The 113,200-nt window shown below is 66.7% G+C and carries 103 protein-coding genes (2 of these 103 cut by a window edge); 46 read left to right on the forward strand and 57 right to left on the reverse strand.

The window, feature by feature from the left end; translation table 11 throughout:
* Together VARPA_RS07100 and VARPA_RS07105 are read right to left on the reverse strand one after the other, a co-directional pair.
* On the reverse strand, positions 1-47 hold the 5' portion of the coding sequence (locus tag VARPA_RS07100; RefSeq protein ID WP_013539879.1) for a DNA polymerase Y family protein. Its footprint begins 1,198 nt before the window's first position; the window shows 47 of its 1,245 coding nt (coding positions 1-47); the start codon lies at positions 45-47; its stop codon lies off the left edge, out of view.
* A gap of 64 nt (positions 48-111) precedes the next feature.
* Positions 112-729 carry a YiiX family permuted papain-like enzyme gene (locus tag VARPA_RS07105; RefSeq protein ID WP_041942805.1) on the reverse strand — a complete coding sequence of 206 codons (618 nt, stop codon included), beginning with the start codon at positions 727-729 and terminating at the stop codon, positions 112-114.
* Here VARPA_RS07105 and VARPA_RS07110 point away from each other — a divergent pair.
* Positions 728-1,354 carry a putative glycolipid-binding domain-containing protein gene (locus tag VARPA_RS07110; RefSeq protein WP_234974967.1) on the forward strand — a complete coding sequence of 209 codons (627 nt, stop codon included), beginning with the start codon at positions 728-730 and terminating at the stop codon, positions 1,352-1,354. The two genes, VARPA_RS07105 and VARPA_RS07110, sit on opposite strands and share 2 nt — an antisense overlap.
* 3 nt (positions 1,355-1,357) lie before the next feature.
* Here VARPA_RS07110 and VARPA_RS07115 read toward each other — a convergent pair whose 3' ends face one another.
* Complete coding sequence (locus tag VARPA_RS07115; RefSeq protein WP_013539882.1) at positions 1,358-2,365, reverse strand: Bug family tripartite tricarboxylate transporter substrate binding protein; 1,008 nt, start codon at positions 2,363-2,365, stop codon at positions 1,358-1,360.
* On the reverse strand, positions 2,362-3,282 hold the full coding sequence (locus tag VARPA_RS07120) for a LysR substrate-binding domain-containing protein (protein WP_013539883.1): 921 nt from the start codon (positions 3,280-3,282) through the stop codon (positions 2,362-2,364). Before VARPA_RS07120 ends, VARPA_RS07115 begins: the two co-directional genes overlap by 4 nt.
* A gap of 166 nt (positions 3,283-3,448) precedes the next feature.
* On the opposite strand from VARPA_RS07120, the gene VARPA_RS30115 reads away from it, so the two are divergent.
* From VARPA_RS30115 to VARPA_RS07140, 4 genes are all read left to right on the forward strand, one after another.
* Positions 3,449-6,184, forward strand: a complete 2,736-nt coding sequence (locus VARPA_RS30115) for a tannase/feruloyl esterase family alpha/beta hydrolase (protein ID WP_144298950.1) — start codon at positions 3,449-3,451, stop codon at positions 6,182-6,184.
* Positions 6,181-7,533, forward strand: a complete 1,353-nt coding sequence (locus tag VARPA_RS07130) for an alpha/beta hydrolase family protein (protein ID WP_013539885.1) — start codon at positions 6,181-6,183, stop codon at positions 7,531-7,533. The genes VARPA_RS30115 and VARPA_RS07130 overlap by 4 nt, the downstream gene beginning before the upstream one ends.
* A 30-nt stretch (positions 7,534-7,563) precedes the next feature.
* Positions 7,564-8,547, forward strand: coding sequence for a tripartite tricarboxylate transporter substrate-binding protein (locus tag VARPA_RS07135; RefSeq protein ID WP_013539886.1), 984 nt, complete (start codon positions 7,564-7,566; stop codon positions 8,545-8,547).
* A gap of 291 nt (positions 8,548-8,838) precedes the next feature.
* A complete protein-coding gene (locus VARPA_RS07140) occupies positions 8,839-9,918 on the forward strand; it encodes an IS110 family transposase (protein ID WP_013539887.1) in 1,080 nt (359 codons plus the stop codon).
* A gap of 412 nt (positions 9,919-10,330) precedes the next feature.
* Here the strand turns inward: VARPA_RS07140 and VARPA_RS07145 are convergent, their stop codons facing one another.
* Complete coding sequence (locus VARPA_RS07145; protein ID WP_013539888.1) at positions 10,331-11,044, reverse strand: FadR/GntR family transcriptional regulator; 714 nt, start codon at positions 11,042-11,044, stop codon at positions 10,331-10,333.
* 242 nt (positions 11,045-11,286) lie between these two features.
* Here VARPA_RS07145 and VARPA_RS07150 point away from each other — a divergent pair, with 242 nt between their 5' ends.
* The 10 genes from VARPA_RS07150 to VARPA_RS07195 are packed head-to-tail and all read left to right on the forward strand — an operon-like array spanning position 11,287 to position 22,952.
* The gene (locus tag VARPA_RS07150; RefSeq protein WP_013539889.1) at positions 11,287-12,372 is read left to right on the forward strand and encodes a porin; all 1,086 of its coding nucleotides are present in this window, start codon (positions 11,287-11,289) and stop codon (positions 12,370-12,372) included.
* A 20-nt stretch (positions 12,373-12,392) separates the two neighbouring features.
* The gene (locus VARPA_RS07155) at positions 12,393-15,209 is read left to right on the forward strand and encodes a glycosyl hydrolase family 95 catalytic domain-containing protein (RefSeq protein WP_013539890.1); all 2,817 of its coding nucleotides are present in this window, start codon (positions 12,393-12,395) and stop codon (positions 15,207-15,209) included.
* Positions 15,210-15,221: 12 nt separating this feature from the next.
* Complete coding sequence (locus VARPA_RS07160) at positions 15,222-15,983, forward strand: SDR family oxidoreductase (RefSeq protein ID WP_013539891.1); 762 nt, start codon at positions 15,222-15,224, stop codon at positions 15,981-15,983.
* Positions 15,984-16,008: 25 nt separating this feature from the next.
* A complete protein-coding gene (locus VARPA_RS07165; RefSeq protein ID WP_013539892.1) occupies positions 16,009-16,884 on the forward strand; it encodes an amidohydrolase family protein in 876 nt (291 codons plus the stop codon).
* Between the two features lie 10 nt (positions 16,885-16,894).
* Positions 16,895-18,406 (forward strand): sugar ABC transporter ATP-binding protein, encoded by a 1,512-nt coding sequence (locus VARPA_RS07170; RefSeq protein WP_013539893.1) that lies wholly within the window; start codon positions 16,895-16,897, stop codon positions 18,404-18,406.
* Positions 18,407-18,422: 16 nt separating this feature from the next.
* Positions 18,423-19,454 carry an ABC transporter permease gene (locus VARPA_RS07175; RefSeq protein ID WP_013539894.1) on the forward strand — a complete coding sequence of 344 codons (1,032 nt, stop codon included), beginning with the start codon at positions 18,423-18,425 and terminating at the stop codon, positions 19,452-19,454.
* 45 nt (positions 19,455-19,499) lie between these two features.
* Positions 19,500-20,453, forward strand: coding sequence for an ABC transporter substrate-binding protein (locus VARPA_RS07180; RefSeq protein WP_013539895.1), 954 nt, complete (start codon positions 19,500-19,502; stop codon positions 20,451-20,453).
* 27 nt (positions 20,454-20,480) lie between these two features.
* Positions 20,481-21,761, forward strand: coding sequence for an L-fuconate dehydratase (locus tag VARPA_RS07185; protein WP_013539896.1), 1,281 nt, complete (start codon positions 20,481-20,483; stop codon positions 21,759-21,761).
* Between the two features lie 32 nt (positions 21,762-21,793).
* Positions 21,794-22,573 carry an SDR family oxidoreductase gene (locus VARPA_RS07190; protein WP_013539897.1) on the forward strand — a complete coding sequence of 260 codons (780 nt, stop codon included), beginning with the start codon at positions 21,794-21,796 and terminating at the stop codon, positions 22,571-22,573.
* 49 nt (positions 22,574-22,622) lie between these two features.
* Positions 22,623-22,952 carry an L-rhamnose mutarotase gene (locus tag VARPA_RS07195; protein WP_013539898.1) on the forward strand — a complete coding sequence of 110 codons (330 nt, stop codon included), beginning with the start codon at positions 22,623-22,625 and terminating at the stop codon, positions 22,950-22,952.
* A 49-nt stretch (positions 22,953-23,001) separates the two neighbouring features.
* On the opposite strand, the gene VARPA_RS07200 is transcribed toward VARPA_RS07195, so the two are convergent.
* The 4 genes from VARPA_RS07200 to VARPA_RS07215 all read right to left on the reverse strand — a co-directional run bounded on the left by VARPA_RS07200 (position 23,002) and on the right by VARPA_RS07215 (position 27,713).
* Positions 23,002-23,886 carry a DUF3108 domain-containing protein gene (locus tag VARPA_RS07200; protein WP_144298951.1) on the reverse strand — a complete coding sequence of 295 codons (885 nt, stop codon included), beginning with the start codon at positions 23,884-23,886 and terminating at the stop codon, positions 23,002-23,004.
* Positions 23,887-24,022: 136 nt separating this feature from the next.
* Positions 24,023-25,357, reverse strand: coding sequence for an MFS family transporter (locus VARPA_RS07205; RefSeq protein ID WP_013539900.1), 1,335 nt, complete (start codon positions 25,355-25,357; stop codon positions 24,023-24,025).
* A gap of 150 nt (positions 25,358-25,507) precedes the next feature.
* On the reverse strand, positions 25,508-26,665 hold the full coding sequence (locus VARPA_RS07210; protein WP_013539901.1) for an alpha-hydroxy acid oxidase: 1,158 nt from the start codon (positions 26,663-26,665) through the stop codon (positions 25,508-25,510).
* 163 nt (positions 26,666-26,828) lie between these two features.
* Positions 26,829-27,713: a LysR substrate-binding domain-containing protein gene (locus VARPA_RS07215; RefSeq protein ID WP_013539902.1), complete on the reverse strand. Its 885-nt coding sequence runs from the start codon at positions 27,711-27,713 to the stop codon at positions 26,829-26,831.
* Positions 27,714-27,860: 147 nt separating this feature from the next.
* Between VARPA_RS07215 and VARPA_RS07220 the strand changes: the two genes are divergently transcribed.
* A complete protein-coding gene (locus tag VARPA_RS07220; protein WP_013539903.1) occupies positions 27,861-29,522 on the forward strand; it encodes an L-lactate permease in 1,662 nt (553 codons plus the stop codon).
* Here the strand turns inward: VARPA_RS07220 and VARPA_RS07225 are convergent.
* Positions 29,500-30,111 (reverse strand): TetR/AcrR family transcriptional regulator, encoded by a 612-nt coding sequence (locus VARPA_RS07225; RefSeq protein ID WP_013539904.1) that lies wholly within the window; start codon positions 30,109-30,111, stop codon positions 29,500-29,502. The two genes, VARPA_RS07220 and VARPA_RS07225, sit on opposite strands and share 23 nt — an antisense overlap.
* 87 nt (positions 30,112-30,198) lie before the next feature.
* Here VARPA_RS07225 and VARPA_RS07230 point away from each other — a divergent pair, with 87 nt between their 5' ends.
* Both VARPA_RS07230 and cynS read left to right on the forward strand, forming a co-directional pair.
* Positions 30,199-30,624 carry a DUF1348 family protein gene (locus tag VARPA_RS07230; RefSeq protein WP_013539905.1) on the forward strand — a complete coding sequence of 142 codons (426 nt, stop codon included), beginning with the start codon at positions 30,199-30,201 and terminating at the stop codon, positions 30,622-30,624.
* Between the two features lie 66 nt (positions 30,625-30,690).
* Positions 30,691-31,134 (forward strand): cyanase, encoded by a 444-nt coding sequence (cynS, locus tag VARPA_RS07235; protein WP_013539906.1) that lies wholly within the window; start codon positions 30,691-30,693, stop codon positions 31,132-31,134.
* A gap of 36 nt (positions 31,135-31,170) precedes the next feature.
* Here the strand turns inward: cynS and VARPA_RS07240 are convergent, their stop codons facing one another.
* Positions 31,171-31,920, reverse strand: a complete 750-nt coding sequence (locus VARPA_RS07240) for an SDR family oxidoreductase (RefSeq protein WP_013539907.1) — start codon at positions 31,918-31,920, stop codon at positions 31,171-31,173.
* Between the two features lie 267 nt (positions 31,921-32,187).
* On the opposite strand from VARPA_RS07240, the gene VARPA_RS07245 reads away from it, so the two are divergent.
* Both VARPA_RS07245 and VARPA_RS07250 read left to right on the forward strand, forming a co-directional pair.
* Complete coding sequence (locus VARPA_RS07245; protein WP_049794346.1) at positions 32,188-32,955, forward strand: DUF3108 domain-containing protein; 768 nt, start codon at positions 32,188-32,190, stop codon at positions 32,953-32,955.
* A gap of 432 nt (positions 32,956-33,387) precedes the next feature.
* Entirely contained in the window at positions 33,388-33,717 is a 330-nt protein-coding gene (locus tag VARPA_RS07250; protein ID WP_013539908.1) for a hypothetical protein, read from the forward strand.
* 7 nt (positions 33,718-33,724) lie between these two features.
* Here the strand turns inward: VARPA_RS07250 and VARPA_RS07255 are convergent, their stop codons facing one another.
* Positions 33,725-34,144: a hypothetical protein gene (locus tag VARPA_RS07255; RefSeq protein WP_013539909.1), complete on the reverse strand. Its 420-nt coding sequence runs from the start codon at positions 34,142-34,144 to the stop codon at positions 33,725-33,727.
* A gap of 96 nt (positions 34,145-34,240) precedes the next feature.
* Complete coding sequence (locus VARPA_RS07260) at positions 34,241-34,606, reverse strand: glutaredoxin domain-containing protein (protein ID WP_013539910.1); 366 nt, start codon at positions 34,604-34,606, stop codon at positions 34,241-34,243.
* A 159-nt stretch (positions 34,607-34,765) separates the two neighbouring features.
* On the opposite strand from VARPA_RS07260, the gene VARPA_RS07265 reads away from it, so the two are divergent.
* The gene (locus tag VARPA_RS07265; RefSeq protein WP_013539911.1) at positions 34,766-35,167 is read left to right on the forward strand and encodes a YbaN family protein; all 402 of its coding nucleotides are present in this window, start codon (positions 34,766-34,768) and stop codon (positions 35,165-35,167) included.
* Positions 35,168-35,231: 64 nt separating this feature from the next.
* Entirely contained in the window at positions 35,232-35,774 is a 543-nt protein-coding gene (locus VARPA_RS07270) for a nucleoside 2-deoxyribosyltransferase (RefSeq protein ID WP_013539912.1), read from the forward strand.
* Here the strand turns inward: VARPA_RS07270 and VARPA_RS07275 are convergent.
* The 9 genes from VARPA_RS07275 to pbpC form a co-directional block, all read right to left on the reverse strand.
* Entirely contained in the window at positions 35,768-36,358 is a 591-nt protein-coding gene (locus VARPA_RS07275; RefSeq protein ID WP_013539913.1) for an NADPH-dependent FMN reductase, read from the reverse strand. The two genes, VARPA_RS07270 and VARPA_RS07275, sit on opposite strands and share 7 nt — an antisense overlap.
* A 16-nt stretch (positions 36,359-36,374) precedes the next feature.
* A complete protein-coding gene (locus VARPA_RS07280) occupies positions 36,375-36,710 on the reverse strand; it encodes a DUF1161 domain-containing protein (protein WP_013539914.1) in 336 nt (111 codons plus the stop codon).
* Between the two features lie 162 nt (positions 36,711-36,872).
* On the reverse strand, positions 36,873-39,110 hold the full coding sequence (locus tag VARPA_RS07285) for an NADP-dependent isocitrate dehydrogenase (protein WP_013539915.1): 2,238 nt from the start codon (positions 39,108-39,110) through the stop codon (positions 36,873-36,875).
* A gap of 150 nt (positions 39,111-39,260) precedes the next feature.
* Entirely contained in the window at positions 39,261-39,905 is a 645-nt protein-coding gene (locus tag VARPA_RS07290) for an ABC transporter ATP-binding protein (RefSeq protein ID WP_013539916.1), read from the reverse strand.
* A 36-nt stretch (positions 39,906-39,941) separates the two neighbouring features.
* Positions 39,942-41,255: a CynX/NimT family MFS transporter gene (locus VARPA_RS07295; RefSeq protein WP_013539917.1), complete on the reverse strand. Its 1,314-nt coding sequence runs from the start codon at positions 41,253-41,255 to the stop codon at positions 39,942-39,944.
* A gap of 67 nt (positions 41,256-41,322) precedes the next feature.
* Positions 41,323-42,003, reverse strand: coding sequence for a FadR/GntR family transcriptional regulator (locus tag VARPA_RS07300; RefSeq protein ID WP_013539918.1), 681 nt, complete (start codon positions 42,001-42,003; stop codon positions 41,323-41,325).
* Between the two features lie 111 nt (positions 42,004-42,114).
* Positions 42,115-43,035 carry a hypothetical protein gene (locus VARPA_RS07305; protein ID WP_013539919.1) on the reverse strand — a complete coding sequence of 307 codons (921 nt, stop codon included), beginning with the start codon at positions 43,033-43,035 and terminating at the stop codon, positions 42,115-42,117.
* Positions 43,036-43,122: 87 nt separating this feature from the next.
* A complete protein-coding gene (locus VARPA_RS07310) occupies positions 43,123-44,586 on the reverse strand; it encodes a TPM domain-containing protein (RefSeq protein WP_013539920.1) in 1,464 nt (487 codons plus the stop codon).
* Positions 44,587-44,639: 53 nt separating this feature from the next.
* Positions 44,640-46,877, reverse strand: a complete 2,238-nt coding sequence (gene pbpC / locus VARPA_RS07315) for a penicillin-binding protein 1C (protein WP_013539921.1) — start codon at positions 46,875-46,877, stop codon at positions 44,640-44,642.
* A gap of 261 nt (positions 46,878-47,138) precedes the next feature.
* On the opposite strand from pbpC, the gene VARPA_RS07320 reads away from it, so the two are divergent.
* Entirely contained in the window at positions 47,139-47,342 is a 204-nt protein-coding gene (locus tag VARPA_RS07320) for a thrombospondin type 3 repeat-containing protein (protein WP_013539922.1), read from the forward strand.
* A gap of 63 nt (positions 47,343-47,405) precedes the next feature.
* Here VARPA_RS07320 and VARPA_RS07325 read toward each other — a convergent pair whose 3' ends face one another.
* From VARPA_RS07325 to VARPA_RS07415, 18 genes are all read right to left on the reverse strand, one after another.
* On the reverse strand, positions 47,406-48,032 hold the full coding sequence (locus VARPA_RS07325) for a LysE family translocator (protein WP_013539923.1): 627 nt from the start codon (positions 48,030-48,032) through the stop codon (positions 47,406-47,408).
* A 54-nt stretch (positions 48,033-48,086) separates the two neighbouring features.
* Positions 48,087-48,488, reverse strand: a complete 402-nt coding sequence (locus VARPA_RS07330) for a GFA family protein (protein ID WP_013539924.1) — start codon at positions 48,486-48,488, stop codon at positions 48,087-48,089.
* A 98-nt stretch (positions 48,489-48,586) separates the two neighbouring features.
* Positions 48,587-48,865 carry a DUF2277 domain-containing protein gene (locus tag VARPA_RS07335; RefSeq protein ID WP_013539925.1) on the reverse strand — a complete coding sequence of 93 codons (279 nt, stop codon included), beginning with the start codon at positions 48,863-48,865 and terminating at the stop codon, positions 48,587-48,589.
* A 34-nt stretch (positions 48,866-48,899) separates the two neighbouring features.
* Positions 48,900-49,403 (reverse strand): GNAT family N-acetyltransferase, encoded by a 504-nt coding sequence (locus VARPA_RS07340; protein WP_013539926.1) that lies wholly within the window; start codon positions 49,401-49,403, stop codon positions 48,900-48,902.
* Between the two features lie 98 nt (positions 49,404-49,501).
* On the reverse strand, positions 49,502-50,851 hold the full coding sequence (locus VARPA_RS07345) for an amidase (protein WP_013539927.1): 1,350 nt from the start codon (positions 50,849-50,851) through the stop codon (positions 49,502-49,504).
* Positions 50,851-51,564, reverse strand: a complete 714-nt coding sequence (locus tag VARPA_RS07350) for a DUF2848 domain-containing protein (RefSeq protein ID WP_013539928.1) — start codon at positions 51,562-51,564, stop codon at positions 50,851-50,853. The genes VARPA_RS07345 and VARPA_RS07350 overlap by 1 nt, the downstream gene beginning before the upstream one ends.
* 18 nt (positions 51,565-51,582) lie before the next feature.
* Entirely contained in the window at positions 51,583-52,893 is a 1,311-nt protein-coding gene (locus VARPA_RS07355; protein ID WP_013539929.1) for an MFS transporter, read from the reverse strand.
* A 47-nt stretch (positions 52,894-52,940) separates the two neighbouring features.
* Positions 52,941-53,621, reverse strand: coding sequence for a DUF4286 family protein (locus VARPA_RS07360; RefSeq protein ID WP_013539930.1), 681 nt, complete (start codon positions 53,619-53,621; stop codon positions 52,941-52,943).
* 144 nt (positions 53,622-53,765) lie between these two features.
* Positions 53,766-54,683, reverse strand: coding sequence for a LysR family transcriptional regulator (locus VARPA_RS07370; protein ID WP_013539931.1), 918 nt, complete (start codon positions 54,681-54,683; stop codon positions 53,766-53,768).
* A gap of 84 nt (positions 54,684-54,767) precedes the next feature.
* Positions 54,768-55,061: a YciI family protein gene (locus VARPA_RS07375; RefSeq protein ID WP_013539932.1), complete on the reverse strand. Its 294-nt coding sequence runs from the start codon at positions 55,059-55,061 to the stop codon at positions 54,768-54,770.
* A 37-nt stretch (positions 55,062-55,098) separates the two neighbouring features.
* A complete protein-coding gene (locus VARPA_RS07380; RefSeq protein WP_013539933.1) occupies positions 55,099-56,073 on the reverse strand; it encodes a tripartite tricarboxylate transporter substrate binding protein in 975 nt (324 codons plus the stop codon).
* A 75-nt stretch (positions 56,074-56,148) separates the two neighbouring features.
* Positions 56,149-57,054: an SMP-30/gluconolactonase/LRE family protein gene (locus VARPA_RS07385; RefSeq protein WP_013539934.1), complete on the reverse strand. Its 906-nt coding sequence runs from the start codon at positions 57,052-57,054 to the stop codon at positions 56,149-56,151.
* A gap of 143 nt (positions 57,055-57,197) precedes the next feature.
* Positions 57,198-58,070, reverse strand: a complete 873-nt coding sequence (gene blaOXA / locus VARPA_RS07390) for a class D beta-lactamase (RefSeq protein WP_013539935.1) — start codon at positions 58,068-58,070, stop codon at positions 57,198-57,200.
* 117 nt (positions 58,071-58,187) lie between these two features.
* A complete protein-coding gene (locus VARPA_RS07395) occupies positions 58,188-58,619 on the reverse strand; it encodes a GNAT family N-acetyltransferase (RefSeq protein ID WP_013539936.1) in 432 nt (143 codons plus the stop codon).
* Positions 58,620-58,645: 26 nt separating this feature from the next.
* A complete protein-coding gene (locus VARPA_RS07400; protein ID WP_013539937.1) occupies positions 58,646-59,014 on the reverse strand; it encodes a nuclear transport factor 2 family protein in 369 nt (122 codons plus the stop codon).
* Positions 59,015-59,120: 106 nt separating this feature from the next.
* Positions 59,121-59,510 carry a VOC family protein gene (locus tag VARPA_RS07405; protein WP_013539938.1) on the reverse strand — a complete coding sequence of 130 codons (390 nt, stop codon included), beginning with the start codon at positions 59,508-59,510 and terminating at the stop codon, positions 59,121-59,123.
* 16 nt (positions 59,511-59,526) lie between these two features.
* Positions 59,527-60,171 (reverse strand): hypothetical protein, encoded by a 645-nt coding sequence (locus tag VARPA_RS07410; protein ID WP_013539939.1) that lies wholly within the window; start codon positions 60,169-60,171, stop codon positions 59,527-59,529.
* A 97-nt stretch (positions 60,172-60,268) separates the two neighbouring features.
* Complete coding sequence (locus tag VARPA_RS07415) at positions 60,269-66,295, reverse strand: alpha-2-macroglobulin family protein (RefSeq protein WP_013539940.1); 6,027 nt, start codon at positions 66,293-66,295, stop codon at positions 60,269-60,271.
* Between the two features lie 182 nt (positions 66,296-66,477).
* Here VARPA_RS07415 and opgC point away from each other — a divergent pair, with 182 nt between their 5' ends.
* Positions 66,478-67,620 (forward strand): OpgC domain-containing protein, encoded by a 1,143-nt coding sequence (gene opgC / locus VARPA_RS07420; RefSeq protein ID WP_013539941.1) that lies wholly within the window; start codon positions 66,478-66,480, stop codon positions 67,618-67,620.
* A gap of 7 nt (positions 67,621-67,627) precedes the next feature.
* Here the strand turns inward: opgC and VARPA_RS07425 are convergent, their stop codons facing one another.
* From VARPA_RS07425 to VARPA_RS07435, 3 genes are read right to left on the reverse strand one after another with little or no spacing between them, the layout of a single operon-like run.
* Positions 67,628-68,392 (reverse strand): SGNH/GDSL hydrolase family protein, encoded by a 765-nt coding sequence (locus VARPA_RS07425; protein ID WP_013539942.1) that lies wholly within the window; start codon positions 68,390-68,392, stop codon positions 67,628-67,630.
* A gap of 31 nt (positions 68,393-68,423) precedes the next feature.
* On the reverse strand, positions 68,424-69,191 hold the full coding sequence (locus VARPA_RS07430; RefSeq protein ID WP_013539943.1) for an anti-sigma factor domain-containing protein: 768 nt from the start codon (positions 69,189-69,191) through the stop codon (positions 68,424-68,426).
* Between the two features lie 7 nt (positions 69,192-69,198).
* Entirely contained in the window at positions 69,199-69,774 is a 576-nt protein-coding gene (locus VARPA_RS07435; RefSeq protein ID WP_234974970.1) for an RNA polymerase sigma factor, read from the reverse strand.
* A 166-nt stretch (positions 69,775-69,940) separates the two neighbouring features.
* On the opposite strand from VARPA_RS07435, the gene VARPA_RS07440 reads away from it, so the two are divergent.
* From VARPA_RS07440 to VARPA_RS07450, 3 genes are all read left to right on the forward strand, one after another.
* The gene (locus VARPA_RS07440; RefSeq protein ID WP_013539945.1) at positions 69,941-70,480 is read left to right on the forward strand and encodes a hypothetical protein; all 540 of its coding nucleotides are present in this window, start codon (positions 69,941-69,943) and stop codon (positions 70,478-70,480) included.
* Between the two features lie 13 nt (positions 70,481-70,493).
* A complete protein-coding gene (locus tag VARPA_RS07445; RefSeq protein WP_013539946.1) occupies positions 70,494-71,804 on the forward strand; it encodes a DUF4013 domain-containing protein in 1,311 nt (436 codons plus the stop codon).
* A gap of 190 nt (positions 71,805-71,994) precedes the next feature.
* A complete protein-coding gene (locus VARPA_RS07450; RefSeq protein ID WP_167330537.1) occupies positions 71,995-72,561 on the forward strand; it encodes a contractile injection system protein, VgrG/Pvc8 family in 567 nt (188 codons plus the stop codon).
* A 27-nt stretch (positions 72,562-72,588) separates the two neighbouring features.
* Here VARPA_RS07450 and VARPA_RS07455 read toward each other — a convergent pair.
* A protein-coding gene (locus VARPA_RS07455) for an IS3 family transposase (RefSeq protein ID WP_086011057.1) occupies positions 72,589-73,832 on the reverse strand; the annotation gives its coding sequence in 2 pieces (ribosomal slippage) (positions 72,589-73,535 and positions 73,535-73,832; 1,245 coding nt in all).
* Between the two features lie 110 nt (positions 73,833-73,942).
* Between VARPA_RS07455 and VARPA_RS07465 the strand changes: the two genes are divergently transcribed.
* The 6 genes from VARPA_RS07465 (at position 73,943) to VARPA_RS30120 (ending at position 79,789) form a co-directional block, all read left to right on the forward strand.
* Positions 73,943-76,015, forward strand: a complete 2,073-nt coding sequence (locus VARPA_RS07465) for a type VI secretion system Vgr family protein (protein ID WP_268741653.1) — start codon at positions 73,943-73,945, stop codon at positions 76,013-76,015.
* Entirely contained in the window at positions 76,015-77,562 is a 1,548-nt protein-coding gene (locus tag VARPA_RS07470) for an esterase/lipase family protein (protein WP_013539949.1), read from the forward strand. Before VARPA_RS07465 ends, VARPA_RS07470 begins: the two co-directional genes overlap by 1 nt.
* On the forward strand, positions 77,562-77,882 hold the full coding sequence (locus VARPA_RS31570) for a hypothetical protein (RefSeq protein WP_080559363.1): 321 nt from the start codon (positions 77,562-77,564) through the stop codon (positions 77,880-77,882). The genes VARPA_RS07470 and VARPA_RS31570 overlap by 1 nt, the downstream gene beginning before the upstream one ends.
* Before the next feature lie 409 nt (positions 77,883-78,291).
* A complete protein-coding gene (locus tag VARPA_RS31575; RefSeq protein WP_234974972.1) occupies positions 78,292-78,834 on the forward strand; it encodes a T6SS immunity protein Tli4 family protein in 543 nt (180 codons plus the stop codon).
* A 308-nt stretch (positions 78,835-79,142) separates the two neighbouring features.
* Positions 79,143-79,361 (forward strand): hypothetical protein, encoded by a 219-nt coding sequence (locus VARPA_RS07480; protein ID WP_041942812.1) that lies wholly within the window; start codon positions 79,143-79,145, stop codon positions 79,359-79,361.
* Positions 79,362-79,393: 32 nt separating this feature from the next.
* A complete protein-coding gene (locus tag VARPA_RS30120) occupies positions 79,394-79,789 on the forward strand; it encodes a hypothetical protein (protein WP_144298952.1) in 396 nt (131 codons plus the stop codon).
* Positions 79,790-79,835: 46 nt separating this feature from the next.
* Here VARPA_RS30120 and VARPA_RS07490 read toward each other — a convergent pair whose 3' ends face one another.
* The 5 genes from VARPA_RS07490 to argH form a co-directional block, all read right to left on the reverse strand.
* Positions 79,836-81,275: an efflux transporter outer membrane subunit gene (locus VARPA_RS07490; protein ID WP_013539951.1), complete on the reverse strand. Its 1,440-nt coding sequence runs from the start codon at positions 81,273-81,275 to the stop codon at positions 79,836-79,838.
* Positions 81,275-84,454 (reverse strand): efflux RND transporter permease subunit, encoded by a 3,180-nt coding sequence (locus VARPA_RS07495; RefSeq protein WP_013539952.1) that lies wholly within the window; start codon positions 84,452-84,454, stop codon positions 81,275-81,277. Before VARPA_RS07495 ends, VARPA_RS07490 begins: the two co-directional genes overlap by 1 nt.
* Before the next feature lie 9 nt (positions 84,455-84,463).
* Positions 84,464-85,690, reverse strand: a complete 1,227-nt coding sequence (locus VARPA_RS07500; protein WP_013539953.1) for an efflux RND transporter periplasmic adaptor subunit — start codon at positions 85,688-85,690, stop codon at positions 84,464-84,466.
* Positions 85,691-85,873: 183 nt separating this feature from the next.
* Positions 85,874-87,352, reverse strand: coding sequence for a rhomboid family protein (locus tag VARPA_RS07505; protein WP_013539954.1), 1,479 nt, complete (start codon positions 87,350-87,352; stop codon positions 85,874-85,876).
* Positions 87,353-87,392: 40 nt separating this feature from the next.
* Positions 87,393-88,790, reverse strand: coding sequence for an argininosuccinate lyase (gene argH, locus VARPA_RS07510; RefSeq protein WP_013539955.1), 1,398 nt, complete (start codon positions 88,788-88,790; stop codon positions 87,393-87,395).
* 58 nt (positions 88,791-88,848) lie between these two features.
* Between argH and VARPA_RS07515 the strand changes: the two genes are divergently transcribed.
* The 3 genes from VARPA_RS07515 to VARPA_RS07525 are packed head-to-tail and all read left to right on the forward strand — an operon-like array spanning position 88,849 to position 91,948.
* On the forward strand, positions 88,849-89,925 hold the full coding sequence (locus VARPA_RS07515; protein ID WP_041943400.1) for a sensor histidine kinase: 1,077 nt from the start codon (positions 88,849-88,851) through the stop codon (positions 89,923-89,925).
* A complete protein-coding gene (locus tag VARPA_RS07520) occupies positions 89,922-90,668 on the forward strand; it encodes a LytR/AlgR family response regulator transcription factor (RefSeq protein WP_013539957.1) in 747 nt (248 codons plus the stop codon). Before VARPA_RS07515 ends, VARPA_RS07520 begins: the two co-directional genes overlap by 4 nt.
* On the forward strand, positions 90,665-91,948 hold the full coding sequence (locus tag VARPA_RS07525) for an AI-2E family transporter (protein WP_013539958.1): 1,284 nt from the start codon (positions 90,665-90,667) through the stop codon (positions 91,946-91,948). Before VARPA_RS07520 ends, VARPA_RS07525 begins: the two co-directional genes overlap by 4 nt.
* 6 nt (positions 91,949-91,954) lie before the next feature.
* Here the strand turns inward: VARPA_RS07525 and VARPA_RS07530 are convergent, their stop codons facing one another.
* A complete protein-coding gene (locus tag VARPA_RS07530) occupies positions 91,955-92,467 on the reverse strand; it encodes a winged helix-turn-helix transcriptional regulator (protein WP_013539959.1) in 513 nt (170 codons plus the stop codon).
* A 97-nt stretch (positions 92,468-92,564) separates the two neighbouring features.
* Here VARPA_RS07530 and VARPA_RS07535 point away from each other — a divergent pair, with 97 nt between their 5' ends.
* A complete protein-coding gene (locus VARPA_RS07535; RefSeq protein ID WP_041943404.1) occupies positions 92,565-92,957 on the forward strand; it encodes a tautomerase family protein in 393 nt (130 codons plus the stop codon).
* Here the strand turns inward: VARPA_RS07535 and VARPA_RS07540 are convergent.
* Positions 92,921-94,204, reverse strand: coding sequence for an MFS transporter (locus tag VARPA_RS07540; RefSeq protein ID WP_041942813.1), 1,284 nt, complete (start codon positions 94,202-94,204; stop codon positions 92,921-92,923). The genes VARPA_RS07535 and VARPA_RS07540 overlap by 37 nt on opposite strands.
* Positions 94,191-94,715 carry a GNAT family N-acetyltransferase gene (locus VARPA_RS07545; RefSeq protein ID WP_041942814.1) on the reverse strand — a complete coding sequence of 175 codons (525 nt, stop codon included), beginning with the start codon at positions 94,713-94,715 and terminating at the stop codon, positions 94,191-94,193. The genes VARPA_RS07540 and VARPA_RS07545 overlap by 14 nt, the downstream gene beginning before the upstream one ends.
* Before the next feature lie 48 nt (positions 94,716-94,763).
* Between VARPA_RS07545 and VARPA_RS07550 the strand changes: the two genes are divergently transcribed.
* Entirely contained in the window at positions 94,764-95,702 is a 939-nt protein-coding gene (locus VARPA_RS07550; protein WP_013539963.1) for a LysR family transcriptional regulator, read from the forward strand.
* Here VARPA_RS07550 and VARPA_RS07555 read toward each other — a convergent pair.
* The 3 genes from VARPA_RS07555 to ppc form a co-directional block, all read right to left on the reverse strand.
* The gene (locus VARPA_RS07555; RefSeq protein ID WP_013539964.1) at positions 95,686-96,930 is read right to left on the reverse strand and encodes an MFS transporter; all 1,245 of its coding nucleotides are present in this window, start codon (positions 96,928-96,930) and stop codon (positions 95,686-95,688) included. The genes VARPA_RS07550 and VARPA_RS07555 overlap by 17 nt on opposite strands.
* A 201-nt stretch (positions 96,931-97,131) precedes the next feature.
* Positions 97,132-97,659: a hypothetical protein gene (locus VARPA_RS07560; protein ID WP_013539965.1), complete on the reverse strand. Its 528-nt coding sequence runs from the start codon at positions 97,657-97,659 to the stop codon at positions 97,132-97,134.
* 22 nt (positions 97,660-97,681) lie between these two features.
* On the reverse strand, positions 97,682-100,525 hold the full coding sequence (gene ppc, locus VARPA_RS07565) for a phosphoenolpyruvate carboxylase (RefSeq protein ID WP_013539966.1): 2,844 nt from the start codon (positions 100,523-100,525) through the stop codon (positions 97,682-97,684).
* Between the two features lie 83 nt (positions 100,526-100,608).
* On the opposite strand from ppc, the gene hemC reads away from it, so the two are divergent.
* The 4 genes from hemC to VARPA_RS07585 are packed head-to-tail and all read left to right on the forward strand — an operon-like array spanning position 100,609 to position 104,722.
* Entirely contained in the window at positions 100,609-101,535 is a 927-nt protein-coding gene (gene hemC, locus VARPA_RS07570; RefSeq protein ID WP_013539967.1) for a hydroxymethylbilane synthase, read from the forward strand.
* A 16-nt stretch (positions 101,536-101,551) separates the two neighbouring features.
* Positions 101,552-102,334 carry a uroporphyrinogen-III synthase gene (locus VARPA_RS07575; protein ID WP_013539968.1) on the forward strand — a complete coding sequence of 261 codons (783 nt, stop codon included), beginning with the start codon at positions 101,552-101,554 and terminating at the stop codon, positions 102,332-102,334.
* On the forward strand, positions 102,331-103,431 hold the full coding sequence (locus VARPA_RS07580) for a uroporphyrinogen-III C-methyltransferase (RefSeq protein WP_013539969.1): 1,101 nt from the start codon (positions 102,331-102,333) through the stop codon (positions 103,429-103,431). The genes VARPA_RS07575 and VARPA_RS07580 overlap by 4 nt, the downstream gene beginning before the upstream one ends.
* Positions 103,432-103,438: 7 nt before the next feature.
* A complete protein-coding gene (locus VARPA_RS07585) occupies positions 103,439-104,722 on the forward strand; it encodes a heme biosynthesis protein HemY (protein ID WP_013539970.1) in 1,284 nt (427 codons plus the stop codon).
* 12 nt (positions 104,723-104,734) lie between these two features.
* Here the strand turns inward: VARPA_RS07585 and VARPA_RS07590 are convergent, their stop codons facing one another.
* On the reverse strand, positions 104,735-106,282 hold the full coding sequence (locus tag VARPA_RS07590) for an MFS transporter (RefSeq protein WP_013539971.1): 1,548 nt from the start codon (positions 106,280-106,282) through the stop codon (positions 104,735-104,737).
* A 109-nt stretch (positions 106,283-106,391) separates the two neighbouring features.
* On the opposite strand from VARPA_RS07590, the gene VARPA_RS07595 reads away from it, so the two are divergent.
* Positions 106,392-107,258 carry a LysR family transcriptional regulator gene (locus VARPA_RS07595; RefSeq protein WP_013539972.1) on the forward strand — a complete coding sequence of 289 codons (867 nt, stop codon included), beginning with the start codon at positions 106,392-106,394 and terminating at the stop codon, positions 107,256-107,258.
* Between the two features lie 48 nt (positions 107,259-107,306).
* Here VARPA_RS07595 and VARPA_RS07600 read toward each other — a convergent pair whose 3' ends face one another.
* The gene (locus tag VARPA_RS07600) at positions 107,307-110,594 is read right to left on the reverse strand and encodes an Rne/Rng family ribonuclease (protein ID WP_013539973.1); all 3,288 of its coding nucleotides are present in this window, start codon (positions 110,592-110,594) and stop codon (positions 107,307-107,309) included.
* 546 nt (positions 110,595-111,140) lie between these two features.
* Between VARPA_RS07600 and VARPA_RS07605 the strand changes: the two genes are divergently transcribed.
* The 3 genes in view from VARPA_RS07605 to VARPA_RS07615 are tightly spaced (at most 10 nt apart) and all read left to right on the forward strand, a layout consistent with a single transcriptional unit that may run on beyond the window.
* Positions 111,141-112,238, forward strand: coding sequence for an RluA family pseudouridine synthase (locus VARPA_RS07605; protein ID WP_013539974.1), 1,098 nt, complete (start codon positions 111,141-111,143; stop codon positions 112,236-112,238).
* Positions 112,231-112,905: an HAD family hydrolase gene (locus tag VARPA_RS07610; RefSeq protein WP_013539975.1), complete on the forward strand. Its 675-nt coding sequence runs from the start codon at positions 112,231-112,233 to the stop codon at positions 112,903-112,905. The genes VARPA_RS07605 and VARPA_RS07610 overlap by 8 nt, the downstream gene beginning before the upstream one ends.
* A 10-nt stretch (positions 112,906-112,915) precedes the next feature.
* A protein-coding gene (locus tag VARPA_RS07615) for a Rieske (2Fe-2S) protein (RefSeq protein ID WP_013539976.1) crosses the window boundary here: on the forward strand, positions 112,916-113,200 show its 5' portion. Its footprint extends 84 nt past the window's final position; the window shows 285 of its 369 coding nt (coding positions 1-285); the start codon lies at positions 112,916-112,918; its stop codon lies off the right edge, out of view.

Raw genomic sequence — 113,200 nt, forward strand, 5'->3', positions numbered from 1 at the left:
TGGGCGATGCGGCGGATCGGGCCTGTCGAGGGGGGCGGGGAACTCACGGAAACGATTGTCTCGCGACCGGAGGGGTTTCGCCCGCCGAGGGGCACAGGAATCGGTCGCCGGTCAGCGCGTTTCGACGGTCGCGAGCAGCGGCGAATCGAACATCGCCACGGGCGAGATCACCGGTTCGTCCATCGGCACCTTGTCGCCGTAACGCTCGCGCATCTTGGCGCGCACGGCCGCATCGGCCAAGTTGAACTCGCGGATCTTCTGCAGCTCGCCGATGCGCACGCCCAGCGCGCGCTGGTAGAGCTTCCACACGAGCTCGGAGCAGTAGATGCGGCCGTCCGACCATTCGAAGGTCAGGTCGTAGGGGCGGCCCGCGAAGTCGGCGGTGCGGGCGTGCAAGCGGGCGATGGCGCCGGGTGTCAGCAGCTTGTCGGCATCGCGCAGGCGCTTGACCACGTAGTGCCCGCCGTTGCCGCGCGCCGTCCATTGCGCGAGCGGCGTGTAGCGCACGGTACCGACCGCCTCGAAGACGAAGGGCTTGCCGTCCCGCAGCAGCACGATGCCCATGTGGCTGTAGCGGGAGCCGGTGGCGCGCTGCACGGCCACGCTCTGGGCCGAGCGCGAGGTGTGGAAGATGATGTCGCCGTCCTTCAGCGCCGCCGCATGCACGGCGCTGCCCGCCAGCAGGGTGAGCAGAGGAGCGAGGAGCGCGGTGAAAAGAGCCTTCGTCATGCGGGGCATTTTGAGCGATGGCGCTTGCGCGGCGCCGCATGCCGGTGCCATCATCCGCGCCATGCAAACCGTCGCCTCCATTCTCTGGCGCAGGCTCGATGCACCGGGCCACGACGCGTGCCGGCTCGAGCGCAATGCCTCGGCCTGGCAACTCGACGGCGCCGCGGTGTTCCGCCACGAGAGCGGCCGCATCGCCCAGCTGCACTACCGGGTGCGCTGCGACCTGCACTGGCACACGCAGTGGGGCATGGTGCGCGGCTGGCTCGGCGACTCGGCCATCGAACTGTCGATCGCACGCGACGCGCATGGTCACTGGAAGCTCAACGACGAAGCGGTGCCCGACCTGTCGCATTGCGTGGACCTCGACTTGGGGTTCACGCCTGCGACCAACCTGTTGCAGTTGCGAAGGCTAAGTCTCTCGGTGGGCGAGGCGGCCGATGCGCCGGCTGCGTGGGTCGATCTCGATGGCGGCGGTGTGCTGAGCGAGCTGATGCAGAGGTACGAGCGGCGCAGCGAGAGCGAGTACGCGTATGTGGCGAAACGCTTCGACTATGAGGCGGTGTTGAAGGTCACGGGGGATGGTTTCGTGAGCGACTACCCGCGGCTTTGGGTTGCCGAAACTTAGTCCCTAGTCGAACTGCGACCGATCCCCCGCCACCAGCGCCCGGTTGCGCCGCCGATCCACGGCGATCTCATGCGCAAAGTCCTCGATGCTCCCCCCAGCCGGCAGGTTGTACGCAGCACGCAGCCGCTCGCGCACCGCATCGCTGCGCAGCACGCGATTGATCTCCGCATTCAGCCGCTGCACCACCACCACCGGCGTGCGCGCCGGCGCGAAGATGCCAAAAAGCGAATCGCGATTCGCCCGCTCGTACCCCAGCTCCGCGAGCGTCGGCACCGCCGGTAGCGCCTCGATGCGCGCCGGCGCCCCCACCGCCAGCGCCTGGAACCGCCCGGCCTCGATGTATTGCAGCTGCTGCGCCGCGACGTTGGTCGAGAGCACCTCGAACTGCCCGCTGAGCGCATCGTTGAGCTGCGGCCCGCCGCCCGCATACGGAATGTGCGTGATATCGGTGCGGCTCTGCATGCGCACTTGCGCCAGCACCAGGTGCCCGATGGTGGCCACGCCCGAGGTGGCCCAGCGCACCGCGCCGGGTTGGCTGCGGGCGCGCGCGATCAGGTCGCCGAAGCCGTGTCCCGCAAAGGCCGGCGTGCCGACCACCAGCACCGGCGTGCGCATCACGCTCGCCACCGGCGCGAAGGCGCGCAGCGGGTCGTAGGGCACGCGCGCGATCAGCGGGTGCAGCGTGAGCGGGCTGATGGCGGAGAAGGCGAGGGCGCTGCCGTCGGGCGCGGCGCGCGCGAGCGCATCCATGCCGATGCTGCCGCCCGCGCCGGCACGGTTCTCGATGAGCACCGGCACGCCCAGCGCCTGCGAGAGCGGGTCGGCCAGCACGCGGGCCATGCCGTCGCTCACGCCGCCCGGTGGATAGACCACGATCAGGCGCACGGGACGGTTCGGCCAGGGCGATGAGGATGGCGCGGCGCGCAGCAGGTGCGGCATGCCGCAGGCAGCGGCCAGCGCGATGCCCGTACTGCGTACGAAATGGCGACGGTGCAGCAAGGTAACGCTCATGACCCGGGGTGCTCGCTCGCATGCCTGCGCAGCAGCGCGGCGAAATGCTGCGCGGGCAGGTTGTCTTCTTCCACGCGCGACACCAGCGTGAGCGGCGCATCGAGCTGGCCGCCGTCTGCGAGCCGCGTGTAGGCGATGGCATGCGCGTGCACGCCGGTCATCGAGGCCGGCACCACCGACAGGCCGACACCCGCGGCCACGAGATTCAGGTTGGTCATCATGCGGTCTACCTCGGCCACCACGCGCGGGCGCAATCCCTTGGCGTGGCACAGCGCCAGCAGCTCGGCATAGAGGCCCGGTGCGCCCGGACGGCGCACGAGGATGATGCCTTCCTCGCACAGCCGCGCGAGCGGCAGCGGGCGCGAGGCCTTGTTGCGCGCGAGGGCAAAGCGGTGGTCGTTGGGCATCGCGACCAGCACCGGCTCGCGCAGCAGCGTCTCGAACAGCAGGCCCTCGGGCCGCGCCACCGGCACACGCAGCAAGCCGCAGTGCAGGCGGCCGGCCGCCAGTGCTTCGGTCAATTCGGCGGCGTTGTTCTCGCGCAGTTGAAGCTCCACGCCCGGGTGCTCGCGGCGAAAGGCGCGCAGCGCCTCGGGCACGAAGCGATGCGCCGCAGCCGAGCTGGTGAAGCCGACTGCCAGCGTGCCGACCTCGCCATTGGCCACGCGCGCCATGCGCTGCTTCATGGCTTCCATGTCCTGCAGCATGCGCAGCGCCTCGACCTGGAAGAGGCGCCCCGCATCGGTGAGTGCCACGCCGCGCGGATGGCGGCGGAACAGCAGCACGCCCAGCTCGCGTTCCAGCGCCTTGATGGTCTGACTGAGCGGCGGCTGCTGGATGCCCAACTGCTCGGCGGCGCGCGTCATGTGGCCAGTCTCGGCGACGGCCACGAAATACCGGAGCGGTCTCATCTCCATGGTGTCTCCATATTTTTTTAGTATCGAAACGACCTCTTTATTTTATTTGACCCTAAGTCACCCCGAATCTATCGTCCGGCCGCCCATTCAAAACAAAGAGCGGCCCACCGAGGCCGCATGCCGGAGACAAGACATGCGCACACCGCGCCCCCGTTCGATTTTCTCGATGCTTGACGCCGCTCGCCGCGCCCGCCGTTCGTTCGGCCCCGCGGTCGGCATCTCGCTGGTTTCACTGGTCTTGGCCGCTTGCGGCGGCGGCGGTGGCGGAGGAGGCGGCGGCAGCGGCTTCTTCCCGATCGTGCCGAACAACCCGCCGGCCGACGGTGGCGGTCCGCCCGACAACCCGCCGCCCCCGGCCGTGGTGCCGGTGGTGGCCTGCGCGGACCTCGCGGGCAAGAGCCTGCCAGCCTCGCTGATCAGCCTGCCTACGGGCGGCGCGACCGTCGTCAGCGCCACGGCCGTGGCGGCGGGCGATGTCGGCAATCCCAATGGCGACTACTGCAAGGTGCGCGGGACGATTCAGCCGATCGATCCCGCCTCGCAATCCATCAACTTCGCGGTCAACCTGCCCGAGAAGTGGAACCAGAAGACGATCCACTTCGGCGGCGGTGGCTTCGATGGCGTGCTGATCGACGGCACCGAGCAGATCCGCTTCGGCCCCCGAGAAAAACCCGCGCCGCTCGCGCTCGGCTACGCCACCTACGGCGACGACTCGGGCCATCAATCGAGCAGCATCACCGACGGCAGGTTCGCGGCCAACGACGAGCAACTGGCCAACTACGGCGGCCAGTCGCTCAAGAAGACGCGCGACGTGGCGCAAGCGCTGGTGCTCGCACGCTATGGCGTCAAGCCGAAGAAGTCGTATTTCCTCGGCACCTCGACCGGCGGGCGCGATGCGCTGGGCTACATCCAGCGCTGGCCGCTCGACTACGACGGCGTGATCGCGAACGAGCCGGCGCTCAACTACACGGGCACGCGGCTGTCGAATGTGGCGGTGGGGCGAGCGCTGTACAACAACAACGCCGCGGGCTTCCTGAACGTGCCGAAGACACTGCTGGTGCAGGACCGGGTGAAGCAGGCCTGCGACAAGCTGGATGGGGCGGTCGACAACATCGTGAGCAACGTCGAGAGCTGCCGGCTGCTCAATGACCAGATACTCGCGTCGCTGACATGCCCCGGCGGCCTGGACACAGGCCCCACATGCCTGTCGAAGGAGCAGATCGAGACGGTGCACGCCATCAAGAACCCGCTGGACTTCACCACCTACTCGCTGGCCAATGGCGTGAAGCGCGCAGGCGGCTACAACCTCCTGGAAGGCACGCTGGTTGCGGGGCCCTACACCACGCGCGATCTAGGCACGCGCCCGGTGCCGGGCAACCCGGCCACCTCGGCCGATGCCAACATGTATGTCACCGGCGACCAGTGGGTGAAGTTCTTCGTCACGCGCAATGCCGAATTCAATTCGCTGACCTTCGATCCGCAGAACCCCGGAAGCTATGCCGCGCGCGTGACCGAGGTCTCGAATCTCACCGATGCGACCGACCCCGACCTCTCGCCGTTCTTCGGGCATGGCGGCAAGCTGATCCTGCTGCACGGCTTGGCCGACGAGGTGATCAGCAACAACTCGACCATCGACTACTACAAGGAGATGATCGCCACCATGGGCCAGGCCATGGTCGACCAGAACGTGCGCTTCTACACCGTGCCCGGCATGGGCCACGGCACGGGCGTGTTCATCCCCAACTGGGATTCGCTCGCGGCGCTCGAAAGCTGGGCCGAGAGTGGCCTCGCCCCGGCCACTGGCGTGGCAGTCGATGCGGTGCCCGCTACCTACGGGCGGACCCGTCCCCTGTGCCAGTACCCGAGCTGGCCCAAGTACGGCGGCAGCGGCAGCCTCGATGCGGCGGTCAACTACAGCTGCGTGACGGAAACCGCCGATCCGCTGGCTTGTCCGAACCTGCCGGCCGCCGTCACCACCTACAAGGGTGGCAACAGCTTCGGCGAGGAACTCAGCGTACGGATCGATCCGGCCACGATGGCCTACACCGTGACCATCGATGCCAGCCTGCAGCGTGCGGCGGCCACCACCAGCAGCGGCAAGCTGGTGTTGCAGCAGCTCTGCAGCTACACCAGCGACGAGGCGGGCGCCGTCTTCACGTTCGCGTCGGGCGGTGTGCTGCAGGGGGGGGTGAAGGCGCCGGTAGGCACCAGTTTCGCCCCTCTGCTCGCGTTCCAGAACACCTTCGAGAACACGCTCGACCCCACGGAATTCAAGCCGGTCTCGGACATCTTCAACACGGTGGGCGTGCAGCAGGTCACGGGTGATGCGAAGGTCTTTGCCGGTGCTGTGCGTCTGCGCGATGCGGGCACCTTCCAGTACTGCCGCAGCGCGGCGGGCAACGCCGGCAGCTTCATGATCTACAACGCCTCCTGCACGACGACAGAGAAGGGCTACATCACCTACGACACCACCCACAAGGCCTTCAACGTGTTCACTACGCCCGACACCGCCACCACCGGAGGCACTCGCACCGGATCGATGGTGATTGGCCTGGTGAATGGCACCGCGGTGCCGCTGCACCTGGTACGCGTGTCGCCCACCGATTTCGGCATGCGCTTCTACGGGCTGCAACCGGGTGAAGGTGTCGAACTGCCCGTTGGCACGGCGGACGGCACCTACGCGATGTCGAGCGTGTCGGGCGAGAACAGTGCGGCCACGGTGACCGGCACGGGCTTCAACCTGGCGGGCGCGGCGGCGACACTGACCTACAACAAGCCAGTGCGCGGCGTGATCGAGTCCAGCGGCGGTACGCCGGACCATTTCATCTTCAACAGCGGCGTCATCGGCTACGCGTCCGGCGCGGGCACGAGCGCTGGTTTGCAATTCGGAGTACGCCATTGAAAAAACACCTCTCGCACCTCGCCGCCTTCGCTCTGCTCGGCTCGGCGCCGCTGCTCTCCGCGCATGCGGCGCCGACAACAGCACCGAAGCCCGCAACCTGCCCGGCCCCCGTACCCGAGGCCGCCCGCTGCTACACCGGTGAAGACGGCACGGGCGCGCTCTACTGGATCGCCATTCCGAACGACTGGAACCGCGGCGTGCTCGTGATGCACGCCCATGGCGGCCCCGAGACCGGCCCGCCCAAGCTGGAACGCGGCGAGGAAGACCTCAAGCGCTGGGCCGTCACCGTGAAGGCCGGCTACGCCTGGGCGGGCTCCACCTACCGGCGCGGCGGCTACGGCGTGACGATGGCCGCCGAAGACACCGAGCGCCTGCGCCAGATCTTCGTGCGCCACTTCGGCCAGCCCACGCGCACGCTGCTGCACGGCCAGAGCTACGGCGGCGGTGTGGCCGCCAAGGCGGCCGAGCTGTATGCGCCCGTCGGCGATGCGAAGAGCCCTTACGACGGCTTGCTGCTCACGAGCGGTGTGATCGGCGGCGGCAACAACAACTACGACTTCCGGCTCGACCTGCGCGTGGTCTATCAGTACGTCTGCCGCAACCATCCGCGCCCGGACGAGCCGCAGTACCCGCTGTGGATGGGCCTGCCGCTCGATTCGAAACTCACGCGCGCCGAGCTCGCCGCGCGCGTCAAGGAATGCACCGGCATCGGCATGCCCGCCGCGCAGCGCACGCCCGAGCAGGCGGCACGCCTGAAGACGATTCTCTCGGTCGTGAAGATCCAGGAGCGCTCGCTCGTCGGCCACCTGAACTGGGCGACGTGGCTGTTCCAGGACCTGGTGCAGAAGCGCCTGAACGGCCGCAACCCCTTCGGCAACATCGGCGTGGTCTACAGCGGCTCGGCCGACGATGCGGCGCTCAACGCCGGCGTGCTGCGCTATGCCACCGACCCGCAGGCCAAGGGCGCGCTCGCGGCCGACAGCCAGCCCACGGGCCGCACCTCGCTGCCCACCGTGGGGCTGCATGCCATCGACGACCCGACCGCGTTCGTCGAACTCGAGAACGCCTACCGCCGCATCCGCGACGCGGCCGGCACCGGCGGCAACCTCGTGCAGAGCTTCAGCGCCGAGCGCGAGCACAGTTATCTCAGCGATTCGGAATACCCCGCGCTGTTCGGCGCGCTGATGGACTGGATCGACAAGGGCGAGAAGCCCACGCCGCAGAGCCTCGCGCAACGCTGCGCATCGCTCGCACCGCGCTATGACACCGACGGCAAGAACGGCTGCCACATCAAGCCCGAGTGGCAATCGCCCACGCTCGAGAGCCGCGTGCCCTCGCGCGCCCCCTGAATCTTTCTTTTTGACCTTGACGGAGACTTCATGAAAAAACTGTTCGCCCTCGCAGCGATCGCCCTTGCCACCCTGGCTGTCGGCGCGCACGCGCAGGACTTCCCCGCGGGCAAGCCCGTGACCATCGTCGTGCCCTTCGCCGCGGGCGGCCCGACCGACCGGGTGGCACGCGACCTCGCCGAAGCGCTGCGCAAGCCGCTGGGCGGCGCGAGCGTGATCATCGACAACGTGCCCGGCGCGGGCAGCTCCATCGGCGCGGCCAAGGTGGCGCGCGCCAACCCCGATGGCTACACGCTGCTGCTGAACCACATCGCGATGGCGACAGTGCCGACGCTGGTGCGCAACGTGCCGTTCAAGGTCGAGACCGATTTCGAATACCTGGGCATCGTCAACGACGTGCCGATGACGCTGATCTCCAAGCCCAGCCTGCCGGCCAACAACTACAAGGAACTGAGCACCTGGATCGCCGCCAACAAGGGCAAGATCAACATCGGCAACGCGGGCGTGGGCTCGGCCTCGCACCTGTGCGGGTTGCTGTTCCAGAGCGCGACCAAGACCGAGATGACGCCCGTGCCCTACAAGGGCACCGCGCCGGCCATCACTGACCTCATCGGCGGGCAGATCGACCTCCTGTGCGACCAGAGCACCAACACCTCGCCGCAGATCGAGGCGAAGAAGGTCAAGGCCTATGCAGTGACCACGCCCAAGCGCCTGACGACGCCGTTGCTGAAAGACTTGCCCACGCTCGACGAAGCGGGCCTGAAGAACTTCGAGGTCACGATCTGGCACGGCCTGTATGCGCCCAAGGGCACGCCGGCGCCGGTGTTGAAGAAGCTCAACGATGCGCTCAAGGTTGCGCTGAAGGACCCTGACTTCATCAAGCGCGAAGAACTGCTGGGCGCGGTGGTCGCAACCGATGGCCGTATCGAACCGGCGGGCCACAAGAAGTTCGTGATGGGTGAGATCGCGAAGTGGACGCCTGTGATCAAGGCGGCCGGCGTTTACGCGGACTGACGTATGTGGTTTGAGAGCGCCGCTGTTCAGGGCGGCGCTCCCGCCGACGGTGGGCTCTGTTTTGCGAATGTCCCCCGCCTTGATTTCGCGAAACAGAGCCCACCATCAGCGTGAGCGCTTTCAGAGCGTTCGTTGATCAGCGATACACCAGCAGCGCTTGCAAGTGCGCAGGGCATCGGGTGCTTCCCGCAGCGAAATGAATGCGAAGGGACTTCTCGCTTTCTGGTCACGGCATCGAGTGCCAAGATTGATTTGCGAAGTCAATCTGAAACCTTTGAAAGGAGAAGCCCCATGAACGAGATTACCCGAGTCGGCGTGGATTTGGCAAAGCGCGTGATCCAGGTCTTTGCGGTCAATGCCGCGGGCTTGCGCGTCACCGGGCGCGCCTTGGCACGCGATAAATTCCTGGCTTGGTGCGCGCAACTGCCCGCGGGCTGCCTGGTTGCCATGGAGGCCAGCTCCAGCGCCCATTACTGGGCGCGCAAGCTGCTTGCTCTGGGGCTGGATGCCCGCATCATTGCCGCCCCGCACGTCGTGCCTTATCGCCTCCAAGGCAAGAGCGGCAAGAACGACGCCAACGATGCCGCTGCGATCTGCGAGGCGGCCTCGCGCCCGCACATGCACTTCGTGCCGATCAAGAGCGTGGAGCAGCAAAGCATGCTGTGCATTCACCGCCTGCGAGAGGGCGTCAAGGCAGACCGCACCGCCTGCATCAACCGCATCCGGGGCCTGTTGGCGGAGTTCGGATTGGTGTTCGCCCAAAGCCCCGAGGCGCTGCGCCAGGTGCTTCCCGACGCGATGGAAGATGCCAGCAATGAACTGGGCGCTCTGGCCCGGTTGACGCTGCAGCGGGCCTATGCGCAATGGCAAGAACTCGATGCACACCTGCGATGGTGCGACGAGCGCATCGCTGCACACGGCAAGGCCAGCGATCAGGTGCGCCAGGCCGAGCAGTTGCTGGGCGTGGGGACCGGTCACGGCATCCGCGGTGGTGGGCCCACGGTGGGCGACTTCAAGCAATTCAAGAACGGTGCGCAGTTCGGCGCCTGGCTGGGTCTGACGCCTCGACAGAACTCCAGCGGCGGCAAGAACAACCTGGGGCGCATCACCAAGCGAGGCGACGCGTACCTGCGCACGCTGCTGATCCAGGGGGCCAAGTCGATCGTGCTGACGGCGCACAGACGCGACGACCCGATCTCGCGCTGGGTGCAGGCCTTGCGCGAGCGCTCCGGGTGGCAGAAGGCCGTGGTGGCGTTGGCCAACAAGAACGCGCGCATCCTGTGGGCCGTGTTCGCACGCGGGCGGGCCTTCGATGCGCACCACGTCAGTACCAAACCACCAGGCGCCATCGCTGCGGTCATCGCGGTGTAGCGCGAGCTGTTCGAAGAGCCTTTGTTGATGTTTGTTTGTTTGCCAGACGTGAGTTCCAAGATGCAATGAACAGGTCAGACCGGCAGCGGGCAAGCTCGACTCCCCCTTGGTGATGCCAATTGAAGTGGGCATCACGAGAAATGAATGGAGCCCCGCTGAGCGGTTCGTATCTGGGTCCGCACGGCCACACGCCCGTGCAACAAGACCGTCGGTAGATGTGCAGTCTGTTCCTCGTTTCGTTGCGACTCGATCCTCACCGCCTTGCAGGCAATACAGCATGGCAAGAAAACAACCCTGAACCCGTGCTTGACCGCGCGAGAAGTCCCGGTAAAGGGGGAGGGCGAAGCCCGGAGGACATTCGCGGAGGGGAGTACCCGGTGGCCTGTGCGCTCGCCCCGAACTGCCCTGCCTTTTACTCCGCAGACGCCGACGTGGATTCCGCAGTCCACCGCGCATGCGAGGCATGCAGGTGATGCAGCATCGCCGCCACCGCGGCCTGCGGATCCCGCGACTCCAGTGCGCGATAGATCACTTCGTGCTCGACAAACGCCGCCTTCCACGCGTGTGAATCCTCCGTGCGCGCGGTCATGCGCGACGAGATCGGGCTGTGCCGGCTATCGAACAGTTCCCCCACCAGCCGGACCAGAACGGAATTGCCCGTCATCTCCGCAATGGCGATGTGAAAGCGCCGATCGTTCTCGGTTTGCGTGCGGCCATTGAGTCCGTCCTGGCGCATGCTTTCCAGCGTTGCCTTCACCCGCTCCAGGGTCTGCGGCGTGACGCGCGCCGACGCCAGCGTGACCACCGAGCCTTCGAGCATTGCGCGGGCCTGCATCATTTCCGAAGGGCTCTCGCCGACCGCCGGCGTTGCGCGCTCCGATGCGTCGTGCGACGCGCAGACGTAGACGCCTGAACCCATCCGTATCTCGATGCGCCCGTCGATTTCCAGGGCGATCAGCGCTTCCCGCAGCGAAGGCCGCGACACGCCCAGCTGCAGCGCCAGTTCCCGCTCGGGCGGCAACCGTGCGCCCGCAGGCAGGTTGCGGTCGCGGATGAAAGCCCGGATCTGGTCCGCGATCTGTTGGTAGAGGCGGCGGGTGTCGGTGGGTTTGGCGGGCGGCTGCATGGGATCGATGGAACAGTAAAACGGAATGTGGTCATGCCAGTTTGACATTTCCAAACGCCTACTTTCCGCTTATTCCCCCGTTCTTCCGCTGGGAAAACCCGAAAAGGGTTTCTTCTGGTAAGACCAATTCATCGATATGGCAAAGTGGTCATACCAAATTGGTAAGGCCAAAAATAGGTCGCACACCAGTCTGGACCCCCGGTCTGCATCTGTCCATTCAGAAAACAACAGGAGACAAGAAGATGAATTTGCGATCCATTGCCATGGCGAGCGCCTTCGGCACCTGCCTTGCCTGCCTCGGCTTCGGAGCGACGAGCGCCCAGGCCCAGGCCCAGGCCCAGAGCAGCGTGACCCTTTACGGTCGCGCCGTGGCAGGCGCCGACTACCAGAACAACATCGCCAACGACGCGGGCCAGGGCAGGGGCCACCTGTGGCGCGCGGCCGGCAACCAATGGGGCACCAGCATGCTGGGCGTGAAGGGCACCGAAGACCTGGGCGGCGGAATGGCGGCCTTTTTCGTGCTCGAAGGCGGTTTCGACCTGCCCAAGGCCAAGCCCAACGGCGCCGACCTGCTGCTGAACCGCCGTTCCTACGTCGGCCTGCAGGACTACTGGGGCAAGCTGGCGCTGGGCAAGAACCTGTCGATCTCCAACGACGTCTGGTACCTCGACCCGACGGGCCAGCAGTTCATCGGCACCGCGACGCTGGTGCGCGGGCGCAACTGGCAGGGCAACGACAACGGCGTCGAGTACACGACGCCGACCTGGGGCGGCTTCAGCGCCACCGTGCAGACGGGCCTCGGCGAGCAGACCGACGGCTTCACGAAGCTGCGCAAGGACGGCATCTCGGTGTCGTACATCGCGCCCTCGTTCGAAGTGCGTGCCATCTACGACGTGGCGCGCGACAAGAACGGCAAGTACTCCGATCTCTTCAATCAGTCCAAGGAGCTTACGCTCGGCGGCACCGCCACCTTGTTCGACGACCTGAAGATGTTCGTCGGCTACCAGCGGCTGTCGGCGCCCGATGCGCCGCTCAGCGCGCCGAGCAAGGCCAATCACTACTGGGTCGGCGCCAACTACAGGATCACGCCGTTGCTGACGTTGATCGGCTCGATGTTCCGCGTCACGCAGAACCGCAACGCAGGCAGCGCCAACCTGTACATGCTGGGAGCGAACTACGCGCTCTCCAAGCGCACGCTGCTCTACGCATCGGTGGGCAAGGTCTACAACAGCGAGAACGCCAACTTCTCGGTGGAAGCCACCAACAACAACCCGCCCGCGGGCGGCAAGCAGTCGGGTACGTACTTCGGCATCAGCCATACGTTCTGAGAAACAGAAGGAGCCGATCCATGGAAGCGCCTCGCAATCCTCAAGACCTTCGACGTCGCGCGTTGCTCAAGCTGAGCGGCGCAGTGTCCATGCTGCCCGTGCTGCAGGCCTGCGGCGGCGGCGGTGGTGCCAATGGCAGCGCGGTGGCGGGCGGACCCGCTGCCGGCAGCGGCACCACGGCCTCTTCGGCGCTCGCCGCCGGGGAGGTGGCAGCCCTGTTCGCCCCGGCGGCGATCGCCTCGCGCGCCCTTTGGTACGACAGCGCGGCCACCGATTGGGAATCGCAGGCGCTGCCCATCGGCAACGCGCGCCTCGGTGCGATGCTGTTCGGCGGCGCCTTCAACGAGCGCATCCAGTTCAACGAGCAGAGCCTGTGGGGCGGCGTCAACAACTACGACAACGCGCTCGCCGGCAAGAACGACGATGCCTTCGACACGAGCGTGACGGGCTTCGGCAGCTACCGGGCCTTCGGCGACATCGCGCTCGCCTTCAGCGGCGGCACCGCGTTGCCGCAGGTGACGTGGCCCGCGCCGCAAGGCACTGCTTCTGCCAGCGAAGGCGTGGCCAAGAGCGTGGATGGAAGCAGCGGAACCAAGTGGTGCATCGACGGCCCGGGCGCTCTGGTGCTGTGGCAGGCCGAGCTGCCGCAGGCGGCCGCCGTGTCCGCCTACACGCTGACGAGCGCCAACGACGTGCCGGCGCGCGATCCGCAGCAGTGGACCTTCTCGGGATCGAACGATGGCGCGGCATGGACTGCACTCGACACGCGCTCGCTGCCCGCGCCGTTCGAATCGCGCGCGCAAGCCAAGGCGTTCACTTTCACCAACACGGCGGCCTTTCGCTTCTACCGGTTCGCCTTCGTGCCCAAGGCGGGCGTGAGCCACTTCCAGGTGGCGGAGATCGCGCTCGCGGGCGTCGATCTGAAGCCCGGTGCCGAAGCGGCCACCACGGGCTATCGCCGCACGCTGGACCTCGGCACTGGCGTGCACACGACCGAGTTCAGCACCAGCGGCCGCAAGATCGTGCGCGAGGCCTTCGCCAGCAAGGTCGCCGACGTGATGGTGTTCCGCTACACCGCCAGCGATTCGCGTGCGTTCTCCGGCACGCTCACGCTGACGTCCATGCAGGGCGCCACCGCGACGGCCGATGCCGCCACGGGCCAGGTGTCGTTCAGCGGCGCCATGGCCAACAGCCTGAAATACGCCTGCGCGGTGCAGGTGGTGAAGGAAGACGGCCAGCTCGCCGTGTCCGGCAATGCGCTGAGCTTCGATCAATGCACCAGCCTCACCCTGCTGGTCGATGCGCGCACCGACTACAAGCTGGACTACGCCGCCGGCTGGCGGAGCACCGATCCCGCACCGCGCGTGCAGGCGGCGCTTGCCGCGGCGGCCTCGAAGACCTATGCCGCATTGCGCCAGGCGCATGTCGCCGACTTCGGCGCGGTCATGTCGCGCGCCTCCGTTACCTGGGGCAATAGCGATGCCGCCGTGGTGGGGCTCACCACGCGCCAGCGGCTCGAACGCTATGCAGGCGGCGCGGCCGACCCGGGCCTGGAGCAGGCGATGTTCGACTACGGCCGCTACCTGCTCGTCAGTTCGTCGCGGCAAGGCGGCCTGCCCGCCAACCTGCAGGGCCTGTGGAACAACAGCAATTCGCCGGCCTGGGCGAGCGACTACCACACCAACATCAACGTGCAGATGAACTACTGGGGCGCGGAGAGCACCGGGCTGCCGGACTGCCACACGCCGCTGGTCGACTTCGTCTCGCAGGTCGCCGGACCGAGCCGCATCGCGACGAGGAACGCCTTCGGCGCCAATACGCGCGGCTGGACGGCGCGCACCAGCCAGAGCATCTTCGGCGGCAACGCATGGAACTGGAACAACGTCTCCAGCGCCTGGTATGCGCAGCACCTGTACGAGCACTTCGCGTTCACGCAGGACCTGAACTACCTGCGCAACACCGCCTACCCGATGCTCAAGGAGATCTGCCAGTTCTGGGAAGACCGGCTGAAGCTGCGCGCCGACGGCCTGCTCGTGGCGCCCAACGGCTGGTCGCCCGAGCACGGGCCGACCGAAGACGGCGTGATGTACGACCAGCAGATCATCTGGGACCTGTTCCAGAACTATCTGGACGCGGCCCGCACGCTGAACGTCGACGCGGCCTATCAAACGACCGTGGCCGGCATGCAGGCGAAGCTCGCTCCGAACAAGATCGGCAAGTGGGGCCAGCTGCAGGAATGGCAGGGCGACATCGACGACCCCAAGGACCACCACCGCCACACCTCGCACCTGTTCGCCGTGTACCCGGGGCGCCAGGTCACGCCGGCGAAGACGCCTGCATTCGCCGCCGCCGCGCTGGTGTCGCTGAAGGCACGCTGCGGCGAAGTGGCCGGCCAGCCGTTCACCGCGTCGATGGTGACGGGCGACAGCCGCCGCTCATGGACCTGGCCCTGGCGTTGCGCGCTCTTCGCGCGGCTGGGCGATGCCGGGCGTGCGCAGACGATGCTTCGCGGCCTGCTGACCTACAACACGCTGCAGAACCTCTTCTGCAACCACCCGCCATTCCAGATGGACGGCAACTTCGGCATCTCCGGCGCGCTGACCGAGATGCTGCTGCAAAGCCACGAGGGCGTGATCGTGCTGCTGCCTGCCTGCCCGGACGACTGGAAGGCGGCCGGTGCGTTCAACGGACTTCGCGCACGCGGCGGCTACCGCGTGAGCTGCGTGTGGAAGAACGGTGTGGTCACCTCCTATGAAATCGTCGCGGACAAGGCGCGCGACAAGAAGCCGGTGCGCGTACGCATCAACGGTGAAGAACGCGATGTCACGCCCACGTGACGCAATGAACAGATGACTTCGACAAGACTCCAGAACAAGACGATCCTCGTCACCGCGGCAGCGCAAGGCATCGGCCTTGCCACCGCCCTGGCCTGCGCGCGCGAAGGTGCCGAGGTGATTGCGACCGACATCAACGCCGCGCTCCTCGACAAGCTGGCGCATGCGTCACCCGGCATCCGCACCGCGGTGCTCGATGTGCGCAATGCAGATGCGATTGCCGCGCTGGCCGCCAAACTGCCGCCGCTCGATGGCCTCTTCAACTGCGCAGGCTACGTGCACCACGGCAGCGTGCTCGAGTGCGACGAGGCCGCGTGGGACTTCAGCTTCGACCTCAACGTCAAGAGCATGTACCGCATGGTGCGGGCCTTCCTGCCGGGCATGCTCGACAAGGCACAGAAGGAAGGTGGCGGTGCATCGATCGTCAACATGGCGTCGATGGCTTCGTCGGTGAAGGGCTTCCAGAACCGCTTTGCCTATGGCGCTTCCAAAGCCGCGGTGATCGGCATGACAAAAGCCCTCGCGGCGGACCATGTGAAGCAGGGCTTGCGCTGCAATGCGCTGTGCCCCGGCACGGTGGACACGCCTTCGCTGCGCGAGCGCATCGCCGCCGCGCCCGACCCGGTGCAGGCCGAGCGCGACTTCATCGCACGCCAGCCCATGGGCCGCCTCGCGGTGGCGGAAGACATCGCGCCGCAGGTCGTGTACCTGCTGAGCGACGAGTCGCGCTTCGTCACCGGGCAGGTGGTGCTCGTCGATGGCGGCGTTACCATTTGACGAGAGACGAAGGGTGCCAAGCAGCATGACTCCACGCATCGACTCGCATCAGCATTTCTGGCGACCCGCGCGCGGCGACTACGCGTGGCTGCACGCCGATGTGCCCGCCCTCGCGCCGCTGGTGCGCGACTTTCTTCCCGAAGATCTCGCGCCTCTTTTGCAAGCGCACGGCGTCGAGCGAACGGTGCTCGTTCAGGCCGCCGACTCGGAAGCCGAAACGGATTTCATGCTGGAGCTCGCCACCGCGCACGACGTGGTCGGTGGCGTGGTCGGCTGGGTCGATCTGAGCAGCGCCGCGGCGGTGGCCTCGCTCGAGCGCATGGCGCGGCACCCCAAGTTCAAGGGCGTGCGGCCGATGCTGCAAGACCTGGCCGACGACGACTGGATCGCGCGCATGCCGCATCCCGATGCGGTGCAGGCGCTGGTGCGCTTGGGCCTGCGCTTCGATGCGCTGGTGAAGCCGCAGCATCTGCCCTCGCTGATCCGCTTCCTGAAGGAGTGGCCGCAATTGCCCGTGGTGATCGACCATGCCGCCAAGCCGCCGCTGGGTGCGCGCGACAGCGAAGCCTTCGCCACCTGGCGCAAGGACATGAATGCGCTCGCGGCGCTGCCGCAGGTGTGCTGCAAGTTCTCGGGCCTCTGGGGCGAATCGCCACAGGCTGCACACCACGATGTCGACGTGGCGGCGCGCATCGTGCGCCCGGTGTGGGAACACCTGCTCGACGGCTTCGGCCCCTCGCGCCTCATGTGGGGCAGCGACTGGCCGGTGCTCAACCTGGCGGGTGACTACGCGGGCTGGATCGCGGTCAGCCAGGCCTGCATCGGCGGCCTCTCGGCCGGCGAACAGGCGCAAGTCTGGCGGGGCACGGCGCAACGCTTCTATGACCTCCAGCCGGATTGAACGCGCCACCATGCAACCCATCGTCACCATTCGCGATCTCTGCAAATCCTTTGCCGGCGTGCGCGCCCTCGACAAGGCCCAGTTCGACCTGCGGCCCGGCGAGGTGCACGCGCTCATGGGCGAGAACGGCGCAGGCAAATCCACGCTCATGAAGGTGCTGGCCGGCGTCTACAGCAAGGACTCGGGCGAGGTGCTGATCGACGGCCAGCCCGTGGACATCGCGAGCCCGCGCGCAGCGCAGGCGCTGGGCATCGGAATCATCCATCAGGAGCTGAACCTGATGAACCACCTGAGCGCTGCGCAGAACATCTTCATCGGCCGCGAGCCGCGCGGGCGCTTCGGCTTCTTCATCGACGAGGAGGCGATGCGCGCCGAGACACAGCGCATCTTCGATCGCATGAACTTGCGGCTCGACCCGCACACGCCGGTCGGCGAACTCACCGTGGCCAAGCAGCAGATGGTCGAGATCGCGAAGGCGCTCTCGTTCGATTCGCGCGTGCTCATCATGGACGAGCCCACCGCCGCGCTCAACAACGAGGAAGTGGCCGACCTGTTCCGCATCATCGGCCAGCTCAAATCGCAGGGCGTGGCCATCGTCTACATCTCGCACAAGATGGATGAGTTGAAGCGCATTGCCGACCGCGTGACCGTGATGCGCGACGGCCAATACATCGCCACCGTGTCGATGGCCGATACGCCGATGGATTCGCTCATCGCCATGATGGTGGGCCGCCAACTCACCGAGGTGGAGAACGATTTTCCCGACACCTCGGACAACGAGATCGTGCTGGAGGCCCGCGGCATCACGCGCGGCGCGATGGTGCGCGATGCGAGTTTCGTGCTGCGCCGGGGCGAGATCCTGGGCTTTGCGGGGCTCATGGGCGCGGGCCGCACCGAGCTCGCGCGCGCGGTGTTCGGCGCCGACCCCATCGATGCAGGCGAGGTCTTCGTGCGCGGCAAGCGGGTGTCGATCAGGTCGCCCGAGGATGCGGTGTCGCATGGCATCGGCTATCTCTCGGAAGACCGCAAGCATTTCGGCCTGGCCACCGGCATGGATGTGGAAACCAACATCGCGCTGCCGAGCATGAAGAAGTTCGTGTCGATGGGCGTCTTCATCGACCAGGCGGCCATCGAGGCAGCCGGCAAGCGCTACGTGAAGCAGCTCAACATCAAGACGCCCTCGGTGCACCAGCAGGTGCGGCTGCTCTCGGGCGGCAACCAGCAGAAGATCGTGATCGCCAAGTGGCTGCTGCGCGACTGCAGCGTGCTCTTCTTCGACGAACCCACGCGCGGCATCGACGTGGGCGCGAAGGCCGAGATCTATCGCCTGCTCAACGAGCTGGCTGCCGAGGGCAAGGCCATCGTGATCATCTCTTCGGAGTTGCCCGAGATATTGCGCGTGAGCCACCGCGTGCTGGTGATGTGCGAAGGCCGCATCACCGGCGAACTGACGGGGCGCGAAGCCTCGCAGGAAAAGATCATGCAGCTCGCCACCCGGCGCGAAGCTGCAGCCACCGCATGAAGACTGGAGACACGCTTTGACGACCCCCACTGCTACCACCGCCGCCACCGCCACACCTGGCTTCTCGCTGAGGGCGCGGCTCTTTCGCCCCGCCACGCGGCAGAAGCTCCTGGCCTTTGCCAGCCTCATCGCGCTGATGGTGTTCTTCAGCTTCGCTTCGCCGCAGTTTTTGCAGACCGACAACCTCGTGAGCATCCTGCAGTCGACTGCGGTGAACGGCGTGCTGGCCATTGCCTGTACTTTCGTCATCATCACCGCGGGCATCGACCTGTCGGTGGGCACGCTCATGACTTTCTGCGCCGTCATGGCCGGCGTGGTGCTCACCTACATGGGCATGCCGCTCGCGCTCGGCATCGCGGCAGCGATCTTCTTCGGCGCACTGGCCGGCTTCATCTCGGGCGTGCTGATCGCCAAGCTCAAGATCCCGCCCTTCATCGCGACGCTCGGGATGATGATGCTGCTCAAAGGCCTGTCGCTGGTGATTTCGGGCACCAAGCCGATCTACTTCAATGACACGCCGGGCTTCACCGCCATCTCGCAGGATTCGTTGATCGGCGACCTCATTCCGTCGCTGCCGATTCCGAACGCGGTGCTGATCCTGTTCCTGGTGGCCGTGGCCGCGAGCATTTTGCTCAACCGCACGATCCTCGGGCGCTACACCTTCGCACTCGGCAGCAACGAGGAGGCGGTGCGCCTCTCGGGCGTGAACACCAATTTCTGGAAGGTCGTGGTCTACACGGTGAGCGGCGGCATCTGCGGCATCGCGGGTTTGCTGATCGCCTCGCGCCTGAACTCGGCGCAGCCGGCGCTCGGGCAGGGCTACGAGCTCGACGCGATTGCTGCCGTGGTCATCGGCGGCACCTCGCTCAGCGGCGGCACCGGCACCATCGTCGGCACGATCATCGGCGCCTTCATCATGAGCGTGCTGACCAACGGGCTGCGCATTCTTTCGGTCGTGCAGGAGTGGCAAACGGTGATCACGGGCGTGATCATCATCCTGGCCGTGTACGCGGACATCCTGCGCCGCCGCGGCAGCAACAAGCACTGACCCGAATTCCGATTTCCTATTTCTACAACCACAGGAGACCTTTGCATGATTCAACGAAGAGCAGTCACCACCACGCTGGGCGCGGCCCTCATCGGCCTGTCGGGCCTTGCACACGCGCAGCAGGCGCAAGAGATCTACATCCCGCTCGTCTCCAAGGGCTTCCAGCACCAGTTCTGGCAGGCCGTGAAATCGGGCGCCGAGCAGGCCGCGAAGGACTTGAAGGTCAAGGTCACCTTCGAAGGCCCCGAGACCGAGGCGATGGTCGACAAGCAGATCGACATGCTCTCCGCCGCGCTCGCCAAGAAGCCGCAAGCCATCGGCTTCGCAGCACTTGATAGCCAAGCCGCCATTCCGTTGCTGAAGAAGGCGCAGGCCGCGAAGATTCCGGTGGTCGCGTTCGACTCGGGCGTGGACAGCGATATTCCCGTGACCACCACCACGACCGACAACAAGGCCGCCGCGGCGCTGGCCGCCGACAAGATGGCCGAGCTGATCGGCAAGTCGGGCGAGGTGGCGCTCGTGGTGCACGACCAGACCAGCCGCACCGGCGTGGACCGGCGCGATGGGTTCGTGAACCGCATCAAGTCGACCTACCCGAACATCAAGATCGTGAGCGTGCAGTACGGCGGCGGCGACCAGCTGAAGTCGACCGAAATCACCAAGTCGATATTGCAGGCCTCGCCGAACCTCAAGGGCATCTTCGGCGCCAACGAGGGCTCTGCCATCGGCGTGGTCAACGGCGTGAAGGAGATGAAGCGCAACGGCAAGATCGTGATCATCGGCTACGACTCGGGCAAGCAGCAGAAGAACGCCATCGTCGACGGCAGCATGGCCGGCGCGATCACGCAGAACCCCGTGGGCATGGGCTACAAGACCGTGGAGATGGCGGTGAAGGCGATCAAGGGCGAGAAGCTGCCCAAGATCGTGGACACGGGCTTCTTCTGGTACGACAAGACGAACATCACCGACCCGAAGATCGCGGCGGTTCTGTACGACTGATTTCCCTTTTCTCTGAAGACCTCGTTCATGACCATCGTTCGATCCATGCGCGTACTGGACGTGCGCTTTCCCACTTCGCAGCAGCTCGACGGCTCCGACGCGATGAACCCCGACCCGGACTACTCCGCGGCGTACGTCGTGCTGGAGACCGACCAGCCGGGGCTCGAAGGCCACGGCCTGACCTTCACCATCGGCCGCGGCAACGAGATCTGCTGCGCGGCCATCGAGTCGATGCGTCACCTCGTCGTCGGGCTCGACCTGCAGTGGGTGGCCGAGGACATGGGCCGCTTCTGGCGGCACATCACCTCCGACAGCCAGCTGCGCTGGATCGGCCCGGACAAGGGCGCGATCCATCTGGCGACCGGCGCGGTGGTCAATGCGATGTGGGGCCTCTGGGCCAAGTCCGAAGGCAAGCCGGTGTGGCAACTGGTGGCCGACATGAGCCCCGAGGAGCTCGTGCGTTGCATCGACTTTCGCTACATCACCGACTGCATCACGCCTGAAGAGGCGCTGGTGTTGCTGCGCGAAGCCTCTGTCGGCAAGGCCGAACGCATCGCTACGCTGAAGGCCGAGGGCTACCCCTGCTACACCACGTCGGCGGGATGGCTCGGCTACTCCGACGAGAAGCTGCGGCGGCTCGCGCAGGAGGCGGTCGATGCGGGGTTCAATCACATCAAGCTCAAGGTGGGTCGTGACCTGCAGGACGACATCCGGCGGCTGACCGTGGCGCGCGAGGTACTCGGACCCGATCGCCATCTGATGATCGACGCCAACCAGGTGTGGGAGGTCGACCAGGCCATCGACTGGGTGAAGCAGCTCGCGTTCGCCAAGCCCTGGTTCATCGAGGAGCCGACGAGCCCTGACGACGTCGAAGGCCACCGCAAGATCCGCGAAGGCATCGCGCCGGTGGTGAAGGTGGCCACGGGCGAGATGTGCCAGAACCGCATCATGTTCAAGCAGTTCATCATGCGCGGCGCCATCGATGTGGTGCAGATCGATTCATGCCGGCTCGGTGGCGTGAACGAAATCCTCGCGGTGATGCTGATGGCCGCGAAATACAAGCTGCCCGTGTGCCCGCACGCGGGCGGAGTGGGACTGTGCGAGTACGTACAGCATCTGTCGATGATCGACTACCTGTGCATCTCTGGCACGCGCGAAGGGCGGGTGATCGAGTACGTGGACCACCTGCACGAGCATTTCGTCGAGCCCTGCGTGGTGCGCGATGCGGCGTACTTTCCGCCGACGGGAGCGGGCTTCTCGATCACGATGAAGCCGGCATCGCTCGAGCGTTATCGCTTTCGCGGGTAAGTGGACAACAACAGGAAGGGCGTCGCGCGGTCATGGACTTGAATCTGAAAGACAAAGTGGTGCTCGTCACCGGTGGCGGCAGCGGCATCGGTGCAGCCGTTTCGCTCACGCTCGCGCGCGAAGGCGCGGTGCCGGTTATCTGCGGGAAGAATCCGCTGGATGCCGCGTTCGAGGAGGAGCTGCGCGGATTGCAGCCGCGGGCGCGGTTTCTTCAATTCGAACTGATGGAGGAGGCGGCTTGCGGCAAGGCGATAGAAAGCACGGTCGCGGAGTTCGGGCGCATCGATGGGCTGGTCAACAACGCGGGCGTGAACGACAGCGTGGGGCTCGAAGCGGGGCGCGAAGCGTTCATCGCGTCGCTGGACCGCAACCTCATCCACTACTACGTGATGGCGCATTTCTGCCTGCCGCACTTGAAGGCGAGCCGCGGGGCCATCGTGAATATCTCGTCGAAGACTGCGCTGACGGGGCAGGGCAATACCAGCGGCTACACCGCAGCCAAGGGCGCGCAGTTGTCGCTGACGCGCGAGTGGGCTGCGTCGTTGCTGGAGGATGGCGTGCGCGTCAACGCGGTGATTCCCGCCGAGGTGATGACGCCGCTGTACCAGCGCTGGATATCGGCCTTCGACGAGCCCGACCGCAAGCTCGCGACGATCACCGACAAGATTCCGCTGGGGCGGCGGATGACGACGCCGCAGGAGATTGCGAATTCCGTGGTGTTCCTGCTGTCCGATACGGCTTCTTCGCACACGACGGGGCAGTGGGTGTTCGTGGACGGCGGGTATACGCATCTGGATCGGGCGCTGACCTGATCTCTCATCGCTCTCCTTTTCTTCTGCCCACTACTGCATCGACCGACCCATGCGCCACTGCCTTGCCCTCGACCTGAAAGACGACCCGGTACTGATCGCCGAGTACGAGGCCTATCACCGCAACATCTGGCCCGAGGTGCGTGCGCATCTGCATGCGCATGGCGTGACGGGGATGGAGATCTACCGGCTCGGCACACGGATGGTGATGCTGATGGAGACGGACGACGCGCGGTATGACGCGGAGGCGATGGCGCTTGCATCGCAGAACGATCCGAAGATCCGGGAATGGGAGGATCTGATGTGGAAGTTTCAGGCGCCTACGCCTTGGACGCCTGAAGGGGAGAAGTGGGTGGGGATGGAGCGGATCTTCGAGCTGTAACGAAGAACGGACCCCGAAGGGTCCGCTTGTTGAGAGACCGACCGCCCGTTTATTTGGGCGAGTAGGTCATCTTCGTCACGAGCTTCGACGATTTTGCATCGCTGCCCTTGAGCAGTTGGCCTCGATAGGGGCCTTCGGCAGCCAGCCAGAGCTCTTGGGTCGCATCCTTTGTGATCACCGAGGCACCGACTGTGATCTTCAGCGAAAGCTTGCAGGTATCGAAAGTGCCCAGTGGTGTTTCCAGCTTCTCGCGGCCGTGATAAATCAGCTCGCCAGTGGCGGGGATGGAGGTCGAAGATTCGCTGCGCCCATTGACAGTGCTGCTTTTGGTGATCGAGGATTTCTGGTTGACTACTTGACCAGGCTTCATGTCGACTGGAAAGGAGAACGGCGGCTCGAAAACCTGGGAAGTAAAAACGACCAGATCTTTGAGGAAACCGGGAGGAAGCGTAGCCGCAAAATCCGGATCGATCGTCTGTTTGTAAGTCGAGGACTTGCCGTAAAGCAGGATGCTCCCACCGACAAGATCCTTGTACTCTTTCTTGACGGTGCTCCGCTGCGTTCGCATGACATGGACCGTTTCGGATCCGACATTGACGGCGATTGGATTGGCGCCGGCAAACACTTCGCGACCCTCGGTCACGCTCCTTCTGTAGAAGGACGCGGACTCTTTGCCAGCTCCCGGCTTCGCTCCCTCGAACTCGACCGTTGTTCCTTCGCGGAAATCAGCTTCATTGAAGCAGGGTGCCGAGTTGTCCGCCACCGGCGCTGGCGGCTGTGGTGCTGGCGTGGATTCTGGTGCCGGTGCAATTGGCAAGATGGGAAATCCGCCGCCGCCTCCACCACCACCGCCACATGCAGAGATTGCTACAGCAGCAGCGGCAATCGCCAGCAGCCGAAAACGCGGCAAGTTATTGAAATTGGTCTTCTTCAAAATCGCTCCCTTTTTAAGTGAGCCGCGATTATTGGAGATTGCCTTTCAAATCGAGGGTGGATTACAGTGATCGCGCTATATCGGCTGATGCGCTGGGAAATACTTCACAAATTCACAGCCGCTTCCTAAGAAGTCTTCAATGATCGTGATGCAGGTAGCTCGCCTGTCTCGGAAGGCGCAGGCTGACGAGGAACGCAATCACCATCATCCCGCTCACGTACCAGAAGAACGCCGACTCGTGCCCCAGTGACTTGAGCCCCAGCGCCACATACTCCGCCGACCCGCCGAAGATCGCATTGGCCACGGCGTAGGCCAAGCCAACACCGAGCGCCCGCACCTCGGGCGGAAACATCTCCGCCTTCACGATCCCGCTGATCGACGTGTAGAAGCTCACGATCGCCAGCGCCACGATGATCAGCACGAAGGCCAGCACGGGGCTCGTCGTGTGCTGCAGGGCAGTAAGGATCGGCACGGTCGCAAGCGCACCGAGGCCACCGAACAGCAGCATGTTGTTGCGCCGCCCGATGCGGTCCGACAGCGCGCCGAAGACCGGCTGCATGCACATGTAGACGAACAGCGCGCCGGTCATCACATAGCTTGCCGTCTTGATCGGCAGGTGCACCGTGTTCACCAGGTACTTCTGCATGTAGGTGGTGAAGGTGTAGAAGATCAGCGAGCCGCCGGCCGTGTATCCCAGCACCGTCAAGAACGCGGGCGTGTGGTGCTTGAAGAGCCCTGCCATGCTGCCGGCCTCCTTGTTGGCCTTGGCTTCGGCGCTCTGCGTTTCATGCAGCGTGCGGCGCAGCAGCAGCGCGACGACCGCGGCGATGGCGCCGATCACGAACGGAATGCGCCAGCCCCACGACTTGAGTTCGGCCTCGGTGAGCAACTGCTCGAGCACCACGATCACGAGCACCGCGAGCAGTTGCCCGCCTATCAGCGTGACGTACTGGAACGACGAGAAGAAGCCGCGCTGTCCGCGCAACGCGACCTCGCTCATGTAGGTCGCCGTGGTGCCGTATTCGCCACCGACCGAGAGGCCCTGGAACAGGCGGCACACCAGCAGCAGGAACGGTGCCCACGCACCGATCTGCGCGTAGGTCGGCAGGCACGCGATGACGAACGAGCCTCCGCACATCATCGTCACGGAGATCAGCATCGAGGTCTTGCGCCCGAGCCGGTCGGCCACGCGGCCGAAGAGCCAGCCGCCGATGGGCCGCATGAGGAAGCCGGCCGCGAACACGCCGGCCGTGTTGAGCAACTGCGCGGTGGGGTCCGACTTGGGGAAGAAGGCCGGCGCGAAATAGAGCGCCGAGAACGCGTAGACGTAGAAGTCGAACCACTCGACCAAGTTGCCCGACGAGGCCGCCATGATGGCGAAGACGCGGTGCCGTTTTTCTTCGGCGGTGTAGTGCGGGGGCGAAGAGGGTGAGGCCGTCTGGCCTCCTTGAGTGGGCGTGACTGCGCTCATGGTGGCTGTGCCGCCATGCAGGGCGGCTGTGTTGTTGTCTGCTGCAACATTCTGTCCCGCACGCCCGCTGCGCGTGTCAGCAGGCGCCGCATCCACCTGCCGTCGAAGTGGCCTTGTCGGCCCTGCCTCTTACCTGTCTCTTTCTTCTTTTCAGAAGGTGCCGGGCAGCAGGATGCCGGAGTTGACCGTGTCGATCTGCGTGTGGCCGCAGAAGGCCATGGTGATGTCCAGTTCCTTGTGGATGATCTGCAGCGCGCGGGTCACGCCCTCTTGCCCGTGGGCACCGAGGCCGTAGAGAAAGCTGCGGCCGATCATCGTGCCGCGCGCGCCGAGCGCGCGGGCCTTGAGCACGTCCTGTCCGCTGCGGATGCCGCCGTCCATCCACACCTCGATCTCGCTGCCCACCGCTTCGACGATGGCCGGCAGGGCGGCGATGGAGGAGGGCGCGCCGTCGAGCTGGCGGCCGCCGTGGTTCGACACGATGAGCGCATCGGCGCCGCTGCTCGCCGCGAGGCGTGCGTCTTCCACGTCCATGATGCCCTTCAGGATGAGCTTGCCGCCCCAGAGCTTCTTGATCCACTCCACGTCGGCCCAGCTCAACGCGGGGTCGAACTGTTCGGCGGTCCACGAAGAGAGCGACGACAAGTCCTTCACGCCCTTGGCATGGCCCGCGATGTTGCCGAAGGTGCGGCGCTTCGTGCCCAGCATGCCCATGCACCAGCGCGGCTTGGTCGCGAGGTTGATGAGGTTCTCGATCGTGGGCTTGGGCGGCGCGGTGAGACCGTTCTTGATGTCCTTGTGACGCTGGCCGAGGATCTGCAGGTCCAGCGTGAGCTGCAGCGCCGTCACGTTGGCGGCCTTGGCGCGTTCGATCAGGCGCTCGATGAAGTCGCGGTCCTTCATCACGTAGAGCTGGAACCAGAAGGGATGGCGGTCGGTGTTTTCGGCGATGTCTTCCAGCGAGCAGATGCTCATGGTCGAGAGCGTGAACGGAATGCCGAAGGCCTTGGCCGCGCGGGCGCCGAGGATCTCGCCATCGGCGTGCTGCATGCCGGTGAGGCCGGTGGGCGCGATGGCGACGGGCATCGCCACGTCCTGGCCGATCATGGTGGTGCGCGTGGAGCGGCCTTCCATGTTCACAGCCACGCGCTGGCGCAGCTTGATCTTCTGGAAGTCGCTCTCGTTGGCGCGGTAGGTGCCCTCGGTCCACGCGCCGGAGTCGGCGTAGTCGTAGAACATCTTCGGCACGCGCCGCTTGGCGATCACCCGCAGGTCTTCGATGTTGGTGATCTTGGAAAGGTCGGCCACGGGGGAGTCTCCTGGGTTGTCTCTGTTTGTTCGATCGCGCGAGCGGGGATTATGGGCAGGCTCCGCCGCGGGCCGAGTGTGGCGTCCGAAACGGACCCTCATCTGAAAAATACCCGGGCCGTGCCTGAAAAGAATTCAGCCGGCCGGGCCGTCGATCAATCCATCAGTCCCGCAGCGCCTGCCGCAGCCATTCGACGAAGGTCGCGCACTCCCAGCGCTCCATCGCTCCCGGCCGCCAGCAAAGGAAGTAGGCGTTGGGCGAGGGCACGCTCTCGGCCGAGAGCCGTACCAGGCGCCCGTTCTCCAGCCACGCGCTGCCCAGCTTCAGGTGCATGAGCACCACGCCGAAGTCTTCGGCCGCCGCGTCGAGCGCCAGGCCCAGGTCGTTGAACTGATGGCCCGTGGCCGGCTCCGGCAGGCCGATGCCGTGCGCCTTGAACCAGGTGCGCCACGATTCGAGCGGCGTGCGCAGCAGTTGCACGCGCGAGACCTCCGCATCGGTCGCGAAGCCCTCGAACGGCCCGTGACGCTGCAGGTATGCCGGACTGCAGGCGGGCGCCACGTCGTCGGCCAGCAACTGGCAGAACTCGCGGTCGTGAAAAGGTCCGGTGCCGAAGCGCAGCTCCAGGTCGGCTTCTTCGGCCGTCATGTTGCGCACCGGCATGGTCACCTGCAGCATCAGTTCGATGTTCGGATAGGCATCGCGAAACCGCGCGAGCCGCGGCAGCAGCATCTGGCGGGAGAACGTGGGCGTCACCGCCACGCGCAGGCGCCGCACCTGCGATGCGGGCTCGCGGCCGGGCACCTGCTGCAGCGCCGCAATGGCCTCGCGCACGCGGGCGAGATACGCCACGCCATCGGCGCTCAGGCCGAAGTCGCTGCCGGTGAAGAGCTTGAGTTCGAGCTGCGTCTCCAGCTGCCGGATGCGGTGGCTTACTGCGCTGGGCGTCACGCTGAGTTCTTCGGCCGCAAGGTTCACGCTGCGCAGCCGCGCGACGGCCTCGAAGGCCTGCAGGCCCTGGGTCGAGGGGAGTCGCGTGGATGCCATGTGCTGTTGCGTGCCGGGGGGTAGGATGTTAGCGAATCGCTGTCGGTGGCTCGTGGCGTCGTTCTCGTTTGTCTTGTGTTGCCTTCGGCGATTTTTCGGTGCGTTCCGCACACCGTCTCATAACCAAATCCAACAGGAGACAAACCCATGGTCTGGCAACAGGTCTACAACCCGTTCGGCAATATGGTGGTATCGACGGCACTGGCCGCGATACCGGTGGTGGTCATGCTCGTGTGCCTCGGGCTCTTGCACGTGAAGGCGCATTACGCGGCGGGGCTCGGCCTGCTGAGCGCCGTGCTCATCGCGGTCTTCGCCTTCGGCATGCCGGCCGACATGGCGGGCAAGGCGGCCTTTCTCGGCGGCATCACGGGCCTGCTGCCCATCGGCTGGATCGTGCTGAACATCATCTTCCTGCAGCAGCTCACTCAGCAGAACGGCAGCTTCCAGATATTGCAGGACTCGATCGCCGGCATCACCGAAGACAGGCGCCTGCAGTTGCTGCTCATCGCCTTTGCCTTCGGCGCTTTCTTCGAGGGCGCGGCGGGCTTCGGCACGCCGGTGGCGGTGACGGCGGCGATCCTCATCGGCCTGGGCTTCTCGCCGCTCGCGGCCTCGGGGCTCTCGCTCATCGCCAACACCGCGCCGGTGGCCTTCGGTGCGCTGGGCACGCCGGTCATCACGCTGGCCAAGGTGCATGGCTACGACCTCATGGCCGTCACCGCGATGATCGGGCGGCAGCTGCCGTTCTTCTCGCTGCTGGTGCCGTTCTGGCTCATCTGGGCGTTCGCGGGGCGCAAGGGAATGATGGAGGTGTGGCCGGCCATTCTGGTGACGGGCCTGTCGTTCGCGATCCCGCAGTTCCTGGTGTCGAACTACATCGGCCCCGAGCTGGTGGACATCATCGCGGCCATCGTCTCGATGGTGTGCCTGGTGCTCTTTTTGCGCGTGTGGAAACCCAAGACCGTGTGGACCTCGGTCTCGCTCAAGGGCCACGAGAAAGACGGCGGCGAGGCCGGCCCCGCGGTCGCGCCGAAGAAGCATTCGAGCGCCGACATCGTGCGCGCCTGGACGCCGTGGCTCATCCTCACAGTGTTCGTCTTCATCTGGGGCCTGCCGGTGGTCAAGACCTGGCTCAACGGCATCTTTGCGCCCAACTTCCCCATCGACGGTCTGCACAACATGATCGAGAAGGTGGCGCCGGTGGTGCCCAAGCCGACGAAGGAGGGCGCGGCGTACCAGCTGCTGCTGCTCTCGGCCACGGGCACCGGCATTCTGGTGGCGGCCCTCGTGGGCGGGCTGGTGATGAAGTACAACCCGGTCCAGCTCGTCGCCGCCTACGGCCGCACGCTGTGGCTGGTGAAGTTCTCGCTGCTCACCATCATGCTGATGCTCGCGCTCGGCACGCTCACGCGCTACTCGGGGCTCGATACGACGCTGGGCCTGGCCTTTGCCAACACGGGCGTGTTCTACCCATTCTTCGGCACGCTGATGGGCTGGCTGGGCGTGGCGCTCACGGGCTCGGACACCGCATCGAACGTGCTCTTCGGGGGCATGCAGAAGGTCGCGGCCGACCAACTGGGCCTGAGCCCCAACCTCATGGGCGCGGCCAACAGCTCGGGCGGCGTGATGGGCAAGATGATCGATGCGCAGTCGATCGTGGTCGCCTCCACCGCCACGCGCTGGTTCAACCACGAGGGCGAGATCCTGCGCTACGTGTTCTTCCACTCCATCGCGCTGGCGTGCCTCGTCGGCTTCTACGTGACGCTGCAGGCCTATGTGTGGCCGTTCACGCTGATGGTCGTGAAGTAGTTTGTTCGGCGGAGGCCACCAGAGCCTCCAGCAGCCGTCGCAGGTCTTCGACTGCTTCGCGCGCCAATGCGGCATCGCCCATCTGGGCCTTGATGATGGCGCCGTCGATGCCGATGCCTGCAGCCTGCGCGAGCGCCGTGCGCGCGGGCAGTTGCGAAGGCAAGAGGCCCGCGATCACCTCGACCATTTCGCGCTTGTGCTCGCGCGCACGCTCCAGCGCACCTTGCACGCTGCCGCCTACTTCGGCCGTCGCGTTGATGAACGCGCAGCCGCGAAACACCGGATCGGCGAACCACTCGGCCATCACGTCGGCCAGCAGCAGCAGGGCGTGGGCGTCGCCCGCGCGTTCATGCGCGCCGCGTCGTCCCAGCGCATCGACGAACCATGCCATCCACCGCGTGTGCCGGTGGTCGAGAAACTCGCGCACCAGGTCGTCCTTGGAGGGGAAGTGCCGGTAGAAGGTGACCTTGGTGACGCCCGAGGCGGCGATCACTCGGTCGATGCCGGTGGCGCGGATGCCGTCGCGATAGAAGAGGTCGTGCGAAGTGATGAGGATGCGCTCGCGCGCGGGCAGTGCCGAGATGTCCATGGTGCGATTGTAGGCATGTAGACAGACCTGTCTACTTTGTGGCACATTGCGGCCCTCGACAACTCCTCAACCATCGAAAGACTCTTCATGGAATCCCGCCCGCCGCTGCCGCCCTTCACCCTCGAGACCGCGACCAAGAAGGTCCAGGCCGCCGAAGACGCCTGGAACACCCGCGACCCGGTTCGCGTGAGCCTGGCTTACACGCCCGACACCGAGTGGCGCAACCGCGCCGACTTCGTCAACGGCCGCGAGCAGGTGGTGGAGTTCCTCACCCGCAAGTGGGAGCGCGAGCACGACTACCGTTTGAAGAAGACGCTCTGGGCCTTCATGGACAACCGCATCGCGGTGCGCTTCGAGTACGAATGGCACGACGCCGCGGGCCAGTGGTTCCGCAGCCACGGCAACGAGAACTGGGAGTTCAACGAGAAGGGTCTGATGCAGAAGCGCTACGCGAGCATCAACGACCAGCCGATCGCGGAGTCGGAGCGCAAGTTCCGCTGGGATCGCGCGTAACCGGTCATGGCTTGAATGGGCACAGGTGTTGCTTGCCTGTACCCATTCAACAAAGAAGGAGCGCGCATGAACCGCAACGACGTCACCGAGAAGATCATCACCGTGAAGGTGTCCAAGGGCATCCAGTGGGCCGACGTGGCCAAAAAAGTCGGCCAGTCGAAGGAATGGACCACCGCCGCCTGCCTCGGCCAGATGACGCTCGACGACAAGCAGGCCAAGGTCATCGGCAAGATCTTCGGCCTCACCGCGGAAGAGCAGAAGTGGCTCCAGCTCGTGCCCTACAAGGGCTCGCTGCCCACGCCCGTGCCGACCGATCCGCTCATCTACCGCTGGTACGAAATCGTGAGCGTGTACGGCACCACCATCAAGGAGCTGATCCACGAGGAGTTCGGCGACGGCATCATGAGCGCGATCGACTTCAGCATGGACATCCAGCGCCAGGCCGACCCGAAGGGCGACCGCGTCAACGTGGTGCTGTCGGGCAAGTTCCTGCCGTACAAGACCTACTGACGCGGCCGCAGTTCGCCGAGTTCGCCGGCTGGCCGATCACCACGCGTGCTCGGCCGGCCTCGACACCGTGCCCGGCCGCACCGGCATCGTGATGCCGTATCCCTCGATGGCGCCGGCCACCGATCGCGCGACGCTCTCGGCCGGCGAGGCAAGGCGCCGCCGCGTGTGCATGCGCTCGAAGCGGTAGCTCGCGGCGAGGCGCTCGGCCAGCGGGTCGCTGAAGCCAGTCACGTCGGGGCTCACGACCGTGACGTGCAGGTGGCCCGCATGCTCCTGGCGCAGCCCCTCGGAGATCGCGTTCACCGCGTACTGCGTGCCGTGGTACACGGCCGACTCCGGCGTCACGCCCTGCACGGCCACGGGCGCCACGTTCACGATGTGGCCCCAGCCCTGCAACTGCATCGTCGGCAGCACGGCGGCCACGCCGAGCAGCACGCCGCGCAGGTTCACGTCGATCATGAGTTCCCACTCCTCGATCTTGCGGTTCCACAGCGGCGACATCGGCATCACGCCCGCCGCGTTGACCAGCACGTCGATCTGGCCGTGCGTGTCGAAGGCGAACTCGGCAAAGGCTTCCACGCTGGGCCGATGCGTCACGTCGAGATGCTGGAAGCTCGCCGAGCCGCCCGTAGCGTTGATCTCGGCCGCAAGGGCTTCAAGCTTGTCGGTGCGCCGCGCCCCGAGCACCACGCTGGCACCACGCCGCGCCAGCAGCCGCGCGGTGGCCTCGCCGATCCCGCTGCTCGCACCGGTGATGAGGACGACTTTTTCCTGGATTGCGCTCATACAAAACTCCTCGTGCTGGTTGGTGGACCATGGCGCAAAGGGCGCGCCGGGCATGAAGAGAAGTTTCGTGCGGATGAGGGTTGGAGCGGTATCCGGATTGAACGGGGTTCTTGCCTGATTCTGCGAAATGGGTGAGCACTGGCAGGTAATCGGTGCATTGAATTGAATCGTCACCGCTACAGTTGCGTTGCAAGCTTGGGCGAGCCATCGCGTACCGACAACAAGGAAGAAACTGCTTCCTTGTTACCACCGCTCTTCAATAGAGGAGTGTTTGACATCTTCCTCAGTCTCAACATGCCTAGATTTCTCGCGTTGATCCTCGTCGCAGTCTTGATGGTCGGGTGCGCGGCAGAACCAGAGGTTCCGGATGTGTCGCCCAGAGAGTTTTGGGTTGCTGGGCCAATTCAACTCAAATACGCTGTGACGGGGCAGTACCAATCTTCTCCTATGCGCGGCGTCAATGGTGAACTGGTCTGGTGGCAGAACGGCTACGGTTATGACGCCCAACTGACGTTCGAGGTGCTTCGCAACACAATCCTGAATCAGCGCAGCACGGGTCGAATCGGGCCATCGGGGATCGAGCCGGAAAAGTATTCCGAAGGCCGCAAAGACGAGTCAATAACGCGTTTTTTGCGCGATCAAGAGAAAATCGTATTCAGTAGCAACGCACCAAGCGCGCAGTTGAGGGGTGGCGCGCAGGACCGCTTGAGCGTCATGATGCAACTCGGTGCCATCCTGAAGGCGAACCCGGCACGCTATCCAAGTGGCGCACTGATCTCGATTCAAACAGCCGGACTGCGTGATGCTGGTGTCTGGGTCTTCGTGATCGGCGAGGACGAAAAAATGACGCTCCCAGTCGGTGAAATTGTTGTGCGCAAACTTACCCGCAGTTCCCGAAGCGATGTCGACAACAAGCTCGAACTCTGGCTTGCCCCGACCTACGGCTACCTGCCCGCACGATTCAGGCAGACAAGAGCCAACGGCGATTTCGCCGATGCTCAGTTGCGCGCTGTTCCAGCAACTAAGGCGCAGTGAAATGCCAACCTTTCGTCAAAGCTCATCGGATCTCGGCACGAGAGCCTTAAATTACCGCTAGCGAAGACCTTCGAAAAATCCGAAGTACGCTAACGCAGGCCTTCTATCAGTTTTGTGTGCTTGTTGACGTATGCCTTGCCGAATCCCTGCGTTTGATTGACGCGAGCCAACCCCACCGCTACATTCCAGTCGCCTCGTGATGAGCGAGGCCGGGTTTGACAGCCTGAAAGAACCGCGGTGAAAGCCGCACACCCGCAATGGTTTGCGGCTTTTGCCATTCCGGCTTCCTTTTTAGGCGGCTCGGATGGGAGGGCTCGCGCCCTGCCGGTTTCGCCTAGCGGTTCCCGGTCTGTCAACCCGTTCGAGCCGCCGCCTTCGTTTGACAGCGAATGCAGCGGTTGTAGCAAAGCTGAACCGACAGGGAGGGCCAACATGGCCGAGTCATCAAGCACTGCGCATGACAGTGCGGAGTTCAAACCCTTTGTGTGGAATCCCTTGCAGGGGCTCGACCACAAGGAGCGGCGATACGCCTTGTTCCTCAACGATGCGCGCGACGTGGTGCAGGGGGCGCACACGCTGATGGAGTTGCTCGCGTGGGATGAAGATCGACGCGACGAAGCGCATTCATCGAACGGCCCCGCCCCGGTGCCGCTGTTCGGCGCGGCCGATCGCGCATCGCTTCAGCGGCTGGCAATCGCCTCGCTCGGCATGTTGCACGCGGATATCGAATGCCAATGCGAGGGCTTGGAAAAAGCGCGCTGACGGGAGATCAGTTCGTGGAAATCGACCGGATCGCACGCTGGAAGGCACTCGACACCTTGGGCAGTTCCACAAGGGCGCGTTCGTTGCCGAAAGGACGGTCGATTGCAGGGCGCGCGACTTGATAGTCCATCTTCACACCGCCATCGAGGAAAGACCGTGCCTCGCTGCGAGGGAAAAGTCCCATGTCGGTTTTCAGACCCGCGGCCAGGTGGCGTTTGACGTCTCGCATGTCTACACCGTAAGCCCCAGTCTCCTCGACGCGGACTCTCTCGGCGCGGGCCGGTGCGAGCAGCGTTTCGACGAGGACGTTTTGCTCGCTCGACTGCGGGGCGGTTGCTTCGACGGCATGCGCCGAGGAAGCGCCCAACAGGAGCGTACCCAGACAGAAAGCCAACGTCTTGCGCGGAAAGATGAACTGAAAAATCATGGTGACATTCCCTTTTTTGGAACTGCTTTCGATACCGGGTGAGACTTTACCGTCCCTTCGAGACCGCGGGACATTGCCATCTTCGGCGGCAGCCGGTCAGCCGACAAGCCCCTTCAGCTCGCCGCTGTCGATGAGCTTCTTCAGATCCGAAGCACCCCCCACCAGCGTGCCCTTCACGAACACCATCGGAAACGTGGGCCAGCCGGTCCACATCTTGAGCGCGTTGCGGTCGCGCCATTGGCTCAGGTAGTTGCCGTACTCGAGGTACTTGTACGGCTGCCCGATCGCGTCGAGCGCCTTGCGCGCCTGCTTCGGATGCGGGTTGATGCCCATGCCCACCACGACCACATCGTTGGCTGCAATGGCCGCCATGACCTCGCGGACGATGGTCTGGCGGCTCTCGGCGACCTTGTTGCGGATGGCGGGGTGGATGCGGGCTTCTTCGAGAACGGGACGGGGCATGGGGGCCTTTCATTGGTTCGCGTGACTGTAAGTGCCCGGCGCTCCGTCGGCGTTCTGCCCGTTCCTTGGCACTCGGGCCGCAAGCTGGTGAAGAATGGGCACTGGCGAAGGCACCGGTCCGGTCCGCCTTCGTCGTCCGATCCTTTCGAGAACGTTGCGTTGAACCCTGATCCCAAGCCCCTGTCGCCCCTTGCACGCGTGCTGCTGCATTGCTTCGCGGTGCTGTGCCTCGTCCTCGGGCTCGTCGGCGTGGTGCTTCCCGGCATGCCGACGACCGTGTTCATCCTGATGGCCGCATGGGCGGCGGCGCGCAGTTCGCCGCGCCTTCACGCGTGGCTGCGCAATCACCGCATCTTCGGCCCGCTGCTTCGCAACTGGGAGAACGGCCGCTCCGTGAGCCGCCGCGCGAAGTGGAGCGCGACCATCACCATGGCGGTCTGCGCCGTCATCGTGTCGTTCACTGCCCATCGCGTGTGGATGGCCGCGCTGGCCATCGGGTGCATGGCGGTCGTGCTGGCGTGGCTGTGGTCGCGTCCGTTGCCGCCTGCGCAGCAGCAGTGATGCGCCGCGATGCAGTGCTTCGTCGCATATTGAGCTGAGCCCGAAAATCGGCGAAGCTCCTGCGATGGACGAGCCCTCCGACACCCCGATGCGCCCCCGGATCTATCTCGCGGGGCCGGACGTTTTCCGCCCAGATGCCCGAGACCATTTCGTGCGGCTCAAGGTGGCGTGCGATGCACTGGGTCTGGCGGCCTTGCTGCCCGCCGATGGCGAAGAAGAGCCATCGCCCGACGCGTTGGAGAAGCGCATCTACGAAGCCAACATGCAGCGCCTTCGCGGCGCCGATGGCGTGGTGGCGAACCTCTCGTCCTTCAGAGGGCTGGAGCCGGATTCGGGCACGGTGTTCGAGGTCGGTGCTGCCGTGGCGCTGGGCATTCCCGTCGTGGCCTATGGCGTGCCCGAAGGCAGCTACGCGGACCGTGCGCGTGCCACGTTGCCATGCACGCACGACGCGAACGGCGTGCTGCGCGAGAGCGGCACCGGCATCGCGGTCGAAGACTTCGGCCAGCCATTGAATCTCATGCTGGCTTGCTCGATCCACATCGAGGCGACGCCCGAGGCGGCGCTGCAGAAGATGGCCTTGGTGCTGGCCGCGCTGCGTCAGTAAGGCGGCGCCTTGCGCGCCCGCTGCGCGCGCGCTGCCTCGGTCCACCAAGCCAGGTCATCTGCAAATCGGGGGAAGGCGCGTTCCAGCGATTCGCCCGCCTTGCCCGTCGGTTGACCGTCTTCATCCAGCGTCTGCGAAATCGGCCCCACCGCCAGCGTGCTCGACACCACCACCATTCCCATCTCCGAGAGGATCGAGTGCCACACTGTCCCCGAGCGCACGCCCGAGAACCGTCCCGCCGAATAGCTCGCGACCGCAGCCGGCCGCCAGAACCACTCTTCGAGAAAGTGGTCCGTCAGGTTCTTCAGTCCGGGCTGCGGACCCCAGTTGTATTCGCCCGTCACGAAGATGAAGGCGTCCGCCGTGCGGATCTTCTCCGCCAGCGTTTCCATCGCCGCGGGCGCCGTGCCCTTCGGATATTCCTTGTACATGCGGTCGAGCATCGGCAGGTCGACCGCCTTGGCGTCGATCAGCTCCGCATCGGCGCCTCGTGCGGCGAGGCCTCTCACGATGAAGTCGGCGAGCCGCACGCCCATGCGGTCCGAGCGGTACGAGCCATAGAACACCAGGATATTGTCAGCCATCGTTCACACCTTCTTCTCAGCGTTTGCAGTCGCCGCCGACGGACACGGTGCCGTCCTTGCACTCGGTCAGGATGTCATCGTCTTCGGGCGAGCTGGCGGGTGCCGGAACTGCTGCCGGCGCCGACCCTGCGCCCTCGCGCTGGTAGACGATCTTCCTGGTGCCCAGTTCGCAACTGCCCACCACCTGGCCGGCCGCTGGCGCGTTGGCATCGACGACGAGCACCGCGAAGCGCGTGACACCCGCTGCGCTGATCTTCGCTTCGATCTGCGCGCGCAGGGTCTCGCAGCTTTCGGCGGCGTGGGCTGCGCCGACCGTTGCGATGCACGCGATGGAAATCAACCAGGGTTTCATGATTAGCCTGCCTTTCGCAGCGTGGTTGACGGGCAAACAGTCTAGTCCCGGTGCTGTCGGCTGCGGCTCACAAATGGCAACGGCCTGCCGCATGCGCGGCAGGCCGTTGCAAAGGCATGCATCAGGCTTCGGCGACGAAGCGCAGATGCCGCCGGTCTTTCGTCAGGCTTGCGCCGATGCCAGCACCGAGTTCAGCGTTGCGCTCGGGCGCATCACCGTCTCGAACTTGACCGGGTCGGCGAGGTAGTAGCCGCCGATGTCCACCGGCTTGCCCTGCACGGCCGCGAGTTCGTCGACGATCTTCTTCTCGTTGGCCGTCAGCGTCTCGGCGAGCTTCTTGAACTTGGCTTGCAGTTCCTTGTCGTCGGTCTGCGCGGCAAGCTCCTGCGCCCAGTACATGGCCAGGTAGAACTGGCTGCCGCGGTTGTCCAGCTGACCGGTCTTGGGCGACGGGTTCTTGTTGTTGTCGAGCAGCTTGCCGGTGGCGGCGTCGAGCGTCTTGGCCAGGATCTTCGCTTGCGCGTTGCCGGTCTTCAGGCCCAGGTCTTCCAGACTCACGGCCAGCGCGAGGAATTCGCCGAGCGAATCCCAGCGCAGGTGGTTCTCTTCGACCAGCTGCTGCACGTGCTTGGGGGCCGAGCCGCCCGCGCCGGTTTCGTACAAGCCGCCGCCGGCCATGAGCGGCACGATCGACAGCATCTTGGCCGAGGTGCCCAGTTCCATGATGGGGAACAGGTCGGTGAGGTAGTCGCGCAGGATGTTGCCGGTGGCGCTGATGGTGTCCAGGCCGCGCACGACGCGCTCGAGCGTGTAGCGCATGGCACGCACCTGGCTCATGATCTGGATGTCCAGGCCCGAGGTGTTGTGCTCGTGCAGGTACATCTTGACCTTGGTGATCAGCTGCGCCTCGTGCGGGCGGTAGGCGTCGAGCCAGAACACCACCGGCATGCCGGAGTTGCGTGCGCGCGTGACGGCCAGCTTCACCCAGTCGCGGATCGCGGCGTCCTTGACCTGGCACATGCGCCAGATGTCGCCCTGTTCCACGTCTTCGCTCATCAGCACTTCGCCGGTGTCCAGGTCGGTGATGTTGGCAACGCCGTCTTCGGGGATCTCGAAGGTCTTGTCGTGCGAGCCGTATTCCTCGGCCTTCTGGGCCATGAGGCCGACGTTGGGCACCGTGCCCATGGTCTTGGGGTCGAAGGCGCCGTGCCATTTGCAGAAGTTGATGATCTCCTGGTAGATGCGGGCGAAGGTCGATTCGGGCATCACGGCCTTGACGTCCTTCAGGCGGCCGTCGGCGCCCCACATCTTGCCGCCGTTGCGGATCATCGCGGGCATCGATGCGTCCACGATCACGTCGTTGGGCGAATGGAAATTGGTGATGCCCTTGGCCGAGTCGACCATGGCCAGTTCGGGGCGGTGCTCGTGGCAGGCGTGCAGGTCGCGCTTGATCTCGTCCTGCGTGCTCTGGGGCAGCGTGGCGATCTTGTTGTAGAGATCGACCATGCCGTTGTTGACGTTGATGCCCAGCTCGTCGAACAGCTTGCCGTGTTTCTCGAAGGCTTCCTTGTAGAAGATCTTCACGCAGTGGCCGAATACGATGGGGTGCGAGACCTTCATCATGGTGGCTTTGACGTGCAGCGAGAACATGACGCCGGTCTTGTGCGCGTCCTCGATCTCCTTTTCATAGAAGGCCAGCAGGGCCTTCTTGCTCATGAACATGGAGTCGATGACCTCGCGGTCCAGCAGCGCCACCTTGGACTTGAGCACGACGGTCTTGCCGCTCTTGGTCAGGAGTTCCATCTTGACGTTGCGCGCGCGGTCCAGCGTCATGGACTTTTCGCCGTGATAGAAGTCGCCGCCGTGCATGTGCGAGACATGCGAGCGCGAGGCCTGGCTCCAGTCGGCCATGCTGTGCGGGTTCTTGCGGGCGTATTCCTTCACCGCGTTGGGGGCGCGGCGGTCCGAGTTGCCTTCGCGCAGCACCGGGTTCACGGCGCTGCCGGTGCACTTGTTGTAGCGCGCGCGGATGTCCTTGTCTTCGTCGGTGGTCGGGTTCTCGGGATAGTCGGGAATCTTGTAGCCCTTGTCCTGCAGCTCCTTGATCGCCGACTTGAGCTGGGACACCGAGGCGCTGATGTTGGGCAGCTTGATGATGTTGGCTTCGGGCTTGAGCGTGAGCTTGCCCAGTTCGGCCAGGTTGTCGGGCACCTTCTGTGCGTCGCTCAGGAATTCGGGGAATTCGCCCAGGACGCGGGCGGCCACCGAGATGTCGCTCGTCTCGACGTTGATGCCGGCCGGGGCCGTGAAGGCGCGCACGATGGGGAGGAACGCGTAGGTCGCCAGGAGGGGCGCCTCGTCGGTCAGGGTGTAGACGATGGTGGGTTGCTTCGTGCTCATGCGCTTGCTTCCGTAAAGCTGAGGGAGGTCGGGGTGGCGGGAACTTCCGCCGGAGACTCCGGCGGGATCTGACCGCCGGAATCCGCGATTGTCGCCGGGCGGCGACCCGCCCGGACAGCCGCCGGGGTTATCTCCCCGCGCAAGGCTCTGTCAATGGAGGGGAAGCTCGATGGTGGCGGCCAGCGGCACCTCGTCGATGCGCGCGGCGCTGGCGACGATGACGGCCCGGCCCGGCCGGCTTGTCACGTCGGCCAGGGCGCTCCACAGGCGGCGGACCGAACCGGCGTCCAGCGCCGCGGTCGGCTCGTCCAGCAGCACCAGCGGGCGGCCCGAGGCGAGGGCGGCGGCCAGCCACACCTTGCGCTTCGAACCCGTGGAGAGCATGTACATCGGCTTGTCGATGTGCGGGGGCAGGGAAAAGCCCTCGACCAGGGCCTGCCAGAGGCCGTCGTCGAAGCCGGCGTCACCTTCGCGCAGGGTCGCGGTGCAGGCCCGCGCAGTGACCTGGTCGAAGCGATCCGTTGACGGATCGACGAAGAACACACTGCGACGGTAGGCCTCGGGTTTGGCGTCGAGGCTCGCGCCCGCGACCGTCAGCCGGCCCTTGGTGGCAGGCAGCACGCCCGCGATCACCTGGAGCAGCGCCGACTTGCCGGCGCCGGTGTCGCCGTACAGCAGCGTGACGCCGGGGCCGATGGCGGCGTTCCAGCCGGCGGCGATGGCGGGCTGGTCGGGGTAGGCGAAGTCGATGTCCTGAAGACGAAGGACGGGGGAGTGCGAGGGGGTGGTATTCACGAGGCGAGGTTGTACCTCATCGGACGCCGGCCCCGTTCAGTGCTTCGGCACTGTCACCGCTCCCACGTACAGCGTGCGCCCCGCGCCCAGCCCTGCGATCACCAGTGCGATGCCCAGCCCGACGAAGAGCCACGCCGAGGCGCGGAAGCTGCCGGTCCACCCGTGCAGCAGCCCGGCCAGCAGCGGCCCGCACGCGGCCACCATGTAGCCCACGCCCTGCGCCATGCCCGAGAGGTGCGCGGCGACATGTGAATCGCGCGAGCGCAGCACGATCATCGTGAGCGCGAGCGCAAAGGTCCCGCCCTGCGCAATGCCCAGCATCACGGCCCACGCCCAGACCCACGCCCCGCCCAGCGGCGCGAACAGCATGGCCAGCATCGCGCTCACCGTGAGCAGCGCCAGCACCACGCCCAGGCCGCGCTGGTTGCGCAGCCGCACGGCCAGCGCGGGCACCACGAGGCAGGTCACCACCTGCGTCATGACCGACAGCGACACAACGTAGCCGGCCATCTCGCCGCCGAGCCCGCGCTCGCGCAGGATCGGCGCGAGCCAGCCCATCACGATGTAGGCGAGGGCGGACTGCAGCCCCATGAAGAGCGTGACCTGCCATGCCAGCCGGTCGCGCCAGAGGCCCTGCACAGTAAAGCCCGACTCGCTCGCCACCGGCTTCAGCGGCAGCGCCTGCGGCGCCCAGATCAGCGTGACCAGCAGGGCCGGTACGGCCCACATTGCGAGGGCGTAGGTCCAGCCGCCGCCCAATGCATGTTCGAGCGGCACGGTGAGGCCCGCGGCGCTCGCGGCGCCGCCGCACACGGCCATCGTGTAGAGGCCCATCATCAGCGCCGCCTGCTTCGCGAAGTCGCGCTTCACCAGGCCCGACAGCAGCACGTTCGACACCGCGATGCCGCTGCCCGCGATGGCCGAGGCCAGGAACAGCAGCGGGATGTTGCCCGTGCCGCGCAGCACCGTGCCCACGAGGATCAGCACCATGCAGCCGAGCAGCGTGCGCTCGGTGCCGAAGCGCCGGCCAAGCCAGGGCGCGAGCGGCGCGAAGATGCCAAGGCACAGGATCGGCAGCGTGGTCAGAAGGCTAGCGGCCGTGGCCGAGAGGCCGGTGGCCTGGATGATCTCGGGCAGCACGACCGAGAGGCTCGCGAACACCGGCCGCAAGTTGAAGGCGATCAGCACCACGCTCGCGCCGAGCAGGATGCGGCGCGCGAGGCTGGGGGCCGGCGTGGGGCGAGGGGCGGGCAGGCTGTCGACCTCGGCGTCGATCAGCAGCTCTTCGGTGGTGTTGGCGGCGGGCGGATCGCGGTGAACGACGCCGGCTTGCAAAGGAATCGCACTCATTGGAATGCCTTCGTCTTCGTGCTTCGCACTGCGGCGCGCGCTTGCTTGGGGCGGCCCGGCGCGGTGCTCATGCGGTCCTCCGTGCCAGGGCGTCGAGCATCGGCGCCATGAAGTCGCGCACGGCGGTGGCGGCGCGTTCGGGGTCTCGGCTCGCGATGGCTTCGACGACGGCGCGGTGCGCGGCCTCGTCGGGCTCGGGCAGGCTGGTGCTCAGGGTGCTCGCGATGGTTTCCTTGATGTAGCCGGTGATGAAGCGGCAGGTCTCGGCCAGCGCGAGGTTGCCCGAGATGTCGACGATGGCCAGGTGGAAGGCGAGGTCGCGTTCGACGAAGCCGTCGCCGTCGTCCTCCGCATCGGGCACGCCGCGCTTGTCGAGCAGGGTGTGCAGGCGGCGCAGGTCGCGCGCGGTGTGGCGCACCGCGGCGAGCCGGGCGGCCTCGACTTCGAGCGCGCGGCGCACTTCGAATTGGTCGCGCAGGCTGGCCAGCCGCATCTTCTGCAGGCTGGCCGACGGGTCGTAGCCCGAGCGCACGAAGGTGCCCGAGCCCTGCCGCACTTCGAGCAGCCCGCGCGAGACCAGCGTTTTGACGGCCTCGCGCACCGTGCCGCGGCTCACGCCCAAGAGTTGCGCCAGTTGCGGCTCGATGGGAATGCGCGCGCCGATGGCCCAGCGGCCAGCGGAGATTTCATTGCGGATGCTGTCGGCGGCGGCGTCCGCCAGCGAGGTTCGGGGGGCTTGGGCGAGCATGTCTCGGGTGCCTATTCATTGAATCATTGGATGAATTTTGGCATTCGTGAAAAGCCGCAGTCGGCTTCATGGGCTCTTCGTCTTCCGGCCCTTCGGCCCTCCCCGCCGGGTTCAGCGGTTCTCGAGGCTGGCGGGCTTGGTCCGCGGCGGCGCCTGCCGCGGGTCGTCCAACTGCGCCATCAGCTCGGCGACGGCGCCCGCCACACGGTCCTGCTGCTCGGACACGGCGTCCGCGTAGACATCGATCTGGCTGTCGATGTTCAGCTCGCGCCGGATTGCCACCATGATCGGCTGCATCTTCGTGTTGATGGCCTGCAGCCCCAGCATCAGGCTCTTCACGAACTCGCCATGCAGCGCATGCCGTTCGACGTGCAGGGCCTGGCGCATCTCGCTGTGATCGCGCAGGAACTTGGTCTGCGTGTCGAGCGCGAGGTCGAGCGCGCGGCGCCGGGCCTCATCGCTTTCGGCGTTGCCCGAGGGCACGAACTGATCGATGGCCGAGAGCGCGCGCTTCTGCTCGGCCACCGCGCCTTCGCAGAGCGTTGTGTAGAAGTCGATTTCGCTGAGCACCTGCTGGATCGGCTGGGCCGCGCCGATGAGCTTGAAATGCAGCGCGCTGAAGGTGCCGATGAGGTCGGACACCAGCGCCGAGGTCTTCGCCTCCGACACCATCTGCAGCTTGGCCGCCGCCGCGAAGAAGCCCTGCAGCGGCTGCGCCGCGTCGGCCTTGTTGAGGTCCGCGGTCGGCAGCGAACTCAGGTAGGAACTGGCGTGCACGAACTGGTCGATCGCATGCAGGTAGACATCGCGGCGCAGGTCCGCCAGCCGCTGGGCCGCCTTCTCGTCCTTGTCGTGCCGAAGCTGCCGCATGAAGTGCCGCGCGTTGTCGCGGTTCGCCACCTTCACGCCCCACAGGGCCAGGGCTGCCGCGATCAGCGCGGCCCAGAAGACGTCGGGCACTTTCCGCAGGATGCCGAAGATGACGCCCGCGAAGACGAGGAAGTCACCCCAGAGTGCGGTCAATGAATCCATAGGGAGGCCGTGGGAGTGGGAGGCGGCGCCATCCTAAGGCACTGGCGAGGCGGTGAATAGCTGGCGTTTGACCGGGTGGGTAACCTGTCACCAACTGCCCGATGCCCCGCCGCCGCTGCTGGAACCGCCCCCGCCACTGTCGGAAGACGAAGACGACGACGAGCTGCTGCTGCTTGAAGAACTGCTGCTACTGCTCCACCCGCTGTCGCTGCTGTCGTTGTCATCGCCGCCCCCACCGCCTCCGTCGAACGGCAGGAATGCGAACAGCAGCGCAAGGAAGGTCGCCAGCGCGGCGGGGATCCAGCTCTCGTCGGGCACCGGACCCGGGTTCGTCTCCACCAGCATGAAGCCGAGGATGCCGAGCACGATGACCCACCGGATGAAGAAGCCGAGCTGGCTGCGTCGCCAGCTCTTTGCGATGCCGACGACGATGAGGCTGGTGAACAGCAGCGCGACGCCGCCGCACATGGCCCAGAGCAGGCCCCAGAAGAAGCGGTCCGCGCCGAGGTAGAAGCCGAGGGCGACCAGGCCCGCGATCAGAGCCGCCAGGCCGATGAAGAACCAGCGCGCGCCCTTGAACCGGCCCGACAGGTAGCCGACGCCGTACACCAGGCCGGCGGGCGTGAGTAGAAAGAGCGGCAGCGCGAGGTTCATCACCGCCAGCGCCGCGGCCGCCTGGCCGGCGACCACCAGCCCCAGCACCGTGAGCCGGCCCGGCCGCTTGCGGGGCGGCGTTTCCTGCGTCTGCAGGTCGGCCCACAGCGCTGAGCCCACCGCTGCTTCGCGGTCGGCGGCGCGGCGCACCTTGCGGCCGCGCTTGCCCGTGCCGCGCACCACCACGCGCGGTCCGGAGCCGGTGGCGGGCGCGGTGCGTCCGTACCAGATGCCGATGGCCAGCGTCCAGAGCATCGCGCCGAGCACGGCCCAGTTCACCTGCACGTTTTCGAGAGGCTGCAGGAACGCCGTGAGCGGATGTGGCTTCTTTTCCTCCGGCGCGGACGCTTCGGATTCGACCGGCTGCATCGCCACGGGCGCTTCGATCAGCGCCGACAGCGACTGCACGGCCGCCTGAATGCCGCCGGCGTAGTCGTTCTCGCGAAAGCGCGGCTTCATCTGCTGGTCGAGGATGCGGGCGGCCTGGATGTCGGTGATCCGGCCTTCCAGGCCCGTGCCGACTTCGATGCGCATCCTGCGGTCTTTCAGTGCCACCAGCAGCAGCACGCCGTCGTCTTCGCCCTCGCGGCCGAGCTGCCACTCGGCGAAAACGCGGGTGGCGTAGTGCTCGATGGAGTCCTCGCCCGTGGTCGGCACGATCAGCACCGCGAGCTGGGCCTGCGTGTTCTGCTCGAGGCCACGGATGTCGCTGCGAAGCGCATCGGCTTCGCGCGCGCCCAGCGTTTTCGTAAGGTCCACCACGCGCGAGTCCATGGCGGGCACGGGGACCGGCTTGGCCTCAGCGCCGCCATGCCAGGCGAGCATGGCGATGAACAAAAGCCCCATCCACAACTGCAGCCATGGCCAGGCTGTCTTCTGCCCCTTGCGACACTGCATCGGAATCGGTCCTCCAGTTGCGATGGTTGTTGTTGTCGTGGCGCCGTGCATGCTTATCGGCGCGCGCTCTTCGTCACCACGCCCGCGCCGCGCACTTCGAGCCTGCGCTGGTCGACCACCTTGCCGGAAGCATCGACCAGTTCGATCACGTGGCGCCCGGGCCATGGCAGCCACTGCGCGCTGTTGCCGCGCGCAAAGGGCTTGCCGTCGATGCGCCATTGCACGCCTCGGCCCTCGGACTCGAAGCGCACGCGCTGGCGCAGCGGCGGAATGTCGGGGTCGAGCGCGATGATGGTGCCGTCCGAGGGCGAGGTGATGCGCGCGGCGAAGGCGTCGGTCGCCATGCCGGTGTCGAGCGCGAAGAGCGGCTGCTCGGTGCCTTGCAGGAACCACTCGCTGCGTGCCGCCTCGATGGCGTTGCCGTCGGCGGCGGGGCCGAACTCCACGCGTGCCTCGACGAGGCCGGCGGGCGGTGCGGGCGCGCGGCTCGCCTCGCGCGCGTGCAGGAAGCGCATCACCTCGGCCCACACCGGCGCGGCGCCGCTGGTGCCGCTCACGTCCCACATCGATGCGCCGCTCGCGTTGCCCACCCACACGCCGACCGTGTAGCGCTGCGACCAGCCCACGGCCCAGTTGTCGCGCATGTCCTTGCTGGTGCCGGTCTTTACGGCGGTCCAGAAGCGGGTGGAGAGGATGCTGTCGAGGCCGAAGGTGCGCGTGCGCGCGTTCGGATCGGAGAGGATGTCGCCGACGATGAAGGCGGCACGCGGATCGAGCAGCGGCGGGGCGGCCGCGGCCTTGGCCTTGTCGGCGGGCGTTGCGGGCGGCCGCGCGGTCAGCGTCGTCGTGCCGTAGCGCCCGCCGTTGGCCACCATGCGGTAGGCGTTGGCGAGCGACAGCAGCGACACCTCGGCGCTGCCGAGCGCGAGGCTGTAGCCGTAGTAGTCGCCGCTCTCGCGCAGCGGCAGGCCGGCCGCGCGCAGGCTGCGTGCGAAGGATTCGGGCGACACCATCACCAGCGTGCGCACCGCCGGCACGTTGAGCGATGCGGCCAGCGCGGTGCGCGCGGAGACGGGGCCTTTGAACTGGCGGTCGTAGTTCTGCGGAATGTAGAGGCCGCTCGCGGTGCTGATCTGCGCCGACGAGTCCTCGATCAGCGAGGCCGCGGTGATCCGCTTCTCGGCAATCGCCTGGCCGTAGAGCAGCGGCTTGAGCGTGGAACCCGGCTGGCGCAATGCGGTCACGCCGTCAACCTCGGCCGCCTGGCTCAACGGGCCGGACGAGCCGACCCATGCGAGCACTTCGCCGCTCGCGTTGTCGAGCACGACCAGCGCGCCGTCTTCCACGTGCCGGTCGCGCAGCTCGCGCAGGTGGCGCTGCAAGGAGTCGAGCGCAAAGCGCTGCAACGGCGCGCGCAAGGTGGTGCGAACGCTCGTGTCTTTCCCTTTCTGCGGAGCAGTCGGATTGGTAGCTGCCACATCCCGCAGCTCGCGCAGCACGCGGCGCGCGGCATGCGGCGCAATGCCCTCGTTCGCATCGAAGGCGCGCCGCTGAACCGCCGCGCTGGTGAACATGTCGATGGCATCGCAATCGACCTTCTGCCCGGGCTCCATCGCGCGCAGCACCTCGCAGGCGCGCTGAGCCACGAGCGCGGGCTTGGCATTGGGCGCGCGCACCAGCGCGGCGGCCACGGCGGCCTCGCGCGCATCGAGGCCGCTGGGCGCCTTGCTGAACAAGGTGCGCGAGAGCGCATCGATGCCCACGATCTCGCCGCGGAAGGGCACGGTGTTGAGGTAGGCCTCCAGGATCTGGTCCTTGCGCCAGCTGCGCTCCAGCTGGGTGGCCGCCACGGTCTGGCCGATCTTCTGCGTGAAGCTGCGACCGCCGGACGCGCGCCGCAGGTCGTCGTCGAGCAGGCCCGAGAGCTGCATCGTGATGGTCGATGCGCCTCGGGTGCGCGTGTTCCAGAGATTGCTCCAAGCGGCGGACGACGCCGCGCGCCAGTCGATGCCGCTGTGTTCGTAGAAGCGTCTGTCTTCGCTCAGCACCATGGCCGTGCGCAGGGCCGGCGACACGTCGGCCAGCGCGATCCACTGGCCGCGCCGCACGGTGGCGTCGGTGCGCACGCGCTGCAGCAGTTCGCCGTTGCGGTCGAGCACGGCGGTGTCGGAGGAGCGGAAATCGCGCTTCACGTCCTCGAAGCTGACGAGTGCCCACGCCGGGTGCGCACAGGCCGCGGACAGCAGGGCCACGGCGAAGGCCCGATGAATGGAAAGCGCAAGCAACGGCATCGAAGGCAAGGTGGTTCAGAACGGGTGCCCGCATTCTCTGCGATGCACCACGAGACCCCCGCCTACTCGGCAACGGGTGGCTTGCCGCCTTGCCGGCACGACGACTTCGACCCAAAGTTCACAGCAGATTCCACATCCGGTAACGAACTTCACGCGAAGGCTTCAATGGAGAAACCCAACGCGTACCGGCGTGGCCTTCAATGCCCTACCGGCTCGCTGGAGGCGAGCGCGGTTTCATAACCACTCCAAGGAGAACGCATCATGATGATGAAGACACTGACGATCGTGCTGGCCGCATCGGCCGCCCTGGCCGGTTGCGTGGTCGCACCGTACGACAACAACCCGCCGCCGCGCGCCCAGCGCGACCGTGACCGCGACGGCATACCGAACCGCGCCGACCGTGATCGCGATGGCGACGGTGTCCCGAACCGCTACGACCGGGCGCCCAACAACCCGAACCGCTAAAGAAAAAAAGGCCGCGAAGCACTGCGCTTCGCGGCCTTTCTCTTGAGTCTTGCGCGGCTCGCCTTATCCCGGCCGGCGCGCCATCAGCGCCCAGATGCCCGCTGCACTCAGCAGCGAACCCCCCGTGAGATTGAAGCGCCGCTGCGCGCGCGGCGACGAAAGCAGCTTGCGCGCGGAGCCCGCGAACACCGCATACAGCGTCGCGTTCAGCGCCGCCATCGCCACGAAAGTCACGGCCAGCACCCACATCTGCCGCGTCACGTCGGCGGCCGGGCTGATGAACTGCGGCAGGAACGCCACGAAGAACACGATGCCCTTGGGGTTCAGCGCTGTCACCAAATAGGTGTTGGCAAAGAGCTTCCAGCGCGAGGCCGGCGCCGCGGGCGCGGCCATCTCGGTGGACATGATCCCCGCGCGCATCAGCCGGATGCCCAGGTACAGCAGGTACAGCCCGCCGATCCACTTCACCACCGTGAACCAGAACGCCGAAGTCGCGAGCAGCGCGCCCAGGCCCAGCAGCGACACCACCAGCGCGGTCGAGTCGCCCAGCGCCACCGCGGCGACCAGCGGCACATTGGCGCGGCGGCCGTGCGACATCGAGTAGCTGATCACCGTGAGGATGGTCGGCCCCGGAATGATCAGGAGCACGGCGGAGGCCGCGACGAAGGCGAGCCAGAGTTCGATGGGCATGAGGTTGTCTCCTGGTGGTGTTGGTGTTCGGGTTGGTGAAAGCGGGGCGCTTCGTCAGCTACCGATAGCCGTGCGCGCCACATGCCAGGCGCCGCGATGCCCGTCCACGTAGCTGATCGGCGAATTGGCCAGGTCGTCCAGGTCCGCATCGTCCAGGCAGGTCACGTTCACGCCGTAGGCGCTGGCGCCGGTGTCCGGCGAATGGCCCACGCCGAAAGCCCGCACGCCGCAGCGCTTGCACACGATGTAGTGGCTGTTGCTGGTGTCGAGCATCTGCTCGGTGAGTTCGGATTCGCCCGCGAGCAGCCGGAAGGCGTCGGGCGCGACGATGGCGGGCCAGAAGCGCGTCTGGGTGCAGATCGCGCAGTTGCACCGCAGGGTGCCCAGGCTCAGGTCGATGTCGGCTTCGAATCGCACGGCGTCGCAGTGGCAGCCGCCGGTGTAGGTCTTTTTCATGTGCTTGTTCGGTGCTCCGTGAGTCGATGGGAGCAGCCGGCAAACACGATATCAAAGGCCGTGCCGACAGGCATCGGCGAGGGCTTTTCTTCTTCTTTTCAGGCCGGTGCGGTGCCGAAGCGGGCGGCCGACCGGGCCTTGGCGCGCTCGGCCTCGACCGCGCGGTCCTTCGGCTCGGCGGTGGTGACCAGCGAGTCGATCAGGCGCGCCGCGGTCGCGGCCACCTCGTCGACCGCGCGCTCGAAAGCTTCTTCATTGGCCTTGGACGGCACGCTGAATCCGCTGAGCTTGCGCACGAACTGCAGCGCGGCGGCGCGTATCTCCTGCTCGGTGGCGGGGGGCTCGAAGTTGTAGAGGGTCTTGATGCTTCTGCACATGGGCGGGTTCTCCGATTGCAGTGAAGGTTTCAGTCTAGCGAAGCAGCGCCATCCTGAAAGCATCGTGGTAGGTGCCGTCGATCAGGCTGGCGCGCCGCGCGAGGCCTTCGTGCTCGAAGCCCAGCCGCTCGTACAGCGCCTTGGCGTTCAGGTTGTCCGCGCGGACCGAGAGCTCGATGCGCGTGAGCCCGCGCGCCCACGACCTGTCGATCGCCGCCTGCAGCAGCTGCGTGCCCATGCCCCGGCCGCGCGCCTCGGGCAGCAGGGCGATGCCCAGGATCCCGATGTGCGCGCGCGAATGCCCGAAGACCGGCGACACGTCGCACCAGCCCACGACCTTGTCCTCGGCATCGGCATCGACAGCGACGACGTGCGGGAAGCCTTGAGCCAGCACGTCGCGGTAGAAGGCGAGCGAGTTCTCCCACGGCGGCGCCTGGGTCAGCGCGAGGTATTTTTGTTCGCGTGCCACGACGTCGAGCGCCTTGTGCAGGCTCTCGAAGTGGCGCTCTGCGGTAGCGACGATGGAATGGACAGTCATGCGAGAGGCCTCGTTGCCAGTGGATCCGCCGGCGGAAAGCGGCTTTCGCAAGAAGATAGCCGAATCAAGGGGGCACCCCTGATCCGGCGCCGTCCGCTTCAGGCGAAGCGCAGCACCGGCTCCACGGCCAGCGCCACGGCCGCGAGCCGTGCGTCGTCGCCGCGCACCGACGAGAGCATCAGCCCCACCGGCAGTTCGTCCGGCGCATGGCACGGCAGGCTGAACGCGCACCCGTCGAGAAAGTTGATCGCGAAGGTATTGCGCAGCAGGAGGCCGTTGGCCTGGAAGAACGCCGCGTCCTCGGCCAGCGATGCGATCGGCGGCGCGATGATCGGCACGGTCGGGCAGATGAGCGCGTCGAAGCCTTCGAGCGCGTGTCCGACACGGCCGATCCAGTCACGGCGGTGGTCCTGCATGACGATGTAGTCCGCGGCGCGCACCTCGGTGCCGAGCGCGATGCGGGCGGCCACGCGCGAGTCGAACCCCTCGCGCTTCGCAGCGAAGCGCTCGCGGTGAACAGCCGATGCTTCAATGGGCGAGAAACCGCCGGGCGCGTTGATCGACGCGATCTCGGCGAGTTCGGCGAGCGTGATGTCCACCACCTCCGCACCCGCCGCCGACAGCGCCTGCACCGAACGCTCGAAAGCGCGCGCGACGGGGGTCTCGATGCTATCGAACATCAGCGTGCGCGGCACCGCGAGGCGCAGGCCTCGGAGCGGACGGCGGCGCACCACCAGCGGCACGTCGGCAATCGCCGCGTCGGCGACGAGGCAGTCTTCGACGCTGCGTGCCATGGCGCAGACGGTGTCGAGCGAACGCGCGAGCTCGAAGGCGCCGGTGCGCGGCACGCGCGACTGCGTGCTCTTGAAACCGACGAGCCCGCAGAGCGCGGCCGGGATGCGGATCGACCCGCCCGTGTCCGACCCCAGCCCCGCGACCGCGAGGCCCAGCGCCACCGACACGGCCGCGCCTGACGACGAGCCGCCCGGAATGCGCGGCATGCCCGCATCGGCCGGGTTGTGCGGCGTGCCGTAGTGCGGGTTGATGCCCACGCCCGAGAACGCGAACTCCGTCATGTTGGTCTTGCCGACGATGGCTGCACCCTGCGTGCGCAGCCGCGCCACGGCCACTGCATCGCGCGCGGCCGGCGGTTCGCCTTCGCAGACGGCGGAGCCGGCCATCGTGGTTTCGCCCGCGACGTCGTAGAGGTCCTTGACCGACACCGGCAGGCCCGCGAGCGCGCCGAGCTGCACGCCGGCCTTCTGCGCCGCGTCCGCATGGCGCGCTGCCGCGAGTGCCGCATCGGCGTAGGTCCTCGTGAACACATGCTGCGCCGAGGGCAGCGCGGCCGCTTCGAGCACTTGCCGGATCAGCGCTTCGTGCGTCAGCTCGCCGCGCGCGATGCGTTCGCGCAGCGTGGCGATGGGGAGGTTGCCGGTGCCGCGCATCACGCCACCACCGGCAGTGCGCTCACCGCATAGCGATGCACGATGCGCCGCTGCAGGCGCGGGTCGTGCAGTTCGATTTCCATCTGCGCGGCCGGGCGGATGCCTTCGCCCTTCGCATTCGGCAGCGCACCGAGCGTGCCGCAGGTCATGAAAAGGCCCTCGGGTGCCGCATCCGCGCCCGGCATGCCGTCGCGCAATGCGGCGAGCGGGCGGATCGATGCGAGCGTGCCGCGCTGGTAGTCCACCCAGCGGCCGTCCTCGAGGATGCGCGAGTGCAATTCGATCTCGTCCTGGTGCGCTTGCACATCGCGCCAGCGCCAGGCCACCTGGGCCACGGGCTTGGCGCACATCTGCTTGGAGACGGCGACCGAGTAGCTCTCGACCTGGCGGTCGGTGTGGTCCGAGGCCACGCTCAGCCACCACTCGCCTTGCGAGAAGAAGAACACGGGCTCGGCCTCGCCGGAGCTCTGGTCGCCCAGCGCCTCGATGGCGGGCGACTGGGTCAGCAGTTGCGCGGCCACGCGGTAGTACAGCGGCACGCTCGAAGGGCGCGGCACGCCGATGGCGGCCAGCTCCTCGATGTGGTGTTCGATGGCCGCGACGTCGCGGCCGGTCCATCCGGCCACCACCAGCGCGGTGGGTTCGATGGAGCGCAGTTCGATGGCGCGGGCGCCGTCGGCGCTCACGGTTTCACAGGCAAAACGCAGATGCATGTCGGTCTCGGTTGGGGTTCAGGCTTCCAGGGGCTTCTTGGCGGTTTCGCGGGCGATGACGAGCGCGACCAGCGTGATGCACAGGGCCACCGTCACGTACAGCGACACGGCCACCGTGGTACCCCACGACTTGTAGAGGCTGGCGATGATCAGCGGCGCGAAGCCGCCGCCCAGGATGCCGGCCAGCGTGTACGCCAGCGACGAGCCGGCATAGCGCACGCGGCCCGGGAACTGCTCGGTCACGAAGGCCGCCTGCGGGCCGTACATGATCGCGTGGATGATCAGTCCGACCACCACCGCCGCGCAGATCGCGATGGGCTGTGCGCTGTTCATCAGCACGAAGAACACGAAGGCCCAGACGATGCCCAGCAGGGCGCCGGCGATGTAGACGGGCTTGCGGCCGATGCGGTCCGACAAGCTGCCGAAGTACGGCACCGCGATCGCGTTGCAGGCCGCGCCGATCATCGTGGCGGTGAGCGCCAGCGGACGCGACAGGTGCAGCACCGTTGTCACGTAGGTCAGCGTGAACACCACGACCAGCGCGTACAGCACGTCGGAGCCGATGCGCGAACCGCCGGCCACCAGCAGGCGGCGCCAGTGCTGCCTGAACACTTCCTTCACGGGCGTCTTGGCGGTGGCCTTCTTCTGTTCCATCTCGAGGAACACCGGCGTTTCTTCCACGCCGCTGCGCAGCCACAGGCCGAACAGCACCAGTGCCACGCTGGAGATGAAGGGAATGCGCCAGCCCCAGGCCATGAAGTCTTCCGGGCTCAGCCAGGCCGAGACCGCAGCGATGAAGCCGGTGCCGATCAGCGTGCCGAACGACGGGCCGATCTGCGTGAACGAGGCGTTGCGGCCGCGTTCATCGGGCTTGCCGTGTTCCATCGACAGCAGCACCGCGCCGGCCCATTCGCCGCCGAGCGCCACGCCCTGCACGAAGCGCAGCGCGACCAGCGCGACCGGTGCCCAGATGCCCCAGGTCGCGTAGGTCGGCAGCAGCCCCATGAGGCCGGTGGAGACACCCATGATGACCAGCGTGGCCACCAGCACGAAGCGCCGGCCGAGCCGGTCGCCCAGATGCCCGAACACCACGCCGCCGAGCGGCCGCGAGATGTAGCCGACCGCATAGGTCGAGAAGGCGAGGATGGTGCCCGTGAGCGGATCGAACGACGGGAAGAACACCGCGTTGAAGACCAGCGCGGCCATGATGTTGTAGACGGTGAAGTCGTACCACTCCAGCGTGGTGCCGATGGAGCTGGCCATCGCGAGCCGGCCCATCTTGGGCGGTGCCGCGGCGGTGGCCGGGGCCTTGAGAACGTGTTCGGTCATGGAGATGCCCTTGTTCAATGGAGAGAGGAAAGTCGGGAGGCGTGAGATCAGTTCAGCTCGGCTGCACTCAGCTTCCAGCCGAGTGCAAGCAGCCAGCCGGCGGCCGGGTCGGCGTCGAGCGCGGCGGCTGCCGCGGTGCGTGCGGTGCGCGCGGCATCGGCGCTGCTGGTTTCAATCACCAGCATCGGCTGCAGCACGCGGCCTTCGGTGGCTTCGCGCGGCAGCGGCGTGCTGAGCGTGGTGTCGGGGGCGAGCAGGTACGACTGCACGAAGCCTGCCTGCTCGGCGAGCTGGCGGCCGGCCGCGGCGGCATGCGCGACCAGTACCTCGACGTCGCCAGTCACAGCGAGCGGCAGCACGACCACGTGGCTGCCGCTGCCGAAGCCCGTCACCGCCCGCACGGCGCACACGCGGCGGATCGGCTGGCGCATGCGGTCGAGGTTGGCGAGGGACCACGGCGTCTGCTTCTCGAAGGCGGCGCGGTAGCCCGGCGAGCCGAACACGGCCAGCGATTCGGTGCGGTACAGGCCCAGGTACTTGCGCCCGCCTTCGAGCGAGAAATAGCGTCCGCCCGAGAGAAAACCGGGGATGCGCACGCGCTCTTCCACATGCTCCTTGTCGTACCAGCGGTTGAAGTCGGCCTCGTCGGCCGGCTCCACGTCGGACGCGACGAAGAGCATGCCGTTCGCGTTCGCTGCGAGAGGGGAAGAGTCAGGTGCGTTGTTCATGGCGACGGAAGAGGAGGCGGGCCTTCGAAAAATGAAGGCGCGATCTTCCGTCGCGAGGTCGGACTGTCACAAACGAGTTTTTTTGGGCGACAGCCACAAGAATTACTGGCCCCTTTTCGGGGCCGGAATGCGCCAATTTGAGGGTTAACCCTCTGAAGCTGCGCTCCAGGTTGGTGCGATTGCCGAGGTCGTGAACTGGTCGGAGGCCCGGCAGGCCAGCTCGGCCACGAGCCGGATCGCGTCGGAGTCGGCCGCTTCCAGGTGGCTCACCACAATGCGCTGCGGCGAGATGAGCGCATCGCATTCGATGATCCGCACATCGCCCGCGGCCACGTATTCGTAGCAGGGCGGCAGCGGCACCAGCGCATTGCCGAAGCCCGCCTTCACCAGCCGCGCGAGCGCCGAGATCGAACTCACGCAATGGACCTTGCCGAGCGGAATGCCCGCCGCGCGAAAGAGGTTCTTGAGCGCCTCGTGCGGCTGTGAACCGGGGCTCATGGTCAGCACGGGTTGGCGCAGCAACTGCTCGACGGTCTGCGTGCCCTCGGCGCCGATCGGGCCGACCCAGCCCATCGGCATCGGCAGGCACGGCGTGCTCACGATGCCCGCGCCAGCGATGTGATCGGTCTGCAGCGCGATATCAAGCGCGCCCTCGCGCAGGCCCCGGTGCAGCGCGAGCGTGGTTTCGGAGGTGAGCTGAACCTCGATGCCCGGGTAGGTGGAGCGCAGGTTGGTCAGAAAGCCCAGCAACCAGGTGTGGACGACGGTCTCGATGGCGCCGATGCGAACGAGCCCGAGGATGTCGCCGCGCGGGCGGCCGAGCGAGACGATCTCGCGGCGCAACTCGAGCAGCCGCTCGCCGTAGTCCATGAGCCGCACACCCACCGGCGTGAGCCGCAACTCGCGCGCGTCGCGCTCGAAGAGGCGCGCGCCGATGTCTTCTTCCAGCGAGGCCACGCGGTTGGACACCGCCGCCTGCGTGATGTGGAGCCGGTCGCTCGCCGCGCGAAAGCTGCCGAGGCGTGCGGCCCAGAGGAAGGCTTCGACAAATCTTGTATTCATGAGGGCACCTGCGGGGCATTTTGCCCGCAACCTGTCCTGCAATGGCGCTCACGTTCGCGCTTGCGGACGCGAACACGCGCCGGATCACCGGGTCCGTTTCCTGTCGAAGAACGCTTGGCGCCAGGGCATGACCTCGACAGAGGCGAACAGCTGGCCGCTGTTGAAGGGGTCTTCGCGCGCGAATGCCTGCGCGGTCTGCAGGTCGTCGGTGTCCACGACGATCAGGCCGCCGATCGGCTGGCCGTCGGCGTCGAGCAGCGCGCCGCCGGCCAGCATCATGTGTTGACGCGCGGTCAGGTAGTCGAGGTGGGCGGGCTTGAGCGCTGCGCGCAGCGCCTCTGCGTGCGGCTTGTCGAGCGCAATGATGGCGAATGGCATGGGGACTTCCCGGCGGTCGTTTGCGGAGGAGGCCTCTTCAGCTCGGCGTGATGCCGGCCTTGGCGATGATGGCGCTCCAGGTCTGCATCTCACGCGCGATGAAGGCCTGGAACTGCGCGGGCGTGCTGCCCACCGGCTCGGCGCCGTTGGTCACCAGGGCCTCGCGCGTGATGTTCGTCTGCAGCGCCTTGCGCACCTCGGCGCTCAGGCGCTCGACCACCGCGGGGTCGGTGCCGGCTGGAGCGAGCACGCCGGTCCAGGCGCTCACGTCGAAGGGCTTGCCGCTGATCTCGCCGACCGTTCGCACCTCGGGCAGCGACGCCGAGCGCCTGGCCGTCGACGCCGCGAGGGCGCGCAGCTTGCCGGACTTCACGAGCGGCCCGGCCGCCACCACGTTGGCGAACATGAGGTCGACGTGGCCGCCCATCACGTCGGCCAAGGCAGGGCCGGTGCCCTTGTAGGGCACGTGCGTCATCGAGACGCCCGATTGCAGCGCGAGCAGCTCCATCGACAGGTGGTCGGCCGTGCCGCTGCCCGTGGATGCGAACGACAGGCGCCGCGCCCTGGCCTGGGCGAGCGCCTCGTCCATCGAATGGATCGACGAGGTGGACGACGCGACCATGATGAAGGGCGACTGCACCGCCAGGCTCACCGGCGCGAAGGCCTTGACGGTGTCGAACGGCAGGTTCTTCATCATCGACGGGTTGGTGGCGTGCGGCACGCTCGCCACCAGCAGCGTGTAGCCGTCGGGCGCCGCCTTGGCCACGTACTCCGAGCCGATCACCGTGCTGGCGCCGGGCTTGTTGTCCACGTAGAAGGTCTGACCGAGCGATTCGGACATGCTCACCGCGATCGCCCGCGCGACCACGTCGGTTCCGCCGCCGGCCGTGAAGGGCACCACCACCCGCACCTGCCGGTTGGGGTAGGGGCTGGCGGCATGCGACGGCACCGCGCCCAGGAGGCCGGTGCCGCAGGCCCCGGCCAGCGCAGTGATGAGTTCTCGACGGTTCATGGTGTTCTCCGGGTGATGGCGCGCTGATGGCGGTGTTGACGTGCGATGGGGACGGGGAGGCGAAGGTGCGGGCGGCTAGGCGTTGAAATGCAGCCGCAGGCCGGGCTCGGGCCATGGCAGCGACACGAGCTGGCCGGTGGCCGACAGCGTCAGGTAAGCCGTCTTCAGGTCCGGGCCGCCGAAGCAGATGTTGGTGACGTAGATGTCGGGAAATGCCTGCTGGCGCACCAGCTCGCCGGTGGGCGCGATGACCGAGATCGCGCCCGTGACCAGCGTGGCGACGCACACATGCCCGCTCGCTTGCACCGCCAGGCTGTCGAAGCGCTGGAAGCCCGGCAGCCCGCAGACCAGGCGCCCGCCGTGCGGCGAGGGAAACGGGTGCTTGTCGACGATGCCAGGTGCGACGATGTCGAAGGCCCACAGGCGCGCGGTCTCGGTTTCGGCCACGTACAGGACCCGGTTGTCCGGCGACAGGCCGATGCCGTTGGGCGACAACAGGCCATAGGCCAGCTCGACGATGCGCGAGCCGTCGGGTAGCGCGTAGTACACGCCGCCGCTGTCGCGCGCACGCGCACGCTTCTTGCCGAAGTCGGTGAAGTAGAAGCCGCCATGCGCGTCGAACACAAGGTCGTTGGGCGACGAAAGCCGGTGTTCGCCGCAGTGGGTGTAGAGCGTCGTGATGCTGCCGCCGGCAAGGTCGACGCGCCGGATGCTGCCGCCCTCGTAGTCGGGCGCCGGCCCGGTCGAGGTGAAACGGCCAGGCACATAGGCGCTGCCGCCGTTGTCGCAGACATAGAGCGCGCCGTCGGGCCCGATCGCGGCACCGTTCGGGCCGCCGCCGCAGTCGCTCAGCGTGTGGATTTGCCCGTCCGGCGCGACCCGCACGATGCGCCCGGCGCGCATCTCGACCAGCACCACCGAGCCATCGCCCAGTGCCACCGGGCCTTCAGGAAATTGCAGACCCTCGGCCAGGATTTTCATGATCTCGCTCGACCTGTTCCGACGTGCACGACGCCGGAAAAAGCCTTGTCTCTTAATGATTTAGGCGCCAAAGATAGCGTTCTGGCCGCTGCGCTTCAATCACAATTAACTCATGCGAGAAATGACTAAAAGTCATCCCCTCGCTAGGCCGCGAGCAGGTTCATCCGCGCGAGCAGCTTGCGGCCCAGGGGAATGCGCTTGGCCACGTCGGCTTCGCCGTGCATGTCGATGTTCAGCGCAAAGCTCTGCACGCTGCCGTTCGCCTGCGCCACCCAGCCGACCCACCAGCCGAGCGAGAAGCCCGGCGTTTCGTACCAACCGGTCTTGCCGTGCAGGGCGTGCGTCGGCATCTTTTCCAGCAGCGTGATCTCGTGGACCATGTCCTGCGTACGCGTCGACATCGGCAGGCTGCGCTGCGCGAGCCGCATCAAGAAGCGCACCTGTTCGGCGGCCGAAATCTGCAGCTTGTCGTTGACCCAGAACTGGTCGACCTCGGTGTCCAGTGTCTCGTTGCCGTAGTGCAGCTTCGCGATCCATTCGTTCATGCGCGCGAGGCCGATGCGGCGCGCCACCCCGCGGTAGATCGGCAGGTGCGAGACGCGGATCGCGTCGCGCAGGTTCATGTCGCGCTCCCACTCCTTGCGCTTGTAGGTGCCGCCGCCGTAAGGGAGGATTTCGTCGATGTCCTTCACCGCGCCGGTCTCCAGCGCGATCAGGCTGTTGGGAATCTTGAAGGTCGATGCGGGGCTGTAGCGCTTGTCGGCGCGCCGGCGGTCGACCACGGTGAGCTTCGCGGTGGCGCTGTCGAGCACCACCCAGGTTCCGCGCACACCCGCTTCCTTGAAGTGAGTGGCGAGGTCAGGGCGCTCCTCGACATGTACGACGGGCCTGGCCGCGTCGGCAAAAGGGGTGGCGCCGAGAGCGGCGAGCAGGCCGCAGCCGCTCTGGGCAAGAAAAGTCCTGCGGCGTGCGGCGCGGGGCGTGCGGGTCGTGAACGGGGCTGGAACAAGAGGCATGGTTTGCGTGCTATGCGGAATGGAACGTGCCGGATCATCCGGCGCACGCTCGCCATCCACAACGCAAGCAGCCTGTCGCTTCGTCACCCGCGTAACGGCCGTAACCGCGGGGCGCCGTCAGCTGTCGTCGATCAACCCACGCTCGCGCGCCTGCTGCTCGTTGCCGAAGATCGCCATCGCGGTGCGCATGCGCTTGAAGCCCAGCTTCTTGTAGAAGGGCTCCTTGCCCGCCACCGCATACAGGATGATCTTGCGATGCCCGCGCGAGAACTCCACGAGCTTCGCGACGATCGCCTTGCCGAGGCCGGTGCCCTGGCAGTCCGGGTGCACGGCCACGTCGCAGATGTAGGAGCAGTCGAGGCCGTCGGCCACTGCGCGGCCGGCGCCGACCAGCCGGCCATCTTCATAGACGAGGCACTTGAACAGGCTGTTGGAAAACACGACCTGCAGGTCGGCCGGCTTTTTGTGGCCGAGCGGGGCGATCTCGTAGAGGCGGGAGAGCTCGTTCCAGTCGAGCGCTTCGAGCGTGTGTCGCCATTCGAGGCTCATCGCGACACTCCGCTGCGCATCCTCGCTCACTGGCCCATTGAATAGAAGAATTCCTCGCGCACGATCTTGCCGTCCTTGACGGTGTAGAGCGCCATTTCTTCCATCGTGAAGCGTTGCTTGGTGGGCTTCATGGTCACGTCGAACTTGAAGCCGACGATGAAGCGGTCGTCATGCGGCCACGGGCCCGCGACCTGCCAGGAATGCACCTCGTGGTTGGCGGTCCACCATTCGCCCTTGGCCTGGATGGCCGCAAGGCCGACCGCCTCGCGCGACTGGCCGGGCGGACCGCCCGCCTCCACGCTCACGGCTTCGGGTGCGTAGAGCACGCGGGCCTCGTCGAACTTTCCTTCCTTGCAGAGCGCCACGAGCTTGTTGGCGATTTCCAGGGTGTTCATGAGTTCTCCTATGAAAGACGCAGGGGGATGGCGGAGGCGGGAGTGTAGGCCTGGGCTGGTGTCGCGTGCTACCTCTGCGTGTTCGAGGCGTGCTGTCGGAGGGAGGTCATGCAGGCTGGAGAAGATCCCACTTGTTGCCGCAGAGGTCCAGGAAGACCGCGACCGTGCCGTGCGGCTCGTGCCTCGGTTCTTCGAGAAAGCGGACGCCGTGCGCCTTCATGTGTGCGTGGTCGGCGGCGAAGTCCCGCGTGTGCAGGAACAGGAAGACGCGGCCGCCGGCCTGGTTGCCGACCGCCGCCTGCTGTTCGTCGTTCGCGGCCTTGGCGAGCAGCAGCGTGGCACCTGCATTGCGCGAAGGCGCGACCACCACCCAGCGCTTGCCGGGGCCGCGCGGCGTGTCTTCGAGAAGGTCGAAGCGCAGCGCTTCGGTGAAGAATCGGATGGCTTCGTCGTAGTCGTGGACGAGGAGGGTGACGGTGGCGAGATGTCGGGGCATCGGCTGGCCCGATCGATCAGGTGAAAACAATCGCCGTCTTGTGCGCAATGCTCAACCGGGCCGACTCATACAGCAGCAGCCACGATTCGATTTCCCGGTAGAGGCCTTCGTCTTCGCCCATGCTGTCGCTGATCCGTTCGGCTTCCTCGTCCGACAGTTGCCCGTCCGTGAGCGCGATGCCCAGCGCAGGCGCGACCAGCACCAGTTCCTCGAGCAAACGGTACGAGGAGCCGAGCATGCCGCCGGGCAGGTCGGTCTCGTCTTCATCGGCAAAGATCACTTCCTCGAAGTCGACCGGCACATAGAAGCCTTCCGCGTCGGAGTGGCACAGCAGGTGGCTCTCGAAGGTGCTCGCCACGTCTTCGAGCGTCTCGTCTTCCGTGGGGTCGGTGTCTTCGGGCAGCGGCGTCGCCATCCATCCGGGCGTCGTCACGCGGTGCGCGTAGGCGCGGCGCAGGTAGTGGATGAACGAGTAGGGCAGGCCGTCGATGGGTGCGCGCGAATCGAGCGGCGGCAGCATGCGGGGCTCCACGTGCGGCGGCAGGCCCGCCTCGGCGAGCTTGCGGTTCACGACCGCGAAGTCTTCATCGAAATGCTCGGCGCTCTCGGGATCGTTTTCGATCAGGTCGGCGAGGATGCCGACGGCAATGGCCAGGCCCATGGGGTTCTCCAGGTTGTGGGTGGGTTCGCTGCGATGCGATGGTGGCGACAGCCGGTGAAGGCGGCATGACGGCCGGCCTTCACCGTGGGTTGCTTCGTTACTTCGCCGCCTCCACCTTCACGCGCGCATTCGGCGCCTCGCCGAACATCTCGGGCGCATACATCGCTTCGACTCGGCTCGGCGGCAGCGCGAAGTCGCCGACGTTGTTCAGGCGCACGGTGTATTCCATCTTCACCACGCCCTTGGGCAGGTACTCGTAGTAGCTGCGGAAGGCCTCGAAGCTGCGTTCTTCGAAAGCGGCCCAGCCGGCGCCGGACTTCTTCTCGCCCTGCGTGGCGATCTGCGAGTCACGGCCGAGGCCGCCGCCCAGGATGGTCGCGCCACCCGGGATCGGGTCGCTGATCACCACCCAGGTCATGTCGGCACTGGCGTTCACTTCCAGCGTGACGCGCAGCACGTCGCCGCGGGTGTACTTGCCCGCGGTGGCCTGCTCGACCGGCGTGATGGTCTTCTTGATCGCGTAGCCGGCGGCGAACGGCGCCTTCAGCTGCACGGCGGCAATGGACTGCAGCGTGAGCCACGGCTTGCCGGTGCCTTGCTGCGTCACCAGCAGCGTGTCGCGCACGGGCGCACCGGAAGGCGATGCGGCCCACGGCAGGAACATCGTGTTGTTCTTCAGGTTGCCCGGCGATGCGGGCGCGCCGAAGAAGGTGGTCTGGTTCGGTGCACCGGCCGCGTCGCTGGTCTTCACGCGTTCGACCTGGCTCCAGTTGACCTGGGCCTTCACCGCGCCGAGCGTGGCGGCCGTGACGCCGGCCACCGGCGTGCTCTCGAACACCTTGCTGAATTTCTCCAGCGCGAGCCCGCCCCACAGGTTGGCGGTGGTGGTGTGCCAGGCGCCGTTCTGCTGGCGGCCGATGAAGCCGTTGGCGAGCTTGCCGATGTCGTCCTTCCAGCTCGGATCGTCCATCACGCTGAGCAGCAGGCGCGCGGTGTTCACGTCGCCGTTGGTCATGAGCCACCACCAGTAGTCGTCCTGCTCGGTGCTGAAGATGAGCTTGGTGCCTTGATACGACAGGCGCGCCTTCAGCACGTTGTTGGCTTCGTCCAGGCGTTGCTGGCGCTGCGGCACGTCGTTCACGCGCTTCAGGATATTGAGCCAGTCGATCACCGCGCTGGTGGGCCACTGGTTCGGCGCGATCGTGATGCTGCCCAGCATGCTGCCCTTCGCCTTGCCGTAGCGCGAGAGTGCTTCGAGCGCGGCGAGCTTGCGCACGTCCAGGTCCTTGCGCGGGCTCCAGAACTCGCGCGTGATGCGGCCTTCGACAAAGGCGATCAGGCCCGATTCCATCGGCGCGCGCACGTCGTCGGCGAGCGCGAAGGCGGGGTTCAGCTGCGCGGCCTCGTTCGTCGCTGCGAGCAGGTACGAGGTGAGGATGTCGCTGCCGCGGTTGGCTTCGCCGTCGCGTGGCGGGAAGTAGTTGGCGAGGCCGTCGCCGTCCAGGTACGTCGGCAGCGTCGCCAGCACGCCCTGCCACATCTTCGCGTCGCGCAGGCCCACCGACTTGCTGGTCTTCTGTTCGAGGCAGATGAAGGGGTAGTTCGCGAACCAGTCGCGCACGCCCGGCAGGCCTTCGGCGAGCTTGGGCTGCAGAGACAGCTTCAGGCCGCCGCGGCCCGGGAGGGCGTCGGCGGGCGGTGCCACGTCGAGCGTGAACGGGCCGTCGATCTGCACCAGCGTGGCCTGCTGCACCGTGAGCGGCACCGAGGGCACGATGCGCTGGCGCACCTTGAGCGCATCGCGTGCGCCGCCGAGCGTGTCCTTCGCCTCGATTTCCCACAGGATGGCTTCGGCGCGCGTCTGCGCGAGCTGCGCGGGCGCGGTCACGGTCCATGCGACTTCACGCGCTTCGCCGGCCGGAATGTCCACGGTCTGCGTCTCCAGCGTGAGCAGCGTGGCGCGCGGCGTGGCCTCGACCTTCATCGGCTTTTGCGTGGTGTTGCGCAGCGTGATCTGGGCGCGGAACTGATCGTCCTCGCGCACCAGCGGCGGCAGGCCGCTGATGATCTGCAGGTCCTGCGTGGCCTGGATGCTCGCCTGGCCGGTGCCGAAGAGGCTCGTGCCCGAATCGGCCACGGCCACGATCTTGAAGGTGGTGAGCGCATCGTTCAGCGGCACCGTCACCACGGCCTGGCCGTTGGCGTCGAGCACCACCTTCGGGTTCCACACGAGCAGGGTGTCGAGCAGTTCGCGCGTCTGGCCCTTGCCGCCGCCGCCGCCCGCGGGCACGGCCTTGCGCCCGTAGTGGCGCCGGCCGACGATTTCCATCTGCGCGGTGGAGGTGCTCACGCCCCAACTGCGGCGCTGCAGCATCGCGTTCAGCAGGTTCCAGCTGTCGTTGGGCATCAGCTCCAGCAGGGCCTGGTCGACCGCGGCCAGCGCCACTTCGGCGCCGGCTGCGGGCTTGCCGTCGGGCAGCTTGGCGGTGATGGTGATCTGCGCCTTGCTGCGGATCGGGTAGCTGGGCTTGTCGCTGGTGACGGTCACGTCCAGCTGGTGAGCGCGCGTGCCGACGCGGATCTCGGCCATGCCCAGGCGATAGGCGGGCTTGCTCAGGTCGACCATCGCGGTCGGCGCGACGTATTCCTTGCCCTCGTACCAGAAGGCCGTCCACCACTCGCGCGGCGCCTTGAAGCCCCAGGTGAAGAAGCTGTACCACGGCACTTCGCGCAAACGGCCGCGCAGCGCGAGCACGCTGATGTAAGCGTTCGGCCCCCATTCGGGCTTGACCTGCAGGGTGACCGTCGGGTCCTTGCCGTCGAGCTGCACGACGTGGGTTTCGATGATGCCTTCGCGTTCCACCGAGACCAGCGCGGTCGCGAAGCGGAAGGGGCTGCGCACCTGGAACTTGGCGACCTCGCCGGGCTGGTAGCTCTTCTTCTCGGGCAGCACGTCGATGCGATCGTTGTCCTCGCCGCCGAACCAGAGTTCGCCCTGCTTGGTCACGTAGACGGAGCTCACGGCCTTGGCGTCGCGGCCGTCGCCGTCGGTTGCGCTGGCGATGAGTTCGACTTCGCCGGCTTCCTTCAATTCCGATTCGCACAGCAGCAGGCCGCGCGCATCGCTCTTGCCGCTGCAGACGGTGCCGATGTCCTTGGTCTCGGTCTTGTTGTCGTAGGTGTAGAAGCCGCCCACCATGCGCTTGCGGCTGGTGGTAGTGATACGTGCCACGGCGCGCACGTTGAGCGTCACGCCGGCCTGGGGCTTGCCCGTGAGGTCGAGCGCCAGCGCCTGGAACTTGAGTTTCTGGCTGGTGGAGACCCAGCCCTCGGTCTTGATGCCGGCGATGACCGAAGCGGGCCACAGCGTCTGCGTGCTGCGGATCGTCTGCACCTCGCCGTTCGGGTCGGCGTAGGTGGCTTCGAGCAGCAGCTCGCGCGCGGACTTCACCTTCGGCACCTTGTCGATCGTGACCTTGCCGGCGCCATCCTTGTTCAGGGTGAGTGGCAGCTTGTCGGCGATGACGCGGGTGTCGCTCGCGCTGTTGATGTCTTCGTCGGCGCCTGCGGTGTCGGCTGCGGCGGCTGCCTGCGTGCCGTCGCCCTGGTCGGCGCGCGGCGGGTTGAAACTGAAGGCGTCGTAGTCGGAAAAGCTCAGGCTCTTGCCGCGCACCATCGCCGACACGCGCACCGGCAGGTTGGCCGCGCCGCCGCCGGCCACGTAGTTGATCTGAACGTCGGTCGGCACGCTCGTCGCGGCCACCAGCGGTTTTTTCTCGGTGGGCGAGATTCGGCCTTCGAGCACGGGCAGGCGGAACTCCTCGACGCGGAACATGCCGGTGCTGAAGCTGCGGCTGCCGCCGCCTTCGTCGCCTTCGCCTTCTTCACTGTCGCCGTTGGCGTCCTTGCCGCCCCCGCTGCGCAGCATCACCTCGTACACGCCGAGCTTGGCGGCCGGTGGAATGGCAAAGCTGTTCTCCGCGCTCAGGCCGCCGGTGGCGGTCTTGCGCCAGGCGAGCGGCTGGGTAAAGCGCTGGCCGCTGCCCGTGTGGGTGATGACGAGCGTGTCGGGCCGGTTTTCCGGCAGGCCGAAGCCCTTGCTGGTCTGCGTGCGGATCAGGCTCTTCATCGACACCGTTTCGCCGGCGCGCAAGAGCGTGCGGTCGAAGATGGTGTGGGCGATGCGGTCGGGCTCGGGTTGCAGGTTGGTGGGCACGTTGAAGCGCCAGGGCTCGATGCCGCGCTGCCAGTCGCTGAAGGTGAAGGCGAGGTCTTCCACGCCCTTCTCGTCCTTCGCGCGGGCGCTCACGAACCAGGCGCCGCTGTCGTATTCGTTCGGGCCGTTGCAGCTGGGTGCCTGCGGCGACACGCCCTGCAGCGTGACGATGCCGTTGGCGTCGGTGGTGCCGGTGGCCACGGCCTTGCCGTCGCAGCTGGAGACGCGCACCTCGGCGCCCGCGACGACCTTGCCTTTGTCCAGCGTGGTGACCCAGGCCATCGAGTTCTCGCGGCCCAGCTTGAAGTGCACCGCCAGGTTGGTGGCCAGCGCGGTGGTGCGCACGTACATCGTGCGGCCGGCGGGATAGCGCTCGTCGAGCAGGGCTTCGCCCAGCTTCTGCGAGGCGATCTCAAGCACGTGGAAGCCCGGCGTCAGCGGAATGCCGATGACTTCGAACGGACGCGGGTCGCCGGCGTCCGACTTGGGCATGTCCAGCGCCTTCACGCCCGGCTGGCCGGCCAGCAGCGACAGCATGCGGGTCTGCAGGCTGGTGCGGTCGTCCTTGTCGATCACGGGGGGCAGCGCGCCCTTGACGTCCTTGCGCGCCTGCTCGCGCGAAACGGTGTAGCTGTCGTAGCGGCGCACCTTGCGGAACCACGCGATGATTTCCGCGTCGGTCTTCGGGTTCATGTCGCTCACCTTGCCGGGCGTGAGCGCGTTCACCAGCAGTTGCGGCTCCACGCGGCGCACGGTGACCGGCATCATGGCCGGGGTGTCGGGCTCGGCGAGCCGCTCGATCACGCCGAAAGGCGAGGCGGCGAACTTGGCCAGCGGCGGCATCGCGCCGGTCGCCACTTTCAGCGGAAAGGTGCCGGGCGTGGCCAGCGGGCGGCCCGAGGCGTCTTCGAACTTGGAGGGCAGCTCGATGCTGTACTGCATGCTCTCGGCCAGCGGCGGGCCGAAGCTCACGTTGTTGACCACGTCGTCGTCGCTCTGCGTGCCGCCATCGTTGTCCAGCTTGGCCTTGATCGTCTTGCCGTCGCCCTTGAGCTCGATCTGCGAAGCCAGCTTGCGCGTGACCGGCGCGTTGAACTGCAACTGCATCGGCCGCAGCGGCAGGCACGCCGACTGCGCGTTCTCGCGCTCGCAGGTGAAGGACACGGCGAAGGGCTCGCGCACCCGGTAGTCGAGCCGGCGCTCGACGTTGTTGGCAACGCCCGAGGGTGTGGCGACGCCCTTGCCGTAGACGACCTGCACCTTGGTGCCCGGCGTCAGCGTGCGGTTGCACTGCATCGTGATGAAGCGCAGCGGCTCCTTCTCGGCCGCCTTGTCGCGGCTGAAGGCCTTGAGCACGCCGGTGCGCTGCTCGCCGTCGAGCAGCTTGACCGGAATGCGCTCGCCCACGCCGTCGGCCGAGCACCAGACGTTCTGGCGCACGCTCTCCAGGGTGGCCGCGCCGTTGAGCTCGAGCACGAACATCTGCTGCTCGTCGATGGGGGAGTAGGTGCCCGGCATGTAACTGCGCACGAACGGGCCGCCGCTATTGAATTGGTAGCGCTCCGGACCGGTGAGCTCGCCGCCCGCGCTGGGCTTGAAGGTGGGAATGCGGGTGACGGTGCAGCGCACGCCGGGCGGCAGGTCGTTCTCGAAGTCGTAGACCCAGGCCTTGGCGTCGGTCCAGCGGCCGGTGCCCTTGCCGGCCTGCGCATCGGAGCAGCTCACCGAGAGCGGTGCGGGCGCCTTGGGGTCGCCGAAATTGACGGCAGCCTGGTCGAACTTGGCGACGATCTGGCGCACGCGCGCCACCTCGCCCTGCGGGGTCAGGCTGGTGATCTGAAGGGCAAAGCTCGGGGCGGCCAGCAGCGTGCTCGCGGCCAGGAGCAATGAGGGAACGAAACGGGTCACGGAATCTCCTCCTTGGGGCAGCGCGCAGCGTAGCCGATTTGTGCTTCAAAACGTCAGTGCCAACGGTCATATGTCGTTCGTGTCCACGACCCCCGTCAGGCGAGGATGACGCCAGTCTTCTTACAATCCACCCCGTCGTGCGTGCGCCGCGCAGACCGCCACCAAGACCTCGCCGCCGACCGATGAAACGCTACTGGGAAATAGACGCCTTGCGCGGGCTGATGCTCGTGCTGATGACCGTCACCCACCTGCCCACCCGCCTGACCGACCCGCTGGGACAGCCCTTCGGCTTCGTCTCGGCCGCGGAAGGCTTCGTCTTGCTGTCGGCCTTCGTGGCGGGGCTGGTCTACAGCCGCATCGGCTATGTGCGCGGGGTCGAATCGATGCGCGTCGCTTTCTGGCGGCGCGTGGTCAAGGTCTACCTGTGCCAGGCGGCGATCCTCTTGTTCCTGTTCACCGTGATCGCGGCGCTCGGGTTGCACATCGACCAGCCGGCGGTGAAGAACCTGGTGTCGTACTACTTGGCGGAGCCGCGCGACGGCTTCTTCTTCGGCCTGCTGCTCATCTACGAGCCGGCGCTGCTCGACATCCTGCCGATGTACATCTTCTTCATGCTCATGAGCCCCTGGGTGCTGGCCTTCGCCATGCGCCACGGCTGGACGCTGGTGATGGTGGCCAGCGTCGTCGTCTGGGCGGCGGCGCAGTTCGGCGTCAGCGAGTGGATCTACGGCCTGGCGGTGCACTACCTGCACATCCCGGTGCCGTTCCACGAGATGGGCGCCTTCAACACCTACGCCTGGCAGTTCCTCTGGTTCGCGGGCCTGTGCATCGGCGCCACCCGCAACGGGCCCGAGGCGCGGCCGCTGCGCTTTCCGTGGTGGCTGCTGGTGCTGGCGGCGGGCATCGCGCTCTACGGGGTCTACTGGCGCCACACCGGCATCAACGGCCAGGCGCCATTCGGCGGCGATGTCGAACTGAACCTGCTGTTCGACAAGTGGCAGCTCGGCCCGCTGCGCCTGGTGAACCTCGTGGCGCTGGGCATCCTGGCGGTGCGCTTCGGGCCCTGGCTGATGCGCCGCATTCCGCGGCTGCATTGGCTGGAAGCGATGGGTTCGGCATCGCTGCCCGTGTTCTGCGCGCACCTCGTGGCGGTGCTGCTGGTGCTGGCCTTCTACGGCGACAGCCAGACCGCGCGGCCGTGGTGGGGCGACGGCCTCTTGCTGCTGGCGGTGTTCGCGGGGATGTATTTCGTGGCGCGGTTCACGCGCGCCGCTGATGTGCCGCCGCCGGCGGACGATGTGCCGACCGCGCCGGCGAAGGCCTGAAACAGGTTCAGGGCAGGCTGGCGGGCGCGGGGGGCGGGTTCGCACCCGGCAGATGCGACGCGATCACCGAATGCCACAGCCGGTAGCCTTCATCCGTCATGTGCAGCCTGTCCCCGCGGAATAACTCCATCCGTGGCCGGCCATCAGCGCCGAGCATCGGCGTGTAGATGTCGATGAATTCGCTGTTGGGCAGCAGGTTGAGATACGCCGAGATCACGTGGTTGGTCTCGCGGATCTGCGGCATCAGCTGCTCGCGCGACGGGCTGGGTTTGACCGAGATGAAGCTGATGCGGGCGTCGGGCAACTCGGCGCGCACCGTGTTGGCAAAGCGCGCGAAGCTGTCGAGCACCTGCAGCGGCGTGCGGCCCTCGGCCAGGTCGTTGTCGCCGGCGTACACCACCACCTGCCGGGGCTTGTAGCGCACCACCAGCTCGCGAGCGAACAGGCTGCAGTCGGCCAGCGTCGAACCGCCGAAGCCGCGGTTGACGACGCCGCCGGGCACGCGAGCAAAGTCCTGCGCAAGGCGGGTCCACATGCGGACGGTGGAACTGCCCACGAACACCACGCCGCCGGGGGGCGGCAGGCGCTCCTGGTCGGCGCGCGCGAAGGCCGCGAGCTCGTTGTGCCAGCGCGCCTTGGCGGCCAGGTAGTCGGAGGTGGCGTCGGCGGCGGTGGCGCCGTCCGCCTCGTAGGGGAAGGCGGCAGACGCCGTTTGCGCGTGGGAGGCGAGCGCCGCCATCAGCAGCGCGGCCGCGGCCAGCGCGGATTTCATCGAAGGCATCGGAAAGACGGAAGAAAGCAAATCAGATTGTTTTTTCGATCAGGGCGCCCTTGAACACGACGGGGCCCTTCGGACCGCTGCCCGGCGGCACGCCGCCCTTGGCTTCCAGGGTAACGGCCAGGGTCGGCACCTGGTGCACATCGGATTCTGACGCAGCCAGCCGCAGGGCCGGCGCGTTGTCGAGCACGCCCAGCGAGCGCGGCGCGCCGCCGGGCGGCAAGGCCCAGAGCTGCAGCGACTTGTCGGTGCCCTCGCTGTAGGTGCCCACGCGCTGGAGTACAAGCTGCTTCTTCTTCGGATCGAAGGTCACCAGCATCGAAGCGGCAGCCTGGTCGTCGGACAGCACGGCCACGTATTGCACGGCCGGCGCGTTGACCAGTTGGTCGCGCAGGTTCAGCCCGACCACCACGGCCAGCACGGTCGCAAGCGCGCCGGCCGCCGTGGCGCCGCGCCAGAGCGCCAGGCTGCGCAGCCACCCGCCTTGCGGCTGGGGCTTGGCGGTGGCCGCCCGGGCATTGGCATCGTCGCGCTGCCGCTCGATGGCGTGCTGCGCCTTCTCGGCGTCGATGATGTTGCGGATGCGGGTCCAGACGGCGGCGTCGGGAACGATCGGGCTCTGCAGCTCGGTCATGCTCGCGAGCCGGCTCTGCCAGACAAGCGCCGCGGCGCGCACCGGGGCCTGTTCGCGCGCCAGGGCTTCGAAGCGGCGCCGCGCGCCGCCGCGCAAGGTGCCGAGCGCGTGGCTCGCGGCCAGCAGTTCGAGCAGTTCGGGGTGGGCGGTGAGTTTCATACGAATGTCACGCGAAGCGTCCCATGCAGGTGCGCAGTTTCTCGAGGCCGCGCCGGATCCAGGTCTTGACCGTGCCCAGCGGCAGCTTGAGCTGCTCGGCCAGTTCGCCGTGGCTCATTTCGCGCAGGTAGGCGAGGCTGACCACTTCGCGCTGCTTGCTCTCGAGCTGACTCAGGCACTGGTGCAGGGCCCAGGCCTGTTCGCTCGCATCGGCCGTGTCGGCGGGGTTGGGCGCATCGGATTCGAGCGTGTCGGCCATCAGCTCGTCGAATTCCTGCGTGAGCTGCGCGCGGTCGGCGGTACGGCGGCGCAGGAGGTCGAGCGCACGGCTTCGCACGATGAGGCCGAGCCAGGCGAGCGGTGGGCTCAGCGAGGCGCGGTAGTCGCCGGCCACGCGCCAGACCGTCAGAAACGCCTCCTGCAACACATCCTCGGCCCATTCGCGTTGCCGGACCACGCGCATCGCCAAGCCCATGAGCTTGGGTGCGGTGCGGTCGTAGAGCTGGCGCAGGGCGGCTTCGTCGCGATGGCCGATCCGATCGATCAGCGCCATCAGTTCGGCGTCGGGGCTGGGTGCTGTCATCGGCGGATTGTCGGGCATCGGTGGGCATGGACAAGGTACGGCCGCACCGGGTCGCCGGATTCAAACAACAGACCGCCAGAACCTCGGCCAACCCCGGTTTTGGAAACATTCGTTAACGTATACTGCCCCGCAAAATCGGAGCGGGCCGCCAAGCGCGGGAGGTGGAATGAAGCAAATTGCGATCGTCATCGTGCTCTGCGTGGGCGCGTGGTACTTCTTTATCGGCGGCCGCAAGCTCGACGAGCCGATGGTGCGCGACTATTACCACAAGGAAGCGCGCGCGATTTCCGCCAACGACGCCGACAAGCTGTGCAAGCAGCTCAGCCGCAAGGCCGTCATCGAGAGCAAGACCACGATGATGGGCAAGACGGTGGAGACCACGCACAACCGCGACGAGGCCTGCGAGGCCCAGCACCGGACCTTCGAGAAGCTGCGTGGCATCAGCGACCAGGTCGGCAGCATCCTTGCCATCGAGTACGACTACCAGATCGACAAGGTCGAGCTCGCGCCCGACCGCAAGAGCGCCTCCGTGCAGGGCACCAGCGTGCTGAAGATGGGCGAGTCGCTCCTGCAGTTCAAGACCAGCTTCACCCAGCGCCTGGAGCGCGAGTTGGGCCAGGTGCGCCTGGTGCATGCCGAAGAGGCCACGGTGGTGCGCGTCGGTGGGCGCGGCGCCATGAGCCAGAGCGAGTTCTTCCGTAAATAAACAAGGGTTGGCCATGATCGTCCAGGATTCGCTGCCACCCCCGCCGCCGTTCTGGCACCGCCTCAACAGCTTCTTCGCCTTTCCGCTCCAGTTGCGGCCGCTGGCCTACGGCATCGTGCTGTCGTTCTGCAGCCTGCTGTTCGAGGCGATCTTCTTCCTGCCCGATGCGCTGGCATTCATCGTCATCGAGATCGGCATCATGCTGGCCGCCAGCCGCTACGGCTTCAAGATCACTGCGCTGGGCGCACGCGGCATCTGGCAGTCGTCCGAGTTCGGGCGCGAGTCGAGCGACGAGTGGACGTATCTCCCGTGGAAGCTCTTCGCCATCTCGCTGGTGCAGGGCGTCCTGATCGCGTGGCTCGCCTGGTACGAGCCGGTGCTGGGCACCGTCGCGCTGTTCGTCATGTCGTTCAGCTTCCCGGCCGCGGTGCTGGTGCTGGTGCAGTCGGGCAGTTTCTTCCAGGCGATGAACCCGGGGCATGTGTGGGATGCGATCCGCACCGTCGGCTGGCCCTATGCGCTGCTGTGCCTGTTCCTGTTCATGCTGAGCACGGGCGCGCAGATCGCCATTTCGATGGTGGTGCCGATGTTCGACGGGCGGATCATCCTGCCGATCGTCAACTTCGCGTTCATCTACTTCGGCTGGGTCATGGCGAGCCTGCTCGGCTACGTGATGTACCAGCACCACGACGCCTTCGGCATCGACGTGGTGTCCGGCGGCGGTGTGGGCGAGGGCATGCCGGTGGATCGCCGCACGCCCGCGCAGATCGCCGCGCAGCGCATCGATGCCGAGGTGGCGCAGTTCATCACCGAAGGCGACCTGGCCGCCGCGCTGGGCACCGCCTACGAGGCGCAGCGCACCGCCCCCATCGACGACCTGGCCGCGCAGCGCCGCTATTACCGGGTGCTGTCGATGATGCCGGACAAGCAGAGCACGTTGCTCGACCAGGCCAGGCGCTTCATTCCGCTGCTGATGCGGCGCGACCTGTCGTCCGAAGCGCTCAAGGTCTTCAAGGCCTGCCGCGAGAAGGACAAGGCGTTCTCGCTCGACGACGCCGTCATGGTGATCGCGATGGCGCGTGCCGAATGGCGCAACGGCGATGCGCACGCCACGCTGGCGCTGCTGTCGGGCTTCGATCGGCGCTTCCGGGGCAACGAGGCGATCCCGCAGGCCTATGAACTCGCGGCCCGCGCGCTGGTGCAGGGCCTGGGGCGCGCCGATATGGCGCAGCCCATCCTCACCACGATGGAGTCGCGCTATCCGAACAGCGAGCAGACGCAGGAAGTGCGCTGGCTGTTGCGGCCGGCGCCGGAAGCCAGCTAAAAAACTCCAAATTCCACTTCACGGCGACTGTAGCGATGCGTTGACGAAGTCACCGCACAACAAACTCTGCAAACTACTTCGCACTCTTTCTGGGTTTGTCCGCTGACGGAGGTCGGGCGACCATTGTTTGCAAAGGTGCTGGACATCCAAGCCTCAGACTTTTTGAACGATCACTCGTCAAGGTCTGTGCGTGCCCTCATCCATCTTTGCCGTTTCTCGGACCATCTCGGTTGGCAGTGCCGCCATGCCCAGTTTGCTGGGCAGCCCTGCGTTGGAATTCAAATCACTCGACGGTCGCGAGGCGCTGGGTGAACTCTTCGAATACACCGTCCGCCTGCAAACACCAGATAGCCCAGCACTTACCGAGTACGTGACAGCCAATGTTCCGGTCAAGCAACTGATCGGCAAGGAGTTCGGCATCTGCATCGAACTGGACGGCAAGGGCTTTGCGGTCCGCATGGGCGCCGGTACGCGGGAGATCAACGGCCTGGTGACCAGCGCCCGGTTCGTGCAACACGAGAACCGCCGAGGCATCTACGAAATCACTCTGCGGCCGTGGCTGGTGCTGGCTACACGTACCAGCGACTACAAGATATTCCAGAACAAGACGCCGCTGGAGATCATCGAGGAGGTCCTTGCGGACTACAACTTCCTCACTGAAAAGCGTGTCACCCATCGCTATCCCCAGCGGGTGTTCCAGGTCCAGTACGGCGAGACCGACTTCGAGTTCATCACGCGGCTGATGCAGGAGTTCTGATCTTGCCCCCGTATTTCAGGACACGGGCTATTCGCAATGTAGCGTCTGCTCGATCTGAGCAAGACGCTGGTTGGCAGCGCGATGCTGCCTGAACTCCCTGGGTGATTTCATCTTCAATGCCGAGTGCGGATGCACCTCATTGAAGTGCTCGAAGGCTGCGGCCATCTGCGCCATCACCGTTCTCGCATCGGCAAGGTCCATGCGGCTGACGTAGTCGCGCTTGAACGTGTTCACGAAGCTCTCGGCGATGCCGTTGCTCTGGGGGCTGCACACGGGCGTGTTGACTGGGCTCAGGCCCAGTTGTCGAGCGATCTGCCGGGTCTCGGCAGCGATGTAGGCGCCCCCGTTGTCCGAGAGGAACTCCAAGACGTGGGTACTGGGAACACCCTCGACGCCGCCGAAGCGCTTCTCCACGGCCTCGATGAGCATTTCGCGCACCGGCTCGCCCGGCAGCCCTTTGCCCTCCCATGCCCGATAGGCCAGGATCTCACGGTCGCAGCAGTCCTTGGTGAAGGTCGCGGTCACGGTCTGCCCCGAATCACACTTGATCTCGAAGCCGTCCGAGCACCAGCGCATGTCGCTGTGCGCGACGGCCACCTTGCCCTCATGGGGCCGGCTGGACTGGCGCCGTCTCGGCGCCTTCGGTAGCAGCAATGCATGAGCCGCCATCACGCGGTAGATGCGCTTGGCGTTCACTCGCGTCGCACCGGTGGTGGCTCGATGCCGGTTCACCAACGCGCAGGCACGCCGGTAGCCATAGGTCGGCAACTCGGTGATCTGGGCCTTGATCTCGTCGAGCAAGGCCACGTCGCTTGCAGGCGCCGTGCGTCGTGTCCGGGCGTCGATCCAGGACTCGGAGCGAGCTTGCAAGCGATGAATGTTCGAGCGCGCCAACCCAAGGGCCTGGCAGACGGCCTTCACTGGCCGTCCCCGTCCAGCAAGGGCGAGCGCGCAATCCATTTTTTTTCCGCGGCGTACTCCACAGCTTCCTTGAGGATCTCGTTCTCCAGCGTCTTCTTGCCAAGCACGCGCTGTAGCTTGGCGATCTCGGCACGAGCGGCTGCCAGTTCCGAAGCCGGCACCACAGCCTCGCCCGCCGATACAGCCGTCAGCGCCCCTTGCCGCTCCAGCTTGCGCCACTGGAACAGCAGGCTGGCGGCAACGCCTTCCTGACGTGCGACGAGCGACACGCTCATGCCAGGTTCGTAGCTTCGACGAACCAGCGCGGCCTTCTCTGCAAGGGACCAGCGCCTGCGGCGCTGGTCCCTCATGATCACTTCGACGGTATCCGTATTTCTAGTCGTACTCACAGTCCTACTCCTATCTTTAAAGATAAGCGATAGACCGTGTCCTGTCATTCAAGGGGCCAGCTCAGTTCGGCATCTACTATTTCTTCGAACACAAGGAGGGTGCCCACAGGTTGGTGCTGGTGGACGACCTGGGGGCTCACAAGAGATTCGAGAGCGAGGCCTATCACGCCATTCGCCACTACCCACCCGGGCACAAGATCGACGAGGAATACTGCAACGATTTCTGCAGCATTGAAACCCTCGAATCGGGCCAGTGGGTCACCGACGACTTCGACTTCACCAAGCCGCGCGCAAGGCTCCAGCAGACCTCCCGGATGCAGCGCAATACGGGCAACAGCACGCAGGAGATGTACAAGTGGCCGGGCGACTACAGTGAGCCGGACGAAGGCCGGGACATTGCGCGCACGCGCATGGAGGCAATAGGTGCACCCGGCAGCCGCGGGCGGGGAAGCGGCAACCTGCGGACCGTGGTGACGGGATGCACCTTCTCGCTGGTCAACTATCCGCAGGATGCGGCGAACCAGGAATATCTGGTCATCGCCAGTACCCTGCACCTGCATGAAAGCGGGCATGCCAGCGGCCAGGAAGACTACGTCTGCCACACCGATTTCGAGGTTCAACCCGCCAACAAGATCTTTCGCTCGCCGCAGACCCAGCCCAAGCCCAGCACCACGGGGCCGCAAACAGCCATCGTCACCGGCCCGAGCGGCCAGGAAATCTGGACCGACGAGTACGGCCGCATCAAGGTCAGCTTCCACTGGAACCGCTACTGCACCAAGGACGAGAACGCGTCCTGCTGGATCCGCGTCGCCTCCCCTTGGGCCGGCTCCCAGTTCGGCGGCATGCACGTGCCTCGCATCGGCCAAGAGGTCATCGTCGACTTCGAGAACGGCGACCCCGACCGACCCGTCGTCACCGGCCGTGTCTACAACCGGTTGAACATGCCGCCGAGGCAACTGCCCGGGCAGAAGAACCTCTCTGGATTTCGCAGCCGCGAGCTGAGCGCAGATGGCAGCGGCCTGGGTGCACGAGGCAACCACCTCGAACTGGACGACCATCCCGGCAAGATTCAGGCGCAACTCAAGAGCGATCATCTGAGCAGCAGTTTGAGTCTCGGGCACATCGGGCGCATCGAGGACACGGCCGGTCGCAAGGACGATCGGGGTCAAGGGGTCGAATTGCGCACCGATGGCCATGGCGCCGTCCGCGCCGCCATGGGCTTGCTGGTCACCACCGAGGCCAGGCCCAACGCGCAGGCACACATCACAGACATGGGCGAGACCATCGTCAGGCTCACGCAGGCACGCGATCTGCACGAGGGTATGAGCGAGATTGCGCAACAGGCCAAAGCGCACAAATCGGGCGATCAGGATGCCGTGACGAGGGTTCTGAAGGAGCACAACGAGGCGATCAAGGGCAAAAGAAGTGGCGCGGCGCAAGGGCAGTTCCCGGAGCTCGCCGAACCCCATCTGGTGCTCGCCAGCCCGACAGGCATTCACAGCACTGCCGGCACGACGACGCACATGGCGAGCATCGAGCACACCGCGCTGAGCAGCGGCGGGCACACCAGCATCAGCGCGGGCAAGAGCCTGTTGGCCAGCGTCAAGGACGCAGTGCGCCTGTTTGCCTACAAGGCCATTCGCCTGACGGCGGCCACGGCCGGCATCGACATCGTGGCACTGCAGGACAGCATCAAGCTCATGGCCAAGCTCGATATCAAGCTGGAGGCCAACAGGATCACCATCACCGCCAAGGAGGAGATCCTGATCAACGGGGGGAGCAGCTACACGCGCTGGAATGCCTCGGGCATCGTGCATGGCACTCAAGGTGTGTGGCTCGAGCATGCCGCTACGCACAGCTTTGCAGGGCCGGACAGCCGGACGTCCGAGATGATGAACCAGGATGTGAAGGCACCGTTCGATCAGGAGGTGATCTTTCATCACCTCGACGAGAAGAACACTCCTGCAGCCAAACAGGGTTTCAAACTCACCCGCGACGGCGAGCCGGCACCGACTCCCGGCGATCGGGCAAAGAAGAACGGCGCCGCCACGGGCACGGATGGCGCCACACGCATGCAGCGCTCTGACGGGCCAGAGGTCTACAGGCTGCGTTGGATGGGAAAAACCAAGGGCGGGAGCAAGTAATGGCGGTACAGGGCGAAGACGAAGACGCGTGGCTGGACTTCAGCTTGGGGATTGGTGGTTTTGCCGACGTAGCAGTTGTGACGACACCGGTGACGGACAAACGCAAGGTCCATGTGCGCGTGCCACCGGGCAAGCTCATTCCCATCGTGTTCCTGCCCGGCATCATGGGCAGCAACCTGCGCTTGTCCAAGGCACGGCAGGCGTTGATCAAACGCAAGGACAACCGCTCCTGGTGGCCCGACAACAAGGGCGATGCCTTGAGTCGGCGCAACGCGAGCGCTGCAGACCGGCAAATGCGCCTGGACCCGGACGAAGTCGAGGTGGATCGCTACAAGGTCACCGACAGCGTCACCGACGCCGACGCCGACCGCTTCGATGCAACGGGCAATGAGACCGTCAGTTCCGATCAGCGTCACGACAACGTTCCCGACGATCTTGGCAACATCAGCAAGCTGCTGGTGAGAGATCCTAAGGCCGACCCCGATCACCCACTGGCAAGCAACCGGCAAAGCTTCACCGCTGCGCAAAAAGCCCGGGCACGTGGCTGGAGCGAAGTGATGTTCAGCTCCTACGGCGACGTCATCAAGCGCCTGGAGCAGCAGCTCAACGACATGCTGCAAGGCCAGGGCGGGGAAGTGAAAGTCTCTCCCATCTGGTCCGACAAGAACAACCCCGAAGCACTGGTGGGCCGGGAGCCTTCGAGCTTCGGCGGCCAGAGCGGAGCCCCACTGACGGAAGACGACCTCAAGAGAATCGGCGACTGCTGGTATCCCGTGCACGCCTTTGGCTACAACTGGCTCAAAAGCAATGGTGAAGAGGCCGATTCGTTGGCGAAAAAGATCAAGAAGCTGGTGGACACCTACAACGAAAACGGATTCAACTGTCCGGGCGTCATCCTCGTGACCCACAGCATGGGAGGGCTTCTGGCGCGCGCCCTCATTCACCCGGACTACGGAAAGATCAAGAGCAAGGTATTGGGAGTCGTGCACGGCGTGATGCCGACGACCGGCGCAGCCGCGGCCTACAAGCGCATTCGCGCGGGATTCGAGGGCGGTAAGGGTTTCTGGGATGTGCCGGGAAACATCACCCAGAAGGTGCTGGGAGAAACCGGGGAGAAAGTGACGGCGGTGCTGGCCAACGCACAAGGCGGCCTGGAACTGTTGCCGGCTACGGCTTACGGCACGCAATGGCTGCATGTGCAGGACCAGGAGGGAAAGACCCTGGTCAAACTACCTCAAGCTGCCGCTGTGGATGAGATCTATACCTTGGGGACGCAGAAGTGGTGGCGGCTGATCAATCCAGATTGGATTGATCCTGCGGAACAGATAAAGATGCCTCCCAAGAAAGGTGGAAAGACCAAGGAACAGATCGGGCCGAAGGCAACGATGGAGCGCATCAAAGAGGCGATGAAATTCGCCGACGCGATCCAGGACACCTTCCATGACTGCACCTACGCGCACTATGGTCGCGACCTGTCGCAACGGCTTGGAACGAGGTGGTCTGGCGCGTCGTCGACGGCGATGCCGCTGCCGCAGGCAACCCTTTGATGTGGACGCCAGTAGAGGGCGAAAAAGGCGACGACGCCACGGGCTCCTTGCGAGTGAAAGGGGCAAATGGGGTAGCGCTGCAACTCAGGCTCCAGCCGCCCGACACGGCAGCAGATGGCACCGTGCCGGTGCAACGCAGCGCAGACAAGGTTCAAGCCAGGATCAAGTTCGTCCAGACGGGCTACGACCATCAGGGCAGCTACGAGAACAGCGGTGCCATTGCCTCGACGCTCTACGGCATCGTTCGCATTGCCAATGCCTACGACCCCGCGTGGTGGGCCAAGAAGGAGTGGGACTACCCCACGAAAGAACAGCAATGAAGGATGCAACCATGAACCCTCGTATCGAGAAACTGTTCGAACACACCAAACTGCTGTGTTTCGGGCGCTATGTGCTGACTGTTCCCGTGGATTCGCGCCTCGCCTTCGGACGCGACTTCCCGACCCTGCCCAATCGGGCCAAAGACATTGAGAAGGTGATGCAGGCCGAGCGAGCGAAGATTCTGACGGCCAACAAGACTGCCGAGATCACCTACTTCGGCAAGGGACCAGCTCCAAACACGTGGCTGATTAGGTCGTACAAGAGTGGCTCCGCAAAAGAACTTGAACTGGAAGGCTTTCGCATTTACTACGTTGCTGGGCCGCATATTTTTATGGCGACGCCACTGATAGCGGGTCAACCGAAAGGACCATTCTTCGGGATACCGTTGAGACGGCCAAGAATTTGCGCGTGCGCGAACCGGACGAGGTTCCTACCGATCAAGGCCTTTGCCACGAATACGGATTCACTTACGACGCCTCGTTCAGCAGTGCCCTCTCGCAAGTCGGCCTGCACATGGCCGCATTGCCCGATGTGGTCTTCAGCGTCGAGAGCAATCAGGCCGCAAGCACCCGGGGCAGCAACGGCGACGGCCTGCTCAAGCTGATCGGCGACCGCAAGCGCGAAGCAGGCAGCAGCTACCCCAAGCTCGCAACCTTGCGCGAGGGCAAGAAAACCGTTCACGGCTGGGCCGGTGAAGAGTCGCTCGCGCGCTACCCCGACGGAACGCAAGAATTCGAATGGCTGTTCATCGGCCAGAGCGGCAACGTCGCGCGCCCCGCGCGGCTGAATGTGACGATGCATACCAAGGTCGCATCGGATCGCGTGGGAGCGGCTGCAATCTCTTCCCTGAACGATGAAGAAGCCATTGCCTTGTGGGACAAGTTGCTCGACGGGCTCAAGTTCCGTGTGGCTGTGCCCGGCGCACCGGCCGATGCAGTGGCGATCAAATGAGGCAAGCATTGATGACCGTCAATACAACGCCAACGCGCCGACAGACATTGCTCGCATTGAGTGCGATGGCAGTTCTTCCCATCTCCTCCCGCGCCTCGCTCCCAATCATCGTCAAGTTCGTGAAGGAACCCACCAACTATCGGTGGCGGCCTGCAGGCTCCCTATGGGAGCGGGCCGCGGTACACGACCCCAACCCTCGCATTCAGTCGCCATTGTTGTGACACCCCGGCATCGCGGTTTCGATCCACCCGGTCGATGACCTTGCACGATTTTGATGATTTCCTCGAATTCAAACCAGGGAGCGATCAATGAAGAACAAGCCACAGCAGAGATCGCTCAATCACATCCGTTCGCCTTTTAGGGATCGCGAAGTCTATGTACTCGCAATGCTCTACGAGTCGCAGTGTCTCTATGTCACTGAAGTCGTTCCCGAGGGCGAGGCACTGTTGTGCTTTCTGTCGTTGATCGATGCGCACATCGAGGGGCCTTTCGGACAAAGCAGGGGCAAGGTCTGCAGTACCGCGTGATGCCGGGCTCGACTGTCCCCATCGGCAGACTCATGGTGCCCACCGGCCTGCTGGTGGCCAGTTTGCATCTGGCCTGGCTGACGCAAAACAGACGGCTGATGGTGCGCCCGAGCGGTACGCCATGCCAATATTTACGTTCATTGGTTCTTGTGCCAATCCCATCGGAACCCTGCACATTCGAGGTGGACGATAGCTCGTTGGCTATCGTGGATCGCCTGCACGAATCCGACGGACTTTTTTCATGGCGCGAGATAAACGATACGCCCTGGAGTTGGGATCCTGCGGGGCTCTACAAGCTCGCCGAACGGGCGGTTCGTTCGTCGCAGGCATTCGTTCACCCGGGAGGTGCGATCGACAACTGCGAATTTGGACTCTTCGATCCAGAGTTCGAGCAGTGGCACTTCGTTTCGAGCACGGATGGCGTATGAAGCTGCACGCGGCACATCACCCACCTGCGCATGCGACCCCCCTCGGCTAGCCGTTCCCGTCCGCGCCCTCGCTCCAGCCGCCGCCCAGCGTCCTGTAGATCGTGAGCCGGTTGGTCTGCTCGGTGAGCTGCAGGCCGATCAGCGTCTGCTGCGCCGCGTAGTGCGCGCGCTGCGCATCCAGCACATCAAGGAAGCTCGTCGCGCCGCTCCTGAAGAGCGACTGCGACAACTCGAAGCTGCGCGAGGTCGCGCCCAGCAGCGAGCGCTGCGCATCGAGCCGTTCGGCCAGCGTGCGGCGCTCGGCCAGCGCGTCGGCCACTTCGCGGAAGGCCGTCTGCACGGTCTTCTCGTAGGTCGCGAGCTGGATCTTCTGCTGCGCCTCGGCCACCTTCAGGTTCGAGCGGTTCGCGCCGCCGTCGAAGATCGGCACGCTCACCGAAGGCGCAAAGCTCCATGCCTTGCTGCCGCTGGTGAACAGGCCCGAGAGCGTGCTGCTTGCCGTGCCCGCCGACGCCGTGAGCGCGATGCGCGGAAAGAAGGCGGCGCGCGCCGCGCCGATGTCGGCGTTGCTTGCGCGAAGGGCGTGCTCGGCGGCGCGGACGTCGGGGCGCTGCTGCAGCACGCTCGACGAGAGGCCGGCCGGTGGCACGAGCAGTTGCGCGGCTTCGGTCGTCGCCGTGGTCGGCAGCAGTTCGGCCGGCGGCGTGGTGCCGACCAGCAGGGTGAGCGCGTTGCGGTCCTGTTCCACCAGGCTGTCGAACGCGGCTGCATCGGCCCGCGCGGCTTCGACTGTGCTTTGCGACTGCGCGAGGGCCAGCCCCGATTGCGAGCCCAGCGCATGGCTGCGCTGGATCAGGTCGTAGGACTTGCGCTGGCTCTCCAGCGTGCTGCGCGCGAGCGCCAGGCGCTGCTCGTCCGCGGCCAGTTGCAGCCAGGCCGTGGCCACGGACGCCACCAAGCTGATCTGCGTGCTGCGCCGGGTTTCCTCGGTCTGGAAGTAGCTCTGCAGCGCCGATTCGCTGAGGTTGCGCACGCGCCCGAACAGGTCGAGTTCGTAGGCTGTCATGCCGAGGTCGGCGCTGTACTGCGAGGAGATGCGCGCTTCGCCGCTGGTCGAGAGGCTGCCCGGCGTGCGCGAGCGGCTGCCGCCTGCGCCGGCCTCGACGGTCGGAAACAGGCCCGCGCGCGCAATGCCGTACTGGGCGCGTGCGCGCTCGATGTTGAGCGCCGCCACGCGCAGGTCGCGGTTGTTGGCGAGCGCGAGTTCGATCACGCCCTGCAGCTGCTTGTCGACGAAGAAATCGCGCCAGCTCACGTCGAGCGGCGTGGCCGTGGCGAGGCCGCCCGAAGGCAAGGCCTGCGGCACCGGCGAGGCCGGTGTTTCGTACGCCGGCGCGAGGTTGATGCAGCCCGAGAGCACGGCCGAAGCCATGGCCGCGCAGGCCAGTGCGCGCAGCGGAAAGCGGGAGAGGGATGTGCGCCGCATCAGTGGCCTCCCTGTTCCGCGGTGGTCGCCGGCAATGCGTCCGTCACTTCGGCCTTCGCCGGCTTACGCCTTCCCTCCAGCCACCCGCGGATCAGCGCGAAGAACAGCGGCACGAAGAAGATGCCGAGCGCGGTGCCCACCACCATGCCGCCCAGCACCGCGGTGCCGATCGACTGGCGGCCGCCCGCGCCCGCGCCGGTGCCGATGGCCAGCGGCAGCACGCCGAAGCCGAACGCCAGCGAGGTCATCAGGATGGGCCGCAGCCGCAGGCGCACCGCTTCCAGCGTCGCCTCGATCACGCCCTTGCCCTGCTCCTGCAACTGCTTGGCGAACTCCACGATCAGGATCGCGTTCTTCGACGAGAGCCCCACCGTCGTCAGCAGGCCGACCTGGAAGTACACGTCGTTGCTCAGGCCCCGAAAGCTGGTGAACAGCAGCGCGCCCACGATGCCCAGCGGCACCACCAGGATCACCGAGAACGGCACCGACCAGCTCTCGTACAGCGCCGCGAGGCACAGGAACACGAAGAGGATCGAGATCGCGTAGAGCACAGGCGCCTGCGCGCCCGAGAGCCGCTCCTGGAAAGACGCGCCGGTCCATTCGTAGCCGATGCCGGCGGGCATCTGCTTCATCACCTCGTCTACCGCGGCCATGGCGTCGCCCGAGCTCACGCCCGGCGCGGCATCGCCCACGAACTCGTAGCTCGGGCTGCCGTTGTAGCGCTGCAGCTGCGGCGAGCCGTAGGTCCAGCGCGAACTCGAGAACGCGGGGAACGGCACCATCTGCCCGAGGCTGTTGCGAACGCTCCAGCGATCGATGTCGGCGGGCAGCATGCGAAAGGCGGTGTCGCCCTGCATGTACACGCGCTTCACGCGGCCGTTGTCCAGGAAGTCGTTGATGTAGGTGCCGCCCATCGCGCTGGAGAGCGTGCTGTCGATGTCGGCCGTGGCGAGGCTCGCCGCGCCGGCGCGTGCATCGTCGATGTCCACCGCGAACTGCGGCGTGTCGTCCAGGTTGTTGCTGCGCACGTTCACGACCACGTCGGAGCGCTTGGAGAGCAGCTCGATGGCCTGGTCGCGTGCCTTCACCAGCGCGTCGTGGCCGAGGCCGTTGATGTCCTTCAGGTGGAAGTTGAAGCCCGCGTTGGCGCCCAGCCCGCGCACCGCCGGCGGCAGCAGCACGAACACGCGCGCATCGCGGATGGTCGAAAGGTCCTTGTTGGCGCGGCGCGCGAGCGCGGCGGCCGATTGCCCGTCGCCTTCGCGCTCGGCCCAGTCCTTGAGTTTCACGAAGGCGCGCGCCGAACTCTGGTCGCCGTTCTGCCCGGTGATGACGTTCACGCTCACCACCTCGGGTTGCTTGGTGAAGTAGTCCTGCATCTGCGTGACCACCGGCTGCAGACGCGCGTCCGAGGCGCCCGGCGGCAGCGTCACCTGCACCTGCAAAAAGGCCTGGTCCTCGTCGGGCAGGAAGGAGGTGGGCAGGCGCATGAACAGCACCGCCATCGCGGCCGCGATCAGCAGGTACACCACAAGGCTGCGCTTGCCGCGCCGCACGATGCCGCCCACCACGCCCTGGTAGCGGTCGGCGCCCTTGTCGAAGTTGCGGTTGAAGCCCGCGAAGAAGCGGTCGACCGCGCCCAGCACGCCGCGTCGGGCCACCGCGTGCTGGCCCTTGGCCACGGGCTTGAGCAGCGTCGCGCACAGCGCCGGCGTGAGCGTGAGCGCCACGAACACCGACAGCGCCATCGCCGAGACGATGGTGATCGAGAACTGCCGGTAGATCACGCCGGTCGAGCCGCCGAAGAAGGCCATCGGGATGAACACCGCCGACAGCACCAGCGCGATGCCCACGAGCGCGGGCGTGATCTCGGCCATCGACTTGCGCGTGGCCTCCTTGGGCGAGAGGCCTTCTTCATGCATCACGCGCTCGACGTTTTCCACCACCACGATGGCGTCGTCCACCAAAAGGCCGATGGCCAGCACCATGCCGAACATGGTGAGCGTGTTGATCGAATAGCCGGCCATGGAGAGCACGCCGAAGGTGCCCAGCAGCACCACCGGCACCGCAATGGCCGGGATCAGCGTCGCGCGGAAGTTCTGCAGAAAGACGTACATCACCAGCACGACCAGCAGCATGGCCTCGGCCAGCGCCTTCACCACCTCGTCGATGGACGCGCTCACGAAGGGCGTGGTGTCATAGCTCACGAAGGTCTGCAGCTGGTTCGGAAAGAGCGGCTGCAGCTCGGCCACCTTGGCCTTCACCGCCTCGGCCACCTGCACCGCGTTGGCGCCGTCGGCCAGCACCACGCCCAGGCCCGCGCCGGGACGGCCGCCGAGCTGCGAGCGCACAGTGAGGTTCTCGGCGCCAAGCTCGACGCGCGCCACGTCGCGCAGGCGCACCACAGCGCCGTCGGGCGTGGCGCGCAGCACCACGTTCTCGAACTGCGAAACCGTCTGCAGCTTGCTGCGCGCGGTGATGGTGGCGTTGAGCTGCTGCTGCGCGCCGGCGGGCAGTGCGCCCAACTGGCCGGCCGAGACCTGCGCGTTCTGCGCGGTGATGGCGTTGCCCACATCCGAGGGCATCAGCGCGTACTTGCGCAACTTGTCGGGGTCGAGCCAGAGGCGCATCGCGTAGCCGGTGCCCAGTGTCTGCACCTCGCCCACGCCGTCGATGCGGCTGATCACGTCGACCAGGTTGCTGCTGATGTAGTCGCCCACGTCCACCGCGGAAGCGCTGCCGTCGCCCGAGTACATCGAGACGATCAGCAGGAAGTCGTTGCCGCCCTTGGTGACGGTGACGCCGCGGCTTTGCACCTGCTGCGGCAGGCGCGACATGGCCTGCTGCAGCTTGTTCTGCACCTGCATCTGGGCCACGTCGATGTTGGTGCCCGCGTTGAAGGTGAGCGACAGGCGCGCCACGCCCGAGGAGTTGCTGGTCGACTGCATGTAGAGCAGGTTGTCCAGCCCCTTCATCTGTTGCTCGATGACCTGGGTGACCGAGTCTTCGACCGTCTTGGCCGAGGCGCCGGTGTAGGTGGCGTTGATCGACACGCGCGGTGGCGCGATGTCGGGGTATTGCTCCAGAGGCAGCGTGCGGATCGCCATCAACCCCGCGAGCATGACGACGATGGAGAGCACCCACGCGAAGATGGGGCGGTCGATGAAGAACTGGGCCATGGCGTGGCCTCAGCGCGCGAGCGTTGCTGAAGCGGCGTCGGGCTTGGCGATGGCCACCGGGCTTGTGACCGGCTTCGCGCCGAGATCGACCACGCGCACCTTGTCGCCGACCTTCACGCGCTGCGAGCCTTCCATCATCACGCGGTCGCCCGCTGCGAGGCCGTCGAGCACCTGCCATTGCGTGCCGACCGCGCGGCCCACGGTGATCGGGCGTTTGGCGACCTTGTTCTCGATGTCGATCACCAGCGCCGAGGCGCTGCCGTCCGGCGCGCGCGTGACGGCCTGCTGCGGCACCAGCAGCGCGGCCTGGTTCACGCCTTCCTGCAGCACCGCGCGCACGTACATGCCGGGCATCAGCAGCCGGTCGGGGTTGGGAACCACCGCACGCAGCGTGACGCTGCCGGTGCCCGCATCGACCGTGACGCCGCTGAAGGTCAGGCGCCCGGCATGCGGGTACTTGCTGCCGTCTTCGAGCAGCAGCTGGATGCTCGCCTCGGCATTGTTCGCGCGCTGCAGCCGGCCGCTGGCGAGTTCGCGCTTCAGGCGCAAGAGCTCGCTGCTCGACTGCGTGACATGCACATGGATCGGATCGAGCTGCTGCACGGTGGTCATGGCCGCCGCCTGGTTGGCTGTGACCAGCGCGCCCGGGGTCACGGTCGAGAGTTCGGCCCAGCCGGTGATCGGCGAGGTGATGCGCGTGTAGCCCAACTGGATGCGCGCGGTCTGCTCGGCCGCGCGGGCCACGCCGAGGTCGGCTTCGGCCTGCTGCTCGGCGGCCTGCGATTCGTCGAACACCTGGCGGCTGATGGCGTCGATCTTCACCAGCTCGGAGTTGCGCTTGGCCACCGTGCGGGCCGTGGCCAGAGCCGATTCGGCCTTGCGCACGCTGGCCTGCGCGCTCGCATGGGCTGCCTGCAGCGAGGCCGGGTCGAGCTGGTAGAGCACCTGTCCGGCCTTGACCTGCGAGCCTTCTGTAAAGAGCCGTTCCTTGAGGATGCCGCCGACCTGCGGGCGGATCTCGGCGATGACCGGCGCGGCGGTGCGGCCGGGGAGTTCGGTGCTCAGGGCGAGGGGCTCGTGCTTCAGGGTGACGGCGCCGACTTCCTTTTCTGGTGCGGCGGCGGCCGCCTTGGCGGTGCCGGGCGCCTCCACGCTGGTGCGTGAACACCCTGCGAGCGCGGCGATGGCCAGGGCTGTAACAAGCAGGGCGAAGCGGGAGCGGGTGTGGTCAGGCATGAATCAGGCAACGGAAGTAGGAAAAAGCTCCAGATGGAGCGAGCGGGCAGCCTCAAGTTCAACGAGGCGCGGGCGCAAGGGCCGGCTTTACACGCGAGACGCAGCAATTGCAGTGCCTGCAATGCCCATGGTGTCAGCGGCGGTCTACAGGGGCATGACAACCCCCAGGGGATCGTCGCGATTTCAGGCGCGCTGCAGGGCGCGCGTGACCATGTCGTTGGGCGCGAGCCGCAGCAGGTGCGGCAAGAGGCCGATCGCCTTCTCGCGCTCGCCCGCGTGCAGCAGGCCGTTGGCGCACACCGAGAGCGTGTCGGCCAGCTGCGGATGGTCAGGCGCCGTCTTCAGCAGGATGCGGCACAGCATGTCGGCATCGCCGAACTCGCGGATGCGCGCGAACCGGCGCGCGAGCCGCGCCATGTCGTCGGGCTTCAGGCGCAGGCCCGGCTTGGCCTGGTCGAGGTAGGTACGGTAGCTGGCGTGCTGCAGGGCGATCGTCTCGGCATCGGTCGCGGGCAGGCGGAAGATGCGGCGCGCGGCCTGGTGGAAGTCTTCGCTCGCGGGCTGCAGGCGCGCGGTGTTGAACCAGGCGCGCAGCGTGTCGGTGTCGCCGGGGTGCAGCGCCGCGGCGGCACGCCATTCGGCGGCGGCCTGCTCGAACTTCATCGCGGCACCCAGCCGACGGGCAGCGGCCACGTGCGCATCGAAGCGGTCGTCGTCGTTCACCATTTCCGACTTCACCGTCTCGGGCGTCTTCACGCGGCCGAGCAGCATGGCGCCGGCCATCAGCGCGGCGCCGGTGAGCAGTCCACCCAAATGCGCCATGTAGGCAACGCCTTCGTCGGCGAGCCAGTGCTGCATCAGTTCGTTGACGATCCAGGCCGGCAGCAGGAGCAGGGCCGGTGCGCTGACGTAGTTGAAATAGAAGAACAGCTGGTAGAAAAAGCGGATGCGCCGCAGCCGATACATCACCGCGTACATGCCCATCAGCGCCGAGACCCCGCCCGAGGCGCCCAGCCCATAGGAGCCCTTGCCCGCGTAGGCCCAGGCGGCCAGCGCCGAGGCGCCCACGCAGCCCAGCAGGTAAAACGTGAGGTAGGTGCTGCGGCCCAGGGCCAGCTCGACCGAGGCGCCGAACAGGAAGAGGAACAGCATGTTGCCCAGCAGGTGGCCGGTGCTGCCGTGCAGGAAGGCCGAGGTGATGAGCGTCCAGGGCTTGCTGAACCCGGCGTCCTTGCCGTAGTCCTGCGCCCAGCGCTCGGTGAAGGGGGCGGGCAGCATCGACTCGTACTGCTGGCGGTCGCGCTTCCACTCGGCGTACTGCGGATGGGTGGGCGTGATGATCTCTTCGGCCTTCAGCTTCTTCTGGAAGGCCCGGTCGTGTTTCATGGCCTGGATCAACTGCTCGTAGGCCTCGGCCTTCAACATGCGCTCGCCCAGCTTGCCGCGCTTCGCGTCGGTCTTCTTCAGCCACTCCACGAAGGGCGGCAGTTCCAGCGCGGGCAGCGCGCTCTTCACGTAGTACTGGCCAGCGCGCTCGCGGCCGTTCTCTTCGCTGGTCTGCGGCCCCCACCAGACGATCATGTTGACGAGGATCAGCAGCACCGTCAGCCACGGTGGATTGCGCCAGCTCGGTTTGTTCTCGAGCGGGATGGCGTAGAACACGGTGGGGCGGCCGGTTGCTGCTGCTGATGCGGTGCCGCGATCAGCCCAGGCGCTTGCGGTGGCGCGCGATCTGCGCCTTCACCTGCGCAGGCGCGGTGCCGCCGAGGATGTTGCGTGCGTTCAGCGAGCCGCGCAGGCTCAGCACGTCGTACACGTCCTTCTCGATGTTCGGGTTGAACTGCTGCAGCACCGCGAGCGGCAGCTCGGCGAGGTCGACCTTGTGCGACGTCGCCGCCTTCACGGCGTGCGCGACGGTTTCGTGCGCGTCGCGGAAGGGCAGGCCCTTCTTCACGAGGTAGTCGGCCAGGTCGGTGGCGGTGGCGTAGCCGCGCAACGCCGCGGCTTCCATTGCCTCGGGCTTCACGGTGATGCCGCCGATCATCTCGGCAAAGATGCGCAGGGTGTCCTTGAGCGTGTCGACGGTGTCGAACAGCGGCTCCTTGTCTTCCTGGTTGTCCTTGTTGTAGGCCAGCGGCTGGCCCTTCATGAGCGTGATGAGCGCCATCAGGTGGCCGACCACGCGGCCGGTCTTGCCGCGCGCCAGCTCAGGCACGTCGGGGTTCTTCTTCTGCGGCATGATCGACGAGCCGGTCGTGAAGCGGTCGGCGATCTGGATGAAGCCGAAGTTCTGGCTCATCCACAGGATGAGTTCTTCGCTCATGCGGCTGATGTGCACCATGCACAGGCTCGCCGCGGCGGTGAATTCGATCGCGAAGTCGCGGTCGCTCACGGCATCCAGGCTGTTCTGGCAGACGCCGTCCATGTTCAGGGTCTTCGCGACCAGTTCGCGGTCGAGCGGGTAGCTGGTGCCGGCAAGGGCGGCGGCGCCCAGCGGCAGGCGGTTGACGCGCTTGCGCACCTCGCCCATGCGCTCGGCATCGCGGCTGAACATTTCCACGTACGCCAGCATGTGGTGGCCAAAGCTCACCGGCTGGGCCACCTGCAGGTGGGTGAAGCCGGGGAGGATCACCTCGACGTTCTTCTCGGCGATGTCCACCAGGGCCTTCTGCAGTTCGGTGAGCAGGTCGCCGATGAGGTCGATCTCGCCGCGCAGCCAGAGGCGCACGTCGGTGGCGACCTGGTCGTTGCGGCTGCGGCCGGTGTGCAGGCGCTTGCCGGCGTCGCCGACGAGCTGCGTGAGGCGCGCCTCGATGTTCAGGTGCACGTCTTCCAGGTCGAGCTTCCACTCGAAGGCACCGGATTCGATTTCGCTGCGAATCTGCGCCATCCCACGCTCGATTTCGGCGTGGTCCTGCTTCTGGATGATCCCTTGGGCGGCGAGCATGCCGGCATGGGCGAGGGAGCCCTCGATGTCGGCCTGCCAGAGGCGCTTGTCGAAGAAGACGCTGGAGGTGTAGCGCTTCACCAGGTCGCTCATCGGTTCGGAGAAAAGGGCCGACCAGGCTTCGGATTTCTTGTCGAGTTGGTTTTGGGTCATGGGAGCCGTCCAGGAGGCAATAATGGGTTGGTCACCCGATGTAACTGTGATGTCCGCGATGCGCAACCCGGCGATTTTATCGGCCACCTCTGGCTCCACGCCCCCGACGCCGTCGGAGAGGGCTCGCGCGCCCCTGCGCGCCGAGCCGTCGCTGTTCGATGCCTGCCAGATCGGCGTGGTGCTGCGCACCGTGGTGTTCGTGGAGGTGGTGGTCGCCATCGCCGCGCTCTTCGTGATCTCCACGCCCGGCGAATGGCTGGTGCAGACCGCCACCGTCACCGGCGGCGCCTTGCCTGCCACGCTGCTCTGGCTGGTGACGGCCTGCGGGCTCAAGAAGCAATTGCGGCGTTTGCCGCGCCAGTGGCAGTACGTGGCCGGCGCCTTGCTGGGCGCGCTGGCCTCTCTTTACGGCTGCGGCCTCTTGCGCCTGACCGGCGTGCTCGCCAATGCGCCGTGGCTGGCCAGCGGGCTGGCCGGCGCGCTGTTCGCAGGGCTCGTGATGACCGCGATGGCCCTGCGCGCACGCGGCCAGACGCCCGCCGCAACCACGGCCCGGCTCGAGGAACTGCAGTCGCGCATCCGCCCCCACTTTCTCTTCAACACGCTCAACAGCGCCATCGCCCTCGTGCGCGAGGAGCCCGCCAAGGCCGAGACCATGCTCGAAGACCTGGCCGAGCTGTTCCGCCAGGCGCTGGCCGACCCGGGCGAATCGGGCACGCTGGCCGACGAGATCGCGCTGGCCGAGCGCTACCTCGCCATCGAGCAGGTGCGCTTCGGAGACCGCCTCCGCATCCGCTGGGACCTCGATGCCGCCGCCAGCAATGCACGCCTGCCGCCGCTGTTGCTGCAGCCGCTGGTCGAGAACGCCATCAAGCACGGCGTGGAGCCCAGCCCCGAGGGCGCCAAGCTGCGCATCCGCACCGAGCGGCGCGGCAGCATGGTCGTGATCGAGGTGGTCAACAGCCTGCCGCCGCTGCGCTGGGCCGACGAGCCGCTGCCGCGCGGCCACGGCATCGCGCTGGCCAACGTGCGCGACCGGCTGCGCCTGCTGCACGACATGCAGATGCAGTTCAGCGCCGGCATGGACCAGAAAAACTACCGGGTGCGCATCGCGATCCCCGCCGAATCATCATGACCCTCAAGACCCTCATCGTCGACGACGAAGCCCTGGCGCGCTCCCGCATGCGCACCCTGCTGCGCGACTGCACCACGCCCGCCGCCGAGGTGGTGGCCGAGGCCTCGCAGGGCGCCGAGGCGCAGCAGCACCTGGCCACGATGGACCTCGACCTCGTGCTGCTCGACGTGCACATGCCCGGCGTCGACGGCATCGAGGTGGCGCGCGCGCTGCGCAGCAACCCCGATGCGCCGGCCGTGGTGTTCGTCACCGCGCATGCGACGCACGCGGTCACCGCCTTCGAGCTCGACGCGGTCGACTACCTGACCAAGCCGGTGCGCGCCGAGCGGCTGCAGCAGGCGCTGCTGAAGGCCGAGCGCTTCCTGAAGGAGCGCCGCGCGCTGCAGGCCGATGCCGCCCCCGAGACCGTGCTGATCCAGGACCGCGGCCGCGCCGAGCGTGTGCCGCTCTCCGAGGTGCTGTACCTGAAGTCGGAATACAAGTACCTCACCGTGCGCACCGCCACGCGCAGCCACATCCTCGATGGCTCGCTCAACGAGTTCGAGGAGCGCTATCCGAACCGCTTTCTGCGGGTGCATCGCAATGCGCTGGTGGCCCGCTCGGCCATCCGCGCGCTCGAGAAATACGACGACGGCGAAGACGCCGAAGGCTGGGCCCTCCGGCTGGATGCGATTCCCGAACCCGTCGCGGTGTCGCGGCGCCAACTTGCCGCAGTGCGCGAAGTGCTCAAGGAAACGCGATGACCGACGAACACAAGCCGCCTGCGTCCGACAAACCTCAGGCTGCGGAGGCGCCGCAGCCCACCCCGGAGCCTCCGGCCGTCGAGCCTCCCGCGACGTCTTCTCCTGCCGCGCCTGCGCCGGAAGCCGCAGCCGCGCCGGAGGAGCCGGCTGCCGAGCCCACCGCGGCCCAGCGCCGGCGCCTCATGCTGCACATGCCGGTCGACGTGCGCAGCGCCTCGCTGGTCGTGCTCGCCGTGCTGGCCAGCGTCTTCGCGCTGCAGTGGGGCCAGGCGGTGTTCATCCCGCTGATGCTGAGCCTTTTGCTGACCTATGCGTTGTCGCCACTGGTCGAATTGCTCCACCGCTGGCACCTGCCGCGCTGGATCGGCGCCGCGTTCATCCTCGTGGGCCTGTTCGGCGGCATCGGCTGGACGGGCTATTCGCTCTCGGGCAACGCCTCGCAACTGGTCGATTCGCTGCCGGTCGCCGCGCAGAAGCTCGGGCAGGCGATGCGCCGCGACAAGGGCGCGAGCGCCACGCCGCTCGAAAGCGTGCAGCAGGCGGCCGCGCAGTTGGAGAAAGCGGCCGAGGAGAACTCCGCGCGCGTCGCCTCGAGGCGCGGCGTGGCCCGCGTCATCATCGAGCGGCCGGGCTTCAACGTGCGCGACTACCTGCTGAGCGGCACGGTCGGCCTGCTGAGCGCGCTGGGCCAGTTCACGCTGGTGGCCTTCCTCACCTACTTCGCGCTGTGCTCGGGCGACACCTTCCGGCGCAAGCTCATCAAGATCACTGGCTCGAGCCTGCAGAAGAAGAAGGTCACGGTGCATGTGCTGGACGACATCACCCGCAACATCGAGCGTTACCTGCTGGTGCAGATCTTCACCAGCGTGCTCGTGGGATTGGCCACTGGCCTCGCGTTCTGGGCCATCGGGCTGGAGAACGCCGCGGTGTGGGGAATCATCGCCGCGGTGACCAACCTCATTCCCTACATCGGCTCGGTCATCGTGCTCGCGGCGGCGGGGCTCGTGGCCTTCCTGCAGTTCAACAGCCTGCAGATGGGCCTTGCGGTGGCCGGCACTTCGCTGGCCATCCACACGATCATCGGCAACCTGCTGCTGCCCTGGCTCACCAGCCGAACCAGCCGCATGAACCCGGTGGCGGTGTTCGTGGGCGTGATCTTCTGGGGCTGGCTCTGGGGCATCTGGGGGCTGCTGCTGGGTATTCCGATCACGATGGTGATCAAGTCGATCTGCGACCGGGTGGAAGACCTGCAACCCATAGGCGAACTGCTGGGCGAATAGGGGCGCTCAGCCCGGCTGCGCCTTGCCGCGCGCCGCTTGTTTCACCGGCAGCTTTTTCGCCGCCGGCTTTTTCACCGGGAGCTTCTTCACGAACGTGTCGGCCGCATCGAGCGGCTTGCCGTCGTGCGTGCGCAGGTCGAGCTTGCGCACCGGCTTGCCGCTGCCCCGCTCGACCAGCACCGAGTGCGCCTCGCCCTTGCCGTAGAGGTGCTGCTCGCCCCAGTGCCTGAGGCCCACCACCACGGGGAAGAGGCCATTGCCCTTGGGCGTGAGAACGTACTCCTGGTACATCGTGCCGTCGGATGCGGGCGCGAGCGCGAGCACGCCTTCCTGCACCAGGTTCTTCAGCCGGTCCGCCAGGATGTTCTTCGCCACGCCCAGGCTCTGCTGGAATTCGCCGAAGCGCTTCATGCCGTCGAACGCATCGCGAATGATGAGCAGCGACCACTGGTCGCCCACGATGTCGAGCGAGCGCGCCATCGGGCAGGTGTCTGATTTGAGGCTTCGTCTCTTGGCCATGGTCCGTATTAGAACGGCGATGGTCTTCCGGTGGCAAATAAAAACCTGAATGCCTGCAACGCAACCGATGGCATCGAATTTCCGTAAGGTGCCCGGCATGCCTTATCTCCAGCTCGACGTGAACGGCCGCCACGAAGTGGCCGACAAGAAGCGCCTCGCGCGCCAGCTCTGCGAAACCTATGCGCAACTGATGAGCGTCGACATCCGCCGCATCAGCGTCGCGATCCGAGAGGTGGGCGAGGGCGGCGTCTGGCGCATGGTGGACGGCGAGGTGGTCGAGGTGTCGGTGCTCATGTGCGACATCCGGCGCGGCCGCTCCGCCGAGTTGCGGCTCGAGGTCGCGAAGGCCCTGTGCCGCGATTGCATCGACATGCTGGGGCTGCGCGAAGACCGGCTCAACGTCGAGTTCACCCAGCATTCGGGCGATGAGATGTACCACCCGACGCTGGGCGGCTACAGCCCGGAGTGGTCGGAAGACGAAGCCGGCTGAGCACGCCGGGCGCGCTCCAGCCGACCGAAGCGCGCGATCATCAGCGGACCGAGCAACGCGCCCAGCCCGACCGAACTCCATGCAGCGACCCAGCCGTAGGTGCTGCCGAAGCCGAAGCGCGTCTGCCCCCAGTCGAGCACGAGGCCGAACACCCACGGGCTCAGCGCGCCCGCGCCGAAACCCATCACCGAGCGCACCGAGTACGCCACGCCGAGGCGATGCGGCGCCACCACGTCGGCCAGCGCGGTCGAGTAGACCGACGAGTCCGCGATTGCGAGGAGGTTGTAGACGGCGGCCATCGCGGCGAGCAGCCACAGCGGCCAGGTCCACATCCAGCCGAAGGTGAACGACATGCACAGGCTCGCGAGCGTGGCGACCATCATGATTCGCGCGCGGCCGAAGCGGTCCGATGCCGCGCCGCCGGCGATGCTGCCGAACACGCTGACCAGGTGCGCGAACGCCGCCAGCGCGATGCCCGCACCCTGCCACGGCGACGCGCCGCCCGCCGATGCCACGAGATAGGCGGGCAGCCAGGCCCACAGGGCCATCAACTCCCAGCAGTGGAAGGCGTAGGCCCAGTTGCCGGCCATCGCGGGCTTGTCGCGCACCGTTTCCTTCAGCGCATGCCAGGTTCCTTCGCGCACCGTGCCCGCGGGGGCGGGTGGCGCGGGCGGGCGCATGCGTCGCAGCGCGGGGATCGTCAGCAGCGCGCCCGCGGCCGTGCAGCCTGCCGCCGCCAGCAACCCCAGCCGCCAGCCCTGCGCATGGCTGAACGCCGCCGCCACCGCAAGCGACAAGGCGTAGCCCATCGACGATGCGCCGAGGAACAGCCCCATCGCCTTGCCGCGCACCGCCGGCTCGGTGTTGCGCGCGAGCAGTTGCAGCCCCGGCGTGTACGACGCGCCCGCGCACAAGCCCGCGAGGCCGTAGAGCAGCATCGCGGAGAGGTGGTCGTGCGCGAAGGTCGCAAAGGCCAGCGCCGCGACCGCGCTGACCGCGCTGCCGGCCAAGAAGACCCGGTGCGGCCCGTAGCGGTCCGCCAGGAGGCCCACGGCGAACAGCGAACTCATGTAGCCCACGTGCCAGGCGCTCTGGATCGAGCCGGCCTCGGCGGCCGTCATGTGCCAGTCGATCATCATGAAAGGCAGCACGCCCGAGTAGGCGGTGACGATCATGGCCTGAAGCAGCCGGCTCGTGCACAGCAGCGCGAGCCAGCCGCGCCGGGGTGTGGGTTCAGCGCAGTGCACGCTGCATCAGCACGGTATCGACCCACTGCCCGAACTTGAAGCCGACGCTGCGCAGCACGCCGACCGTCTCGAAGCCGAGGCTTTCGTGCAGGCGCTGCGACCCGGTGTTCGCGCTGTTGCCCACCACCGCCACCATCTGCGTGAAGCCGCCCTCGGTGCAGTGCGCGATCACCGCCCGCAGGAGCGCCATGCCGATGCCGTGGCCGTGCATGCCGCGCGCGACGTAGATCGAGTCTTCCACCGTGTGGCGGTAGGCGGAGCGGGCGCGGTAGGGGCTCGCGTAGGCATAGCCAGCCACCTCGCCGTTCTTCAGTGCGACCAGATAGGGAAGACCGCGGCGCAGCACCTCGGTTCGGCGCGTCTGCATGTCTTCCACAGTGGGCACTTCTTCCTCGAAGGAGCACAGGTCGTGCTGCACATAGTGGCTGTAGATCGCCTGCACCGAGGCCATGTGGTGCGGCTCGGCATCGAGGATTTCGAGGGCGGAGGAAAGAAGGGGCGGTGCTTGCATGCCTCGATCTTGACGCGCCACCACCGATAAGTGAAGCTTGGCCTGCCTATGCAGGGCATAAGGAATACTTTGGAAAAGACACTGAACCTCGACCAGCTCAAGTCCTTCGGTCTGGTGATCGAAACAGGCAGCTTCTCGGCCGCGGCCGACCGGCTCGGCCTCACGCAGCCGGCCATCAGCCTGCAGGTGCGCCAGCTGGAACGCAGGCTTGCGGTGCGCTTGATCGAACGGGTCGGCAAGCGCGCGAGGGCCACGCCGGCCGGCATGGAACTGCTGCGCCATGCGCACCACATCGAAACCGCGGTGGACAACGCCATCGACGCGCTGGCCGATCACGCAAGCGGGGTCACGGGCCGGGTGCGCCTGGGCACCGGTGCCACAGCCTGCCTGCATTTCCTTCCGGCCGTGCTGCGCGCGCTGCGGGAGGAGTTTCCGGCGCTCGGCATTGTGGTGAGCACGGGCAACACGGAAGACCAGGTGCGCAGGGTCGAGGAGAACAGCATCGACCTCGCGCTGGTCACGCTACCCGCCGCCGGCCGTTCGCTGAGCGTGACGCCGGTGCTCGACGACGAGTTCGTCGCCATCGGCCGCAGCGACCTCGCACCGCTGAAGGCGCGGGTGACGCCGGCCGACCTGGGCGGCTTGCCGCTGGTGTTGTTCGAGCCCGCGGCCAACACGCGCAAGCTGGTCGATCGCTGGTTCGCCGCCGAAGGCCTGCAGCCGCAGCCCGTGATGGAGCTGGGCAGCGTGGAAGCGATGAAGGAGATGGTGGCTGCGGGGCTGGGTTACGGCATCGTGCCGCGCATGGCGATGGCCGGACGCGGCGCCCACCCCGACCTGAAGATCAGCCGCCTCGCGCCGCGCATGCACCGCACGCTGGCCGTCGTCATCCGGCGCGACAAGCCGGTGAACAAGGCCCTGCGCGTGGTGCTCGATGCAATCGCGGCAGCGGGCAAGAAGGCGGGGCCGGTTACTCGGGCAAGGTAGCCAGCACCGGACCGCCGCGCGCCCGGCCCAGCGTTCCAACGATCAGCGCGGCGATCAGCACCAACCCGCCGCTGAGCACCATCGCGCTGGAGATGCCGAAGTTGTCGACCGTGAGGCCTCCGATGAGCGCGCCCGAGGCGATCGCGATCTGGAAGCCGCTCACGAGCAGCGCCTGGCCGGCTTCGGGGGCATCGGGCACGGCTTCCATCATCCAGCCGGTGAGCGCCACCGGGATCAGGCCGAAGGCCACGCCCCAGATGAAGACCACCACCGCGCCCGGCACGAAGCCGCTGCCGATCAGCGTCGACAGCAGCAGTGCCGTCGCCAACATCAGCGCAGCCAGCAAGGTGGTACCGCGTACGCTGCGCGCCACGAGGCTGCCGCCGACGAAGGTGCCGATGAAGCCGACCGCGCCGTACACCAGCAGCAGCGTCGAGACAGCGTTGGGCTCCAGGCCGAACACCTGCTGCAGCAGCGGCTTGAGGTACGTATAGGCCGCGAAGTGCCCGGCGATGAAGAACAGCACCGCGAGCAGCCCGACCTGCGCCATGCGGCGCGTGAGCGGCGTGAGCAGATCGCGTGCGCCGATGGCGCGCACCGGCGGAATCGCGGGCAAGAGCCACAGTTGCACGAGCAGCACCACCGCGGCGAGCGCGCCGGTCACCGCGAACGAAGCGCGCCAGCCGAAGAGCGTGCCGAGGAACGAGCCCGCGGGCACGCCGAGCACGGTGGCGGCGGAAACACCAGCCAGCACCAGCGACATGGCGCGTGCCTTCGAAGCGTCGGGCACAAGTTGCGTGGCGGCGGCGGGTGCGAAGGTCCAGAAGCCGCCCACGCACAAGCCGAGCAGCAGGCGCGCGACGAGCATGGTGGCGAAGTTGGGCGCAAAGGCCGCGAGCAGGTTCGAGGCGATCAGCAAGGTGGTGAGCGCGATCAGCACCGTGCGCCGGTCGAGCTTGCCCGAGGCGACGATCAGCGCCGGCCCGGCGAAGGCGGCGAGCACGCCGGGCATCGTGACCATGAGGCCGGCCGTGCCGTCGGACACGTTCAGGCCGCGCGCGATGTCGGTGAGAAGCCCGATGGGCATGAACTCGGTGGAGACCATCGCGAAGGTGCCGACGGCGATGGAGCCGACCGCGAGCCAGGCGGAACGGGTCGTCTTGACCAGCCCGGACGGCGACGACGACACGTCGTCGATGCAGGGATTGCTGCTGGGTGCATTCATCATGGGAAGGGATCCTGGAGCGCATCGGCGAAGCGCGTGCCGATGCTTGTTGCGGGAGTCCAGGGAGTGTGAAAGCGGATGTCCTCGCGACAAAGGGGGCTCGCGACAGTAGTCAGTTTCCCGTGGGCGAACAATCGGGCCTTTTTGCAACTGGGTGGCTGCTGACCTGTTCACCGTGGCGGCTATCGCCACCACCACCATTCCCTATCGAAGCTGCAGCACCCGGCCGTCGGCAATGAACGAATCGCCGACTAGCACACGAAAGTCCGCACCCTGCACAAAGCGAGGCTTGGCGAGGTCGGGCTTCAGGAACTCGATGTCGAGAGCATGCGCTTTGCCGCGCTCCAGCAGTTCGCCCTGCGGCACGAACCATCGCGCGGAAAAACCTTCGTTGTCGATCACCAGCGCGCAGCGGTATTCCCCTGCGGCGAGCGGCACGTCATGGATCGGCAGCGCCGGCGGGCGCAGCGTGACGTCGGCACGCAGATGCGGCGTGAACGCACCCAGCGCATCGAAGGTCACGGGTTCGGGCGGCGGCGCGCGGCGCGGCAGCTTGCCGATGAGCCACGCGATCACGTTGCCGATGATCGGCACCCACAGCACCATCAGCAGCGTGGCGATGTCGCGCGTGGTCGTGCCGCGCTCCGCGTAGTGCCGCACCACCGCCCCGCCAACCGCCACGCACAGCAGGATGACGACGATCAATCTGCGGCGGGACTGGATGGTGCTCACCGCGCACCCTCGGCGCTGCGCTTCATCCCGTGTTGCGCAGCCCCGCGGCCACCCCGTTTATCGAGATGTGAATGCCGCGCTGCAGCCGCTCGCCGCCGTCGCCCGCGCGATAACGGCGCATCAATTCGACCTGCAGGTGATGCAGCGGATCGATGTACGGGAAGCGATGCCGCACCGAGCGCTGCATCTCCGCATTGCCTTCGAGGCGCTGCTTCGCGCCGGTGATGAGCGTGAGCGCATCCGAGGTGCGGTGCCATTCGGCATCGATCATCGAGAACACCTTCTGGCGCAGCTTGCGGTCGGTCACCAGTTCAGCATAGCGCGAGGCCAGCGCGAGGTCGCTCTTGGCGAGCACCATGTCCATGTTCGAGAGCAGCGTGCGAAAGAACGGCCACTGCGCATACATGCGCTGCAGCAGCGCGACGCGCTCCTTCTTGCCGGCGGCGTTGCCGGCCGAGGCGAGGAACTGCTCCACGCCCGCGCCGAAGCCGAACCAGCCGGGAATCGTGAGGCGGCATTGGCCCCAACTGAAGCTCCACGGCACCGCGCGCAGGTCGTCGATCTTGTGACTCGGGTTGCGCGATGCGGGGCGCGAGCCGATGTTGAGCTCGGCGATTTCGCGGATCGGCGTGGAGCCGAAGAAGTAGTCGCCGAAACCGGGGGTCTCGTACACCAGCTTGCGGTACGCGGCCATGCTGGCGGCCGAGAGTTCGCTCGCGGCCGAAAGGAAGGTGGCAGGCGCCGACTTGCCCTGCGGCAGCAGCGTGGCCTCGAGCGTGGCGGCCACGAGCGTCTCGAGGTTGCGTCGGCCGATCTCACGGTTGGCGTACTTCGAGCCGATGACTTCGCCTTGCTCCGTGAGACGGATCTGGCCGCGCACCGTGCCCGGCGGCTGCGCAAGGATCGCTTGGTAGCTCGGGCCGCCGCCGCGTCCCACCGTGCCGCCGCGGCCATGGAACATGCGCAGGCGGATCGGGTTGGCCTTCTTCTTGTTGAGTTCGTCGAACAGCGACACCAGCGCGATGCCCGCGCGGTACAGCTCCCAATTGCTGGTGAAGATGCCGCCGTCCTTGTTGCTGTCGCTGTAGCCGAGCATCACGTCCTGCTCGCCGCCCGAGCGCTCGATGAGCGCCTGGATGTTCGGCAGTGCATAGAAGGCGCGCACGATGGGCGCGGCGTTGCGCAGGTCTTCGATGGTTTCGAACAGCGGCACGACGATCAGGTCGCACACCGCATTGGTGGCCATCGCACCGCGCAAGAGGCCCACTTCCTTTTGCAGCAGCAGCGCTTCGAGCAGATCGCTCACCGTTTCGGTGTGGCTGATGATGTAGTGGCGAATGGCCGCGGCGCCGTAGCGCGCACGCGCGGTGCGGGCGGCGGCGAAGATGGCGAGCTCGCTTTTTGCGAGCGGCGAGTAGTCGGCATCGGGCACGCGCAGGGGACGCGCATCGTCGAGCAGCTTGAGCAGCAGCGTCTGCTTGGCCTCTTCGGCGAGCGAGGCGTACGACGGCTCGATGCGCGCAGTGGCGAGCAGCTCGGCGATCACTGCCTCGTGCTTGTCGGAGCTCTGGCGCAGGTCGACCGTGGCGAGGTGGAAGCCGAACACTTCCACCGCGCGGATCAGCGGCCGCAGGCGCGGCGCGGCGAGCACGCTGCCGTGCTTTTCGCCGAGCGACTCTTCCACCGTGCGCAGGTCGGCGAGGAATTCCTCGGCCTTCGCATACGGGTTCTGCGGTGCGACCGCATGGCGCGCGGCCTCGCCGCCGGTGAGCTCGCGCAACGTGGCCGCCAGGCGCGCATACACGCCCGTGAGCGCGCGGCGGTAGGGCTCGTCCTTGCGGTGCTCGCTGGTGTCGGGCGAGCGCTCGGCCAGCGCCTGCATCTCGACCGACACATCGACCAGCGTGGCCGAAAGCGAAAGCTCGCCGCCCAGGTAGTGCACCTCGGTGAGGTACAAGCGCAGCGCCAGTTCGGCCTGCCGGCCGAGCGCGTATTCGAGCGTCTCGGCGGTGACGTTCGGGTTGCCGTCGCGGTCGCCGCCGATCCACTGGCCCATGCGCAGGAACGGCGCAACCGACGGCGTGTGGCCGCCTTGGGTCAGCGCCTTTTCGAGGTCGGCATAGACGCGCGGAATCTCGCGCAGGAACGTGGCTTCGTAATAGCTCAGCGCGTTCTCGATTTCATCGGCCACGGTGAGCTTGGAAAAGCGCAGGAGGCGCGTCTGCCAGATCTGCGTGACGCGCGTGCGCATCTGCGTTTCGTTGTCGGCGAGCTCGATGGGCGAGAGCGCATCCTTTCCGCTCGCGTAGGCGCTCTGGCGCAGCTTGATTTCGTCGCGCGTGGTGAGCAGCAGGGCAATCGCGCGCTCGGCATCCAGGATGCTCTTGCGCTGCACTTCCGTCGGGTGCGCGGTGAGCACGGGCGACACGTAGCTGTGGGCCAGCGAGGCGACGATTTCGTCGGGCTTAACGCCCGCCTTGCGGATGCGCGCGAGGGCGGTCTGCAGGTCGCCGTCGGCCAGCACGCCTTCGCGATCGGCCTCGGTGCGGCGACGGATCTGGTGGCGGTCTTCTGCAAGATTGGCCAGGTGGCTGAAGTAGGTGAAGGCGCGAATCACGCGCACCGTCTCGGCGGCGCTCAGGCCCTTGAGCAGGTTCTTGAGCGCCCGGTCGGCCGCCTGGTCCGCGTCGCGGCGAAAGGCCACGGACAGGGTGCGGATCTTTTCCACCAACGCATAGGTTTCGTCTCCTTCCTGCTCCCGGATCACATCGCCGAGGATCCGGCCCAACAGCCGGATGTCGTCGATCAGTGGCTGGTCTTCGGCCTGTCGGCGCTTGGGGAGGGCAGGGGTCTTGCTGGCTTTCATTCGATGTTGTTCCTGGGGACTTGAATGGACGCGCCGCCTGCGTTGCTGCGGCGCAACATGCTAGCATTCCGGCGTCTGAAAACATGTACTTTTTGGGAGCGGTCTTGAGCAATATCGTGATCGCGACGCGCGAAAGCCGGTTGGCCCTTTGGCAAGCCGAACACGTGCAAGCGCTTCTGCAAGAAAGAGGCCATACGGTCAGCCTCCTGGGCATGACGACCCGGGGCGACCAGATCCTCGACAAGAGCCTGAGCAAGGTCGGCGGCAAGGGCCTCTTCGTGAAGGAACTCGAAACGGCGATCGAAGACGGTCGCGCCGACATCGCGGTGCACTCGCTCAAAGATGTGCCGATGGACCTGCCCGAAGGCTTCGTCCTCGCCTGCGTGCTGGAGCGCGAGGACCCGCGCGATGCAATGGTCTCCCCCCGATACGCCTCGCTCGACGAACTGCCGCACGGCGCGGTGGTCGGCACCTCCAGCCTGCGCCGCGTGGTGCTGCTCAAGGCCAGGCGGCCCGACGTGCGCATCGAACCGCTGCGCGGCAACCTCGATACGCGCCTCCGCAAGCTCGACGAGGGGCAGTACGACGCGATCATCCTGGCGGCCGCGGGCTTGAAGCGCCTCGGCCTCGAAGACCGCATCCGCGTGGCCTTCGAACCAGACGACATGCTGCCGGCAGCGGGGCAGGGCGCTCTGGGCATCGAAGTGCGCGCCGACCGCGAGGATCTGATCGAACTGCTCGCGCCGCTCGCGCACCGCGGCGACTGGCTCTCGACCGCCGCCGAGCGCGCAGTGAGCCGTGCGATGGGTGGCAGTTGTTCGATGCCGCTCGCGGCGCATGCCCGCTGGCAGGCCGATGGCGTGTTGCGCATCGATGCTGCCTGGGGCGACCCTGAAGGCAATGCGCCGCTCGTTCGCGTTCATGCGCAGGCCGACGTCGGTGACTTCGGACGCGCCGACGCGCTCGGCGAACACGCGGCTGCGCTACTGCGCGACGCAGGCGCCCACTGAAACCCGTGGTCGTCCGATGACTGCGCGGCCCGTCATCGTCACGCGGCCCGCGCGCGAGGCCGTGCAGTGGGTCGACGACCTGCGCGCCGCCGGGCTCGATGCGGTGGCGCTCCCATTGATCGTCATCGAGCCGGTCCACGATGCCGAGCCGCTGCGCGCGGCCTGGCGGCGCATCGAAGACTACGCCGCGCTGATGTTCGTCAGCGCCACAGCAGTCGAGCATTTCTTCCAGAGCAGGGACGCGGATTCATCCGACGAAGCGATGGCCGGCCGCCGCTTCTGGGCCACGGGGCCCGGCACGACGCGTGCCCTGCTGCGCGCCGGCGTGCCGCCCGAAGCCATCGATGCACCGCCGCCCGAGGCCACGCGCTTCGACTCCGAGGCGCTGTGGGAGCGTGTCCAGGCCCAGGTATCGACCGGCGTGCGCGTGCTCATCGTGCGCGGCGGCGATGAAGCCGGGCAACCCGCCGGCCGCGACTGGCTCGCCAAGGAGATCGACGCCGCGAGCGGGCAGCGCGACACGGTGGTGGCCTATCGCCGATTGCCGCCGTTGTTCGATGTCGGACAACGTCAACTCGCCATCGATGGTGCGCAAGGCCGCGCTATCTGGCTCTTCAGCAGCTCGGAAGCGATCGCCAATCTCCAGCGCGCGATGCCCGGCACCGACTGGCACGCCGCAAGCGCGGTCGCCACGCACGCTCGCATCGGCGAAGCCGCGCGGGCCGCGGGTTTTGGTGCGTTGCGTGTCTGCACACCTCTGCGGGATGCGTTGATCGCGTCGATAGAATCGTTGGCATGAGCGCCGCGTCCCCGTCAGACGACATTTCTCCTTCTTCTCCCACTGCCGCAACGGCGCCGGTGCCCGCCACGCTGGCGCCGCATCAGACGCCCGCCGCCATGGCCGCCGCAGCCACTTTGCTGTCCCGCATCGGCCTGGGGCTCCTCACTCTCATGGCGCTGCTCGCATTGGTGATGACCATCGCGCTGTGGAACAAGGTCAGCGGCATGAAGGAGCAGCTGGCACGCCAGAGCGCCGAGGCCACCGCCCAGTCGATGGAAGCGCGCACGCTGGCGCGCCAGGCCAGCGACACGGTGCGCGATGCCGCGGCCCGCGTGGCGCTCATCGAAACCCGCGTGGCCGAAGTCGCACTGCAGCGTTCGCAACTCGAAGAACTGATGCAGAGCCTGTCGCGTTCGCGCGATGAAAACCTCGTGGTCGATATCGAGTCGGCTGTGCGCCTTGCGCTGCAGCAGGCGCAGGTCACCGGCAACGTGGAACCCTTGTTGGCTGCGTTGAAGGCGGGCGACCTGCGCATTTCACGCGCCGCGCAGCCGCGGCTCGCACCGCTGCAGCGCGCGATGCAGCGCGACGCTGATCGCCTCCGCAGCAACTCGAGCGTCGACAGCGCCGAAGCACTGCAGAAGCTCGACGAACTGATGCGCAACGTGGACGACCTGCCCGCGATCAATGCGGTGGCGGTGCGCGGCACGGGTGTCAACGCGTGGCAGCCCGAACCGATTCCGGCCGATGCACCATGGTGGCGGCGTGCGCTGCTCACGGTGCGCGGCGAAGCGCGTTCGCTGGTGCGCGTCGGCCGCATCCAGAGCCCCGAGGCGATCCTGCTGGCGCCCGAGCAGACCTACTTTCTGCGCGAGAACCTCAAGCTGAAGCTGCTCAACGCGCGCCTCTCGCTGCTGTCGCGCCAGGTCGATGCCACGCGCACCGAACTGGCCCAGGTGGGCGCGTCGCTCAACCGCTATTTCGACCCCGCCTCGCGCCGCACGCAGGCAGCCGCCACGCTGTTGCAGCAGCTTCAGGCGCAGGTGAAGACCACCGAGCCGGCGCGCGTCGACGACACGCTCGCGGCACTGGCCACTGCGGCCGCGGGACGCTGATCCGGTCATGCGCGCTGCAATCTGGCTCCTCGCGCTGTTCGCCGTCGCCGCGGCAGTCGCTCTTTTCGCGGGCAACAACCAGGGAACGATCACGGTGTTCTGGCCGCCCTGGCGCGTCGACCTGTCGCTGAACCTCGTGCTCGTGATCCTGCTGGGCACTTTCGTGTTGCTGCACGTGGCGCTGCGTGCGCTGGCCGCGCTCTTCTCGCTGCCGACACAGGCGCGCCAGTGGCGCCTCCAGCAGAAGGAACGCACGCTGCATGCCGCATTGCTCGATGCGATGGTGCAGCTGATCGCCGGCCGCTTCTCGCGCGCACGCAAGGCGGCCCAGTCCGCGCTGGTGCAGGAAAAAACATTGGCTGCACTCGATGCGAACCTGCCCCAGGCGCAGCAGGTGCGCGTGCTGTCGCACCTGCTGGCCGCCGAGAGCGCGCAGGCGCTGCAGGACAAGCCGGCACGCGACGCTCATCTGCAACAGGCGCTCAAAGAGAGCGTCGACCGCACATTGCTCGCAAGCCCCGAGACACGCGAAGGCGTGCAACTGCGCGCTGCGCGCTGGGCGCTCGAAGACCGTGATGCGGCCGCCGCGCTTGCCCGCCTCGAAGAACTTCCGCAGGGCGCACAGCGGCGCACGCTGGCCCTGCGCCTTCGCCTGAAGGCGGCACGCCAGGACCGGCGCACGCTCGAAGCCCTCGAAACCGCCCGCCTGCTGGCCAAGCACCGCGCCTTCTCGGATGCGGCGGCGCAAAGCATCGTGCGCGGCCTCGCAACCGAACTGCTGTCTGGCGCGCACGACCCGGCGCAGTTGATGCGCGCCTGGTCCGAACTCGACACCAACGAACGCGAAATGCCCGAGGTGGCGATCCATGGCGCGCAACGCATGGTGCTGCTTCACGGCGACCTGTCGCTCGCGCGTGGCTGGCTGCTGCCCGCCTGGGAGCGCATGGTGGCGAACCCGCGCGGCCTCGGCGATGCGTTGCGCGTGAAGCTCGCGCGCGCACTCGAAGCGGGGCTCGACTCGGTGGACGCCGACTGGCTCGCCCGCATCGAAAGTGCCCAGCGCAACAACCCGCGCGACGCGAACCTGCAGTACCTCGCCGGCATGGCCTGCATGAAGCGCCAGCTCTGGGGCAAGGCGCAGCAACTGCTGACGCAGGCCGGGCTCGCGTTGCAGGACGCGGAGCTCTATCGCCGCGCCTGGCTCGCGCTGGCCGAACTGGCCGAAGCGCGCGAGGATGCCGAGCAGGCCGCCGCCGCCTGGAAGCGCGCGGCGCAGGCGCCCAGCAACTGATCTTGTCCGGCTTCAGGGGCACGCACCCGAAGGCTGCACCGACGGCCTGCGGCTGCCGAAGATCGCGAAGCTGATCGCCGCCAGCACCCAGATGCCGATGCCGCCGTAGAGCATCACCAGCTCGAAGCCGTGCAGCAGCGCCGCATGGACGATCGCACCGGACGGATCGAACTGCGCGAGGTCCGGAAAGCCCTGTGCGAGCGATGCGAAGTTGCCGGCCGCGATCTTCTCCGCGAGCAGGCGTAGTTGCTGCGCGTCGAACGAAGCGGGCAGGGCATTCTTCAGCGACGAGAAGATGCCCCCGAGCAGGATGAACCCCATCAGCGCGATGTTGACCGCCAGCGTGATCAGCCGCGCGCTCATGTCGATGCCCGACGCCATGCCCGCGCGGTTGCTGGGCACCGAGCCGGTCGTGGTGTTCGTCACGGGCGTGTTGGTCAGGCCGAGGCCGATGCCGGCCAGCAGGCAGCCGGGCAGCATGGTCATCCAGCTCGCCTGCGCTGCGCTGCTGCCGTAGCGCATCGCGAAGAAGCCCACGCCGATCACGAACATGCCCAGCGGAATGACCACGCCCGGCCGCCAGCGCAGCGAGAGGCGCTCGGCCAGCGGCGGCATCAGCAGCGTGGGCAGCGTGTAGGCCAGCAGGGCTGAGCCTGCGGTGACGGCGCCGTAGCCCAGGCCGCTCTGGAAGTAGATCGGCAGGTAGATCATGAACGGCCAGAAGCTGAAGTTCATGCCGATGGAGCCGAGGATCGCGCCCGAGAAATTGCGGATGCGGAAGACCGAGAAATCGAACATCGGATGCGGGTTGATCTTCTCGACCCACAGGAACACCGCGAAGCTGGCGGCCGAAGCGGCGAGGATGCCGAGCGCCAGCGGGCTCGTGAAGCCGATGTCCGGCCCCTGCGTGATGAACCATGTGAGCCCGAACACCGCCAGCGACAACGTGACGATGCCCGGCAGGTCGAGCCGCTTCGCTTGCGGATCGCGCGACTCCTCGATGCTGCCCAGCACGAGTGCCAGCGCCAGCACGCTCAGCGGCACGTGCACCAGGAACACCCATTCCCAGCTCGCCAGCGCCGCGATGGCGCCGCCGATGATCGGCCCGAAACCCAGCCCCATGCCGAAGACCACGCCCCAGATCGCGAAGGCCTTGCTGCGCTCGCGCCCCTCCTGGAACTGGTGCGACAGCACCGCGAGCTGGCAGATCAGCATCACGCCGCCGCTCAGGCCCTGCAGGAAGCGGCTCGCGATCAGCACCGGTGCGTCCTGCGCGATGCCGCAGACCAGCGAGGTGATGCCGAACAGGACGATGCCGACGGCGAGGATGCGCTTGCGGCCGTAGCGGTCGGCCAGTGTGCCGGCGGCCATCAACACCGTGGTGCAGGCGATGGTGTAGGCGTTCATGATCCATTGCATGTCCTTGAAGTCGCCGTGCAGGACTTTCTCCAGTGTGGGAAGGATCACCGGCACGCTGGAGATCTCCAGGCCGAACATGAGGGCGACGAGGCAGACCGCGGCGAGGGCAATGCGGTTCTTGCCGATATGGGAGAGGGGCATCGAAAGGCTTTCCGGAATCAGGTCCGGGCGATTCTGTGGAAAGCATCTTCATGATGGAAATGATTTAATTTCCTGAGATTCATTTCAAACCATCATTTATTGCCGACCCATGGATTTCGACCCCACGCTTTTGCGCGCCTTCGTGGCCGTCAAGGAAACCGGCGGCTTCACGCGCGCGGCCGAGCGGCTGCACCTGACGCAGTCCGCCGTCAGCCACCAGATCCGCAAGCTCGAGGAGCAGGTGGGCCGGCAGCTTCTGCACCGCACGACGCGCCGCCTCACTGTGACGGAAGACGGCGAGGATTTCCTGCGCTATGCGCAGCAGATCCTCGACACGCTCGACGCGATGACGCGGCGCTTCCAGCCCTCGCCGATCACGGGCGTGGTGCGTTTCGGCGTGCCGGACAACTTCATGGGCGACCGCCTGCCGCCGTTGCTGTCGCAATTCGCACGGGCGTTTCCGGCGGTGCGGATGGAGGTCTGCGTGAGCATGCACACCGACCTGCGCGCGGCGATCCGGTCCGGCGAGCTCGATCTTGCGGTAGTGATGTCGCCGCCCAACGTGGCGGAGGGCACGTGCCTGCGGCGCACGCAGCTGGTCTGGGCCGCGGCAGAGACCTTCGAGGCGCCCAAGGGCGCATCGCTGCCGCTGGCCTTCTTTCCCAAGCCTTGCGTCAACCGGCAGGTGGCCGGATCGGCGCTCGACCTCACGGCCATCGACTGGCACGTGGTCTTCACCTCGGCCAGCCCGCAAGGCATTCGCGCGGCCGTGCTCGCGGGGCTTGCGGTGACGGTGCTCACGCGCGAAGAGGTCGAGCCGGGCATGAAGTTCGTCGACGGCCGCTACGGCCTGCCGCCGTTGCCGAGCGTCGAGTTCGCGCTGATCTGGAGCGAGAGCGGCAAGACGCCGTGTGCCTGCCGCTTCGGTCAGATGATCCTGGAGATGCCCGACCTGGCGGTCGGCGCGCGGGCATAAAAAAACGGCGCCAGAGGCGCCGTTTCTTGTTGGCCGAGCTTGCTTCGGTCAGTGCGTGTTTTGCTGCTGCGCGTCAGCGGCCGTCTTTTCGAACGGCAGCGACATCGAGCCCAGGTCGCGGCGGGTTTCGACCAGCACCAGCGGACCTTCGTCGAGCACGATCACCGGTGGGCGTTCGCGCGGCACATGCACCGGCTTCGGCTCGGCGGCGATCGCGGCGCGCGCTTGCGCGATGCGATCGGCATCCGAGTTGACCCACTGCAGGCCCGAGCTCTCGGCGATCTGCGCGAGTTCGTTCAACGGCAGTTCGAAGGCTTGCACCTTGGGCAGGGCGCGGCCGTTGCCGGCGGGTGCTGCCTTGGCGGTTTCGACCACGATGGGCGCTGCGACCGGCGCGGCTGCAGGGCGCTCGAAGCGCTGCGGCTGCTGCTGCGGTGCGGGTTCGCGCACTTCAGGGGGTGCGGCGACTTCGCTCACCTGGCGTTCGGCGACGGGTTCCGAAGCCAGCGGCAGTTGCTGCTGCTGGCGCGCGACCGGCGCTTCGTACGACTCGCCGGTGGCTTCCATGGCCGCTGCGACGGCGCCTTCGGCTGCCGGTGTCTCGGCTGCGTTGTTGGCTTCGTTCTCGTCGCGCGGACCGCGTTCGCGGCGGTCGCGGCCGTAACGGTCACGCGAACGACCGCGGCGCTGTTCTTCGCCTTCGCGGCGCGGTGCCTGGTCGTTGCCTGCGTTGTCGATGCCTTGTTCGCCATCGGCGGACGCCACTTCGGCCACACGCGCTTCGCCTTCGTTGGCGGCGGGCGGTGCATCGTTGCGGCGCTCGCGGCGGCCGTCGTTGCGCTCGCCGCGTTCGCCACGGTCACCGCGCGGGGCGCGTTGCTCGTCGCGGCCGTTGCGGGGCTGGCGTTCGCCTTGCGAGGCGTCGTCACCGGCGACGGCTTCGCCGCGCGGTTGTGCGTCGCCGTTGCGTTCGCCGCCGCGGTCGTTGCTGCGCTCGCCGCGTTCGCCACGGTCACCACCGCGCTCGCCGCGTTCACGACGCTCGCCGCGGGCGCGCGGTGCGCGTTCCGCTGCGTTGCCTTCGTCGGCGCCGGGCGCTGTCTGCTGGGCTTCGAGGTTGACGTTGCCATCGACCAGTGCCTCGGCCGGTGCGTTGCGGCCTTCGCCTTCGCGGCGCTCGCCACGGCCGCCACGGCGTTGTTCGCCGTCGCGCGGGGCGCGTGCCTCACGCGGTTCGCGGGGTTCGCGCTGTTCGCGCGGCTCGCGTTGTTCACGCGGCTGGCCTGCGGCTGCGTCGTTGCGCAGTTCGCTGCTGCGGCCTTCGCGGTTTTCGCTGCGTCCTTCGCCACGGCCACCTTCGCGGCGCTCGCCACCGCGGCCGCCGCGGCGTTCGCCGTCACGGCCACCACGGCGTTCGCCGCCTTCACCGCGCGCTTCGCCGCGGCCTTCGCCACCACGGCCGCCACGGCGCTGTTCGCCGTCACGCGCACCGCCGCGGGCTTCGCCATCGCGGCCCGGACGGCCATCGCGGCGGGGCTTCGGTGCCTCGACCGGAATCGCAGCCGGTGCGGGCGCCTTCGCTTCAGCGGGCGCGCCGCCGAACAGGCTCTTGATCCAGCCGAAGAAGCCGCCCTGCGCCGGAACCGGCGCGCTCACCACAGGCGGTGCGACCGGTGCGGGTGCCGCGACAGGCGCACGCACCGCTTCGGGCTTGGGCGGAACGACCGGCGCGGGTGCGTCGGGCAGCACGCCCTTGATGACCGGCGTCTGCTTGTTGGTCGGCTCCTGCGAGCGGCGGGTGACTGCCGTCGGATCTTCGATCTCGTCGGCCATCTTGTAGCTGGCTTCGATGTGATCGAGGCGTGGATCGTCGTGCTTGAGGCGCTCGAGCTTGTAGTTCGGCGTTTCGAGCGTCTTGTTGGGCACCATCAGCACGGTGACGCGCTGCTTGAGCTCGATCTTGGCGATTTCGGGGCGCTTTTCGTTCAAGAGGAACGAAGCCACTTCGACCGGCACCTGGACGTGCACGGCGGCCGTGTTGTCCTTGAGGCACTCCTCTTGAATGATGCGCAGGATCTGCAGCGCGCTCGATTCGGTGTCGCGGATGTGGCCCGAGCCGCCGCAACGGGGGCAGGGGATCGACGAGCCTTCGCTGAGCGCCGGCTTCAGGCGCTGGCGGCTCATTTCCATCAGGCCGAACTTGCTGATCGAGCCGAACTGCACGCGGGCGCGGTCTTGGCGCAGCGCGTCGCGCAGGCGGCTTTCGACTTCGCGGCGGTTCTTCGACTCGTCCATGTCGATGAAGTCGATGACGATCAGGCCGCCCAGGTCGCGCAGGCGCATCTGGCGGGCCACTTCGTCGGCGGCTTCGAGGTTGGTGCGGGTGGCGGTCTCTTCGATGTCGCCGCCCTTGATGGCGCGGGCCGAGTTCACGTCGACCGAGACCAGCGCCTCGGTGTGGTCGATCACGATGGCGCCGCCCGAGGGCAGTTGCACGGTACGGGCGTAGGCCGATTCGATCTGGTGCTCGATCTGGAAGCGGCTGAACAGGGCCGCGTCGTCGCGGTAGCGCTTCACGCGGGCGGCATGCTCGGGCATGACGTGCGCCATGAACTGCTGCGCCTGGTCGTAGATGTCGTCGGTGTCGATCAGGATGTCGCCGATGTCGTGATTGAAGTAATCACGGATCGCGCGGATCACGAGCGACGATTCTTGATAGATCAGGAAGGCGCCCTTGCCGCCCTTGCCCGCGCCGTCGATGGCGGACCAGAGCTTGAGCAGGTAGTTCAGGTCCCACTGGAGTTCGGGCGCCGAGCGGCCGATGCCGGCGGTGCGCGCGATGATGCTCATGCCCTTGGGGTACTCGAGCTGGTCCATCGCCTCCTTGAGCTCGGCGCGGTCGTCGCCCTCGATGCGGCGCGAAACGCCACCGCCGCGGGGGTTGTTCGGCATCAGCACGACATAGCGGCCGGCCAGCGAGATGAAGGTGGTGAGGGCCGCGCCCTTGTTGCCGCGTTCTTCTTTTTCGACCTGGACGGTGAGTTCCTGGCCTTCGCGGATCGCATCCTGGATGCGGGCCTGGCTGGCCGACACGCCTTCGGCGAAGTACTGCTTGGAGATTTCCTTGAACGGCAGGAAGCCGTGGCGGTCTTCGCCGTAGTCGACGAAACAGGCTTCGAGCGAAGGCTCGACGCGGGTCACGACCGCCTTGTAGATGTTGCCCTTGCGCTGTTCGCGCCCTTCGATCTCGATTTCGTAGTCGAGGAGCTTTTGCCCGTCGACGATGGCCAGGCGCCGTTCTTCGGCTTGCGTGGCATTGATCAGCATCCGCTTCATGATGCGTTGTCCTTATATGTATCGTTTACCGGCTCTTGACGAGCCAACGATGCACGGACGACGCCCGCGAAACCAGGGAATTGCCGCTTGGCCCCGGATGCTGTCGCTGCCGCGCCAGGCGCGAGCAGGCCTCTCGAGCGTCAGCTCAAGAAGACAGCCGGGGTGGGGGCGCGTGGATGGGCGCGAGCCAGATTCGGTGTTGAGTGGCGATCTTTTCGATCGCCGGTTGCGCAAGGGGGGCGCGCGCTGCAAAAGATCCAATGCCGGAGGCCGCTGGCAGAAGCCAGGTCGGCCAGCGAAGGCATATTTGAATCAGCAGCATCAACACAACAAGGGACTCGCTTCGATCCGCCGGCAGCTTGGAAGCTGCAGGCTGGGTATTCCGTATCGGTGTTTCGTGGGTGTCGGCTTGACTTGGGTGCCGGGCCTGCCACTTTGCGCAATTGCGCGGGGTTTGCAGCTCGGCGCCAAAGCGGCATCGACCTCACAGCATGATCGTCAGTGCTCTAAACTTCTGTCTAATCAAGCACTTACACGACCGCGCTGGTGAAAAACATTATAGGTGCGAAGCAAAGCCCCGAGACCGCTCCAAATCCCGCAGATCGAAATGCCGGGGCCGAGGCAGGCGTGCATGCGGCCATCAAATTCATCACCGTCGACGCGGAGTCCGCGGGGCAGCGGCTCGACAACTTCCTGTTCCGTCATCTGAAAGGCGTACCCAAGACGCATGTCTACCGGATCATCCGGTCGGGCGAGGTGCGCATCAACAAAGGGCGCGTCCAGGCCGAGACTCGCATCGAGGTCGGCGATGTGCTGAGGCTTCCGCCGGTGCGGATTTCGCCGCGCGCGGAAGAGGGCGCCACATCTCCGGCACCGGCCCGCGAATTCCCGGTGCTGCTCGAAGACGATGCCGTGCTGGCCATCGATAAACCCGCCGGCGTCGCGGTGCATGGCGGCAGCGGCGTGAGCTTCGGCGTGATCGAGCAGTTGCGCACCGCGCGACCGGGCGCCAAATTTCTGGAGCTGGTCCACCGGCTGGACCGCGAAACCTCCGGCATCCTGCTAGTCGCCAAGAAGCGCAGCGCGCTGGTCGCGCTCCAGGACCAGTTCCGCGAGCGCGAAACAGGCAAGACCTACCTGGCGCTGGTCGAAGGCGACTGGCCTGCCAACAAGAAGGTGCTCGATGCGCCGCTCGCCAAGTATTTGTTGCCCGACGGTTCCGGCGCCGGTGCCGGCGAACGCCGCGTGCGCGTGGTCGCCAAGGACCATCCCGACGCGATGCGCGCCATCACGCTGGTTCGCGTGCTCGCGCGGCTCACGCTGCCGGGCGACGCCACGCCGCTGTCATTGCTGGCGGTGACGATCAAGACCGGACGCACCCACCAGATCCGCGTGCACCTGGCCTCGGCCGGCCACGCGATCGCGGGCGACGACAAATACGGCGACTTCGAGCGCCAGCGCACGTTGCAGAAGCTCGGCTTGAAGCGCATGTTTCTTCACGCATGGCGCTTGCAGTTCAATCACCCGGCGGGCGGCGAGCGCGTCGCGCTGCAGGCCGACCTGCCGCCCGAACTGCACGCGCTGATGCCGCCTTCCGCGCTCCAGGCGCTGGCCCAACACCCCACTCCCACGGCCCATGACTGATTCTTCCGCCAGACCTCCCCGCTTCGACCTGATCGCCTTCGACTGGGACGGCACGCTCTACGACTCCACGCGCCTGATCGTGCGCTGCATCCAGGCTGCGGTCATCGATGTCGGCGGCGCGAAGCCCACCGAGAACGACGCCGCCTGGGTGATCGGCCTTGGCCTTGCCGAAGCGCTCGCACGCGCCGCACCCGATGTGCCGAAGGAAAAATATGCCGAGCTCGGCGCGCGCTACCGCTACCACTACCTGCAACATCAAGATGACCTGGTGCTGTTCGACGGCGTGCTGCAGATGCTCGACGCCCTGCGCGCGCGCGGCCACAAGCTGGCCGTTGCCACCGGCAAGTCGCGCCGCGGGCTGAACGAAGCACTGAAGTCCGTCGCGTTGCGCGACCGCTTCGACGCCTCGCGCACCGCCGACGAGACCTTCGGCAAACCACATCCGCGCATGCTGCTGGAGCTGATGGAGGAGCTCGACGTGCCCGCCGAGCGCACGCTGATGATCGGTGACACCACGCACGACCTGCAACTCGCGACGAATGCCGGCTGCGCCAGCGTGGGCGTGAGCTATGGCGCGCACGAGCCGTCGAGCTTCGACGAGTTCAAGCCGCTCTTCGTCGCCCATTCGGTGCCCGCGCTCGAAACGTGGCTCCTCGACAACGCCTGAAGATTTCGTCATGAGCGAAGAGTGCATCCCGTTGTGCAATGCCTCGGACCTCGTCGAAGGCGGCCGCGCCGTGCCCTTCGATGTGGTTCATGGTGGCGAAACCTGCCGCGCCTTTGCGGTGCGCTTCGAGGGCCAGGCGCACGCATACCTCAACCGGTGCAGTCATGTGGCGATGGAAATGGACTTTCAGCCCGACCGCTTCTTCGACGACACCGGCCAGTGGCTGCTGTGCGCCACCCACGGCGCGGTCTACCAGCCCGACACCGGCGAATGCATGGGCGGCCCCTGCCGCGGC

It is taken from the genome of Variovorax paradoxus EPS (assembly GCF_000184745.1).
In the GTDB taxonomy this organism is placed as follows: domain Bacteria; phylum Pseudomonadota; class Gammaproteobacteria; order Burkholderiales; family Burkholderiaceae_C; genus Variovorax; species Variovorax paradoxus_C.

What these genes read in the sequence shown, in the direction of transcription:
- VARPA_RS07110 (WP_234974967.1), top strand. Translation starts at nt 728, where the DNA reads ATGCGGGGCATTTTGAGCGATGGCGCTTGCGCGGCGCCGCATGCCGGT.
- VARPA_RS07105 (WP_041942805.1), bottom strand. Translation starts at nt 729, where the DNA reads ATGACGAAGGCTCTTTTCACCGCGCTCCTCGCTCCTCTGCTCACCCTG.
- VARPA_RS07115 (WP_013539882.1), bottom strand. Translation starts at nt 2,365, where the DNA reads ATGAGCGTTACCTTGCTGCACCGTCGCCATTTCGTACGCAGTACGGGC.
- VARPA_RS07120 (WP_013539883.1), bottom strand. Translation starts at nt 3,282, where the DNA reads ATGGAGATGAGACCGCTCCGGTATTTCGTGGCCGTCGCCGAGACTGGC.
- VARPA_RS30115 (WP_144298950.1), top strand. Translation starts at nt 3,449, where the DNA reads ATGCTTGACGCCGCTCGCCGCGCCCGCCGTTCGTTCGGCCCCGCGGTC.
- VARPA_RS07135 (WP_013539886.1), top strand. Translation starts at nt 7,564, where the DNA reads ATGAAAAAACTGTTCGCCCTCGCAGCGATCGCCCTTGCCACCCTGGCT.
- VARPA_RS07140 (WP_013539887.1), top strand. Translation starts at nt 8,839, where the DNA reads ATGAACGAGATTACCCGAGTCGGCGTGGATTTGGCAAAGCGCGTGATC.
- VARPA_RS07145 (WP_013539888.1), bottom strand. Translation starts at nt 11,044, where the DNA reads ATGCAGCCGCCCGCCAAACCCACCGACACCCGCCGCCTCTACCAACAG.
- VARPA_RS07150 (WP_013539889.1), top strand. Translation starts at nt 11,287, where the DNA reads ATGAATTTGCGATCCATTGCCATGGCGAGCGCCTTCGGCACCTGCCTT.
- VARPA_RS07155 (WP_013539890.1), top strand. Translation starts at nt 12,393, where the DNA reads ATGGAAGCGCCTCGCAATCCTCAAGACCTTCGACGTCGCGCGTTGCTC.
- VARPA_RS07160 (WP_013539891.1), top strand. Translation starts at nt 15,222, where the DNA reads ATGACTTCGACAAGACTCCAGAACAAGACGATCCTCGTCACCGCGGCA.
- VARPA_RS07165 (WP_013539892.1), top strand. Translation starts at nt 16,009, where the DNA reads ATGACTCCACGCATCGACTCGCATCAGCATTTCTGGCGACCCGCGCGC.
- VARPA_RS07170 (WP_013539893.1), top strand. Translation starts at nt 16,895, where the DNA reads ATGCAACCCATCGTCACCATTCGCGATCTCTGCAAATCCTTTGCCGGC.
- VARPA_RS07180 (WP_013539895.1), top strand. Translation starts at nt 19,500, where the DNA reads ATGATTCAACGAAGAGCAGTCACCACCACGCTGGGCGCGGCCCTCATC.
- VARPA_RS07185 (WP_013539896.1), top strand. Translation starts at nt 20,481, where the DNA reads ATGACCATCGTTCGATCCATGCGCGTACTGGACGTGCGCTTTCCCACT.
- VARPA_RS07190 (WP_013539897.1), top strand. Translation starts at nt 21,794, where the DNA reads ATGGACTTGAATCTGAAAGACAAAGTGGTGCTCGTCACCGGTGGCGGC.
- VARPA_RS07195 (WP_013539898.1), top strand. Translation starts at nt 22,623, where the DNA reads ATGCGCCACTGCCTTGCCCTCGACCTGAAAGACGACCCGGTACTGATC.
- VARPA_RS07205 (WP_013539900.1), bottom strand. Translation starts at nt 25,357, where the DNA reads ATGAGCGCAGTCACGCCCACTCAAGGAGGCCAGACGGCCTCACCCTCT.
- VARPA_RS07215 (WP_013539902.1), bottom strand. Translation starts at nt 27,713, where the DNA reads ATGGCATCCACGCGACTCCCCTCGACCCAGGGCCTGCAGGCCTTCGAG.
- VARPA_RS07220 (WP_013539903.1), top strand. Translation starts at nt 27,861, where the DNA reads ATGGTCTGGCAACAGGTCTACAACCCGTTCGGCAATATGGTGGTATCG.
- VARPA_RS07225 (WP_013539904.1), bottom strand. Translation starts at nt 30,111, where the DNA reads ATGGACATCTCGGCACTGCCCGCGCGCGAGCGCATCCTCATCACTTCG.
- VARPA_RS07230 (WP_013539905.1), top strand. Translation starts at nt 30,199, where the DNA reads ATGGAATCCCGCCCGCCGCTGCCGCCCTTCACCCTCGAGACCGCGACC.
- cynS (WP_013539906.1), top strand. Translation starts at nt 30,691, where the DNA reads ATGAACCGCAACGACGTCACCGAGAAGATCATCACCGTGAAGGTGTCC.
- VARPA_RS07240 (WP_013539907.1), bottom strand. Translation starts at nt 31,920, where the DNA reads ATGAGCGCAATCCAGGAAAAAGTCGTCCTCATCACCGGTGCGAGCAGC.
- VARPA_RS07250 (WP_013539908.1), top strand. Translation starts at nt 33,388, where the DNA reads ATGGCCGAGTCATCAAGCACTGCGCATGACAGTGCGGAGTTCAAACCC.
- VARPA_RS07255 (WP_013539909.1), bottom strand. Translation starts at nt 34,144, where the DNA reads ATGATTTTTCAGTTCATCTTTCCGCGCAAGACGTTGGCTTTCTGTCTG.
- VARPA_RS07260 (WP_013539910.1), bottom strand. Translation starts at nt 34,606, where the DNA reads ATGCCCCGTCCCGTTCTCGAAGAAGCCCGCATCCACCCCGCCATCCGC.
- VARPA_RS07270 (WP_013539912.1), top strand. Translation starts at nt 35,232, where the DNA reads ATGGACGAGCCCTCCGACACCCCGATGCGCCCCCGGATCTATCTCGCG.
- VARPA_RS07275 (WP_013539913.1), bottom strand. Translation starts at nt 36,358, where the DNA reads ATGGCTGACAATATCCTGGTGTTCTATGGCTCGTACCGCTCGGACCGC.
- VARPA_RS07280 (WP_013539914.1), bottom strand. Translation starts at nt 36,710, where the DNA reads ATGAAACCCTGGTTGATTTCCATCGCGTGCATCGCAACGGTCGGCGCA.
- VARPA_RS07285 (WP_013539915.1), bottom strand. Translation starts at nt 39,110, where the DNA reads ATGAGCACGAAGCAACCCACCATCGTCTACACCCTGACCGACGAGGCG.
- VARPA_RS07295 (WP_013539917.1), bottom strand. Translation starts at nt 41,255, where the DNA reads ATGAGTGCGATTCCTTTGCAAGCCGGCGTCGTTCACCGCGATCCGCCC.
- VARPA_RS07300 (WP_013539918.1), bottom strand. Translation starts at nt 42,003, where the DNA reads ATGCTCGCCCAAGCCCCCCGAACCTCGCTGGCGGACGCCGCCGCCGAC.
- VARPA_RS07305 (WP_013539919.1), bottom strand. Translation starts at nt 43,035, where the DNA reads ATGGATTCATTGACCGCACTCTGGGGTGACTTCCTCGTCTTCGCGGGC.
- VARPA_RS07310 (WP_013539920.1), bottom strand. Translation starts at nt 44,586, where the DNA reads ATGCAGTGTCGCAAGGGGCAGAAGACAGCCTGGCCATGGCTGCAGTTG.
- pbpC (WP_013539921.1), bottom strand. Translation starts at nt 46,877, where the DNA reads ATGCCGTTGCTTGCGCTTTCCATTCATCGGGCCTTCGCCGTGGCCCTG.
- VARPA_RS07320 (WP_013539922.1), top strand. Translation starts at nt 47,139, where the DNA reads ATGATGATGAAGACACTGACGATCGTGCTGGCCGCATCGGCCGCCCTG.
- VARPA_RS07325 (WP_013539923.1), bottom strand. Translation starts at nt 48,032, where the DNA reads ATGCCCATCGAACTCTGGCTCGCCTTCGTCGCGGCCTCCGCCGTGCTC.
- VARPA_RS07330 (WP_013539924.1), bottom strand. Translation starts at nt 48,488, where the DNA reads ATGAAAAAGACCTACACCGGCGGCTGCCACTGCGACGCCGTGCGATTC.
- VARPA_RS07335 (WP_013539925.1), bottom strand. Translation starts at nt 48,865, where the DNA reads ATGTGCAGAAGCATCAAGACCCTCTACAACTTCGAGCCCCCCGCCACC.
- VARPA_RS07340 (WP_013539926.1), bottom strand. Translation starts at nt 49,403, where the DNA reads ATGACTGTCCATTCCATCGTCGCTACCGCAGAGCGCCACTTCGAGAGC.
- VARPA_RS07345 (WP_013539927.1), bottom strand. Translation starts at nt 50,851, where the DNA reads ATGCGCGGCACCGGCAACCTCCCCATCGCCACGCTGCGCGAACGCATC.
- VARPA_RS07350 (WP_013539928.1), bottom strand. Translation starts at nt 51,564, where the DNA reads ATGCATCTGCGTTTTGCCTGTGAAACCGTGAGCGCCGACGGCGCCCGC.
- VARPA_RS07355 (WP_013539929.1), bottom strand. Translation starts at nt 52,893, where the DNA reads ATGACCGAACACGTTCTCAAGGCCCCGGCCACCGCCGCGGCACCGCCC.
- VARPA_RS07360 (WP_013539930.1), bottom strand. Translation starts at nt 53,621, where the DNA reads ATGAACAACGCACCTGACTCTTCCCCTCTCGCAGCGAACGCGAACGGC.
- VARPA_RS07370 (WP_013539931.1), bottom strand. Translation starts at nt 54,683, where the DNA reads ATGAATACAAGATTTGTCGAAGCCTTCCTCTGGGCCGCACGCCTCGGC.
- VARPA_RS07375 (WP_013539932.1), bottom strand. Translation starts at nt 55,061, where the DNA reads ATGCCATTCGCCATCATTGCGCTCGACAAGCCGCACGCAGAGGCGCTG.
- VARPA_RS07380 (WP_013539933.1), bottom strand. Translation starts at nt 56,073, where the DNA reads ATGAACCGTCGAGAACTCATCACTGCGCTGGCCGGGGCCTGCGGCACC.
- VARPA_RS07385 (WP_013539934.1), bottom strand. Translation starts at nt 57,054, where the DNA reads ATGAAAATCCTGGCCGAGGGTCTGCAATTTCCTGAAGGCCCGGTGGCA.
- blaOXA (WP_013539935.1), bottom strand. Translation starts at nt 58,070, where the DNA reads ATGCCTCTTGTTCCAGCCCCGTTCACGACCCGCACGCCCCGCGCCGCA.
- VARPA_RS07395 (WP_013539936.1), bottom strand. Translation starts at nt 58,619, where the DNA reads ATGAGCCTCGAATGGCGACACACGCTCGAAGCGCTCGACTGGAACGAG.
- VARPA_RS07400 (WP_013539937.1), bottom strand. Translation starts at nt 59,014, where the DNA reads ATGAACACCCTGGAAATCGCCAACAAGCTCGTGGCGCTCTGCAAGGAA.
- VARPA_RS07405 (WP_013539938.1), bottom strand. Translation starts at nt 59,510, where the DNA reads ATGCCCCGACATCTCGCCACCGTCACCCTCCTCGTCCACGACTACGAC.
- VARPA_RS07410 (WP_013539939.1), bottom strand. Translation starts at nt 60,171, where the DNA reads ATGGGCCTGGCCATTGCCGTCGGCATCCTCGCCGACCTGATCGAAAAC.
- opgC (WP_013539941.1), top strand. Translation starts at nt 66,478, where the DNA reads ATGAAACGCTACTGGGAAATAGACGCCTTGCGCGGGCTGATGCTCGTG.
- VARPA_RS07425 (WP_013539942.1), bottom strand. Translation starts at nt 68,392, where the DNA reads ATGAAATCCGCGCTGGCCGCGGCCGCGCTGCTGATGGCGGCGCTCGCC.
- VARPA_RS07430 (WP_013539943.1), bottom strand. Translation starts at nt 69,191, where the DNA reads ATGAAACTCACCGCCCACCCCGAACTGCTCGAACTGCTGGCCGCGAGC.
- VARPA_RS07435 (WP_234974970.1), bottom strand. Translation starts at nt 69,774, where the DNA reads ATGACAGCACCCAGCCCCGACGCCGAACTGATGGCGCTGATCGATCGG.
- VARPA_RS07440 (WP_013539945.1), top strand. Translation starts at nt 69,941, where the DNA reads ATGAAGCAAATTGCGATCGTCATCGTGCTCTGCGTGGGCGCGTGGTAC.
- VARPA_RS07445 (WP_013539946.1), top strand. Translation starts at nt 70,494, where the DNA reads ATGATCGTCCAGGATTCGCTGCCACCCCCGCCGCCGTTCTGGCACCGC.
- VARPA_RS07470 (WP_013539949.1), top strand. Translation starts at nt 76,015, where the DNA reads ATGGCGGTACAGGGCGAAGACGAAGACGCGTGGCTGGACTTCAGCTTG.
- VARPA_RS31570 (WP_080559363.1), top strand. Translation starts at nt 77,562, where the DNA reads ATGTGGACGCCAGTAGAGGGCGAAAAAGGCGACGACGCCACGGGCTCC.
- VARPA_RS07480 (WP_041942812.1), top strand. Translation starts at nt 79,143, where the DNA reads ATGAAGAACAAGCCACAGCAGAGATCGCTCAATCACATCCGTTCGCCT.
- VARPA_RS30120 (WP_144298952.1), top strand. Translation starts at nt 79,394, where the DNA reads ATGGTGCCCACCGGCCTGCTGGTGGCCAGTTTGCATCTGGCCTGGCTG.
- VARPA_RS07490 (WP_013539951.1), bottom strand. Translation starts at nt 81,275, where the DNA reads ATGCGGCGCACATCCCTCTCCCGCTTTCCGCTGCGCGCACTGGCCTGC.
- VARPA_RS07495 (WP_013539952.1), bottom strand. Translation starts at nt 84,454, where the DNA reads ATGGCCCAGTTCTTCATCGACCGCCCCATCTTCGCGTGGGTGCTCTCC.
- VARPA_RS07500 (WP_013539953.1), bottom strand. Translation starts at nt 85,690, where the DNA reads ATGCCTGACCACACCCGCTCCCGCTTCGCCCTGCTTGTTACAGCCCTG.
- argH (WP_013539955.1), bottom strand. Translation starts at nt 88,790, where the DNA reads ATGACCCAAAACCAACTCGACAAGAAATCCGAAGCCTGGTCGGCCCTT.
- VARPA_RS07515 (WP_041943400.1), top strand. Translation starts at nt 88,849, where the DNA reads ATGCGCAACCCGGCGATTTTATCGGCCACCTCTGGCTCCACGCCCCCG.
- VARPA_RS07520 (WP_013539957.1), top strand. Translation starts at nt 89,922, where the DNA reads ATGACCCTCAAGACCCTCATCGTCGACGACGAAGCCCTGGCGCGCTCC.
- VARPA_RS07525 (WP_013539958.1), top strand. Translation starts at nt 90,665, where the DNA reads ATGACCGACGAACACAAGCCGCCTGCGTCCGACAAACCTCAGGCTGCG.
- VARPA_RS07530 (WP_013539959.1), bottom strand. Translation starts at nt 92,467, where the DNA reads ATGGCCAAGAGACGAAGCCTCAAATCAGACACCTGCCCGATGGCGCGC.
- VARPA_RS07535 (WP_041943404.1), top strand. Translation starts at nt 92,565, where the DNA reads ATGCCTTATCTCCAGCTCGACGTGAACGGCCGCCACGAAGTGGCCGAC.
- VARPA_RS07545 (WP_041942814.1), bottom strand. Translation starts at nt 94,715, where the DNA reads ATGCAAGCACCGCCCCTTCTTTCCTCCGCCCTCGAAATCCTCGATGCC.
- VARPA_RS07550 (WP_013539963.1), top strand. Translation starts at nt 94,764, where the DNA reads ATGCAGGGCATAAGGAATACTTTGGAAAAGACACTGAACCTCGACCAG.
- VARPA_RS07555 (WP_013539964.1), bottom strand. Translation starts at nt 96,930, where the DNA reads ATGATGAATGCACCCAGCAGCAATCCCTGCATCGACGACGTGTCGTCG.
- ppc (WP_013539966.1), bottom strand. Translation starts at nt 100,525, where the DNA reads ATGAAAGCCAGCAAGACCCCTGCCCTCCCCAAGCGCCGACAGGCCGAA.
- hemC (WP_013539967.1), top strand. Translation starts at nt 100,609, where the DNA reads ATGTACTTTTTGGGAGCGGTCTTGAGCAATATCGTGATCGCGACGCGC.
- VARPA_RS07575 (WP_013539968.1), top strand. Translation starts at nt 101,552, where the DNA reads ATGACTGCGCGGCCCGTCATCGTCACGCGGCCCGCGCGCGAGGCCGTG.
- VARPA_RS07580 (WP_013539969.1), top strand. Translation starts at nt 102,331, where the DNA reads ATGAGCGCCGCGTCCCCGTCAGACGACATTTCTCCTTCTTCTCCCACT.
- VARPA_RS07585 (WP_013539970.1), top strand. Translation starts at nt 103,439, where the DNA reads ATGCGCGCTGCAATCTGGCTCCTCGCGCTGTTCGCCGTCGCCGCGGCA.
- VARPA_RS07590 (WP_013539971.1), bottom strand. Translation starts at nt 106,282, where the DNA reads ATGCCCCTCTCCCATATCGGCAAGAACCGCATTGCCCTCGCCGCGGTC.
- VARPA_RS07595 (WP_013539972.1), top strand. Translation starts at nt 106,392, where the DNA reads ATGGATTTCGACCCCACGCTTTTGCGCGCCTTCGTGGCCGTCAAGGAA.
- VARPA_RS07600 (WP_013539973.1), bottom strand. Translation starts at nt 110,594, where the DNA reads ATGAAGCGGATGCTGATCAATGCCACGCAAGCCGAAGAACGGCGCCTG.
- VARPA_RS07610 (WP_013539975.1), top strand. Translation starts at nt 112,231, where the DNA reads ATGACTGATTCTTCCGCCAGACCTCCCCGCTTCGACCTGATCGCCTTC.